This is a genomic window from Reichenbachiella sp., assembly GCF_039941815.1.
Taxonomy (GTDB): Bacteria; Bacteroidota; Bacteroidia; order Cytophagales; family Cyclobacteriaceae; genus Reichenbachiella.
Genome location: NZ_JBDVDW010000014.1, coordinates 1 through 115,343, shown reverse-complemented (window position 1 = coordinate 115,343; position 115,343 = coordinate 1). Strand labels below are relative to the sequence as shown.

Annotated in this window: 103 protein-coding genes and 1 other RNA gene (1 of these 104 running past the window's edge); 47 read left to right on the top strand and 57 right to left on the bottom strand. The window is 40.5% G+C overall.

The features are described 5' to 3' along the window. The 19 genes from paaZ to ABJF11_RS01325 all read right to left on the bottom strand — a co-directional run. Positions 1-168, bottom strand: the 5' portion of a protein-coding gene (paaZ, locus tag ABJF11_RS01415) for a phenylacetic acid degradation bifunctional protein PaaZ (protein ID WP_348117423.1). 1,875 nt of this gene lie to the left of the window's left edge; 168 of the gene's 2,043 nt are visible here — the first part of the coding sequence; its start codon is at positions 166-168; the stop codon falls past the left edge of the window. 71 nt (positions 169-239) lie between these two features. Beyond that, entirely contained in the window at positions 240-608 is a 369-nt protein-coding gene (locus tag ABJF11_RS01410; protein WP_348117422.1) for a four helix bundle protein, read from the bottom strand. A gap of 26 nt (positions 609-634) precedes the next feature. Next, on the bottom strand, positions 635-1,228 hold the full coding sequence (locus ABJF11_RS01405) for a transferase hexapeptide repeat family protein (protein WP_348117420.1): 594 nt from the start codon (positions 1,226-1,228) through the stop codon (positions 635-637). 62 nt (positions 1,229-1,290) lie between these two features. After that, on the bottom strand, positions 1,291-1,908 hold the full coding sequence (locus ABJF11_RS01400) for a YdeI/OmpD-associated family protein (RefSeq protein WP_348117418.1): 618 nt from the start codon (positions 1,906-1,908) through the stop codon (positions 1,291-1,293). 2 nt (positions 1,909-1,910) lie between these two features. Then, the gene (gene pcaF / locus ABJF11_RS01395) at positions 1,911-3,116 is read right to left on the bottom strand and encodes a 3-oxoadipyl-CoA thiolase (protein ID WP_348117416.1); all 1,206 of its coding nucleotides are present in this window, start codon (positions 3,114-3,116) and stop codon (positions 1,911-1,913) included. A gap of 4 nt (positions 3,117-3,120) precedes the next feature. Continuing rightward, positions 3,121-3,534 (bottom strand): hydroxyphenylacetyl-CoA thioesterase PaaI, encoded by a 414-nt coding sequence (gene paaI, locus ABJF11_RS01390; RefSeq protein ID WP_348117414.1) that lies wholly within the window; start codon positions 3,532-3,534, stop codon positions 3,121-3,123. Beyond that, positions 3,535-4,692, bottom strand: coding sequence for a 3-hydroxyacyl-CoA dehydrogenase NAD-binding domain-containing protein (locus ABJF11_RS01385; RefSeq protein WP_348117413.1), 1,158 nt, complete (start codon positions 4,690-4,692; stop codon positions 3,535-3,537). It abuts the gene before it with no gap. Positions 4,693-4,746: 54 nt separating this feature from the next. Further along, positions 4,747-5,103: a four helix bundle protein gene (locus tag ABJF11_RS01380; protein WP_348117411.1), complete on the bottom strand. Its 357-nt coding sequence runs from the start codon at positions 5,101-5,103 to the stop codon at positions 4,747-4,749. An 86-nt stretch (positions 5,104-5,189) separates the two neighbouring features. Beyond that, on the bottom strand, positions 5,190-5,969 hold the full coding sequence (locus ABJF11_RS01375; protein ID WP_348117408.1) for an enoyl-CoA hydratase-related protein: 780 nt from the start codon (positions 5,967-5,969) through the stop codon (positions 5,190-5,192). 19 nt (positions 5,970-5,988) lie between these two features. Further along, complete coding sequence (gene paaD / locus ABJF11_RS01370) at positions 5,989-6,483, bottom strand: 1,2-phenylacetyl-CoA epoxidase subunit PaaD (RefSeq protein WP_348117406.1); 495 nt, start codon at positions 6,481-6,483, stop codon at positions 5,989-5,991. Position 6,484: 1 nt separating this feature from the next. Then, complete coding sequence (gene paaC, locus ABJF11_RS01365; protein WP_348117403.1) at positions 6,485-7,243, bottom strand: 1,2-phenylacetyl-CoA epoxidase subunit PaaC; 759 nt, start codon at positions 7,241-7,243, stop codon at positions 6,485-6,487. Between the two features lies 1 nt (position 7,244). Then, positions 7,245-7,523, bottom strand: coding sequence for a 1,2-phenylacetyl-CoA epoxidase subunit PaaB (paaB, locus tag ABJF11_RS01360; RefSeq protein WP_348117401.1), 279 nt, complete (start codon positions 7,521-7,523; stop codon positions 7,245-7,247). Between the two features lie 26 nt (positions 7,524-7,549). Next, positions 7,550-8,488: a 1,2-phenylacetyl-CoA epoxidase subunit PaaA gene (gene paaA, locus ABJF11_RS01355; protein ID WP_348117399.1), complete on the bottom strand. Its 939-nt coding sequence runs from the start codon at positions 8,486-8,488 to the stop codon at positions 7,550-7,552. A gap of 51 nt (positions 8,489-8,539) precedes the next feature. After that, positions 8,540-9,613, bottom strand: coding sequence for a 1,2-phenylacetyl-CoA epoxidase subunit PaaE (gene paaE / locus ABJF11_RS01350; RefSeq protein ID WP_348117398.1), 1,074 nt, complete (start codon positions 9,611-9,613; stop codon positions 8,540-8,542). Positions 9,614-9,615: 2 nt separating this feature from the next. Continuing rightward, entirely contained in the window at positions 9,616-10,959 is a 1,344-nt protein-coding gene (locus ABJF11_RS01345; protein WP_348117396.1) for an NAD(P)/FAD-dependent oxidoreductase, read from the bottom strand. Further along, positions 10,956-11,543, bottom strand: a complete 588-nt coding sequence (locus tag ABJF11_RS01340) for a TetR/AcrR family transcriptional regulator (RefSeq protein ID WP_348117395.1) — start codon at positions 11,541-11,543, stop codon at positions 10,956-10,958. The genes ABJF11_RS01345 and ABJF11_RS01340 overlap by 4 nt, the downstream gene beginning before the upstream one ends. Before the next feature lie 255 nt (positions 11,544-11,798). Continuing rightward, positions 11,799-12,341 carry a YfiT family bacillithiol transferase gene (locus ABJF11_RS01335; RefSeq protein ID WP_348117394.1) on the bottom strand — a complete coding sequence of 181 codons (543 nt, stop codon included), beginning with the start codon at positions 12,339-12,341 and terminating at the stop codon, positions 11,799-11,801. A gap of 95 nt (positions 12,342-12,436) precedes the next feature. Continuing rightward, complete coding sequence (locus tag ABJF11_RS01330; RefSeq protein WP_348117393.1) at positions 12,437-12,733, bottom strand: SCP2 sterol-binding domain-containing protein; 297 nt, start codon at positions 12,731-12,733, stop codon at positions 12,437-12,439. A gap of 3 nt (positions 12,734-12,736) precedes the next feature. Continuing rightward, positions 12,737-13,816 (bottom strand): glutaminyl-peptide cyclotransferase, encoded by a 1,080-nt coding sequence (locus ABJF11_RS01325; protein ID WP_348117390.1) that lies wholly within the window; start codon positions 13,814-13,816, stop codon positions 12,737-12,739. Positions 13,817-13,960: 144 nt separating this feature from the next. On the opposite strand from ABJF11_RS01325, the gene ABJF11_RS01320 reads away from it, so the two are divergent. Next, positions 13,961-14,800: a universal stress protein gene (locus ABJF11_RS01320; protein ID WP_348117389.1), complete on the top strand. Its 840-nt coding sequence runs from the start codon at positions 13,961-13,963 to the stop codon at positions 14,798-14,800. Between the two features lie 22 nt (positions 14,801-14,822). Here ABJF11_RS01320 and ABJF11_RS01315 read toward each other — a convergent pair whose 3' ends face one another. Then, positions 14,823-16,073 carry a sodium:proton antiporter gene (locus ABJF11_RS01315; RefSeq protein WP_348117388.1) on the bottom strand — a complete coding sequence of 417 codons (1,251 nt, stop codon included), beginning with the start codon at positions 16,071-16,073 and terminating at the stop codon, positions 14,823-14,825. A gap of 271 nt (positions 16,074-16,344) precedes the next feature. Between ABJF11_RS01315 and ABJF11_RS01310 the strand changes: the two genes are divergently transcribed. Together ABJF11_RS01310 and ABJF11_RS01305 are read left to right on the top strand one after the other, a co-directional pair. Continuing rightward, the gene (locus ABJF11_RS01310; RefSeq protein ID WP_348117386.1) at positions 16,345-16,896 is read left to right on the top strand and encodes a DinB family protein; all 552 of its coding nucleotides are present in this window, start codon (positions 16,345-16,347) and stop codon (positions 16,894-16,896) included. Positions 16,897-17,162: 266 nt separating this feature from the next. Continuing rightward, the gene (locus tag ABJF11_RS01305) at positions 17,163-17,600 is read left to right on the top strand and encodes a hypothetical protein (protein WP_348117385.1); all 438 of its coding nucleotides are present in this window, start codon (positions 17,163-17,165) and stop codon (positions 17,598-17,600) included. Here the strand turns inward: ABJF11_RS01305 and ABJF11_RS01300 are convergent. The 3 genes from ABJF11_RS01300 to ABJF11_RS01290 form a co-directional block, all read right to left on the bottom strand. Beyond that, positions 17,597-17,923: a cytochrome c gene (locus tag ABJF11_RS01300; RefSeq protein WP_348117383.1), complete on the bottom strand. Its 327-nt coding sequence runs from the start codon at positions 17,921-17,923 to the stop codon at positions 17,597-17,599. The genes ABJF11_RS01305 and ABJF11_RS01300 overlap by 4 nt on opposite strands. Positions 17,924-18,030: 107 nt before the next feature. Further along, positions 18,031-18,693 (bottom strand): SCO family protein, encoded by a 663-nt coding sequence (locus ABJF11_RS01295; protein WP_348117381.1) that lies wholly within the window; start codon positions 18,691-18,693, stop codon positions 18,031-18,033. Beyond that, positions 18,680-19,216: a CopD family protein gene (locus ABJF11_RS01290; protein WP_348117379.1), complete on the bottom strand. Its 537-nt coding sequence runs from the start codon at positions 19,214-19,216 to the stop codon at positions 18,680-18,682. Before ABJF11_RS01290 ends, ABJF11_RS01295 begins: the two co-directional genes overlap by 14 nt. A gap of 150 nt (positions 19,217-19,366) precedes the next feature. On the opposite strand from ABJF11_RS01290, the gene ABJF11_RS01285 reads away from it, so the two are divergent. After that, positions 19,367-20,011, top strand: coding sequence for a Crp/Fnr family transcriptional regulator (locus tag ABJF11_RS01285; RefSeq protein WP_348117378.1), 645 nt, complete (start codon positions 19,367-19,369; stop codon positions 20,009-20,011). A gap of 7 nt (positions 20,012-20,018) precedes the next feature. On the opposite strand, the gene topA is transcribed toward ABJF11_RS01285, so the two are convergent. Next, positions 20,019-22,535 carry a type I DNA topoisomerase gene (topA, locus tag ABJF11_RS01280; protein ID WP_348117376.1) on the bottom strand — a complete coding sequence of 839 codons (2,517 nt, stop codon included), beginning with the start codon at positions 22,533-22,535 and terminating at the stop codon, positions 20,019-20,021. Between the two features lie 114 nt (positions 22,536-22,649). Here topA and ABJF11_RS01275 point away from each other — a divergent pair, with 114 nt between their 5' ends. Both ABJF11_RS01275 and ABJF11_RS01270 read left to right on the top strand, forming a co-directional pair. Beyond that, positions 22,650-23,156: a histidine phosphatase family protein gene (locus ABJF11_RS01275; RefSeq protein WP_348117375.1), complete on the top strand. Its 507-nt coding sequence runs from the start codon at positions 22,650-22,652 to the stop codon at positions 23,154-23,156. 2 nt (positions 23,157-23,158) lie between these two features. After that, positions 23,159-24,175, top strand: coding sequence for an agmatinase family protein (locus ABJF11_RS01270; protein ID WP_348117373.1), 1,017 nt, complete (start codon positions 23,159-23,161; stop codon positions 24,173-24,175). Here ABJF11_RS01270 and ABJF11_RS01265 read toward each other — a convergent pair. Together ABJF11_RS01265 and der are read right to left on the bottom strand one after the other, a co-directional pair. Further along, positions 24,172-24,786 (bottom strand): SprT-like domain-containing protein, encoded by a 615-nt coding sequence (locus ABJF11_RS01265; protein ID WP_348117372.1) that lies wholly within the window; start codon positions 24,784-24,786, stop codon positions 24,172-24,174. The two genes, ABJF11_RS01270 and ABJF11_RS01265, sit on opposite strands and share 4 nt — an antisense overlap. A 2-nt stretch (positions 24,787-24,788) precedes the next feature. After that, the gene (gene der, locus ABJF11_RS01260) at positions 24,789-26,105 is read right to left on the bottom strand and encodes a ribosome biogenesis GTPase Der (protein ID WP_348117370.1); all 1,317 of its coding nucleotides are present in this window, start codon (positions 26,103-26,105) and stop codon (positions 24,789-24,791) included. A gap of 232 nt (positions 26,106-26,337) precedes the next feature. Between der and ligA the strand changes: the two genes are divergently transcribed. From ligA to dapA, 3 genes are read left to right on the top strand one after another with little or no spacing between them, the layout of a single operon-like run. Continuing rightward, a complete protein-coding gene (ligA, locus tag ABJF11_RS01255) occupies positions 26,338-28,347 on the top strand; it encodes an NAD-dependent DNA ligase LigA (RefSeq protein WP_348117368.1) in 2,010 nt (669 codons plus the stop codon). Positions 28,348-28,354: 7 nt separating this feature from the next. Further along, positions 28,355-28,873 (top strand): hypothetical protein, encoded by a 519-nt coding sequence (locus tag ABJF11_RS01250; protein ID WP_348117366.1) that lies wholly within the window; start codon positions 28,355-28,357, stop codon positions 28,871-28,873. Next, the gene (dapA, locus tag ABJF11_RS01245; protein ID WP_348117364.1) at positions 28,866-29,759 is read left to right on the top strand and encodes a 4-hydroxy-tetrahydrodipicolinate synthase; all 894 of its coding nucleotides are present in this window, start codon (positions 28,866-28,868) and stop codon (positions 29,757-29,759) included. Before ABJF11_RS01250 ends, dapA begins: the two co-directional genes overlap by 8 nt. 33 nt (positions 29,760-29,792) lie before the next feature. Here the strand turns inward: dapA and ABJF11_RS01240 are convergent, their stop codons facing one another. Beyond that, positions 29,793-29,969 (bottom strand): histone H1, encoded by a 177-nt coding sequence (locus ABJF11_RS01240; RefSeq protein ID WP_348117362.1) that lies wholly within the window; start codon positions 29,967-29,969, stop codon positions 29,793-29,795. A gap of 106 nt (positions 29,970-30,075) precedes the next feature. Then, complete coding sequence (locus tag ABJF11_RS01235; RefSeq protein ID WP_348117359.1) at positions 30,076-31,323, bottom strand: aminotransferase class I/II-fold pyridoxal phosphate-dependent enzyme; 1,248 nt, start codon at positions 31,321-31,323, stop codon at positions 30,076-30,078. 169 nt (positions 31,324-31,492) lie between these two features. Between ABJF11_RS01235 and accC the strand changes: the two genes are divergently transcribed. From accC to ABJF11_RS01220, 3 genes are read left to right on the top strand one after another with little or no spacing between them, the layout of a single operon-like run. Then, entirely contained in the window at positions 31,493-32,980 is a 1,488-nt protein-coding gene (gene accC / locus ABJF11_RS01230) for an acetyl-CoA carboxylase biotin carboxylase subunit (protein WP_348117358.1), read from the top strand. Between the two features lie 18 nt (positions 32,981-32,998). After that, entirely contained in the window at positions 32,999-34,300 is a 1,302-nt protein-coding gene (locus ABJF11_RS01225; RefSeq protein WP_348117356.1) for a DUF1015 domain-containing protein, read from the top strand. After that, positions 34,275-34,850, top strand: coding sequence for a Maf family nucleotide pyrophosphatase (locus tag ABJF11_RS01220; RefSeq protein ID WP_348117353.1), 576 nt, complete (start codon positions 34,275-34,277; stop codon positions 34,848-34,850). Before ABJF11_RS01225 ends, ABJF11_RS01220 begins: the two co-directional genes overlap by 26 nt. Here ABJF11_RS01220 and ABJF11_RS01215 read toward each other — a convergent pair. The 4 genes from ABJF11_RS01215 to ABJF11_RS01200 all read right to left on the bottom strand — a co-directional run bounded on the left by ABJF11_RS01215 (position 34,847) and on the right by ABJF11_RS01200 (position 38,915). Continuing rightward, positions 34,847-35,296, bottom strand: coding sequence for a hypothetical protein (locus ABJF11_RS01215; protein WP_348117350.1), 450 nt, complete (start codon positions 35,294-35,296; stop codon positions 34,847-34,849). The two genes, ABJF11_RS01220 and ABJF11_RS01215, sit on opposite strands and share 4 nt — an antisense overlap. A 97-nt stretch (positions 35,297-35,393) precedes the next feature. Further along, positions 35,394-36,683 (bottom strand): citrate synthase, encoded by a 1,290-nt coding sequence (locus ABJF11_RS01210; RefSeq protein ID WP_348117348.1) that lies wholly within the window; start codon positions 36,681-36,683, stop codon positions 35,394-35,396. A 75-nt stretch (positions 36,684-36,758) separates the two neighbouring features. Beyond that, the gene (locus tag ABJF11_RS01205) at positions 36,759-37,583 is read right to left on the bottom strand and encodes a prohibitin family protein (protein WP_348117347.1); all 825 of its coding nucleotides are present in this window, start codon (positions 37,581-37,583) and stop codon (positions 36,759-36,761) included. A 75-nt stretch (positions 37,584-37,658) separates the two neighbouring features. Continuing rightward, complete coding sequence (locus ABJF11_RS01200; protein WP_348117345.1) at positions 37,659-38,915, bottom strand: asparagine synthetase B; 1,257 nt, start codon at positions 38,913-38,915, stop codon at positions 37,659-37,661. Between the two features lie 121 nt (positions 38,916-39,036). On the opposite strand from ABJF11_RS01200, the gene ABJF11_RS01195 reads away from it, so the two are divergent. Together ABJF11_RS01195 and ABJF11_RS01190 are read left to right on the top strand one after the other, a co-directional pair. Further along, entirely contained in the window at positions 39,037-40,266 is a 1,230-nt protein-coding gene (locus ABJF11_RS01195; protein WP_348117343.1) for an ABC transporter permease, read from the top strand. Positions 40,267-40,369: 103 nt separating this feature from the next. After that, entirely contained in the window at positions 40,370-41,113 is a 744-nt protein-coding gene (locus ABJF11_RS01190; RefSeq protein WP_348117341.1) for a hypothetical protein, read from the top strand. A gap of 148 nt (positions 41,114-41,261) precedes the next feature. Here the strand turns inward: ABJF11_RS01190 and ABJF11_RS01185 are convergent, their stop codons facing one another. Then, positions 41,262-42,653, bottom strand: a complete 1,392-nt coding sequence (locus ABJF11_RS01185) for a sodium-dependent transporter (protein WP_348117340.1) — start codon at positions 42,651-42,653, stop codon at positions 41,262-41,264. Between the two features lie 157 nt (positions 42,654-42,810). Next, on the bottom strand, positions 42,811-44,217 hold the full coding sequence (locus ABJF11_RS01180; RefSeq protein ID WP_348117339.1) for a TonB-dependent receptor: 1,407 nt from the start codon (positions 44,215-44,217) through the stop codon (positions 42,811-42,813). Between the two features lie 158 nt (positions 44,218-44,375). Between ABJF11_RS01180 and ABJF11_RS01175 the strand changes: the two genes are divergently transcribed. Beyond that, positions 44,376-44,927: a hypothetical protein gene (locus ABJF11_RS01175; protein WP_348117338.1), complete on the top strand. Its 552-nt coding sequence runs from the start codon at positions 44,376-44,378 to the stop codon at positions 44,925-44,927. A gap of 48 nt (positions 44,928-44,975) precedes the next feature. Here the strand turns inward: ABJF11_RS01175 and ABJF11_RS01170 are convergent, their stop codons facing one another. Both ABJF11_RS01170 and ABJF11_RS01165 read right to left on the bottom strand, forming a co-directional pair. After that, positions 44,976-45,860 carry a hypothetical protein gene (locus ABJF11_RS01170; protein ID WP_348117337.1) on the bottom strand — a complete coding sequence of 295 codons (885 nt, stop codon included), beginning with the start codon at positions 45,858-45,860 and terminating at the stop codon, positions 44,976-44,978. A gap of 119 nt (positions 45,861-45,979) precedes the next feature. Continuing rightward, complete coding sequence (locus ABJF11_RS01165; protein ID WP_348117336.1) at positions 45,980-46,411, bottom strand: peptidylprolyl isomerase; 432 nt, start codon at positions 46,409-46,411, stop codon at positions 45,980-45,982. 242 nt (positions 46,412-46,653) lie between these two features. Here ABJF11_RS01165 and ABJF11_RS01160 point away from each other — a divergent pair, with 242 nt between their 5' ends. The 9 genes from ABJF11_RS01160 to ABJF11_RS01120 all read left to right on the top strand — a co-directional run bounded on the left by ABJF11_RS01160 (position 46,654) and on the right by ABJF11_RS01120 (position 62,126). Then, positions 46,654-47,673: an amidohydrolase family protein gene (locus ABJF11_RS01160; protein WP_348117335.1), complete on the top strand. Its 1,020-nt coding sequence runs from the start codon at positions 46,654-46,656 to the stop codon at positions 47,671-47,673. Between the two features lie 362 nt (positions 47,674-48,035). After that, positions 48,036-49,277: a hypothetical protein gene (locus ABJF11_RS01155; RefSeq protein WP_348117334.1), complete on the top strand. Its 1,242-nt coding sequence runs from the start codon at positions 48,036-48,038 to the stop codon at positions 49,275-49,277. Positions 49,278-49,366: 89 nt separating this feature from the next. Continuing rightward, positions 49,367-54,109 carry a BACON domain-containing protein gene (locus ABJF11_RS01150; RefSeq protein WP_348117333.1) on the top strand — a complete coding sequence of 1,581 codons (4,743 nt, stop codon included), beginning with the start codon at positions 49,367-49,369 and terminating at the stop codon, positions 54,107-54,109. Between the two features lie 3 nt (positions 54,110-54,112). Then, positions 54,113-58,573: a DUF6443 domain-containing protein gene (locus ABJF11_RS01145; RefSeq protein WP_348117332.1), complete on the top strand. Its 4,461-nt coding sequence runs from the start codon at positions 54,113-54,115 to the stop codon at positions 58,571-58,573. A 2-nt stretch (positions 58,574-58,575) separates the two neighbouring features. Further along, complete coding sequence (locus ABJF11_RS01140; protein WP_348117331.1) at positions 58,576-59,007, top strand: hypothetical protein; 432 nt, start codon at positions 58,576-58,578, stop codon at positions 59,005-59,007. Between the two features lie 42 nt (positions 59,008-59,049). Further along, a complete protein-coding gene (locus tag ABJF11_RS01135; RefSeq protein WP_348117330.1) occupies positions 59,050-59,445 on the top strand; it encodes a hypothetical protein in 396 nt (131 codons plus the stop codon). Positions 59,446-59,451: 6 nt separating this feature from the next. Then, positions 59,452-59,859 (top strand): hypothetical protein, encoded by a 408-nt coding sequence (locus ABJF11_RS01130; protein WP_348117329.1) that lies wholly within the window; start codon positions 59,452-59,454, stop codon positions 59,857-59,859. Between the two features lie 165 nt (positions 59,860-60,024). Beyond that, a complete protein-coding gene (locus ABJF11_RS01125) occupies positions 60,025-60,552 on the top strand; it encodes a hypothetical protein (protein WP_348117328.1) in 528 nt (175 codons plus the stop codon). A gap of 539 nt (positions 60,553-61,091) precedes the next feature. Continuing rightward, positions 61,092-62,126: a hypothetical protein gene (locus tag ABJF11_RS01120; protein WP_348117326.1), complete on the top strand. Its 1,035-nt coding sequence runs from the start codon at positions 61,092-61,094 to the stop codon at positions 62,124-62,126. 365 nt (positions 62,127-62,491) lie between these two features. On the opposite strand, the gene ABJF11_RS01115 is transcribed toward ABJF11_RS01120, so the two are convergent. From ABJF11_RS01115 to ABJF11_RS01105, 3 genes are all read right to left on the bottom strand, one after another. Further along, on the bottom strand, positions 62,492-62,878 hold the full coding sequence (locus ABJF11_RS01115; protein ID WP_348117325.1) for a hypothetical protein: 387 nt from the start codon (positions 62,876-62,878) through the stop codon (positions 62,492-62,494). 125 nt (positions 62,879-63,003) lie between these two features. Beyond that, the gene (locus ABJF11_RS01110; RefSeq protein ID WP_348117324.1) at positions 63,004-65,076 is read right to left on the bottom strand and encodes a helix-hairpin-helix domain-containing protein; all 2,073 of its coding nucleotides are present in this window, start codon (positions 65,074-65,076) and stop codon (positions 63,004-63,006) included. Continuing rightward, positions 65,073-65,888: a hypothetical protein gene (locus ABJF11_RS01105; protein ID WP_348117322.1), complete on the bottom strand. Its 816-nt coding sequence runs from the start codon at positions 65,886-65,888 to the stop codon at positions 65,073-65,075. The genes ABJF11_RS01110 and ABJF11_RS01105 overlap by 4 nt, the downstream gene beginning before the upstream one ends. Positions 65,889-65,964: 76 nt before the next feature. On the opposite strand from ABJF11_RS01105, the gene ABJF11_RS01100 reads away from it, so the two are divergent. The 16 genes from ABJF11_RS01100 (at position 65,965) to ABJF11_RS01025 (ending at position 86,126) form a co-directional block, all read left to right on the top strand. Next, entirely contained in the window at positions 65,965-66,165 is a 201-nt protein-coding gene (locus ABJF11_RS01100) for a hypothetical protein (RefSeq protein ID WP_348117320.1), read from the top strand. Between the two features lie 87 nt (positions 66,166-66,252). Next, positions 66,253-67,242 carry an SMP-30/gluconolactonase/LRE family protein gene (locus tag ABJF11_RS01095; RefSeq protein WP_348117318.1) on the top strand — a complete coding sequence of 330 codons (990 nt, stop codon included), beginning with the start codon at positions 66,253-66,255 and terminating at the stop codon, positions 67,240-67,242. A gap of 141 nt (positions 67,243-67,383) precedes the next feature. Next, positions 67,384-68,178: a thymidylate synthase gene (locus ABJF11_RS01090; RefSeq protein WP_348117316.1), complete on the top strand. Its 795-nt coding sequence runs from the start codon at positions 67,384-67,386 to the stop codon at positions 68,176-68,178. Positions 68,179-68,345: 167 nt separating this feature from the next. Further along, on the top strand, positions 68,346-69,020 hold the full coding sequence (sdaAB, locus tag ABJF11_RS01085) for an L-serine ammonia-lyase, iron-sulfur-dependent subunit beta (protein ID WP_348117314.1): 675 nt from the start codon (positions 68,346-68,348) through the stop codon (positions 69,018-69,020). A gap of 6 nt (positions 69,021-69,026) precedes the next feature. Beyond that, on the top strand, positions 69,027-70,481 hold the full coding sequence (locus ABJF11_RS01080; RefSeq protein WP_348117312.1) for a TolC family protein: 1,455 nt from the start codon (positions 69,027-69,029) through the stop codon (positions 70,479-70,481). Positions 70,482-70,485: 4 nt separating this feature from the next. After that, positions 70,486-71,829 carry an efflux RND transporter periplasmic adaptor subunit gene (locus tag ABJF11_RS01075; RefSeq protein WP_348117309.1) on the top strand — a complete coding sequence of 448 codons (1,344 nt, stop codon included), beginning with the start codon at positions 70,486-70,488 and terminating at the stop codon, positions 71,827-71,829. A 608-nt stretch (positions 71,830-72,437) separates the two neighbouring features. Continuing rightward, entirely contained in the window at positions 72,438-74,291 is a 1,854-nt protein-coding gene (locus tag ABJF11_RS01070; protein WP_348117308.1) for a tetratricopeptide repeat protein, read from the top strand. A 287-nt stretch (positions 74,292-74,578) separates the two neighbouring features. Then, positions 74,579-75,013 carry a globin domain-containing protein gene (locus ABJF11_RS01065; RefSeq protein WP_348117306.1) on the top strand — a complete coding sequence of 145 codons (435 nt, stop codon included), beginning with the start codon at positions 74,579-74,581 and terminating at the stop codon, positions 75,011-75,013. Between the two features lie 32 nt (positions 75,014-75,045). Next, positions 75,046-75,492 (top strand): hypothetical protein, encoded by a 447-nt coding sequence (locus tag ABJF11_RS01060; protein WP_348117304.1) that lies wholly within the window; start codon positions 75,046-75,048, stop codon positions 75,490-75,492. After that, the gene (locus ABJF11_RS01055) at positions 75,489-75,875 is read left to right on the top strand and encodes a hypothetical protein (protein ID WP_348117303.1); all 387 of its coding nucleotides are present in this window, start codon (positions 75,489-75,491) and stop codon (positions 75,873-75,875) included. Before ABJF11_RS01060 ends, ABJF11_RS01055 begins: the two co-directional genes overlap by 4 nt. Before the next feature lie 266 nt (positions 75,876-76,141). After that, a complete protein-coding gene (locus ABJF11_RS01050; RefSeq protein WP_348117302.1) occupies positions 76,142-76,564 on the top strand; it encodes a hypothetical protein in 423 nt (140 codons plus the stop codon). Positions 76,565-76,581: 17 nt separating this feature from the next. After that, positions 76,582-78,369: an ATP-binding protein gene (locus ABJF11_RS01045; protein ID WP_348117300.1), complete on the top strand. Its 1,788-nt coding sequence runs from the start codon at positions 76,582-76,584 to the stop codon at positions 78,367-78,369. 204 nt (positions 78,370-78,573) lie between these two features. Next, complete coding sequence (locus ABJF11_RS01040) at positions 78,574-81,696, top strand: UvrD-helicase domain-containing protein (RefSeq protein ID WP_348117902.1); 3,123 nt, start codon at positions 78,574-78,576, stop codon at positions 81,694-81,696. Between the two features lie 11 nt (positions 81,697-81,707). Next, positions 81,708-82,682, top strand: coding sequence for an NADPH:quinone oxidoreductase family protein (locus ABJF11_RS01035; protein WP_348117299.1), 975 nt, complete (start codon positions 81,708-81,710; stop codon positions 82,680-82,682). A gap of 403 nt (positions 82,683-83,085) precedes the next feature. Continuing rightward, the gene (locus ABJF11_RS01030; RefSeq protein WP_348117298.1) at positions 83,086-84,681 is read left to right on the top strand and encodes a hypothetical protein; all 1,596 of its coding nucleotides are present in this window, start codon (positions 83,086-83,088) and stop codon (positions 84,679-84,681) included. A gap of 5 nt (positions 84,682-84,686) precedes the next feature. Continuing rightward, positions 84,687-86,126, top strand: a complete 1,440-nt coding sequence (locus tag ABJF11_RS01025) for a DUF5723 family protein (protein ID WP_348117297.1) — start codon at positions 84,687-84,689, stop codon at positions 86,124-86,126. Here the strand turns inward: ABJF11_RS01025 and ABJF11_RS01020 are convergent. Genes ABJF11_RS01020 through hisS form a run of 5 tightly spaced genes read right to left on the bottom strand, consistent with a single transcriptional unit; the run spans position 86,123 to position 91,815 of the window. Further along, the gene (locus tag ABJF11_RS01020) at positions 86,123-87,133 is read right to left on the bottom strand and encodes a DNA repair exonuclease (RefSeq protein WP_348117295.1); all 1,011 of its coding nucleotides are present in this window, start codon (positions 87,131-87,133) and stop codon (positions 86,123-86,125) included. The two genes, ABJF11_RS01025 and ABJF11_RS01020, sit on opposite strands and share 4 nt — an antisense overlap. A 2-nt stretch (positions 87,134-87,135) precedes the next feature. Then, a complete protein-coding gene (locus ABJF11_RS01015) occupies positions 87,136-88,152 on the bottom strand; it encodes a glycosyltransferase family 2 protein (protein ID WP_348117293.1) in 1,017 nt (338 codons plus the stop codon). After that, on the bottom strand, positions 88,145-88,483 hold the full coding sequence (locus ABJF11_RS01010) for a YbaB/EbfC family nucleoid-associated protein (RefSeq protein ID WP_348117292.1): 339 nt from the start codon (positions 88,481-88,483) through the stop codon (positions 88,145-88,147). Before ABJF11_RS01010 ends, ABJF11_RS01015 begins: the two co-directional genes overlap by 8 nt. A gap of 4 nt (positions 88,484-88,487) precedes the next feature. Continuing rightward, positions 88,488-90,398, bottom strand: a complete 1,911-nt coding sequence (locus tag ABJF11_RS01005; protein WP_348117291.1) for a gliding motility-associated C-terminal domain-containing protein — start codon at positions 90,396-90,398, stop codon at positions 88,488-88,490. A 46-nt stretch (positions 90,399-90,444) separates the two neighbouring features. Beyond that, positions 90,445-91,815 (bottom strand): histidine--tRNA ligase, encoded by a 1,371-nt coding sequence (gene hisS, locus ABJF11_RS01000; protein WP_348117290.1) that lies wholly within the window; start codon positions 91,813-91,815, stop codon positions 90,445-90,447. A gap of 138 nt (positions 91,816-91,953) precedes the next feature. Between hisS and ABJF11_RS00995 the strand changes: the two genes are divergently transcribed. Next, on the top strand, positions 91,954-93,144 hold the full coding sequence (locus ABJF11_RS00995) for a C40 family peptidase (RefSeq protein WP_348117288.1): 1,191 nt from the start codon (positions 91,954-91,956) through the stop codon (positions 93,142-93,144). Here ABJF11_RS00995 and ABJF11_RS00990 read toward each other — a convergent pair. The 5 genes from ABJF11_RS00990 to ABJF11_RS00970 are packed head-to-tail and all read right to left on the bottom strand — an operon-like array spanning position 93,131 to position 97,854. Then, positions 93,131-93,679 carry a DUF4136 domain-containing protein gene (locus tag ABJF11_RS00990; RefSeq protein WP_348117287.1) on the bottom strand — a complete coding sequence of 183 codons (549 nt, stop codon included), beginning with the start codon at positions 93,677-93,679 and terminating at the stop codon, positions 93,131-93,133. The two genes, ABJF11_RS00995 and ABJF11_RS00990, sit on opposite strands and share 14 nt — an antisense overlap. A gap of 3 nt (positions 93,680-93,682) precedes the next feature. Beyond that, positions 93,683-94,507 carry a 1,4-dihydroxy-2-naphthoyl-CoA synthase gene (gene menB / locus ABJF11_RS00985; RefSeq protein WP_348117285.1) on the bottom strand — a complete coding sequence of 275 codons (825 nt, stop codon included), beginning with the start codon at positions 94,505-94,507 and terminating at the stop codon, positions 93,683-93,685. Positions 94,508-94,547: 40 nt separating this feature from the next. Beyond that, the gene (gene menD / locus ABJF11_RS00980; protein ID WP_348117284.1) at positions 94,548-96,227 is read right to left on the bottom strand and encodes a 2-succinyl-5-enolpyruvyl-6-hydroxy-3-cyclohexene-1-carboxylic-acid synthase; all 1,680 of its coding nucleotides are present in this window, start codon (positions 96,225-96,227) and stop codon (positions 94,548-94,550) included. Continuing rightward, complete coding sequence (locus ABJF11_RS00975) at positions 96,224-97,450, bottom strand: chorismate-binding protein (RefSeq protein ID WP_348117282.1); 1,227 nt, start codon at positions 97,448-97,450, stop codon at positions 96,224-96,226. Before ABJF11_RS00975 ends, menD begins: the two co-directional genes overlap by 4 nt. After that, positions 97,447-97,854: a hotdog fold thioesterase gene (locus tag ABJF11_RS00970; RefSeq protein ID WP_348117280.1), complete on the bottom strand. Its 408-nt coding sequence runs from the start codon at positions 97,852-97,854 to the stop codon at positions 97,447-97,449. The genes ABJF11_RS00975 and ABJF11_RS00970 overlap by 4 nt, the downstream gene beginning before the upstream one ends. 68 nt (positions 97,855-97,922) lie before the next feature. On the opposite strand from ABJF11_RS00970, the gene ABJF11_RS00965 reads away from it, so the two are divergent. From ABJF11_RS00965 to ABJF11_RS00955, 3 genes are all read left to right on the top strand, one after another. Continuing rightward, positions 97,923-98,549 (top strand): histidine phosphatase family protein, encoded by a 627-nt coding sequence (locus tag ABJF11_RS00965; protein ID WP_348117278.1) that lies wholly within the window; start codon positions 97,923-97,925, stop codon positions 98,547-98,549. Between the two features lie 222 nt (positions 98,550-98,771). Further along, positions 98,772-98,948 carry a hypothetical protein gene (locus tag ABJF11_RS00960; RefSeq protein ID WP_348117277.1) on the top strand — a complete coding sequence of 59 codons (177 nt, stop codon included), beginning with the start codon at positions 98,772-98,774 and terminating at the stop codon, positions 98,946-98,948. 52 nt (positions 98,949-99,000) lie between these two features. Further along, complete coding sequence (locus ABJF11_RS00955) at positions 99,001-101,331, top strand: ATP-binding protein (RefSeq protein ID WP_348117275.1); 2,331 nt, start codon at positions 99,001-99,003, stop codon at positions 101,329-101,331. On the opposite strand, the gene ABJF11_RS00950 is transcribed toward ABJF11_RS00955, so the two are convergent. Further along, on the bottom strand, positions 101,328-103,523 hold the full coding sequence (locus tag ABJF11_RS00950; RefSeq protein WP_348117274.1) for a B12-binding domain-containing radical SAM protein: 2,196 nt from the start codon (positions 103,521-103,523) through the stop codon (positions 101,328-101,330). The genes ABJF11_RS00955 and ABJF11_RS00950 overlap by 4 nt on opposite strands. A gap of 101 nt (positions 103,524-103,624) precedes the next feature. Further along, positions 103,625-104,077 (bottom strand): hypothetical protein, encoded by a 453-nt coding sequence (locus ABJF11_RS00945; protein WP_348117272.1) that lies wholly within the window; start codon positions 104,075-104,077, stop codon positions 103,625-103,627. Positions 104,078-104,406: 329 nt separating this feature from the next. On the opposite strand from ABJF11_RS00945, the gene ABJF11_RS00940 reads away from it, so the two are divergent. Next, a complete protein-coding gene (locus tag ABJF11_RS00940; protein ID WP_348117901.1) occupies positions 104,407-105,393 on the top strand; it encodes an SDR family oxidoreductase in 987 nt (328 codons plus the stop codon). Between the two features lie 75 nt (positions 105,394-105,468). Here the strand turns inward: ABJF11_RS00940 and ssrA are convergent. Continuing rightward, positions 105,469-105,864, bottom strand: a transfer-messenger RNA (tmRNA) gene (ssrA, locus tag ABJF11_RS00935). A gap of 165 nt (positions 105,865-106,029) precedes the next feature. Between ssrA and ABJF11_RS00930 the strand changes: the two genes are divergently transcribed. Beyond that, the gene (locus ABJF11_RS00930) at positions 106,030-106,623 is read left to right on the top strand and encodes an RNA polymerase sigma factor (protein WP_348117271.1); all 594 of its coding nucleotides are present in this window, start codon (positions 106,030-106,032) and stop codon (positions 106,621-106,623) included. Continuing rightward, positions 106,607-106,978: a DUF6768 family protein gene (locus ABJF11_RS00925; protein WP_348117268.1), complete on the top strand. Its 372-nt coding sequence runs from the start codon at positions 106,607-106,609 to the stop codon at positions 106,976-106,978. Before ABJF11_RS00930 ends, ABJF11_RS00925 begins: the two co-directional genes overlap by 17 nt. Positions 106,979-106,981: 3 nt before the next feature. On the opposite strand, the gene ABJF11_RS00920 is transcribed toward ABJF11_RS00925, so the two are convergent. The 5 genes from ABJF11_RS00920 to ABJF11_RS00900 form a co-directional block, all read right to left on the bottom strand. After that, positions 106,982-108,046 carry an SO2930 family diheme c-type cytochrome gene (locus tag ABJF11_RS00920; RefSeq protein ID WP_348117265.1) on the bottom strand — a complete coding sequence of 355 codons (1,065 nt, stop codon included), beginning with the start codon at positions 108,044-108,046 and terminating at the stop codon, positions 106,982-106,984. Between the two features lies 1 nt (position 108,047). Continuing rightward, complete coding sequence (locus tag ABJF11_RS00915; RefSeq protein WP_348117263.1) at positions 108,048-109,295, bottom strand: parallel beta-helix domain-containing protein; 1,248 nt, start codon at positions 109,293-109,295, stop codon at positions 108,048-108,050. 126 nt (positions 109,296-109,421) lie between these two features. Next, positions 109,422-110,681 carry a Xaa-Pro peptidase family protein gene (locus ABJF11_RS00910; RefSeq protein WP_348117260.1) on the bottom strand — a complete coding sequence of 420 codons (1,260 nt, stop codon included), beginning with the start codon at positions 110,679-110,681 and terminating at the stop codon, positions 109,422-109,424. A gap of 123 nt (positions 110,682-110,804) precedes the next feature. After that, positions 110,805-111,734, bottom strand: a complete 930-nt coding sequence (locus ABJF11_RS00905; protein ID WP_348117258.1) for a type IX secretion system membrane protein PorP/SprF — start codon at positions 111,732-111,734, stop codon at positions 110,805-110,807. Positions 111,735-111,740: 6 nt separating this feature from the next. After that, the coding region (locus tag ABJF11_RS00900) for a gliding motility-associated C-terminal domain-containing protein (protein WP_348117256.1) at positions 111,741-115,343 on the bottom strand (3,603 nt) is incomplete at its 5' end.

The window sequence follows — 115,343 nt, the reverse complement described above, 5'->3', positions numbered from 1 at the left end:
GGCTGGATTGCCGACCGACCTTCCGTATTCTAATATGCTCTGGAAGTCGAGGCCCTCAATAGAATGAGTGAATATGGGCTCACCTGTAATTGCATGATGTATCACTTGTCCGTCCCCAGCGCCTGCTGTCCATTGTCCTTCGGTATAGTGTTGTATCTTTTGTGGCATTGACTTTTTGGTTAATGGTTATTTGTTAGTATGTTATTGGTTAGTGGGTTATTAGGTTAATAGTTAATTGGTTACTCTCCGTTTTTTCTCTTTTTTAAATGTAAGACGTAACCGTTTAGAATTTTTAGGAGTAGTTTCTGAGATTCAACATATTGGTCAAACTGTCCATTGGTAACGAATCCTTCATCTAGAGCAACAGTTAGGTGATCATACATTTCTGTTATAGAACCTCTGGCTTGACGACAATATTGAATATTTTCTTGATAATGGTATCTACCATATCCTTCAGCGATATTGGCTGTCACCGATCTGGAGGCTCTGATCATTTGATCGGTCAACCTGTATTTTTCGTCCTTTGGTAAGGTTTTACAGAATTCAGAAATACTATTTCTAAATTCTCTGCTTTTCTTCCAAACTTCTAAATCTTCTAATTGCAGCATACTTACTCACTAAATTCACTAATGACTTAAATCTTACTTTCCTTCCAGGTTTTAAAATTCACAACCTGCTCAGGTCTATTCGCTTCTGCTTCCGTCAGAGGTTCGCAAGGAATCAGCGATTCTTTACAATCTTCTGGTAACTCTTGGTAGAGTTTAGTCCCCTCAGATTTCCAGGCTATCATTTCATCGGATACCTCCTTGATGATTTTTGCTGGATTGCCTGCTACCAGACTTCTTGGAGGAATTTGCATTTCTCCCTTTATGAAAGCCAGTGCACCTACAATACATTCCTTACCTACAGAGGCATTGTCCATTACCACGGCATTCATACCGATCAGTGCATTTTCGCCGATTTCGGCACCATGGATAATGGCTCCATGTCCGATGTGAGCACCTTTATGTAATCGTACGGTTGTGCCTGGAAACATATGAATAGTGCAATTTTCCTGAACATTGCATCCATCTTCTATGATGATTTTCCCCCAGTCTCCACGGATTGCTGCTGCTGGCCCGATATAGACATCTTTGCCTATAAACACATTGCCAGTCACAGTAGCTTGCGGATGCACGAAAGCACTGGGGTCAATTACCGGTTTTAGTCCTTTAAATTCGTATATCATTTGGTAGTCAATAGTCTATGGTTTTCTGTGAATGGTATGAAGATAGAAAGCCACAGTCCTGTTCAACAATTCATATATTTCCAATTTCTTGTTTTGCCTTCAGCTATCCATTCTATAGCCTGGACCATTCTCTTATTTCTTGTTTCTTCGCGTTTGGCGTCTACCAACCACTCGATATAGTCTCTTTGTTGGGCCTCAGTAAAACCTACGAAGACCTTATTTGCCTGCTCGTTTTCTTCAAGTGCTATTTTGAAATACTCAGGTAGAATCAGCTCAGGTTTTTCAATTTGAATTTTAATATTCTTTTCATTGAGTAAAATCGCTTGTTTTACATAGTCCTGAATAATGTTCGGGTCTATGTCTGACAAGGTTTTGTAGTGAATCATCCTGTTGCCTTTAGTATCTTTTTTGTCCTCTACGAAGGCCTGATATGAATCATTAATCAAGGCGCCTTTAAAGAAATTTAGACCAACGTGATGTTTAAATCCAACAAACCAGCAGATCAGACCTTTAAAATTGAAGCAGGGAGCATTCCATTTCCAATCTTCCTGTATCCGATCGTCGACGTCAGTAATCGTATTCCTAATTAGCTCGAGCATAGGTTTTTGCTCTACTGAAACCGAATTCAGATAAGTATTGATATGGACTTCTGCCTTAGGATGGATTACTGGTTTTGCCATAATTAGACGCTTTCGATTATTGCTGCATATCCCTGACCGACACCAATGCACATGGTCACTAATGCGTATTTTTTGTTCGTTAGATTCAATTCCAGTGCGGCAGAGTATGCGATTCGAGCTCCGGTCATACCAAGTGGGTGACCGATGGCAATCGCACCACCATTTGGATTGATCCGAGGATCGTTGTCTTCAAGTCCCCATTCTCTGATACAGGCGAGACTCTGAGCTGCAAATGCTTCATTGAGTTCGATGACATCCATGTCGTTCATGGTTAGTCCTGCTTTTTCAAGTGCTTTTAGCGATGCTTTGACTGGACCTATACCCATGATTCTTGGCTCGACACCAACTACAGCTGAGGAAACGATTCTGGCCAAAGGTTTTAGGTTTTGGGCTTTGATAGCTTGCTCTGAGGCTACCAGAACGGCTGCTGCGCCATCGTTGAGGCCTGATGCATTGCCTGCAGTAACAGAACCGTCCTTTTTGAACGCGGGTCTCAAGCCAGCTAAAGCTTCCAATGTGGTATCGGCTTTAATAAATTCGTCATTGGAGAAGATAATCGGATCTTTTTTCCGCTGCGGAATCGAAACGGATACAATCTCTTTTGCTAAGCGACCTGAAGCTTGTGATTTAGCTGCTTTCTGCTGAGAATGAAAGGCGAAGGCGTCTTGGTCGTCTCTATTGATCTTGTGTTTTTCAACCAGGTTTTCAGCAGTCATACCCATGGAATCAGTGCCATACAATTCTTCCATTCTTGGATTGATAAATCTCCATCCAAAGCTGGTATCATACATTTTGACGTCAGAACCAAAAGGTTTTGCGGATTTGGATATCACCCATGGCCCACGCGTCATATTTTCTACCCCACCGGCAATGAAGATTTCGCCATCTCCTGCTTTGATCGCACGATTGGCATGTATAATCGAAGATAGCCCTGATGAGCAAAGTCGGTTGATAGTTTCTCCAGGGACTGAGTAGGGTAGTCCGGCGAGCAAAGTAGCCATCCGGGCAATATTTCTATTGTCTTCACCGGCTTGATTGGCACAGCCAAAGATACAATCATCAATGAGCGCAGGATCAAGAGATCCATTTCGGCTCACCAGCTCTCTGATAGCTATGGCGGCCAAATCATCTGTACGCACGGCACCAAGCGTACCACCAAATTTGCCTATAGGGGTTCTGATCCCGTCTATTATATATGCTTCTTTCATATTACTACTCTTCCCAGTTGGTTTCTTTTCTAAATACTGTTCCTTTAAACAAAGCAACTATTTCATTTTCTTGATTGCTGACCTTTATACTATAGATTCCAAGTCGATTGGATAGGTGATCTTCTTTGGCTTCGGCAGTCAACTGATCTCCTTTTTTCACAGTCTTGGTATGTGATATGGAGGTCTCTATTGATACAGCATGTCTGCCTTGCGAATTGGAGGCAAATGCAAAGGCGCTATCTGCCAATGAGTAGGTTATTCCGCCATGGGCGATCCCAAACCCGTTTAGCATGTTTTCACGAACGGTCATGTTGATTTTGGCATACCCGTCATCTATTTTTTCAATGCTGATACCCAGCCACTGACTGAATGTGTCTTTGGCATACATTTTATCCACTATGGTTTTAGGTGCTGTCATTTAATAGAAGGATTTACCATCTCTCACCATTCTTCTTAGTAACGGACTACATCGATATCTGTCTTCCAGATATTCGTCATACAGTTCATCCATTTGCAACACGCACTTATCTATTCCAATTTCATCAGCCCAGCGTAGCAGCCCAGCAGGATAGTTCACACCTTTAGTCATTGCCAGATCTATGTCCTCTTTGCTTGCAATATTCCAAAATAAGGCATCTGCGGCCTCGTTGATCAAAAGGGTAAGAATTCGATTGAATATCTTTTGTCCCAATTGCTGATCAAAGTTAGGTTCTGGTTTTGCGGCGTTCTCGCTATAGTCATAGTAACCTCTGCCACTTTTCCTTCCAAGGTAACCGGCTTCTGCCAATCGTTTTTGTGTGAAGGAGGGCTTATATCTTGGATCGTAAAAGAAAGATTTGAACACGGTTTCGGTTACGGTATAGTTGATATCGTTGCCGATAAAATCCATTAGGGTGAATGGACCCATTCTGAATCCACCGATTTCGGTCATGGCCCAGTCGATGGTGGCAACATCGGCGATGCCTTCTTCCAGTATTCTGAGCGCTTCTCCATAGAAGGGGCGTGCTACTCTGTTTACAATAAATCCAGGCGTATCCTTGGTCAGGACAGTAATTTTGCCCCAGCTATCAACTAATCTTCTGGCCTCTTTTAATACCTCATCTTGTGTCTGTACGGCCGGGATGATTTCTACCAATGGCATGAGAGGTGCTGGGTTGAAGAAGTGTATGCCTAGTACTCTTTCTGCGTGATCACAGGCACTTGCTATGGCGGAGACAGATAGCGATGAAGTGTTGGTGGCTATTATGCAGTTATTACTAACAATACTTTCTAGTTCTCTAAAGATTTGTTTTTTAATATTCAAATCCTCAATGATGGCTTCGATGATCAACTCACAAGGTGAGAATTTTGGCAGTTGATCTGTAAATTGAATTCTGTCGAGTACTCCACCAGCCTCGGCCTTTGTCATTTTACCCTTGTCGGCCAATCGATCCAAAATCTTTCTCAGATTTTGCTCTGCTTTCTGCAGCATGGGTTTACTACTATCGAGTAAAATAACTTCATGTCCTGCGGTAGCGGCTACCTGTGCAATACCACTTCCCATGGATCCGGCACCAATGATTCCGATGGTCTTCATGATGTACGAAAATTCCAAAGTTCAAAAAATAAAATACAAATTGGTGAGTGCATATTACTTCGATTTTTCTATGATTGATGAGAGAATTTTTTTTAGCTCTATAGCTTCATTACTTAGATACTGCATTTCCTTGTTGTCGTTAAGCCCATTGGTTTCGGACAACAATTTCAGCCAAAAGACAGTTTCTTTTGCTTCTTTTCTACTTACCCTAACTCTATATAAAAAGTCCTTTGGGCTCAATGCCTCGTTGGCCTCGATATAATTGGCACCGATCGATCCTGAGGAGCGAATGACTTGCCTTACGTCATCTGTATTGTAAATATTAGCTTTGAAGTTCCTCATTTCTAATCTGACTTTTTTCGCAAATTCATAAGTGCAATCTTCTAAATCGTATTTTTTAGTAATAGGCATTGGTTGGTTTTGGCTTTAGTTTAAATTGTCTTTTTGGTCGCTATGAATTGTCGTTTGTTTTTTGAATATTGTTTTTTTTTGGTTTGTTATTTACCCTTAAACTCTGGTTTTCTTTTTTCTAAAAAGGCCTGTACTCCCTCGTTGTAGTCTTCTGTTTTACCCGCCATGGACTGATATTTTTCTTCCTGATCAAGCTGGTCGCTGAGATTATTGGTCAACCCTGCGTTTAGCAGTTGCTTGGTATATACCAGACCTTTTGTTGGCATCTGGGCAATTGTTGATGCAATTTTCATTGATTCCCCTTCGAATTCTTCTACGTTAAATACTTTGTACAGCATCCCTAATTTCTCTGCATCGGATGCTGATACTTTATCTCCCATCATCATCAGGGCACTTGCTTTTTGAAATCCAATAAGTTTGGGAAGAAAAAATGTACCGCCACTGTCTGGTATAAGGCCGATTTTGCTAAATGCTTGAATAAATGAGGCTGTTTCTATAGCGACTGTGATGTCACAGGCTAGCGCAAGATTAGCACCGGCACCTGCAGCTACACCGTTGACTGCACAGATCACGGGTTTTTCAATTTCGCGTATGCGTCTTATAATCGGATTGTAATGCTCCGCTACTATGTTTTCAATAAATGGTGCGTCTGAAGCGGTCACTTCAGCTAAGTCCTGTCCGGCACAAAATGCTTTTCCATTTCCGGTAAGGAATATGGCTCTTACCGCCTCATCTTTTCCGTATAGATCCAGTAGCTCCTGAAAGCCAAGTGCCATTTCTCTATTGAAACTATTAAATACATCTGGACGATTGAGCCTGATAATAGCAATTCCATTTTTGAGTTCGTGTTGGAGTGTTTGGGTCATTATGGGGTTTATCTTTTGATTAAATACATTTAAAATAATCGAATGGTTCTAGGCATTCTTTGCATTTGTAATGGGCTTTGCAGGCAGTAGATCCAAACTCGCTAATCAGAACGGTGTTTTTTGAGTTGCATTTAGGGCATGGTACTGTTTCATCCTCCAGAAAAAGCGCTCGCTTGGAAGTGCTGCCACTAGGAGGAGCGATGCCATATGCCTTGAGTTGAGCTCTACCATTTTCTGTAAGCCAGTCGGTAGTCCATGCTGGTTGCAAAACCGTCTTGATCACTACATTTTCAAAGCCATTATCACTGAGACACTTTTTAATATCAGACTCGATCGTATTCATCGCCGGGCATCCGGAATAGGTAGGGGTGATGGTCACCTGGATGGTGTCCGCGATTTCTATTTCGCGAATCACACCCATATCCACAACTGATAGTACGGGTATTTCCGGGTCCATTACCGTACGCAATAGATCCATTATTTGGTCTGATGATATGGTTTTGAGATTGGTCATTTTACCATTCTGCGCCTGGAAAGGCTCTTTGTAGATATTGCATTTCGGCCAGCAGATAGCCTAAGTGTTCTGAGTGTATTCCGGTCTTACCGCCTGTGCGGTCCCAGCTATTTTCTGGCAAAGTCAAAGTTGCATCTTTTAAATGCGTGGTGATTTCCTTTTTTACTTTGACGCCAAGTGACTCCAGGTCTGCACCAATCCCATTTTGAGACATACCAAGATCTAGTTCGTCTGGAGTGATGGACTCAAAAGCATAAGACCATAGATGCTCCAGTGCAGTCTGCATTTTGTCATGACTTTCTTCTGTACCATCGCCTAATCGCAATACCCACTGTCCGCTCCATCTTTTGTGATAGCTGACTTCCTTGATGCTTTTTTGTGCAATAGACGCTATTTGCTCGTCTTGGCTGGAGGCCAGCTCAAGGAGTAAATGATGGTGAAATACATCGAAAAAATACTGTCTGACGATGGTATGGGCAAAATCCTGATTGGGTTGCTCGACCAGAAGCAGGTTGCAGTATTCTCTATCTGCTCGAAGAAATGCTACATCATCTTCTGATTTTTTACCATCGGTTAGTTCAGCTGCATATTGATAATAGTTTCGAGCTTGACCGATGAGATCAAGAGAGATGTTGGTCATCGCAATATCCTGCTCCAGCACGGGTCCGTGGCCACACCATTCGGCAAGGCGCTGTCCCAGGATCAGGCAGTTGTCAGCCAATCGTAGTACGTAGGTATATATATCTTTCTGTGCGGCCATATTACATGTTTTTTAACTCTTCTGGCAAATTATAGAAGGTAGGGTGGCGATAAACTTTGTTTTGTGCAGGCTCAAACAGCTCTTCGCCTTGATCTGGGTCAGAGGCGGTTATTTCGCTCGAGGGTACTGCCCAGATACTCACACCTTCATTACGTCGAGTATAGACGTCTCTTGCATTTTCGATTGCCATTTCTGCATCCGCCGCATGCAGACTTCCTACGTGCTTATGATTGATGCCTGATTTACTTCTTATGAATATTTCCCAAAGGGGCCAGTTCATTTTACTCATGATTTTTCAATTAGTGGTTATGCTGCTGATTTCTTCTTTCTTTTTTCGGCGTATGCCAAAGCGGCTTCCCTCACCCAAGCACCGTCATCGTACGCTTTTTTACGGGTAGCGAGTCTTTCCTTGTTGCATGGACCATTGCCTTTGACTACAGACCAGAATTCGTCCCAGTTGATCTCGCCAAAATCGTAATTACCTTTTTCTTTGTTCCATTTCAAATCAGGATCAGGAATGGTAATACCAAGTATCTCAGCCTGCGGTACTGTAGCGTCAATAAATCTTTGGCGCAGCTCATCATTGGTAAATCTCTTGATCTTCCAATTCATGCTTTGGGCGGTATGCGGTGAGTCGGCGTCATTTGGGCCAAACATCATAATCGAAGGCCACCACCAACGGTTTAGCGCATCCTGGGCCATTTCTTTCTGCTCAGGAGTGCCGTTGCACAATTTGAGCATGATTTCATAGCCTTGTCGTTGATGAAAACTTTCTTCTTTACATACTCTTACCATGGCCCGAGCATAGGGTCCATAGGAGCATCTACAAAGCGGTACCTGGTTCATAATGGCTGCTCCATCGACCAACCAACCTATTGCTCCCATGTCTGCCCAAGTAAGGGTGGGGTAGTTGAAAATACTAGAATACTTGGCTTTGCCAGTATGCAGTTGGTTGATCAGGTCGTCGCGTTCTACACCAAGTGTCTCACAGGCACTATATAAATAAAGCCCGTGTCCGGCTTCATCCTGAACTTTTGCCAGCGCAGCGACTTTTCTTCTGAGTGAAGGTGCACGAGTCAGCCAGTTGCCTTCTGGAAGCATACCGACAATTTCTGAGTGCGCGTGTTGTGAAATCTGTCTGACCAGCGTTTTGCGATAGTCGTCTGGCATCCAATCTTTTGGTTCGATTTTCTCCTCAGCGTCAATCTTGCGCTGAAATTCTTTTGCTAAATCTATCGTGTTCATAATTTGGGCCTTTCTATAAATTTACTCAATATCCTACCTATAGTCAATGCATTAATTTTCGTCAAAACTCAATACTACTTTGTCTGTAGTGGGGTGAGCCTGACAGCTTAAAATATAACCTCTGTCGATCTCGTCCTGCTCCAGCGCATAATTGACAGCCATTTCTACTTTGCCTTCTACAAGCTTGGCTTTGCAGGTACAGCAGACGCCTCCTTTGCAAGCGTAAGGCAAATCGGCACCTTTTTTGGCTGCAGCATCTAGTATGGAATCATTGCCATTGTAATCAAAATCAGTTTGTACGCCGTCGATTTGTATGGAAACCTTGCATTTTACTTGTTTGAAACTTTCTTTCTTTTTGGCTGAATCTGTACCTAGCTTGCCAACGGGACTGGTAAAGAGCTCAACATGTACTTTCGATTTATCAACTCCCAATTCCAGCAAAGCAGCCTGTATGGCTAGCATCATTGGCTCAGGACCGCAGATGAATATTTCATCCGTTGATTCCAGATCGAAAATGGACTTGGAAAAGGCGGTAACTTTTTCCTTATCGATAAACCCCTCAAACAGCGGAAATTCTGTATGCTCTTCACTAAAGACATGGAAAATGTTGAGTCTCTCCAGATAAGTGTTCTTCAGCCCTTCTATCTCTTCTTTGAAAACTATAGAATCGACACCTCTGTTGGCATAGATCAATGAGAAAGTGCTCTCTGGCTCTGTATCCATGACAGATTTCAAGATCGAAATAATGGGAGTGATACCGCTTCCTCCGGCGAATCCAATATAGTTTTTGCTGTTGGCTGGATTCAATTCTGAGTTGAAACTACCGGAAGGTGGCATTACCTCCAATTCATCTCCAGCGGCAAGTTTTTCATTGGCATAAGTCGAAAATGCACCACCATCGACTTTTTTTACCGCCACCTTGAGCCTTCCTTCTTTGGGACTGGTACAGATCGAATATGAGCGTCTTACATCTTCGCCATTGATGATCTTTTTTAGGGTTACATGCTGACCTTGCTTGTAACTAAACAATGCCTTGTTCTCTTCTGGGATATCAAACTCCAGTGAGACACAATCGTCGGTCTCTTTTATTAGTTTGGATATTTTTAGTGGGTAAAAATGATGCATGTTTATTGTTCGATAATGTTGTTTGATTCAATAAATGATCTGAGCTCACCTTTGTCTATGATCTCCAATATTTGTTCGTATCCTGCCAACTGATCTAGAATCAGATCCTGATGATTTCCGATGCGAACTGCTTCACTATATGGGGTGTCTGTGAATGATACCATCGAGTACTGAGGCACAAACCGCTCGGGGAATGTTTCATATAACGCCCTTTCTATTTTTTTTCTTTTCAGGAACCAGTCTTGCCCCACCAAATCACGCATTTCGATGAAATTTTTGAGCGCCAGATCCGCTATAGCATCAGCATCTGGCTTTCTTTTGGTTTGAAATTCTTCAAACAATACCTTCCAGTCATCTCCATATTTGGTCATCAACTCATCCAATATGCTGACGTCTTCGAAGCCGGCATTCATTCCTTGTCCATAAAAAGGGACGATGGCATGAGAGGCGTCTCCAATGATGGCTACTTTATCATCATAAGTCCAGGGAAAACACCTTATGATGACCAATGGGGAGGTAGGGTTCTCGTTGAATAGGTCTACGAGATTCGGTATTAGTTTGATTGCATCAGGAAATTTGGACTCAAAAAAGGCCTTGATTTCTTGTTCGGATCTGATTTTTTCAAAGGAATTGTCTCCTTCATAGGGTAAGAATAATGTGCACGTGAAACTCCCATCTGGATTAGGCAAGGCAATCAGCATATGACTCCCTCGCGGCCAGATATGCAAGGCATGCTTTTCCATTTGGAATTCTCCACCTTTCCCTTCTATGCTGAGTTCTTTATAATCGTGACTGATATACTCTTGTGAGTAATTGAAATGTTTGAGCCTTTGCATTACAGCTCTTACGGCTGAAAAAGCCCCATCCGTACCAAATATGAGATCAGAAGAATGACTGATTTGAATTCCGTCTTTAGTCTCAAAACTAGCCTCCGGAGTGTCGAGATCAATATCGAGGCACCTGTGCTCAAAATTGAAGTTTACATTCTCAAATTGGTCTGCATGGTCGATTAGGATTTGGTTTAATCCTGCTCGTGATATAGAATAGATAGCTTCACCTTCTTTGCCGTAAGGCTGAAAGGTTAATGATTCGTCTACACCATGCATCATGCGACCGTTCATAGCAATGGCTGCCGCTCTGACTGTGTCTCCTGCACCGACCAAGTCCAGGGCTTTCCAACCACGTGCCGAGCAAGCCATATTTATTGATTTACCGGCGGAGATGTTTGCTTTTCTGATATCTGGACGACGCTCGAAAACCTGCACGTCAAATCCTTTCTTACCTAGCAATGCGGCAAGAAGTGAGCCTACCAGTCCGGCGCCTACTATGGTCACTTTTTTGCTCATTTGTTTTGTATCCCTTTTAGTAATAGACTGATAATGGTATTTTTCAACGAATCTACTTCCATCTCTCGATTGGCGTGATACCAGTGTTGGAGCCAGCGAATAGATGACAGCATGGTGTACAAGGCAATTTTTGGATCCATGTCTATCAGAGATTCATCAGCTATTCCGGCCTTTATTATCGAAATGAACTGGTTTTCATAAGTTCTTCTTTGATCAAGAAATTCGCTGCGTTCGGGTTCTGTCAAGTGTCGCCATTCATCGTTCATGACGCTCGCAAGGGGAGAACTCATGGCATTGATTTCGATATGGACAAAAAGCAGCTCGGTAATCTTAGCGATGGGCGTGTCATCCGTAGCTACGATGAGATTCATTTTAGAAGTATAAGTGTCAGCCAGTGAGAAACATATTTTAGATAGTATTTGCTCTTTGGATTTGATGTGATTGTACAAACTGGCAGCTTCCACACCGACTTTGGCAGCTATGTCTCGCATAGTAGTAGCGGAATATCCTTTCTCCCTGAATAGGGTAGCGGCCTCTTCTATAATTATTTGCTTTTTTGTCTTCTTAGTCTCAGTTTTTATCATCTCTATTCAAAACTAACAAATGTTAGTTAATATAGAAAACAAATTAAACTTATAAGTTAAGAAGAATGTCTGACAGTGACATTAAACCTGAAATATGCATTAGAAAATCTATTCCAATCATAAAGCACTTTGAAATAGACACTAAACATATATTTATTGAATCACCATAGCGGTGCTATGCCTCTTCAATATAAGTGCCTCTTTCTTTGCGCTTTATGCTTTCATCACGATTCCTAATGCATAATCCAGGTTAATTTACCAATTCATTCTTTCGGCCAGATTCATGATGTGCGCTAGGTGATGATTGCAGTGCCAGGCGTACAGGGCAATGTTTTCATATATTTTTGTTTGCCTCCCGCTCTCAGGGTGTATGAAGGTGAGATGCATTTCTTCCTCAGTTAGATTTCTGAGTACGTTGGTCCACTTTAGGTGTAAAGCGGTGAGCAGCAATAAAGAAGGTTCGATGGCATCATTTTTAGCATCTGGCAACTCAGCCCACTTCTTCTCATCATAAGTCTTAATCGTCGGTTGGGTTTCAGTCAGCGTCCATTTGAAGCGGATATAGCTATTCATATGACTATCGGCCATATGATGTACCACCTGACGGACTGTCCAACCATCGGGTCTATAGTGGGTGTTGAGCTGCTCGTCTGACAGGTACTGTACAGACTCTCTCAATACTTGAGGTAAATGACAGATGGTATGAATATCCTCTTCAATATCACTAATCGAGTAGGATGAGGGGAATTGAAAATGACCGATTGGATATTTAAGCTTTTCTAGATCGTCTGCACTCATCTTTTTTTTAGCTATAAAGGAAGCTAAGATTGTACTGAAATTCTTCTTTTCACTTTGAGAAGAACTAATAGATCAGATTAGTTTGCTTCAACCTTCTAAAACAAGTTTGAAAGCTTCATGGCTACGGACATATCTCCATCGACCTTAATTTTCCCCATCATAAATGCGCCCATGGCATTCATGTCTCCAGACATCAGCTTGTTGAAATTCGATAAGCTCACACGGACTGTACAATCAGCGTATTCATCTTCGTTGGACACCGAGGTAGGTGATATCGTATCATCAAGGTAGATGATGCCTTCATCGAATTGAAATTTTATTTTGGAACCAATAGCACCACTTTTTTTGCTGGCGAGTTCCTTTACTTTATCGGTAGTTTCTTCTAGTGTCATAATTTAAATGTTGTTTTTTCTGATTAATTCGATTTCGAATAGTTTGGGCCACCATTTTCCAGTGACGTAATATGTCTCAGTTTTTGAATTGTATGCGATACCATTGAGTACATCAATCCTTCTGTTGTAAAGAGAGTAATCAAAGATACCACTCAAGTCAACTATGCCTTTCACCTTGCCTGTGCTGGCGTCGATAATGTAGATGTTCTCTGTCTGCCATCGTACGGCAAATATATCCCCATTGATGAACTCCAATTCATTCAAAGCGTCTACAGGACCATTTTTGTCATATACTTCTAATTGTCGGATAACATTGAATCCAGACGCATCCAGGAATTGAAGTACATGTGTGCCGTTGCTCATTATCAGGGTGTCTCCGTGAGCGGTAAGTCCCCAGCCTTCGGTAGCGTATGAAAATTGTCCCTTGGCTTCCAAGGTCTGTTTGTCAAATATAAACCCTGTTCTTTCCTTCCATGAAAGCATGAATATCTTGTCGTCTACAATGGCTATGCCTTCTCCAAAATATTGGGAGGTTAGATCTATTGATTTTTGAACCTTACCTGATCTTAAATCTACTCGACGCAATGTAGAAAATCCTTTTTCACCAGTACTTTCATAGAGCTGACCGCTCTTATAGATAAGTCCTTCTGTGAATGCATCCGGATCATGTACAAAAGTATTAACAGTTCTGTAGGTGTACTGGGTAGGCTCCAAAGCGGATAGGAGAGTAATCTGATGGCGTTTTTTTTCGACGTTGCCATTACTTAGAAATATCGAAACCAGTAGGTTTTTCTTTCCAGGATTTTCAGCGGCTGTTTGCCATTCAAAGGATGTATCAGTGTATTTTCCTACATTGGGAGATACTAGTATCGAATCAATCTCTATGTCGGTAGCATTCTTTGAAATTTCAAAATTTATGGTGTCTCCTATGGTAAAAATCGAGCCATTTTTTGGTGAGGTTACTTTACATACACTCTTAACTCTTGGGCTCTTGGTGTTACCACCAGATTGCTTCGAGTCGCAGGAGAACAACAATAAGTTCGAAAGAATGCCGAATATTAGGAAGGATTTGACCTGATTCATAATTGATACTATTAACGATGGCAATATTATGATGAATGTCTTGCTTACAAAAATGAAAAATGAATTAATAACAAAACTTCCGATTCGGATTTGCTAAATTTATGTTGAACGTAGTGAATATCACTTCCTAAAACAACCATATATATGAAACGAATATTAGTTCCCATTGACTTTTCTGATGAATCCTTAAATGCTTTGAATGCGGCTCATTCACTAGCTGTGGATACTGATTCAGATATTCTATTGCTTCATGTAGTAGAAGACCCTAATATCCAAACCATGAAGATCTCAGGCGAGGCGCATTATGATCCGATGGACAACCTGTACGTCAAGCTGTTGCTTGATAAAACTAAAGAGCGAATGGAGGCCTTAGTAAATGACCCCAAAATGAGCGATTTAACAATTAGCTATAAAATTGAAATTGGGAATCCATTTTCGTCAATTGCAGAAAATATTGCTAGCCATGAAGCCAGCCTTATTTTTATGGGTAGTAATGGCGCATCAGGACTCGCAGAGATATTGGTGGGGTCTGTTGCCGATAAGATTGTAAGACATGCAACCTGTCCCGTGATTGTAGTGAAAGAGAAGTGCGAAATAAACAACATCAAGGATATTGTATATGCTACTGATTTGAATGACGATCATGGTCAGATTATAGAAGATCTAAAAGAGTTGCAAAGCCACTTCGGAGCCAAACTACATTTACTGAAGGTGTTTGATTCCATTTGGACAACTGTGCCAGAGGTGAAGAAGAGGGCTGATGAGTTTGTAGACTATTTTGGTCTGACAGATTGTACGGTAGCTGTCAAAATGTCTCCGGATCTTGCAGGTACTATCATGGAATATGCGGCTGATATTGATGCTGGAATGATTGCAATTGGTACGCATGATCGACATGGTCTTTTGCATCTGCTGGCTAGCCATGTATCCAAAAGTGTAGTGAACCATGCTCATCGTCCAATTTGGACAAAGGCTATTAGATAAGTTTAGAAAGACTCGGATAGAGTTATTTTCTTGGGAATGTGATTCTCATCAACCTTGGAATAGTAAGTCCTTGATATAGAACAGAGCATACTACTACGGTATAGGTCATGGTGATAATCACTTCCTTTCCTTCGAACTCTGGAAGTGACAAGGACAGAGCAATCGGAATACCACCTCTAAGTCCTCCCCAAGCCAATACATGAATCGTGTTTTTCTCAAAGCTGCGGAAGGTGCTCATGGCAGCAATTGGGAGACTTACACTTACATATCTTGCGAACAGTACAATGTTAAAAGCGAAAAACCCGGCAGCAAAATAATCGAGTCTCCATGGAATGATAAGCATCTCCAGACCGATCAATACAAACAGCATCGCATTTAAGGTCTCTTCAATAAGGTGCCAAAATTTGAATACATAGTCACCTGCTGCGCTAGTCACATGACCACTTTTGCCTTCGTTGCCGATTACCAATCCCATAACTACTACAGCTTGTTTGGCAGATACGTGTGCAAACTCTGCCAGTTGAGTACCGGCCATCACAAGAGCCAAGGTCATCAGCACTTCCACTTCTACTTCATCGTTGTCTATGTATTTTAGAATTCTATAGCCCAAATAGCCCAAAAACAGGCCGATAACTATTCCGCCAATGATGTCAGTTCCAAAAACATATACAATATCAACCGGACCTAAGAAATGATCTTCACCGCCATGGGCAAGGTCTAGAAGGGTAATGGCAAGAACCACTGCAATACCATCATTAAAAAGGGATTCTCCAGCAATTCGAGTTTCAAGATTCTTTGATAGGCTATATTTTCTAATAGTGGATGTAACCGCGATAGGATCGGTAGGGGAGATCAAGGCCCCAAATACCAGGCAATACATGAACTCAAGCTCTATGCCGATCCATCCCAGCAGGTAATAAACAGAACCACCAACTATTGCAGTTGATATTAACACACCCAATAGCGCCAGAATAAGAACTGGCGTACGTTCTTCAGCAAGTTTTTTGAAATCTATCTGTAGTGCTCCGGCAAAGAGCATAAAGCTGAGAACGAGCTGATAGAGGACTTCATGGTAGTCATAATCAACCAAAATTCTTTCTGTCCCTAATTTAAATTCAGGAATGATTTGTTCAATTATTAAGAGGGCAAGTGAAAGTCCCAGAGCCAAAATCATCAAGCCTACTGAAGATGGGAGTTTAAGATAGTAGGTATTGACGTAGATAAAGATGCCCGCTAAGCATATGAATAGGGCTAAAATATCTAAAATTTGCATGTTGCTGTATTAAAATGTCCTGATTTAAAGTGGTGGTCTTTATTTTTCAATACAATATCAATACAAATGGTAATGTAATTTCACCGCTATATTAATTAAAAAAATATAAAAAATTCAATATTCCTTATTAAATATAGAGCATTGAGTTGCCTGTTGTATTTGAAAAATGCAATCAACCATAAGGGCTAAATCCTCAGTATTTGTCTTTTTTGCCTCGCATATTGACGCTATCTTAGGTGGTATTGCAATACCCTCATTCTAAACTAACAATATGGATTTAAGAAGTAAAATATTGACGGCCTTTGAGTCTTTGGAACAAAAAAGGAGTTTGTTGGAAAATCAGCTGGATGAAATCGAAACCGATTTACTTGCTGTTCCAGAAGGGCCAGGTAAATGGTCGGTAAATCAAGTCCTGGTTCACCTCTCTAACGCGGAATTCGGTACACTTCGATATATCCAGAAGAAAATGCAAGGCATAGACTCTCTCAAGCCAAGCAACGCATGGTCGGGAATAAGAGCCATTTTTTTGAAATGGTTGCTGGACTCGTCATTGAGGTATAAGATGCCAAAGCAGCTGCCCGAACCTTCAAACGAAACAAGTTATGAAGAGCTCAGGCAACAGTTCGACAAAAATAGGGCGTCGCTGAAGTCACTAATTGAGACATTCCCTGAGGAAGCTCTGGACAAACTAATATTTCGGCATCCATTTGCAGGAAGATTTTCTATGTATCAAACAGTTCTATTTTTGGAAGAACATTACAAGCATCATCTCCGGCAGGTAAACCGAATATTACAGGTGGTTGCGAATAGGGGCAAGAAGTAGACTTGAAGAGTTAATGGTTGTGCTCTTTCTTCAATATAGTCTTATATCTATAGTAACAAACGCCCAGAATACTGATGGAAAATAATAACAGAATAGAAACCATAGCTAGTAATTTTTATTTGTATTTATCCTTTAAGATAAAGATTATTTAGACGGATTCAAAATGTTGAACTTCCAATAGCATTCTCTTTTCATTGACCTTATAATTTTAATAGCTTTGTCCTTTCCATAGTTTACTATAAATAAAGACTAAATCTTTTTTCATAATGCTGACCAGAAAACCATTTTTTTATACAGTGATTGCACTCCTAATCTTCATTAGTACTGGGTGTACATCAGAGAAAGAGGAGCAACAAAAGTTATTCAACGAAGTAATAGCGGTTCATGATGAAGTAATGCCAAAAATGGATCAACTCAGATCTTTGGCGAAGAAGCTTTCTTCTCAAGCCGATTCATTGGCCTTGGATTCAATCGCTGATCGCACTGCAAAAATCGATGAGCTAAGACAGTTGTCGAAAAACCTTAAAGACGCCAATGAAGGCATGATGGAATGGATGCGTCAATTTGAGCAGCAAGATGAGGGTACCCCGCATGGTGAGGTTATACAATATTTATCAGAGCAGCGAAAACAAATTCAGAAGGTAAGAGATGATATGCTCAATTCGAAGGAGGAGGCAGAAAAATATCTTTTACCAAAGGATTAGTTTCTGCATTTGGCCAGACCTTCTTCTACTTCTGTGATGCTGATTATTCCGACTTGGTTGCCCCATGAGTTGCTTATGTAAGTCATGATCTCAGCTATTTCTAATGGTGTCAATCGTGGATTGCCAGGCATGATGCCATCGTAAGCTATTCCATTTACCAAAATCTCACCCTCTAGTCCATTCTTGATTCCGCAGATTATCAAGTCCTTTTGCTGTGTTACAAAATTCGTGTTTAGTGGAGGTATAAGTTTACCAAGACCTGTGCCATCTTTCTGATGGCAATTCAAACAGTGAGTCTGATACAACTGAAGGCCTTGAAACATATATTGGTCAAATTTGATTGCCTTCTGACCTTCATATTTATGTTGGTTAGAGTTGCAACTGACCAATAAACCAGTCGCTATTATCATTGAGAAGACAAAAGGAAACCTCATTTTTTGGATTCCAATTCATTCAGCAGTATTTGGATGTCTGAGAGGAGAATATCAACCTGTTCTTCCATCGTGCCATCATATACACCTCTGATTCTTCTTTGATTATCAACCAGTAGAAAAGCTCCGCTATGAATATATCCTCCTGGAGCATTCGAATCTTCACCAGCTGTAACCATATAGCTTTTCTCTCCAAGTTCATAAATCACCTCTTCATCACCAGTTACAAAATGCCACTTTGTGCTTTCCACACCAAGCGCTTCGGCATAGGCACTAAGCACTTCCACATTGTCGTAAGTAGGGTCAATAGTATGTGATAGAATCGCTAGCTGCGGCTCGTCATAGTATTTTTCATAGACCCTCAGCATCTGTTTTTTCATCTTAGGGCAGATGGTAGGGCATGAGGTGAAAAAGAAATCCGATACATATATTTTATCGCTAAAGGTATCATTGGTAACCAGTAAGCTGTCTTGATTGTAAAAGGCAAAATCGGCAATCATGTGATCCAGAGTGTCAATGACCATTTTACCCTCAACTTCTTTTTCCACGATCTTTTTTCTTCCCATGATGGGCAATTCATTTTTACCATAGGGTTGATTACAAGCCAGGGTGATAAAGACCAGACCGACAATTGTCAGCTTGTTGAAATTATTTTGAAACATTTCTAAACTTTTTGTAAATCTTAATTCCAAGCATCAGTAGGATGCCAATGAGTACTAATCCGCCTATACCCCACAGCCAATTGAGTGTACTCTTGAGTACCACAATGAATACTATAGCAAAAAGAAAAAGTGTGGCTACCTCATTCCACAGTCGCAACTGAGTTGAGCTGAATTTGTAGACATCCTTTTTCATCTGCCGGTAGAGCTTGTGGCAAATCAGGTGATACAGAAATAGTCCACCGACAAAGAGTAATTTGAGGTGAAACCATGGCTGGATCCAAAAGCTGCTTTCGATGGCTAGCCAGGTTCCGAAAACAAGAGTGAGGAGTGCAGATGGCCATGAGATAATCATCCAAAGTCGGGTTTGCATCATGAGTAGCTGCTGTAATAAAATACTACGGTCGGGTTCTGTCTTCTGATGGGCTTCCGTGGTGTATATGAAAAGCCTCACCATATAAAATAGCCCAGCAAACCAGGTTACTACAAAAATAATGTGGAGTGATTTTAGATAGAGATAAGTCATGGCTCTTTGTATGAGGCAAATATAAATGCACCCGACATAATCTCAATGCTTCTTTCTGATTAAAGAAAATTTCTACCCCATTATACAATAGTGGTAATCCAATACTTGGGTGTTAAGATTATTAGTTGGTCATAAATAATGCTCTAGAATATGAAAAATAACGGATCAGATATACTTTTAGAATACGGGGAAAAAATCCTTTCATCAAGTCAGATTACATATCAGAAAGATGACTATGTTTTTAAAATAAATGAACCCTCGGATCTCATTTATTTCATAGAGAAGGGAAGTGTGAAGTTGGCCAAAGAGGATGCATCTGGTGATGAGGTCGTCAAATCGATTTTGAGCGACGGAAGTATTTTTGGTGAGATGGCGCTTATAGAAGAGCAGAAGAGAACCGAGTATGCCAGAGTCCTTTCCAACGATACAATTGTGAGAGTGTTGGTAGTGAGGGAATTGCTGGATGCGGCCAAAACAAATCATTCCTTGTTTTCCAGAGTGCTGAGTTTGATGGGAAGAAGAATTGAAAAATTGGACAAGCGAATAGAATCTATTACGTCCAAGGATTCCAGAACACGAATCATCGAATTCTTAAGAGAGCTGGCTTCAGAGAGTGGTCAGAAGGTAGGTTTCGAAACTTTGATTCAAAATAACTTCACTCATAAAGATATTGCAAATCTGACAGGCACGTCCAGACAAACTGTGACGACCACACTCAATCAACTCAAAGAGAAGAACATAATTAACTTCGATAGACGGAGAATCCTAATTAGGGATGTGGACTTGCTGGTTTAGCAAGTTCTTATTTCTTTTTAGCCTTTGCGGTTTTCTTAGCAGGTGTTTTTTTCTTCTTAGCCGGCGCGTTCTTCTCAATTATTGCTTGTACCTCATCCAAGCTTAATTCGGCAGCATCGACTGTTTTAGGAAGTTCGATTTTTATTCTCCCCTTTTTGATTACGGATCTTCCCCATCGTGCCTTTTCTACTACAATACCTTCCTCTTCCCAGTTGTGAATGACCTTGTCAATTTCTTTTTGAATTTTCTCTTTTATGAGTTCAACTATGTCCTCTTCGGTAAGGTGCTCAAAGTCATATCTTTTGTTCACATTAATGAACATGTTGTTCCATTTAATAAATGGTCCAAAACGTCCAACACCTTTTTGAACCGGTAGGTCGTTATAATAAGCAACTGGAGCATCTGCTTCTTGCTTCGCTTTTATCAATTCAATAGTACGCTCCAAACTAATCGTCATAGGATCTTCATCTTTTCCTATGGAGATAAATTTATCATCGTGCTTGATATAAGGACCAAACCTCCCGATCGCTATACTCACAACCTTATCTTCATATTCGCCAACATCACGTGGCAATTTGAATAGCTCAAGGGCATCTTCTAAAGTGATGTTGTCCAAAAATTGACCTTTTCTAAGACTTGCGTATTTTGGTTTTTCGGCCTCTTCATCCTCACTGATTTCACCCATTTGTACCATCGCTCCAAACTTACCCATTCGGGCAATGATTGGTTTCCCAGTGGCAGGGTCGTTCCCCAGTTCACGTACTTTGCCAATTTCAGATCTTTCTATCTGCTCGGTAGTTTCTACAGTTTTATGAAAGCCTCCATAAAATGACTCGATCATGGCATTCCAATTTTTTTGGCCATGAGCTATTTCGTCAAACTCTTTTTCCACATTTGCCGTGAATGAATAGTCTATTACATCAGGGAAGTAGTCTACCAGGAAGTCATTCACGATCATTGCGATGTTGGTAGGGAAGAGCTTATTTTTCTCTGCACCGGTTATTTCAGTTTTTTCGTATGTCTTAACCTCACTATCATTTAGAACAATCTCAGTGTATTTTCTTTCGTGCCCGTCACGTGCCTCTTTTACAACATATTCTCTTTTCTGAATAGTGGAGATGGTGGGTGCATAGGTAGAGGGCCTCCCGATGCCCATTTCCTCCAGTTTTTTCACCAAGCTGGCCTCTGTATACCTAGCCGCATGCCTACTAAATCCTTCTCTTGCCTTTAGCTCCCGGAGTGACAATGCTTGCCCAATTTCGAGTGGTGGCAGCATGCCTTTGTTTTCTGGCTCAGCGCTATCTTCATCTGTCGATTCAGTATAGACCTTTAGAAATCCTTCAAATTTGACTACTTCACCTGAAGCGGTTAGGTTTTCTTTTCTTGTAGAAATGCCAATTGTAGCTACAGTTTTTTCGATTTCTGCATCGGCCATTTGAGAGGCTATGGCTCTCTTCCAGATCAATTCATATAATCTTATTTCACTGTCATCGTTGCCGGCAGTATGGTCAGCAAAATTGGTGGGCCGGATGGCTTCGTGAGCCTCCTGAGCAGAGGCATTTTTGGTTTTGAACTTTCTGGTTTTTACAAAATTCTCTCCGTAGCTCCTAGTAATTTCGTTTTTCGCTCCAGCAATAGCTTCATTAGATAGATTCAACGAATCAGTTCTCATGTAGGATATCTTTCCCGCCTCATACAATTTCTGAGCTACGCTCATTGTCCTAGATACAGAAAATCCAATTTTTCTACTGGCTTCCTGCTGAAGAGTCGAGGTGGTGAACGGAGGTGCAGGAGACTTTTTGCCAGGCTTTTTTTCTAAGTTCTTGATATCATAATTGGCACCCACACAATCTTTTACAAAAGATTCAGCTTCTTCTTTGGAACTAAATTTACTTGGGAGCTCAGCCGAAAGTATAATTCCTTTGTCCAGAATAAACTCAGCGGTGATTTTGAAAGAAGATATCGACTGGTGAGCATCAATTTCTCTTTCTCTATCTACGACCAATCGTACAGCGACAGATTGTACACGCCCTGCAGAAAGGCCGGTTTTAATCTTTTTCCAAAGAATAGGAGAGAGTTCAAATCCTACCAGACGATCGAGTACTCTGCGTGCTTGCTGAGCGTTTACCAAATCTATGTTCAGCAATCTGGGATTGTCGATGGCATGTTTGATGGCATTTTTTGTAATCTCCCGAAAAACAATTCGCTTGGTTTTTGATTCGTCTAATTTCAACGCCTCCTGTAAATGCCAGGATATGGCTTCTCCTTCACGGTCATCATCACTCGCTAGATAGATAGTCTCTGCACCCTTGGCTAGTTTTTTTAATTCTCGAATGACATCCTTCTTATCGTTTGAAACTTCATAAGTAGGTAAGAAACCGTTTTCTATGTCTATGGCGTTGTTTCCTTTTTGTAGGTCCCGGACATGTCCATAGCTGGAGGCTACCTTATAGTCCTTTCCTAAATACCCCTCTATCGTTTTCGCCTTGGCGGGCGACTCCACTATTACCAGATTCTTAGACATAGATTCGAAATTATTTCGTGAAAACGCCAAAGATGATTAAAAAAAATTGATTTTAGCAAATACGAAATTTAGATTTCTAAATAAATTGCCAAATTGTAAGAGCAATTACATCACATGAGCAGAGAACTTTTTCTAGTAAGACATGCGGAAGCAAATTCAACAAATTTTGATATCAAAGATATCGATAGACCGCTTACTTCAGATGGCGAAATAGACGCATCAAAGTTAGGGAAAACAATGTCTGATTTGTTTGGAACGCCTGATCTGATTCTTTCAAGCACAGCACTCAGGACCAGGACGACTACGGCCATGGTTGCTGAACAACTGGGTTATGATCCTGTCAATATTGATTTTCTTGAGGACCTATATGAATCCTCTACACGGATCCTATTGAGAGTGATAAATGAGCTTGATGATAAAAATAATAAAGTTGTAATTGTCGCCCACAACCCTGCGATAACTTACTTAGCGGAGTATGTTAGCGGAGATGTGATTGGAAATGTCTCTCCGGCAGGCCTGGTACATTTGAAATTTGATGGTGCCACCTGGGCTGAAATATCAAAGGGAAACATGGAGTTGGTGAAGTACCATAGACCAGTTCGAACCGAACAAGGTCAGTAGAAATGGAGCCTGATTCAGAATACAATCCAAGTGCAGTTGGGATTCAGGGTTCGATATTCGGCTTACCATTCAAAGAAGAAGAAGCTGACATTATCATAATCCCAGTACCATGGGATGTAACCGTATCCTACAATGAAGGTACCGCTGATGGTCCAGATGCAATTCTGAATGCCTCGCCACAATTAGATCTTGAAATACCTGACAGTGAGGCACCCTGGAAGCAGGGAATCTGGATGGCGCCTATTGACCAAAATATAAGAGAAAAGAGCCGGACGTTGAGGGCAAAGGTCAATTCGTATATTCAAGAGCTTGAATCAAGATATAGTAATCCTGATCTATCACAGGTGCTTGTGAGTATAAATGAAGCTACCGAATCACTAAAAGAGGAAGTAAAAGCCACTACACTATCGCATCTTAGTGCCGGCAAGAAAACCGGGCTTGTCGGTGGGGATCATAGCTGCCCGCTCGGCTATATTGAGGCGTTGGCCGAGACTTATGGTAGTTTTGGCATTCTTCAAATCGATGCTCATATGGACCTTCGTAATACCTATGAAGGGTTTACACATTCGCACGCATCCATTATGTACAATGCACTTCAACTGTCTGAGGTGACGCAACTGATACAGGTAGGTATTAGGGACTATTGTGAGGAAGAAGTGGACGTGACTCAATCTGATGATCGAATTTCAACATTCTATGATCTAAGACTAAAGGATCGTATTTATTCCGGAGAATCATGGAAGAGCATTTGTAGTGATATAATAAGTGGCCTTCCAGACAAAGTGTATGTTAGTTTCGACATAGATGGATTGCGCCCATCCTTCTGCCCTGGGACGGGTACACCAGTGCCTGGAGGGTTGGACTATGATGAAGCACTATTTCTTATCCGTCAGGTGAGGTCATCCGGTCGCCAGATCATAGGCTTTGATCTCTGCGAGGTGGCACCTCAGGATCATGACAAAGAATGGAATGCCAATGTAGGCGCTAGAATACTGTATGCTTTGTGTGGCTTACTCTAGTTCTTGAAAACCTGCACCGGGGCAGTTTCAGAGATCAGATATTTTTTTTGATTACTGGTCAGTTCACATAAGCTTCTGGTTCTTCGTACTTCCAGTTTTCTATATACCTTTTTATTAAAGAGAAATTTGGTACCAGTATCTACCTCCTTGAGGAGCAAACCACTTTTATTTTGATCATGATTTCGTAAGGCGACAAATAGGTTTTTATCAGCCGTACTTGTAGCCTTAGGGTTTTTCATGTGCTTGGCCAGAGGGCTCAGCACATCCATGGGGATTATTTCTTCTCTGAGTAATGGTAGCATGAGTCTTTTAAATTCTAACTTCCATTCTTTTCCATGTGGCGATACCTTTCGCTGATTTTTTTCAAAATTGAAAAGGTGGGCTACCTCATGAATGTAAGTGATCAAAAAAGCATACGGGTTAAGATCATGATTGACTGATATCGCATGCGTGCGACTGCTTGGGTCATATCGGTAATCCCCATACTTGGATTGTCGCTTTCTTGTGACTTTGAAATTGAAACCCAGCTCCTTCCAAAGTGAGAAGCAATACTCCACAGCTCCAGCGGGAAGATGACGTTCAAACAATCGACGATTACTGGCTTCTGACAAGGTTACTTCTGTCTAAAGTAGATTTTGATTGGTACCCCACGAAAATCAAAGTGCGAGCGCAGTTTATTAGTCAAAAATCGCTCGTATGGCTCCTTTATATACTGAGGAAGGTTACAGAAAAAAGCAAATGATGGAGTCCGTGTTGGTAGCTGGGTCACATATTTGATCTTGATATGCTTACCCTTCAAGGCTGGTGGAGGGTAGTGTTCGATCTCGGCCAACATGGCATCGTTCAGCTCAGAGGTTGTAATTCGCCTTGTTCTGTTTTCATGGATTTCTATAGCCAATTCAATGGCTTGGAAGATTCTTTGTTTTTCGGTGACCGATGTGAATATGATTGGAATATAGGAAAGTGGATTGCCCAATTTCTCTTCAATTTCTTTTCTGAATTTATCTGCCGTTTTACTGTCTTTGTCCGGAATCAAGTCCCACTTATTGACCATGATCATGATTCCTTTCTTGTATCTATCTGCCAGTGTTATGATATTCATATCCTGAGCCTCAAAGCCACGTTCTGCATCTAGCATAACCATACAAACATCACTATCCTGCAAGGACTGGATGGCTCGTAAAACTGAGTAGAATTCGATGTCCTCATGCACTTTGGACTTTTTCCTGATCCCGGCTGTATCTGTAAGTATGAAATCCTTGCCAAATAGTTTGTACCGAGTGTTGATGGCATCTCTGGTAGTACCAGCTATGTCAGTTACAATAGATCGATCTTTTCCCAAAAGGGCGTTCAGAAATGAAGATTTGCCAGCATTCGGTCTACCTAAGATTGATATTCTTGGAACACCTTCCTCAGGATTTTCCAAATCGGTATCTTCAAAATGCTCTACTACTGCATCCAACAAATCTCCTGTACCAGAGCCACTTGTGGATGCGATCACATGGATTTCGCTATCCAAACCCAAGCCATAAAACTCGGCAGACATCAAAGTAAGTTCGGGATTGTCTGCCTTGTTTGCCACCACGAATACTGGTTTTTTCAACTCACGAAGGATATTAGCAAAATCCTTGTCCATGTCAGTCAACCCGTCATGACAATCTACCATAAACAAGATGACGCTTGCTTCATCCAATGCCAATTTGACTTGATCTCTAATGGCTTCTTCAAATATGTCATCCGAACCCATTACATATCCTCCGGTATCTATGACTGTGAAATATTTACCATTCCACTGTCCGAAGCCGTAGTGGCGGTCACGGGTGACCCCGCTCTCGTTATCCATAATGGCTTTTTTCCTTTCGACCAAGCGATTGAAAAGAGTAGATTTACCCACATTTGGGCGACCGGTTATTGCTAATATATTCGACAAGGCTTAATGATTTTTCTGAAGCGCAAATTTAGACATAATAAGCTACAAGAAGTAGGTTTTAAGATTCAAGATTTAAGAATTAGAGCTTGCGACATCATTATTTCCAGTTTCTCTTTATAACAAATCTGAAGTAATCGGTTAATATTTTAAAATCAATATTTATAATTCATAATTACTCGAATTGATAAGCTAAAGTATTTATAGATTTGTCTTCGGACAGTACGGAAAATATATGTCAGAAGAAGAGGCAAAAAGAGAGATTGTCGCTTTAAGCGAACAGATAAATTATCATAACAAAAAATATTATCAGGATAGCGAATCTGAGATTTCTGATTATGAATTTGATCAGCTGTTATTGAAATTAATACAGTTGGAGGAGCAATTTCCAGCGCTAAAGCAACTTGATTCACCATCACAGCGCGTAGGAGGTACTATTACCAAAAACTTTGAGACTGTAGCACATAAGTATCCTATGTTATCATTGGCGAATACCTATTCACCAGAGGACCTAAGGGATTTTGATGGCAGAGTGAGTAAGGGGCTTGAAGATATGGAATACCAATATCTATGCGAACTCAAATTTGACGGAGTAGCGATCAGTCTCACTTATGAACAAGGGCAACTGGTGAGAGCGGTCACCAGGGGAGACGGAACTAAAGGAGATGATATTACTGCCAATGCAAAAACCATTAGGTCTATTCCACTAAGTCTGGGAGAAGGTGAGTACCCAGATGTGTTTGAGGTAAGAGGAGAGGTGTATATGCCTAATTCGGTTTTCGAAGCTCTGAACAAACAGAAAATTGAAGATGGAGAGGAGCCTTTGGCCAACCCTAGAAATACTGCATCCGGCACCCTCAAAATGCAGGACTCAAGCATTGTAGCTTCAAGAAAACTTGATTGTTATCTATACAGCCTTATGACAGACCAGGAAGTAGCTCCAACACACTCGGCGTCTATAGAACTATTGCAAAAATGGGGATTCAACGTATCCCCAACATATCAGAAATGTAATGATATCGAAGAAGTGTTGCGGTACATAGCTACTTGGGAAGAAAAGCGCAGGGAGCTACCCGTTGAGACCGACGGCATAGTAATCAAAGTAGACAGCCTCAAGCAGCAAAAAGACCTTGGGTTTACAGCTAAGAGTCCGAGATGGGCCATTGCTTATAAATACAAAGCGGAGAGTGCCACAACCAGGCTCAATGGAGTTACCTATCAGGTGGGAAGGACTGGCGCCGTAACTCCCGTGGCTGAGCTAGAACCTGTATTACTTGCAGGTACTACAGTCAAAAGAGCTTCACTTCACAATGCCAATGAAATAGAAAGGCTTGGCGTACGTGTCGGAGATATGGTCTATGTCGAAAAAGGAGGTGAGATTATTCCTAAGATTACTGGAGTGGATTTGGACTCGCGAACACAAGACTCACAGGAGCTAGAATATATTAGTACTTGCCCTGAATGTAATACTCTTTTGGAGAGATATGAAGGAGAGGCAAACCACTATTGTCCAAATATAGAAGGCTGTCCGCCTCAGATCAAAGGAAGGATCGAGCATTTCATTCATCGCAAGGCTATGGATATTGATTCTATGGGCGAGCAAACCATTAAAGTGCTGTTCGAAAAAGGATTGCTACACAACATCGCAGATTTATTTGCTTTGAAATACGAAGATATTATCGGATTGGAGGGGTTTCAGGATCTCAGTGTAAGAAACCTGCTGAAAGGAATAGAAGAGTCTAAGCAGGCGCCATTTGAGCAGGTGCTGTTCGGAATGGGTATTCGATTTGTTGGTAAAACAGTGGCGGAAAAACTTGCCATTCATTTTAAGAATATTGATGAATTGGCAAATGCTGATTTTGAGACATTGATCACTGTACCAGAAATAGGAGATCGGATTGCTCAAAGCTTAATTCAATACTTTTCTGAAGAAAAAAATCAGGTATTGGTTGAAAAACTGAAAGCCGCTGGATTAAACTTCGAAGTAGACGAGAGTAAATATCAAACCAGTAGTGATGTGCTAGCTGGTCAGACTTTTGTCATTTCGGGCGTGTTTGAGAAATATGGACGCGAGGAGCTCAAGAGTCTTATTAAAGACCATGGAGGTAAAGTGGTGAGCTCTATCTCCTCAAAGCTCGACTATCTGGTAGCTGGTGATAAGATGGGGCCATCTAAACTTGAAAAAGCAGAAAAACTAAACATTAAAATCATTTCGGAAGTACAATTAGAAGAGATGATTAACTAATCAGAAAATGATAGGAAAGTTTCTAGTTAAATTAAAAACAGCACTCGCGCTTAAACGCAATGATACCATCCGAGTGTCTGATGCATATAAAGAGGCAAAAAAAATAGGTCTTTTATTTACACTCGATGAAAACCGAGCGAACGACTTATTGGATGAACTGATTGCAAAGTTTGAATCGGATCAAAAGAAAGTGACCACCATGACATTCGTTCCTGTGTCTGCCAAACTTGACGATCCGGGATATGCCTATTTCAATGAAAAGGACCTCAACGCCAAGGGTAATTGGTCAAAATCTACGGTTGAGCAATTTAGGAATGAACCATTCGATTTTTTGGTCAGCCTAGACTGGAACCAAAACAAGTACACCCAAAATATATTAGCAGGATCTAAAGCTAAATGTCGCGTAGGGCGCTTTGAGGAAGGTAAGAACAAATTTTTTGAATTGATGATCAGTTCAAAAGACGATAAATACCAATCGTTTATGGAAGAAGTCTATCACTACTTAACAAATGTAAGAAATGGATAAATTTAGAGGGACAGGAGTGGCACTAGTCACACCGTTTAACGATGATCTCAGCGTAGACTATAAGTCCCTGGAGCAGTTGGTCAATCATGTAAGTGATGGGGGAGTAGACTACCTCGTAGTAATGGGAACTACAGCTGAGTCGCCAACGCTGACTGGTAAGGAGAAGCTGGAGGTTTTACGGTTTGTAAAGTCAGTCAATAAGAAAAATTTACCTATCGTCTACGGTTTTGGGGGCAATGATACCCAGGCTATGGTGAAGAAGTATTTAAAATTTGAAGAAGATGTCGATGCGTTTTTGGTAGTCTGCCCTTACTACAATAAGCCTTCGCAGCGTGGATTACAGCTTCATTATGAGGCTATAGCTGATGCCGCACCCAAGCCTATCATATTGTATAATGTACCTAAGCGGACTTCATGCAATATGAACGCTAAGACTGTAGTGGCTTTGGCTCAGCATCCAAATATTATTGGAATTAAGGAAGCTTCTGGAGATACGGTGATTCAAGCTGAAGAGATTGCCAGGAAAATGCCTGATGATTTTCTTCTTACTTCTGGAGATGACGACTTAGTTCTTCCATTTATCAGGATTGGTGGTCATGGTGTCATTTCAGTAATAGCCAATGCCCTCCCGAGTCAAATGTCTGATTTAGTAAATGCTGCACTCAAAGAGAATTATGCTGAGGCTAAACGCATGGCGAATGATATGGAAGATATGCTGGGGTTGATTTTTTCTGAAGGGAACCCGACTGGCGTCAAGGCACTACTTCAACTTATTGGGATAGGCAATGGTAAACTCAGATTGCCTCTGGTGGAGGCCAGTACCGATCTGGTAGAACAAATAAGAAAAGAATACGAAAATTTAGACACAAAAAAAGGCGTGGTTTGACCACCCCTTTTTATTTCTTATAATCGCGGTGGATTAACCTTCGTTCTTGATTTCTTGAACTTCGATTCTGATTTCCTGAGCAAGGTTCTTAAGGTCTTGCATTCCTTTTCTTACTCTAGTACCAGCAGCCTGGTTTTTTTTGTCGTAGAATTTTTCGAAATCTCCCTCCAAAGAAGCGATAAGGTCTCTTACTTCATTAAATCTTTTCATATTGTTTTACTATTTAAGGTTATTGAATATTAAACAAGAGTTGGCAATTTATACTAAAAAACGATAAATCAATGCAGTAGAGCATGTTTTTTAAATATTTTTTGTCTTAAGCCAATTGTGTAATTTCTGCGTCTCTATAAACTCCCGCATCCAACTTTTGTTTGATGGCTTCGAACACAGTGATTGTTTCTTTTACATCTTCCAAAGAATGGGCAGCAGTAGGTATAATCCTCAGCATAATAACGTCCTTCGGTACCACTGGATATACAATCATTGAACAGAAAATATTGTAGTTGTTTCTGAGGTCAGTGATTAAGTTGGCGGCTTCTTTCCAGCCTCCATTAAGTAGCACAGGAGTTACAGGTGATTGTGTTTTACCAATATTGAATCCTTTTTCTTTAAGGCCTTCCTGTATGGCATTTACTATCGTCCAAAGGTTGTCTTTCAACTCCGGACGTGTTTTTAAGAGTTCAAGTCTTTTTAAGGCACCGATTACCAAAGGCATTGGAAGCGACTTGGCAAAAATTTGAGATCTCACATTATACTTCAGATACTCGATGACGTTTTTGTCTCCGGCTACAAATGCCCCGATGCTTGCCATTGATTTGGCAAAAGTGGAGAAGTATAGATCTATTTCATCCTGTACGCCTTGTGCTTCACCAGTACCGGCACCAGTCTTGCCCATAGTTCCAAAACCATGTGCATCATCCACGAGTACTCTAAACTCATATTTATCCTTAAGAGCAACAATGCCCTTGAGGTCGCCCATACTGCCTGACATACCGAATACTCCTTCAGTAATCACCAGTACACCACCTCCATTTTCTTTAGCTAATTTGTCTGCACGTACCAGCTGCTTTTCAAAGCTTTCCATGTCATTATGCTGGAATACAAAGCGCTTGCCTACATGTAATCTAAGCCCATCAATGATAGAAGCGTGAGATTCAGCATCATAAACTACTACGTCTTTTCTTCCAACTACCGCGTCGATGATGGACATGATGCCCTGATAGCCGTAGTTTAATAGCATGCAAGATTCTTTCTCAACGAAATCTCCAAGCTCCTTCTCCAACTTCTCATGATATTCTGTATTACCAGTCATCATTCTTGCACCCATTGGATAAGCTAATCCCCAATCTGCTGTGGCTTTGGTGTCGGCATCCCTTACCTCTGGCATATTGCCAAGGCCAAGATAATTATTCAAACTCCAGGTAAGAACCTCTTTTCCTCTGAACTTCATTCGAGGAGCGATTTGTCCTTCTAATTTTGGAAACATGTAGAAGTTTGTATTATCCATGTCGGAATGCTGACCTAGAGGGCCTCTATCCTCATTAAATTTTTCAAATAAATCCATTAATTTGCTTTGATTTAATGCAACAATGCTCTTTTTAAAACGACTGCAAAGTTAACATTTCTGCTAACATATACGCAATATTATTTGATATTCCATTGGGTAAATTCTTTGCCAATTTTTGATCTATATTCGCTATTAGGTTTAAGTTTCGTACAATTATTGATTCCAAATGAAAAATATTAATAAGGTCTTAATAGCCAATCGTGGAGAAATTGCAATCCGAGTAATTCGCTCGGCTAAAGAAATGGGAATCTCTACCGTGGCAGTCTATAGTGAGGCGGACCGGCTGGCACCACATGTGAAACTTGCTGATGAAGCCATTTGCATCGGGCCAGCGCCTTCTTCCGAATCCTATCTGGTAATTGACAATATCATAGAAGCAAGTAAAAAACTGAATGTCGATGCCATTCACCCTGGATATGGGTTTTTATCTGAAAATGCCACATTCGCTCGAAAACTAAAGGAAGCTGGGATTATCTTGATAGGACCTTCTGCAGAGTCTATGGAGATCATGGGAGATAAGCTGGCTGCTAAGACAGCTGTGGCCACCTACGATATCCCTATGGTGCCAGGAATCAATGAAGCTGTTGAAGACCTGACTATTGCAAAAAAAGTAGCTGATGAAATTGGGTACCCCGTATTGATCAAAGCCAGTGCTGGCGGTGGGGGTAAAGGAATGCGTGTGGTAGAATCTCCTGATGAGTTGGAGGAGGGAATGACCAGAGCCATCAGCGAGGCTAAATCTGCGTTTGGAAATGGTGCGGTCTTTATAGAAAAGTTTATCGGATCACCCAGACATATAGAAGTTCAGGTGTTGGGCGATGAACATGGTAATATTCTGCACTTGTTCGAGCGTGAATGCAGTATCCAGCGCCGTCATCAAAAAGTCATAGAAGAAGCACCGTCATCTATTTTTAGCGAAGAAAAGAGAAAGGCGATTGGCGAAACAGCCGTCAATGTTGCCAGAGCATGCGACTATGTAGGGGCAGGTACAGTGGAATTTATTGTTGATGAAAATCATGACTTTTTCTTCCTTGAAATGAATACTCGTCTACAGGTAGAGCACTGTGTGACCGAGGAGATCACGGGAATAGATCTGGTAAAAGAACAAATAAAAGTAGCCAGAGGCGAAAAACTCAGCTTTGCTCAAGAAGATTTAAGTATCCACGGTCATGCACTGGAAGTTCGGATCTACGCTGAGAATCCAAAGAATAATTTTTTACCGGATATCGGAAAATTAATTTCGTACAAAAGGCCTCATGGCCCGGGAGTTAGAATAGATGATGGGTACGAAGAAGGAATGGATATTCCTATTTATTATGACCCTATGATCGGGAAATTGATCACGAAAGGAGCCACCCGAAAAGAAGCCATAGATAGGATGACTCGTGCGATAGATGAGTTTCAAATTAATGGAATTGAAACCACCTTGTCATTTTGCAAGTTTGCAATCAATCATGAAGCCTTTGTTAGCGGCAATTTTGATACAAAATTTGTGCAGAATTATTTTAAACCGGAAATGCTTGATGCCGGTACAGAAGAGGAGGAAAAGGTGGCCGCCGTCATCGCTGCCATGGCTCTCGATGAAACAAAATCTCCCAAGATGAGTGCCAACAAGAGTTCAAAAAATTGGAAAGCTAGAACTAGCTATCGTTAATCTCGATCATATCCTCCGATGGCAGAAATTAGACCCTTTAGGGCATGGCGGTACAATGAATCGCTCGGTGCAAACATTGATGAACTGACTTCACCTCTATTTGATGTAGTCTCCGAAAAATACAGGGATATTCTCTACAAGAATGAATACAATAGTATTCATATTTCTGTCCCTCTTGAAGGGCCAGATGGAGAATTGCTGGATCGCCGTATAGAAGAATGGAAAAACAAGGGCATCATTGTACAGGATCGAACCCCGGCGATTTACGTGTATTATCAATATTTCAAACTGGCAGGAGACAGCAAAGAATATTGCAGAAAAGGCTTTATATGTAATATCAGATTGTATGACTGGGATGAAGAGGTAGTTCTCAGACATGAAGACACAATGCCTCACTCCGTGAGTGACAGAAAACAACTGCTGGAGCATACTCAATTGCATGTCAGTCCTACACACGGCTTATACACTGATACAGAGCGGTCGCTTGACCACTATCTCGATGACGCCATTTTGAGCCCTATTTATGATTGTGAAGATTACCAAGGGGTGCGCGATGTCCTGGGAGTAATTCATGACTATAAGATCATCCGGGAATTTATGCAGCTTCTCCAGGATAGGCAAGTCATTCTTGCAGATGGACATCACAGGTATCAAGGCGCATTGGCCTATCAAAAAGAGCAGCAGGAGAAAAATGCTGAACATGACGGGAGTGAGCCATACAATTTTCATACGATGTACCTGACCAATACAGAATCAGATGATCTGCGGATTTTTCCCACTCATCGTTTGCTTAGAAAGATTAAGGGACTCAAAACAGATCAATTTCTGGAAGATCTGTCAGCATACTTTCACATCCGATCAATGGATAATGAAGAAGACATAGCTGAAGTGATCTCTGGTAAAAAGTGGGCATTTGGATTGATGATGGGGGATGAGGTCTACAAAATTCGGCTGAAGCAAGAAAAGTACTATGATATCGACTGGGATATTCCGGAAGTACTCAAGCGACTCGATATCACTGTGTTGCATTATTTTGTTATGGAAAAAGTGCTGGGTATCAAGAAAGAAAAACAGCCGAGCTCCAAGAAGATTCGCTTCGAGAGAAGTATGTCGGCATGTATCAAAAAAGTACTTTCCGGCAAAGTTCAGGCTGCGATTATCACGCAGGAGATACCCATGCAAACTGTGAAAGAGGTCTGCTATACTGGATTCACCCTTCCTCAAAAATCGACTTATTTCTACCCAAAAGTGATCTGTGGATATTTGTTTGGATCTATAAAACCTGAAGACAACAATGCAAAAATTGATCTTAGCTTCTAATTCGGCCCGTCGTCAGCAGCTGATGCGAGAGGCAGGTTTCCATTTTACTGTAGAAGTGCTTGATGTGGATGAATCAGTGGACGATGCAGTAGAAACTGCAGACGTGGCAGAATACCTGGCCACGAAGAAGAACCGTGCATATAGGGAGCTATTCAAAAATGAAGTGATTCTTACATCCGATACTGTGGTAGTTCATCAGGGTCAAATCCTGGGAAAGCCTGTGGACAAAGAGCAAGCCTATGATATGATCTCTTCACTATCGGGACGAGTGCATCAGGTGATTTCTGGTGTATGCATCTCTGGGCCCAATCATCAGCTTAGTTTTAGTGACGAGACGACTGTAGAGTTTGAAGTACTTTCAGCAGAAGAAATTAATTATTACATAAAAAAATACCAGCCTTATGATAAAGCTGGTAGTTATGGTATTCAAGAATGGATCGGAATGATTGGAGTTCGATCCATTCAGGGTTCTTTTTACAATGTCATGGGTTTACCAATTCATAAGGTCTATCAGACGCTGAAGACAGAGTTTGATATTGTACCCGATTAGAATCTAAACAGTCTGTCTGCCTCTCCCCAAGGAATTCTAGACAGCATTAGTACAAGCGCTATAGAAAAATAAATGAGTTGAGCCTTGAATTTATCAACGTCATTGGCTGCTTTCTTAGCCTTTGCTTTTCCAATGGAAGCCGCTGCGATAGCTAGCAACATTACAAATACGTGCTCTACCGCCCAAAATCTTAAGGTGGCATTCTTCATCACAGATTCGGATCCTCCAAAAGCAGGGTAAGCCAGTGGGCTGATGAAATACAAGATCAACCCTAAGAGGAAAGTCAGATGCAGGCAGCCAACAAATGCGGCAGCCATTCCTTTATCTGATTTACCATATGACAGTGTACCTTTATAACCAGCGAAAGATTTATAGATATTGACCAGTGCTAAAATCAGAATTACCCATCTGAGCCACGAGTGAGCGTATAATAAAATTGTATACATAGTATTGAATTTGATTTGTAATCCGGCTAAGGTAATACAGGAACAAAAAACCCCGACGTTTCCATCAGGGTTTCTTTATAAAGTTCGTTGAATTCTGCTATCTCTTGTTGATTTCAGAATAAGCTCTTTCTTTCTCTCCGACATATACTTGTCTTGGTCGACCGATAGGCTCATTATTTTCTCTCATCTCTTTCCATTGTGCAATCCAGCCTGGAAGTCTACCTAGGGCAAACATCACTGTAAACATCTCAGTAGGGATGCCCAATGCACGATAAATGATACCTGAATAAAAATCAACGTTAGGGTATAATTTTCTTTCTACAAAGTATGGATCGCTCAACGCTACTTCTTCTAGTCCTTTGGCGATGTCTAAGACTGGATCTACTACTCCTAATTTGGTTAGTACGTCATCCGCAGCCTTTTTGATGATTCTTGCTCTTGGATCAAAATTCTTATAAACTCTATGGCCAAATCCCATAAGTCTAAAAGGATCATTTTTGTCCTTGGCCTTATTCATCCACTTCTGAGTGTCTCCACCATCAGCTTTGATATTTTCCAGCATTTCAATAACGGCCTGATTGGCTCCTCCATGCAGAGGCCCCCATAGAGCGTTGATGCCAGCAGAAAGCGAGGCATATAGGCTTGCTTGAGACGAACCTACAATCCTTACCGTAGAAGTAGAGCAATTTTGCTCATGATCGGCATGTAAGATGAGCAATGTATCTAATGCTTTAGCTACGACAGGATCAATTTCATACTGCTCAGTTGGCAAGGCAAACATCATTTTTAGAAAATTACTGCAGTAGTCCAGACTGTTGTCAGGATAGACGACGGGCTGCCCTACTTCATTTTTGTATGCCCAGGCTGCAAAAGTTGGCATCTTAGCAAGTATTCTAATGATGCTCAAATCAACAGCACCCGCTGATCGGTTAGGATCAAGCGACTCTGGATAAAACGCAGTCAAAGATGTGACTAATGAAGAAAGTACTCCCATCGGATGAGCGTTAGAAGGAAATCCTTCTAAAATCTTCTTGATGTCTTCATGAACCAGCGTATGATGCGTAATTCCTGTTTTGAATTCATCCAAAGTCTCAGTGTTCGGCAGTTCACCATAGATCAATAAATAGGCGACTTCAAGAAAAGTAGACTTCTCAGCCAACTCTTCTATGGAATATCCACGATATCTTAATATTCCTTTTTCACCATCCAGGAAAGTAATAGCACTCTTAGTAGCGCCAGTATTTTTGTAGCCTGGATCGAGAGTAATTAGTCCACTCTGGCTTCTAAGCGCACCAATGTTGATGGCGGTCTCGTTTTCGGTACCTGTTACTAATGGAAGTTCAATGCTTTTATCTCCTACTTTTATTTCTGCCGTATCTTCTGCCATTTATTTAATGTGATTAAGTGAAAGGACTAATTAAATTTTACGCGAAAATAATAAATTATTGACTGATTGTAAAGTCTAATTATTGTTTAATATCAATGGAAGCCCATCTTTTCCGCCACCGATTACTACTATTTTTGCATTAGGCGATTTGGAAAGTTCGGTGGTCGCTTCGATCCCTCTCATTTTCAGCAACTCACTGGTCAAACTACTGTTGATAATCTTGTTAGCTGTCGCCTCACCTTCAGCCGCAATTCTTTTTCTCTCGGCCTCGCTTTGTTCCTTGTTTAGACGAAACTTATATGCCAACGCCTCTTGTTCTTGCTGAAGTTTATTTTCGATGGCTTGCTTTATCTGTGCAGGTAGATTGATAGCTCTGATGAGTAGGGCTTTCATCTCTACATTGTTGCTTTCATGGCTTAGAACCTCTGCAGTCTCGTTTTTGATCGCTGCTTCCACTTCGGATCTTTTGGTAGAGTAGATTTCTTCAGCAGTATATCGTCCCATAACCTGCCTTACCGAGGAGCGTACTTCCGGGATCACCAATACATTGATATAGTCACCCTTGAAATTTTCCTGTATGTCACCGATTTTGTTTTTCATTGGGGTAAATCTTACAGATACATCTACACTTAGTGATAAACCACTCTTGTCTAGTACATCCATGCTTTCTTCTACTTTGCTTTCAGATACATCATAGACATAGATAGTATTCCAGGGAGCTTTCATGTGCCATCCGGGTAGGATGATATTATCCTTGTCAAGTTGACCACTTACCGTGTAAAAAATAACGGCTCTTTGAGCGGGCGATATTTTGTAGAAAAGACTGGATGAAAGTCCAACGACTATGAAAAGGCCGAAGGCAATTATCAGTAAAAAAGGTAAAAATTTTCTATTATCCATCTTGATGAGATTTGATTTTAATGAAGATCAAAAGTACTATAAACAATTGGTAAAATGTGTTAGAATTGATTTTGGTTAGGTTTTTTGTTTTTTCTTTTTGGCAGCAGGAAATAGGATATTATTTAAGATGAGCCTATAGCCTGGCGAGTTAGGGTGAAGGTTGAGATCAGTTGGCTCTTCATTGACCAGATGCTGGTAATCTTCTGGATCATGACCACCATAAAAAGTCCAGAATCCCTTCCCAAACACTCCGTGAATATATTTGGCTTCATTGATTGATTTGGTCTCACCTAGCAGCACCACATCAGATTTTACCAGTCGTTTTTTAAACGCCGTAGTTTGACCCATAAATCCTTTGAGAATATGCTCATGATTTTGTGTGAGCATTGTAGGAATGGGATCCCATTTGGCAGAAAACTGAAAAAGTGTGAAGTAATCATTACTTTCTGTGAGTCCACGTTGATTAGGTTGAGTGTCGATATTCGAAAACTCATAGATATATGGGTTTCTTTCCAGTGTGAATTTTTCGAAAGCAAAAGTCTTATCAAAATCCAATTTGGACTGTGCTTGTGGGTCAGCCGGATCTCCATCGAACATGCTTTCGCAGATATCGACACCTTCCGCAGCCAAAGCAATATCATAAGTATCTGTTGCCGAGCACATGGCAAACAAAAAACCTCCTCCGGCGACAAAACCTTGTATTTTTTTTACAATTCCCAATTTGAGGTGAGATACTTTGGTGAATCCATGCTTCCTCGCAGATTCTTCATATTCCCGTTGCTGCTGTTGATACCATGGATAGTGCTGATAGACTCTGAAAAATCGACCATATTGTCCAGTAAAGTCTTCGTGGTGCAAGTGAAGCCAGTCATATTTAGGGAGCTCATCGTACATCAGTTCGTCGTCAAAAACTACATCATAAGGAATCTCTGCATAGGTCAGCACCAAGGTCACTGCATCATCCCAGGGCTGCTTACTCTTTGGTGAATAGACCGCTATTTTTGGAAATTTTTCTAGCGTCATCGCATCCATGTTGGACGATGGACTAGCGATATCGCTTAGTATAGTATTCGCCTGTGCATCAGAGATCACCAGATAGCTTACGCCTCTGATGATCAGCTCATTTTCAAAATTCTGATAGTACTTAAACATGAAGGCACCTCCCTTATAGTTGAGAAGCCAATCCACTTCGATTTCGTTTTGAAGTACCCAATATGCAATACCGTAAGCTTTTAGATGGTTAGCCTGTGTTTGATCCATAGGCAGTAGGATATGAGAACCCTTCAGTCCAAATGAAATCAACAGAAAGAATAGTAGAAGTCTGATACGCATGTTTACTTAAATTATATGCCAATTTACTAAGTCCTTTATTTTAAACTGAAAGTTTTAAATATTAGTTGCTTAGTTGTAATAAATTCGAGGGCTACACGTCTAAGGTAATAAGCAGTTATCTATGAACATAGTTGAAAATATAAGAGAAGCGATCGGATCTATTCTGGCCAACAAGCTAAGAACGATTCTGACTGCCGCTATCATTGCCATAGGGATCACTTCATTGGTAGGAATTCTTACTGCGATAGATGGTATTCAAAACTCGATTAACGATAGTTTTTCTAATCTGGGTTCCAACACCTTTGTGATTGGAGACATCGAGGAAGAACGTGGAAAAAAGAGCGGAGTCGCTCAGAAAACTTACCCACCACTGACTTTTCAACAAGTCTCACTTTTCGTAAAAAACTATACAGTCGGAGAGGTCACGTCTTTGTATACTCAAGTCACCAGATTTGCGCAAGTCAAATATAAATCGGAAGTAACCAACCCAAATATCAGCATTACCGGTGGTGATGATAACTTTCTATATGTAGAAGGCTATGATTTGGAAGAGGGTCGGAGCATATCACCCTATGAGCAGCAGAATGGATCTAATGTGGTTCTGATCGGACAAGAAGTATTCAATACCCTATTCAAGGAAAATGAACGTGTACTAAATCAGTCAATTTCATTTCTTGGTTCGAAATTTAAGATTGTTGGTGTGTTGGCAAAACAAGGAACCGAAGGTGGTCGGGCTGATCGGGCAGTCATAGTTCCTCTGGATGTAGCCAGGCGATTGGCAAAAAATCGCGCTCTCAACTACAAGATAGGAGTGGCAGTCAAGGACCCTACCAGAATGGACTACTTGATGGGAGAGGCTACAGGGCTGATGAAAACAATAAGAAAGGATGTGCCTGGTAGTGAAAATTCATTTGATATAGAAGAGAAAAAATCACTGGCAGAAAGACTCGGCGAGATCACAGGCTACCTTCGGATTGGAGGTTTTACTATTGGCTTCATTACCCTGCTTGGTGCTTCTATTGGCTTGATGAATATTATGCTTGTATCTGTGACAGAGCGAACAAGAGAAATCGGAGTTAGAAAGGCCATGGGTGCCACACCTAAACGAATCAGACAGCAATTCCTTATCGAGTCTATCGTCATTACTCAGATAGGTGGACTGGGTGGTGTGGTCCTTGGGTTCATCGTAGGCAATCTTATTTCAAATGCGCTGGCCGACACTTTTGTCGTACCTTGGTTATGGATGCTGGTAGGATTTCTCGTAGGTGTAGTTGTTGGGCTACTCTCCGGATATCTCCCAGCATATAAAGCTTCCAAGCTTGATCCGATCGTTTCTCTCCGTTTCGAATAAAAATTGTATTATTTTGGGATGTAGTTTCGTTAGGAGTAAAAATCTTCCGAAATTTACTCGATTCCCATAGTGTATAATGAAGCGAAATTTAATTTTTCTTATAATGCTTGTCTCCCAGACCTGTTTTGGGCAGGAGTTGCTTTTGTCAGGCGTGTACAAAGGACAGGGGTTGTATATTCAAAACCCTTATGATGCGGATTCCGGTGAGTTTTGTGTACAGGCGATTCATTTGAATGGTAAGAAAACCAAAACAAACCTCTCGCTTACAGCTGTACGTCTGGCTTTTAGGGATATCGATTTATATACGCCAGTATCTGTGAAGATTATTCACGGCGACAGTTGCAAGCCCAGGATTGTTAATCCCGAAGCCATTTTATATCACAGCAATTTCAAATTTGACAGCCTGGTACTCAACGACTCCATTATGCATTGGTACACCAAGGGAGATCGTCGTGATGGGAAATACATTATTGAAAAGCTCAAAGGGGAGTATTGGGACATTGTAAAAACGCTCAGATCCAAAGGTAGATTCGACGGCGCGCAATACGTGTTCTTTCCAGAGCACACAGAAGGTGGTAATAAGTATAGAATAAAATATGAGTTACCAGAAGGGAGATATTTGTATTCGTTAGAAATGGAGCATTATCACTACCCTGAGGGGGTAACCTTTTCGCCACGGGTAGTTACAGATAAGATGATATTTTCGAGAGAGGCGTCCTATGAAATATTCAGAGGAGATGAGAGTATCCTCAAAGGTAAAGCCAAAGAAATTCCGCTTCGAAGGTTGGAGCCTGGTGATTATTCAATTGTCATCGAAGGCGAAGAAGATACTTTTGTAAAGAAGTAGCTATTTCTTACTTGTACAGGACAAGTTGCCATTCACTTTCTTAAAAAGCAATTAATACAAGCCGAGTTGTGGTGCCAATAATTCAATCCTGATATCATAAAGACATGATCTTTGGAATGATTAGCCAATAAGTGCTGACTCCCGAAACTTAGTTGATAATATTCACTCCAAAGAAATTGCTTAGCACCACCATGATGAATAGTAATCCCAAGAGTGCCGGGCAGATGTATCTTACTGCCAGACCAATAAATACTTTTACTCTGGAGTCGTGATATCCTTCATACCCGATGGCCAGCTCGTCATTCAGATTTTCTTTCTTCCAGACATGTCCAGCGAATGTTACGATCAGGAAGCCTCCCAATAGCAACATGCAATCTGCCAAATGACCCAAAAAGTCCATGAAGGTAACAGCATTCTCTGAACCTATATAGGTGGTGAAAGAGGTGAACATATCACTATAGCCGTTGCCCAATAAGGAGGGTAATCCTACTAAAAAGACTACTCCAGCTGTAATGATGGTGGCTTTAGGACGGCTCATTTTATACTCATCCACTACATACGAAACTGGTACTTCTAGTAGGGAGACAGTGGAGGTCAAAGCGGCGAATGACAATAAAAGGAAGAAAAAAGCGCCTAAAACGGTACCGAGACCACTACCCAAAGATTCAAACACGCTTGGCAGAGTCGCGAAAATCAAACCAGCTCCACCTTGGATGTTGGACATGTCCCCACCTGTACTATAAGCTACGAGTGGAAAGAGCATCAGTCCTGCAAGAAAAGCTATGCCTACATCGAAGAAGGTCACTGAAACTGAAGCAGAAATGATATTCTCCTTTTTCGAAAGATAACTACCGTATGTAATGATGGTACCCATACCAAGTGACAATGAAAAGAACGATTGTCTTAGTGCACCTCCAATGGTTTTAAGGTTTATTTCTGAAAATTCTGGAATCAAATAAAATTGCACACCTGTCATGGCATTGGGTAGGGTGAGAGAGTAGGCAAGCAAGCCCAGGATCATTATAATCAGGGAAGGCATAAGAATCTTTGCTCCTTTTTCAATACCTGCTGAGACTCCTCTGGAAACTACATAGGCTGTGAAACACATAAATATCACGGCATAGATACCTGTAGTACTCACATTCGACACATATGAACCAAATTCACGACCGACGCTGAAATTGCCTTGTGCCATCTCAAAGAAATACCCGAGGGCCCAACCGGCAACTACATTATAAAAAGATAGAATCACAACACCAGCTATGATTCCCATCTTGCCGATAATATTCCACTTATTATAACCAAGCGCATTGAATGCCCCAACTGCATTTTTGTTGGTCTTTCTTCCAATTGCGATTTCAGTGACCATCACAGGGAAGCAGAGCAAAAAACAAAAGATCAGATAAAGTACAACGAAGGCCGCACCTCCACCAGCTTCTACCTCGAAAGGAAACTTCCATATATTGCCTAACCCAACAGCTGAGCCAGCTGCTGCCAAAATGAACCCTAATCGATTGCTGAAATTTCCTCTTCCTGCCATTTTCTATTGTTTAATCATCCACCTTAATCCTGCCCATATTGGATAGATGCATAAGGTAAGAAAGTAGTTTTGGTGTTACATCAAACCACGAATATAAATGAGGAAATGGAATAACCATCATTTTTTTTAACAAAGGCAAAATGGGGTGATTTACGACCTATACTTTAGCCGTCTGGCCGACATATTTAAACATTTTCTTTTCTTTGATCAGGTGAGTGACCTTATAAGGAACAAATTCTTCCCATCCAGGTTCGCCTTTCTCAATCATATCTAGTACATGATCAGAGATGATGTGTAGGTTTTCAGTTTTGGCCTGATCAATGTCTTGAATGTATTGATTGCTGATGAGGTGCTGAAAGAGGAACTTTAGATGCTCTGCCGGTTGAAAGTTTTCAATAGTTTGTAGCTCCTTATTCTCATCAGTCTGGCTAGGATAGACAAGCACCTGCTGATTGGCAGCAAACAATTTACCGAACGCCTCCATAATTCCGCCCGCCAGGTCTTGGTAATATTCTTCTTCAAATAGCCTCGCCAAATTATTGATTCCGAGTATAAATGCAATTTTTCCTTTTCTCGTTATCCTCCCGAGATAGTTGGCGATTTTGTAGTGCTCATAGTAGTTTGAAATCAAAACAGTCTGACTCAGAGAATTCAGCAAATCGACACGATCCAGAAAATCTTTCTCATCGATATCCCCTTCAAGTGTCAAATCTTTTAATGTCAGCTCTGCCATGACCTCAAGCGGTTCGCCCAGTTGTTTCTTAAATTGACGCACTCCCGCAATCATCATGTCTACATTGACATTAGTAATTGGTCTGAACCTGCCTCTGAGTACGCACACATTTTTTTTATAAAGGAAGGAGGAGGGCTGTTTTACTTCTCCGTTCTGATCAAAAATGGCAGCTTTTGTTAGTCCATTCTTTACCAATTTCAAGCTCATCAGTCGATTGTCTATCCCTTCAAAAGCTGGACCTTCTAGTCTAAACATATCGATTTCAATTCTGTCCTTGCTGAAATTATCAACAATGGAGGTCATCAGTAACTCAGGGTCTTCATGATGATTGAAGCAACCATAGATCAGATTCACACCTATTTTGCCCAGAATCTCTTGCTGCCAGATCATATCAGGATCCTTTAATATGACATGTATGATACAGTCATTAGGAGGAGAGAGTGGTGAAAGCTCGAATCTCAAACCAATCCATCCATGGCCTTGATTGGATTTTTGATAATTGATGGTCTCAACAGTATTTGCAAAAGCGAAGAATTTGGTTTTACCTGATCGGTGTGTCAACCTTTTAGACAGCAACGCATACTCTTTGTTGAGCATTTTGAGCAATTTATCCTCGCAGACATATCTTTTGGTCTCCCCGTATATGGCATCGGAGAAGTTCATGTCATAGGCAGACATGGTTTTGGCGATGGTACCCGAAGCGCCACCTGCTTTGAAGAAATTGGAGGCCACTTCCTGACCAGCTCCAATTTCGGCTAAGGTGCCATAAATTGACTCATTTAGGTTTAGTGAAAGTGCCTTTTCTTTGGTAGTGTGTACTCCTTCTTCCATTTTTTCTTTGCTTTAGCAAAATTATCAACAAGGTAAACGAAATGAAAAGGTTGGTCTCTTCATTTTTACTATTTTTGATAATTATTTAATTTAAAAGATGCCTTTAGTCAATTTATTGAGCTTATGAGCGTTTAGTCTAATAATAAATAACTCCATCTTTGATACTTGCCTTATTACTTAACGACACCATTACACTAGACGAACGCATCATTTGGGCGGGTTTTGCTTTCTTTTCTCTTTTTCTTCTTGGAATAATTGCTGCATATATTGATTCACTCAACCTTTTCTACTATCGAAAGGTCAATTTTCGCGTAGGGGATATTGAAATTACCTATTGGTACAAGTGGAAACTATTCACCAGCAAAGGCTCACCATTTTTTATATGGCGCAAAATGAAAATGAAGAACCATGTCACTAATATGGAATCAGAATATGTCTTAGATCCTGTAAGTGAGAAGGGACATATCCTTTACTTCTATTTTGATCACAACTATAAGACCCACACAGGAATGCTTTTTGACTCTCTTGTTGTCCGAGATTCGGATATTTCAATGGGGTTTGATGTATACTCTTTGGATTATCTTGGCCGCCACTATGTATATGAAAGGAGAGAAGAAGAAACTGAGTATCTCGGGATGATCGAACGCGGACAATTCTACAGGTCTGAGGGTATGTTCAGAAATGTAGAAAGCCGTGAGCTAAACTACTAATCTGACTTTCCATAAAGTCTGTCAAATTACGAATATTCTTCACAAACCTTATTTCACCTCGTAGGCAGCTACCGTATTACCAAAAAAAGTAGGCACCAGTAGTAGATTTTCGCTTTGGATAAAACAGATATCTGCAGCATTTTTTCCTTTAGATTTTGTATCGAGCAGAAGAGATGTATTTCCCTGATTGTCTACAAAATGAACTTCGCCATTCCAGTTAGAAACCAGGTAGTTTTCACCTATGGCAACAATACCGTCTCCACCCTCAATTCCACTAGCTACAAGTGTTTTGGTTTTGGTATTTCGGTCTACACGATAAAACTCACCTCCGCCATATGAGGCCACCATAAGCTGGTCGCCTTGCGCCAGCAACCCGTTGGAACCGTGAAATGCACTGTCGTTCATCCAAAATTTCATGGAGCCATCAGTGAGTTTATGAATATTGTTCAGGTTAGAATCTGATATTAAGATATCTTCTGTATCAGTGATTGTGATGTCATTTAGGAATTGGGCATTACCTACCAGATATCTTTTGACGATTACCCCACTAGGGATATCGATTTCTACTACCTCGTCTATGTTGGTCACAAACAAGCTGCTATCTATGATTCCCATGCCTTTGGGTGCAGAAATCTCTGTTACCCAGTCGAGATCGATCACCTCACCGCTTGTTGAAATGATAGAAATGAAACCGTCGTTGTCTTTAGCTGTAGGCGGTACTGAGCCAATATTGGAGACATACAAAACGTCTCGAAATTCATCATAAATAACAGACTCTGATGTAGTCATCAAAGTATCTGTTTCCCAGACTTTTACTAGCTGAGGAGCGGATATGGAGGGAGAGGAAGTAGATTCCTGTTCTTTTTGCTGAGCTGGTTGACAGGCTAAACCCAGGATCAGCAGACAAACGAATAGTAGATTAGATTTTATCATGGAATAAAGTATAATGTTTGAAACGAATTTAATAAAACGACCGCATAAAAAAACGGCAATTTCAAAATGTTCATCAGAAATTTTGAAATTGCCGTTCCACGATTTGTTTGAGAGTGGACTTAGTCGTTGACCACCACTTTGTCCATTTTATCTCCTTGTTCGATTTGGTCAATGACTTCCAGACCTTCTACTACTTTACCAAATACGGTATGGTTTCTATCTAAATGAGCAGTGTTGGTTCTGCTGTGACAGACGAAGAATTGAGAGCCACCAGTGTTTCTACCTGCATGTGCCATTGAGAGTACACCTCGATCATGGAATTGATTGTCGCCATCCAGTTCGCAGTCGATGCTATACCCAGGTCCACCGGCGCCGGTACCATCCGGACAGCCCCCTTGTATCACAAAATCAGGAATAACCCTATGGAAGGACAAACCGTCATAAAAGCCTTTTTTGGCCAAATCAGTAAAGTTCTTAACTGTATTAGGAGCATCTTTTTCGAAAAACTCCAACTTCATTACACCCTTTGAGGTGTGGATTTCTGCATTCATAGTATCTAGTTATTATTACAAAGTCACAAATCTAAATTCTTTTGCTCAAATACCTATTAATTAATGCAATGCAAGCCAAAGTGAAGGAAATAGAACCCATTGTATTGTATTCAAAGGAGCCGTTCCAGACGACATACTTTAAAAAAGACACATAAGATTTACTGTTGTCATTGAATTCTGTGATACAAGTATCAGTATAATTATTAATTTCGGCTATTGATATATTCATTAAACCCAAACCCATGAGCAATGCTTTGAAAATAGATATGCACACGCATATCTTGCCCAAAAAATTACCTGACTTCGCTAAAAAATTCGGGTATGGAGATTTCATTCATCTCGTTCATAGAAGACCTCATTATGCGGATATGATGAAGGGTGGTGAGTTTTTCAGAGAAATCAATGAAAACTGCTGGGATGCTCAACTTAGAATTGACGAATACGCCAAATTCAACACTACCTATCAGGTAGTTTGTACGATCCCGGTGATGTTTAGCTACTGGGCCAAGGCAGATGACTGCCTGGAGCTTTCAAAATTTCTCAATGACGACATTGCCCAACTGGTCAATGATTATCCTAAGCACTATATCGGCCTGGGTACGGTACCTATGCAATCACCCAAGCATGCGGTAAAGGAACTGGAGCGACTGAAGTCCTTGGGAATTCCTGGAATTCAGATTGGCTCGAATATCAATAACAAAAATCTAAGCGAACCCGAGTTTCATCCTATATGGGAAGCCTGTGAAGCTCTTGATCTGGCTGTCATGATCCATCCTTGGGAGATGATGGGCCGAGAGCATATGTCAAAGTATTGGCTGCCCTGGTTAGTAGGTATGCCTGCAGAGACCTCTCGCGCAGCCTGCTCTCTAATCTTTGGTGGGGTGCTTGAAAAATACCCTGAAATTAGATTCAATTTTTCTCATGCCGGAGGATCACTTTTGGCTACAATCGGCCGTGTAGAACATGGATTCAACTGTCGCCCCGATCTCGTTGCAGTAGACAACCCCATAAACCCTAGAGCATATCTCGGCAAATTTTGGGTAGACTGTATCACCCATGACCTTCCATATCTCAAGTATATCATAGAAATGATAGGTTCTGAGAAAATTACACTGGGTACTGATTACCCCTTTCCACTGGGAGACTTGGAAATAGGAAAATTTATCGAGGAAAGCGATCTGGCTCAGAGTCATAAAGACAATATTATGTATCAATCCACACTGGATTGGCTTGGCTTCAATCAGGCTGATTTACTTTTTTAATAACAATTCTCTCTCAGCTTAAATTCCATTTGATGCTGCCTGTTTGCCCAATGCAACCGGACTAATTTCCATGACTATCAGAGTGCTAGCAATACTTTTCAATAATTATTGCTAGATATTGATGTCATTCTATTCTGACTTGTCCTTATATACATTGAGAAAGTAGTATTTCAAAAATGGACAGCAGTCCACGACTACCTATTGATATAAGTCATTATTGAAATTAGCCATCGTCAATTTTAGGAATTATTCTTCCTAAACAATTGCAAAATAATAGTGGTGCCTAACACTATTATTATAAGATCGGTTTTTCAAAGATCCTGCTCTATATCAATACTTATTGTATTAATAAAACAGAAATCATGAAAAAGATCCTTGCATTACCAATTTTAGCAGCACTATATAGCTTGTTGTTTTCGACTCATCTTCAGGCCAGTCTATATTCACCACGATCAGCACTCGAATTTCAACAGGCTACCAAAATGCGTATTGCAATAGAATCGAATTATATAAGATTTTTTGCCAATGGCAACGAACGTATGACCCTTGATGTGAACGGAGATTTGGGCCTTGGTACAGTCTCACCAGACGGGTACAAACTCAATGTGAAAGGTACCGCTCGAGTGACAAAATTCCTGGATATTGGTAGAGAAAGATCTAGCGATGCGTTTCAAGAAGGACTCTTTGTTCAGGGCAGCGCAGATTCAAGAACCTGTTTTCAGCTGGCTACCAAGGGTCACTCCGGGTCACATGCCATGCTGTTTAGTGCATACAAAAGTGCTGCACAGCAGTCTGGCAATCTGGTGGCATCTGGCAATACAAAATTTCATGGAAATGCGGGTAGCTATCAAAGTGGTGCGGCCATGATTCATTACTATGGCAATAAGGGAGGAATGGGATTTTATATTTCAGAAATTTCTACCGGGGCAGATACGGATGTGGCTTGGGGAACACCCAAACTAAAAATCCAGCGAGATGGTGCTGTAGGGATCAATACTAATGATCCTCAAGATGCTTCTTTGCATGTCTACAGAAATGCTACAATGGGAGGGTGGACCAATGGAATCACCGAGGCTTCAGCCACGCTTAGAATTCAAGATTCAGGTACAAGTATGTATCTTGATGGAAATGCACTTGTCACTACAGGTGATCTGCATTTAGGCACGCGAGATGGAGATTATATTGCAATAGCAACTAATTCGGTGGAGAGAATGAGAGTAAAGCCGAATGGCAATGTAGGGATCGGTACTACCACTCCAAATAATAAGCTGCAGGTAGTCGGCAACATCCACGCAAACTCCTATTCTGCCGTGTCCCCGCCCTCCTGGCCAGATTATGTTTTCGAAGAGTCCTACGAACTCAGCGAGCTGGCTGAAGTAGAGCGTTTCATTGAAACTAACCATCACCTACCTGAGATTCCTAGTGCTGCAGAAGTGAAAACCGATGGAGTGAAATTGGTGGAAATGCAAGCCAAGCTACTGCAGAAGATCGAAGAGCTTACCTTGTATTTGATCGAGCAGGATAAAAAACTGGGAACTCAAAATGGAATGATAAAAGCTCAGCAGCAAAGGATATTAAGTCTGGAAAAATGGGTTCTTGACTAATGTAAAGAGGAGCCATCTTCTGCTGACTTGCCTCCTGAGATAGGTATTCAGCGATGTGTAAGGTAATTCAAAGAAGCCAAATTAAGATTATGAAATTATTGACTACAAGTAAAGTTTGTTGTTCGCTATTGGTGCTCTATATCTGTTTTTGGAATGGCAAGGACATTCAGGCTCAGGATGAGCCTTCCTCTGATCAGATACCTGCTGGTTTTGGAGTCAATGCGCTTCAAACCTCAGAGAATTTAAGCTCAGGGGTACTCAATATCAACTTGCCCATCGAAAGCCATATTCTCCCTATTTCACTCAATTATACGACCTCAGGGATCAAAGTCAGCCAACGGGCAAGTATAGTTGGTCTGGGTTGGAATTTAACTGCTGGTGGTGAGATTACCCGTCAAGTAAGAGGCCAGCCTGATGACTATGAAGAAGGCTATAGTGGATTAAATCAGCGTGGACAATATGTGGACGAATTCGGACCAATCATTGCCGAAGGTCAGAATAATAACGGACTCAGTACAGTTTGGGACAGCGAGCCGGATCTGTATTCTTTTAACTTTTTGGGACACGGGGGCATGTTTACCTTGGATTACGAGAGAAATGTCATCAAGTTGACTCCCAATAACTTCAGGATCACTGCCAAGTTTGTTAATGCTTCAACAGACTATTTTGAATTTACCATTGTAGATGAGCAGGGTAATACCTTTCTATTCGATAAACGTGAAGAAGTGACTACTATCAGAAGCGGCTATTCAAAATCGTATGATAGAAAGTGGCACCTCACTCAAATCACCCAATATCAAACGGGTTACCAAGTGGATCTGGCATATGAGCGTTTTGAAGAATACACCGAAACCAATATTTTCAGAAGCAAAACATTGGAAGACAATGATATTTCCAAGGAGAAAGAGGAGCCTGTAGATGAAGAGGTTGACAACAGCTGGACCCCATGGCTACTCAGCCAAATTGTGTTGAATGAAACTCAAATCAATTTTGATTATTCCAGTCAACCTTCTAGTGGGACACAGCAGAGCAAGCTACAACGTCTGGATCATATTACATATTCAACTCATGGAGTGGAAGTTCAAAAGTACACCTTTGAGTATAAGCATTCTCTGCGCTCTTTTATACCCAGAATGATGTTGGCTGGAGTGACCAAGAGTACTTTGGATGTGGTCATGTATCAGTTTACCTATTTTGGAGAACAAAACGGAGAAACTCTACTTCCTGATTACAATTCTATAAAGCAGGACCATTGGGGATTTTATAATGATAATACCGCTTTATCATCTTTTCCAGTTGATGGGGCTAATAAGGAGCCTTCATTGCCACATACTAGATCCCATTCTCTCAAAAAAATATATGATGCCTTTGGGAGTTACCAAGAATTCGACTATGAGTTAAATCAATACCATGACGGGTCGAACAACCAACAAGCAGGCGGTTTGAGAATAGCCCATGTATTCAAAGGGGAAGAAAACGGAGATCGCTATAAGGTAAAATCATACCAATATGATCAGAACGCCACTTCCAGTGGGCACTTGTATGCAATTCCACAATATTCTTATAGTACTGAAGAATTAAATACCCAAGAACCGCTGCATTCCTTTGTGGATATCAAGCAATATAGTGTGCATCGAGACCGATCCATGGAGCAACTAACCGATCCCATGGGACGACATATCGCCTACAAATATGTAAAAGTCATCGACGCTAATCTCGGCTATACGCAAACCCAATTTCATGTATTTGAAGATGATAAAAGTGTATTTGAAACTGGCGTTTTAGACATAGAATTCATGGTCTATGGAACCTCCTATGTTTCAGGGTATGATAATTCAGAATCTCCTGGCCCCTTTGGTAGTAGAAAATTTTCAGGATCCACCGTAGGGCTGCCTAAGGTAATTGAAGTCAGAAGAGATGACGAAGCATTATTGAGTAAAGAACAATTCGAATATGAATATGACATACCTGATGCTAAGAATGCTTGGGGCTTCCATTTTTTGAAGGTACGTAATATTACTAACGAAGGAGAATTGTCTGCTAATCAAAGTCAATACCTCACGGGTGTATATGACAATAAATTGGGTCAAGCATTACTAATTAAAAAGTACTCTACCAGCTATGAATCTAGCGACGAATCTAAATCATTGACTGTCGTAACAGATTACATATATCACTCCGGGGATTATACACTACTCGACACTCAAACTACCTACCGATTGGGAGGTGAGGCTCAAACGCAGTCAGCTAAAACTGATTATGTGATAATGGAAGTAGATCATACTGATCATAAAAAAGCCGACGAAGACCACATCGTTCAGGCCATAGATAAACGCTTTACCTACATTAATGGCGAGGAAGTATCAAAAATTGAAAATGTCTATTATACTGATAGGCTGAGGCTTAAAAATCAAAAATCGTATGTCTATGAGTCAGGAAATCCATATTTGATTGGAGATATTAACTATAAGTATGATGGTGCTGGTAAGGTGGTGGAAATATTGGATAATCTAACAGGTAAAGCTTCATCGCAAATATGGGATCGAAACGGCACAGTTGTAGTCGCTAGCATTAACAATGCCGAAGTGGAGGCATGTGCCTATAGCAGTTTTGAAGATGTATCAAGCAATGGGTGGGCTGGTTTGCTCCCAGTTTTTACCCTAGAGCAAATTGGATGCGTGTCGAATGAAGGTATTGAGGCCTGTAAAAGCAAATGTGCAGAACCAGACAATGATTGTTTTGCATTATGTGACCGATGTGCCATTGATCCGGTGAATATCTCTAAAGGTATATTTGGTGATTATGCCTATCAATTAGAAAAAGGGAGTCTCAGTAAGTATTTGCCAGCCAATGATACTTACCTGCTCAGTTATTGGAAAAAAGAGGGTACGTTGTCTGTGTCAAATCTTTCTGCCAATGACCTAGTATCCACCAAGAGGATGAAAGGTTGGACATTTGAAAAAAGAATAATTACCAAGAATGCTACAGCTGGAGCCATCACTATTTCAGGAACCGCGGTAATCGATGAGTTGAAAATATACCCCAAAGAAGCGCTGATGACTTCCCTCACTTTTAATCCGGCATTGGGTAAAACCTCAGAAACTGATGTCAACGATCAAATGATCTTTTATGAACACGACGAGGCAGGGAGAGTTGTGGCAGTCAGGGACATAAACCTAGATATACTATCTAGCCAGTCTTATCATATTGCTCCATTCCTGAACGTAGATGAGTCAAAGATCACTGCTTTTCCGTATGCTGGATCAAGTCAATTATTTATTGTGTCCAATGCGACATGGACCATCACTGATGATGTCGACTGGATCAGCGTGAGCCCATCTTCCGGTGATCGTAACCAGGCAGTAACCGTTGCCTATTCAGATAATTTTTCAGATGCAATCAGAACAGGAAATATCACTATTGCTGTAGCAGGAGTAAACAGTGCAGTGGTTCCGTTGGAGCAGGAATTGTTCCCGGAAAGTGAGCTTAGTTCATCTACTACATCAGTATTCGCTGGTACTACCACGGTATTGGTAGAAAGCACTGTGCCCTGGACAGCTACTGTGAAGTCCGAGTGCTGTATAGATATTGACCTCAATGGTGGGGTCAATCAGGTGATTGGAAAAGGCGATGGTAGTTTTAGCATAACTAAATCAGGCACTGAATTGTCTTGGATAGAAGTAAAAACTTACGACAATGAACATAGTATTATTATATGGGCTTATCCTACCCCACCACCTCCTCCTTCTGTTTTGAGCTTAAGTGAATCCTTTATTGAAGTAGGTTACCATTTGGGGAGGACTAATTTTGACATTACATCCAATATAGCATGGGAAATCACTGAAACAGCAAATTGGTTCAGTGTCAATCCTACTAATGGAAATGGAGATCAGCAGATATCCATTTCCTACGATGCTAACATTGCATGTATTGCACGATCCGGTAACCTCATCGTATCCGCTACTGATCAGAGTGATGTAGACGATGCAAGTATGACACTACGACAGAATCATGATGACTCATTTTGTGTATCGTCCACTACTGTAAGTACCCCCGCTACCATACGAGTAGATAGTGAGGTATCATGGTCTGCGAGTATAAGTACCCAGCCATCAGGTGGGGAAGTAACGCTTAGCAATTTTACAGGAACCAGCGGTGACGGCAGTTTTAAAGTAAACTATACACACTTCGACATAGAAGAAAGGGAGTCAGATTATGCCACAGTGGAAGTAACTACGATTAGCGGAAAGGTGAGGACAGTCGTGGTTCAACCTACCATCCCTCCCCCTCCAGCTCCTATTTTGAGTGTCAACCCATCTTCTATTGATGTGACTTATTCTTCTGGCACAGCCACTCTTAATGTAAACTCCAATGTAGCCTGGCAAATCACCGAATCCACTGCTTGGTTGAGCGTCAGTCCCACCAGTGGACAAGACAATGAGTCAGTAACCATATATTATGGAATCAACAACACGAAAACCACCAGAAGTAGTGAGATAAAAATCTCAGCAAGTGGTAGCGGGGTAAGTGATGCTCTAGTTAGCCTGCAGCAGGGGTTTGACGCCACCAGTTCCCTTTCTGTATCACCGACAAGTGTGGGGTCAGCAGGTGGCACCATTCAGGTGTACAGCAATACCTCATGGTCGGCCAGGATAAGTAGTCAACCTTCTGGAGGAATGCTGTCGCTTAGTAGTATCACTGGAACGGCTGGTGATGGCAGCTTTAGAATAAGTTATTCTGACAACGGCATAGATGAAGGAGGGAATGATTACGGTGCGGTGGAAGTATCAACGATTGACGGAAAGAAAAAAACTATAGTAGTTACCCTTTAACAAATGAATAAAATACACATGAAGCCTATTCAATTGATACGATTAGCAAGGATGATTTTTATAGTATGCGGTTTAATTATATCCAAGCATGGCACTAAGGCACAAAATCTGACCACTTCAAAAAACCATGTAGTCACTCGCTCAGCAAAAGTGGCAGGTATTAAAAGTGTGGAAGATATGGTCGAGGAAAATCAATCAGAGGTAAGGGTTGTTGTTAACTATACCGACAGATTAGGAAGGCCAGACCAGCAAATCGTCATCGGAGCCTCTCCAAATGGCAAGGATATCGTCTCCTTTCATCAATACCAGGAAACCTCAGGTTTGGAAACCAAGAATTATTTGCCCTACGTTTCGGCAAGTGCCACTAACGAAGGCGCTTATATTCCTTCGGCGTCAACTGATCAGGCCAACTTTTATTTGTCTGCGTCTCATATCGATCACGATACTGCTCCCTGGAGCGAAGTAGAAATCGAACGGTCCCCGTTTAAAAGGGTACTGAAAAGCGGCGGCTTGGGCAAAGGATATCAATTAGCTGACAGCTACTACACTTCCACTGATTTTAAACTTAACGAAACTACTGATAAGGTATTGGAATGGACAACCAACGACCAGGGTGACCTGCACTTAGAGGCCAATGTTTATTTTCCATCTGAATCACTCATAAAGTCTACAGTGAAAGGCCCCGAATATGAAGAAGGTAATAACAACCATCAGACCATCACATTCACCAACTATAAGGGCCAAAAGATATTGATTCGGCACTTCAATGACACCGAGCAATTCGACACTTATTATGTTTACGATGACTTTGGTAGACTTATCTACGTGGTTCCGCCAGAAGCGGTGCGTGTAGGTCAATTGCCGGTCGTGGAATATTATGACCCTAATCAACTAAACATCTTTACCAGCTCACAAGCATTTCCAGCGACAAGTCCTACTAATACGGTCTATTACGTGGCTAAAAACAAGTCCGTAGCTCTAAACGAAGGGCTTGTTTTGGAGGAAGGTTTTGATATAGGTATGATCCCTGAAAATGGAGTAGTCACTGGGTATGAACCTGTACCGGATATAGATCAGTATCTTTTCAAAAACAAATATGACAATAAAGGTCAACTCGTGATCAAAAAAGTACCTGGAGCTGAAGAGATTCATTATATCTATGATATCAGCGGAAGATTGATCTTAAGCCAGGATGGCAAACAAAGAACCAATGAAGAATGGACCTTTACCAAGTATGATCAACATGATCGACCGATACTCACAGGTGTCGTGACTGACGAAAGAAATAGAACAACACTTCAGCTCTATTTAAACACAGAGATTGTTGAAGGAAAGAGATTTGAATCTCGTGGGAGTGTCATCCATGGTTATACGGATAATGTATGGCCTAAAGGTGTAAATGCGGATGACTACCTAGTAGTTAGCTATTATGACGATTACGCATTTATCGATGGCAACTGGACAGGGTTTGCCCATGATACGAACAATGGTATCAATGACGAGGCCTCCCTGCTGATGCCTCGCGGGCAGGAAACCGGAGGCAAAATCCGTGTCCTGAGCAGCTCAAGTACTCAGTGGCTCAAGTCTGTAAAGTACTACGATGAAGACTTGCAGCTGATTCAGGGTATTTCTGATCATCACCGTGGAAACCTTGAAAAAGTATATACGCAATACAACTGGTTGGGAGAAGTAGTCAAAACTCGATTCACTCATAAAGTGAATGCTTCTAAAACGCTTACCATCGATGAGCGATATGTATACGATGATGGTGGACGGCTACTCGAGCAGTATCATAGTACCGACAACGAACCCGAAATCCTTATTGCAAGTATGAGTTACAACGAAATGGACGAACTCATAGAAAAAAACCTCCACAAGCAAAGCGACGATACTTATGTGCAATCGGTGGACTATCGCTACAATATTCGCGGTCAGCTGATCAATATCAACAAGGCAGATGGTGGTGTGCATACCGGAGATACAGATGATAACCCTGATCGCTTTGGTATTAATCTCTATTATGAAAGCTCACCAAGCGGATTGACCTTTGAGTCTGACAATCCTTCTAATCTTGCGGGCACAACCTGGAGCCATCCTGACATGGAGACTGATCAACGCGCCTATGGGTATAGCTACGATGGAGCTAACCGCCTCACAGGAGCAGAATACAACGAAAAAGATGGTGGAGTCTGGGGGACTAAGAAGAATCACTTCAACGTAAGCGACATCACGTACGATCGCAATGGTAATATTAAGACTCTAAGCAGAAAGCATAACAATACCCTGGTGGACGACTTAGAATATAGCTATGACGGCAACAAACTCTGGACTATCGATGATGTGACCAACGAAGACGAAGGGTTCAAAGATGGAGCGGAAGGTGCTGAAGAGTACGATTTCGATGAAAATGGAAATATGATCCGCGACGACAACAAACTGATCACAAGTATCTCCTATAATATGCTAAATAAGCCCGAAATTATTACGTTTAGCAATGGCGATCATATCGACTACCTCTATGATGCTGCGGGAACCAGACTGAGGATGTCAGTGACTACAGGCAGCGATACTTTCGTGACCGATTACAGCAGTAGACTGATATACGAAGAGGACGAGCTTACGCTTATTCCCATGCCTCAGGGAAGAATCGTGGTGGAAAAAGTCGCCGACGACTACAACTATGACTATCAGTATCACCTAACGGATCACTTGGGTAATACACGATCCACAGTAGCTCCACTGGTCAGGGTATATAAAGCCACCATGGAATCCGAAAATGCAGGGGTAGAAGACAATCAGTTTTTGAATTTGGCGGCCTATCGAAATCTGGACGCTGCCAACGCCAAGTATGGTGATGAAAGTGCTCGACTCAATGCCGATGACGACAAAATGATCGGACCTGCCAAAGCATTGAAATTATATGCCGGAGATGTAGTAGATTTAAAGGTGTTTGCTAAATATCAATCTACCGCTAATTCCACGCAGGCAACTACCAGTGTGATGCTCTTCGATGCCCTGGCTGCGGCTTATGGCATTGGTGGCAGTGGCGAACTCTTTACAGCATTTCAAGGGCAGTTTGGTGCAGCATCATTGTTTGTGCAAACTCAAAACGAAGTGCCGGCAGCTTTCATGAACTACATTTTTTACGATGAAAATTATGAAAACCCACAATTTGGACACGTTCAGGTAAGTAGTGCGGCCGAATCGGACTTTGAAACCCTTACACTTAGCGTAACAGCCCCGGCAGATGGATATATGTTCACTTATTTGAGCAACGAGAGCTCGCTCGACGTAGATGTCTACTTTGACAACTACCAAGTGACACATACCTCGAGTGCTTCGGTCTTACAAGCCGACGACTACTACCCGTTCGGTTTGCCGATCACTGGCAACAAATACGAAGAGCCTGGAAATAAAAACAACCGCTTCCTTTACCAAGGTAAAGAGTGGCAGACGGCCTTGGCGCTGAATCTTTATGATTTTCATGCCAGACAGTATGACCCGGCGACTGGGCGATTCCTGAGCAGCGATCCGCAGAATCAATTTGCATCCGGTTATGTCGGGATGGGTAACCAACCGACAGTGGGTGTTGATCCTGATGGGGAGTTCGCATGGATTCCTTTCGTGATTGGGGCGGTGATTAATGTCATAGCTAATCGTGATAGGATTGATAATGTAGGAGAATTTTTGAGTTATGCTGTGGTCGGAGGAGTATCTGCTTCTATTGGGTCAGGAGTTTCCGGGGCTAATATTGTATTTGCCAATACGCTTGCTTTAGCGAGTGCTTCTACATTCAATTCAGCTGGAAATTATATTGTTAATGGTGGAGAAGGCAATATCTACACAAGTTTTGGCGGTGTTTCAATGAATTGGTCTCAGGGTGACTTTGGGTATTTGGGAGAAAAAGGAAACTCAACTCTAGAAAATATCGGATATGGATTGGGGGCTTTGGCGAATGTTGCTGATATTAATAAGGTCATTAATAGTACAGATGCAACTCTATATACAGAGAAAAATGATGCTATTTCGCATAGTGCTATTGTTGACGATAAAACTGGAAGCCCATTAATGTCATATGGGCCAGCTGACGATAAGATTGGAGGTACTCCTCCTAGCATTAAAGATCGGATTCCTGCTGCCAAACCAGCATTGAGAGAAGCAGGAGGGTACAAGAAATTTGGCCTTGCTATTCGAAAAAGTAAATCTGATTTTCATGTCTATACTGACTTGCCAGTTGATGTAACAGTAAATAAACACACGGTAGGATTAGTGAGGTCATTAGGTAAAGTCCTTCCATATCAGGGTTGCACTGTAAATTGTACAAATATGGCATCACTTTCGTTATGGCTCAATGGAATACCAAATATTGGCATTCATCCATATTTTTTATATGCGTCTACATGGGCATATTCAAATGGAATTAGAGCAGACTTATTTTCTTATCATTTACAAAATCATAAATAATTATGAAGATACTAGCAGCGCTATTAACGATAGCTTTTGGCATGGACGATTCAATTGATCAACAAAAAGAACAAGTATTTATATATGAATACAGTACTAAAATCTATGGACAGGCAATAATCGGTTTCTTGATTGTCGATAGTATGTCAAATATGACTCAGACTGTTTTTAAACTAAGTTGCAAGGGTAAAAAAACTGTTAAAATAAAAAAGAGCTCAAAAAGCTACACAGGAGTATATGAGAGGAATCAAGACGAAGATTTTTTTTTAATGAACGATAAAATTTGGTGCTACGCTAGTGAAAATTTCAGATCAAACAAAAAATATTCCGACCTTATCTATGAAGCCATTGATGATGATTTTATGAAAGTTGAAAATAGTAAAAGATTGATGCTTTTGGAAGACTTGATAAATCGATCGTCATCTAAAGAGTAAACCCATACTGGAATTTTAGAAGATAAAACGGGCGACAAGTTATTGTCATTTGATCCTAAGTCAAAAGGTCCTGCACCAAGCTCAATTGCATTGTTAAAGGATAGAATAAAAGGAAGTATTGCAGGTGCCAAGAAAAGTTGTAATTATAAAAAATTTGCAATTGCCATAAAAAAGGGAACTCCTGATTATTCTGTCCCAGTTAAATTATCTAAATCTGTAAGTGCAACAGTGAATAAACCATTATTTAAGGCACTCAAAGGATTTAGTAAAATTATTCCATATCAAGGATGCACTACGAATTGCGTGAATATGGGATCGCTTAGCTTATGGCTAAACGGTATACCAAACATAGGTATTCATCCGTTTCTCTTACATTCTAGCATGACAGCATATAATGCTGGAGTTAGACCGGATTTATTTAGCTACTATTTACATTGATTGATTATGTTAACAAAATTTATAGCATTTGCATGTGTGATGGTCATTGGAATTACGAACTCTCAAGAGCGGCAGGTTCATGAATCTCTACTTATCAAACATAATTTTAAAGTCATCGATAATGGTTTTTTTGTTTTTTGTGAATCTTCAGAAAATGATGGAATAAGTGAAACAACTTTCAGTTATAGCATTAACTTAAAAAAGAAAAATTTTAATGTGGTTTTACTTGAAAGCAAAAGTTTGACAACAATTAGCGATTCCTACTTAGTCGAGTTTGATAATAGCATTAATTGGAATCAAAAGAGAACCGGTTCTTACCAAGAGAGGTATTTTTTGGTTTTTGATTCGGCATTTATAAAATGGAATAATTCTGAAAAATTAAGATTCTTTTTAAATGAAAGTAAGAAGAAGTAGAATTACCTCCGATCGAGCGCGTTTAGCTTTTTTAGCGTAACGCGTTCGTGTTATTGAAGGAACTGGAATCCCGATCTTTAGTGAGGATGAGGAGTCTGTCGTGGGATTTTTAATGAGTATCCCCCAGAGATTGAATACATTTGTTAGACGCCCAGATGTGGTCCTATGGAAAGAATCGGTATTTTTTTATTTATAGTTTTTGTTAATGTATTTTCATTAAAATGCCAGAATAGCTCGGAGCCTCATTTTACCCAGGCGGAATTGGAAGAGTTTGAGTTGTTAAATCTTTGTCATTGTCATGAATATCTCACATTAAGAAATTATGATTATATTAAGTGGATATCTGAAGAATGGAAAGAAAAACGTCTCGAGGAAATTGAAAACACTGTATTTGGGCAGTATCAGACACGACGACGAATTAATCCATATTTTCAAACGAAATATGACAGTTCGTTGTTTTTAAAGAATGGGTTTTCGGTTTACCTAGGTGCTGAAATGAATTTTAGGAGGTTGGACAGCTTGTATTATGAGCCTATTGTTCAACATTATGTAAGAAAAATAAGTAAAACTGAAAATTTGCCTTATTTGGGATTAGGGGATAATAATTTTTTTATGGACTGTTTTTATAAGGTTAAAGAAATTCCTTTAGAACAAGAATTAGAATACTTTTTAAGAGCTAATAAAAGAAAATAAAGAAGCGCCACCATCTGGCGCAAGCATTTGCTTGAGTCTATACGATCTGAAAGAACTTGAAATCCCACTGTCTGTAAAGGCTCTGCTCGATCGCGTTTAGCTTTTTCAGCGTAACGCGTTTGTGGTATTGAAGGAACTGGAATCCCGATCATTAGTGAGGTTGGGATTTTTTTATTGTGCTAGTTTTTGGATTTGCTTTTTAGTGATAAAAGCGTCGATTAGTTTTTTGACCACATTGCGGTCTGATCGGGCGCGTTTGTAACGCGTTCGTCTGAGTAATGAAATGAAGTCTGATCGTAGCTGGTCCGGCTACCATTAAGTGAAAGATAATAAACTAGTCAATGGATTTGGTTCGTTTCGCTCCGAAGAAACGCCATGAAAGAGAGGTAGCTATAGTGCATCAATACTTTATCACAAGGGTTGAATGAGTTTGAAGCTTACGGTTCGGCAATCTGAAAAAAATAATCCCTATTCATTGAGAAGTGAACGGTGTTTTTTTTAAAACTATTAAAAGAATAAAGAACAAAAAATATTTATATATGAGAATAATATTAAGCATGATATTATTAATGGGATACTTGAATGGCCAAAGCCAAGATTACAAAATAAGTATGTCAGAAGTCAGACAGCCAATTACATTCAAAAGTTATAACATAATAAATGTTATTGACGGAAGAAAAGACAAAACTACTATTGGTTTTGTCCAAAAAGGAATGGCGAATAAAAAGGTAAATGCTGTTTTTAGTAATGGTCTGAACACAGAGGTGTATAGCTACGTGAAGAGAAGCTTGCCATTGAATTTAGAGATTAAGCCGATTGTAGTGAGAGTGAATTATCTGAAAATTTCTGAACTTACAAGAGCCAGCTCAGAGAGGGCTTTTGTCAAACTTGGGATTGATTTCCTGATCAAGCAGGATACCACATATCTACTGTTATTAAATAGTAAAAGTTCTATTGAGAGCAAAGGCTTAGATGTGACAAAACAGCATCCAGAAAATATTGCATTGGCCATAAAAAAGTGCTTTGAAAAACTGGACAAAATCGATTTGGACAGCCTGGATCTAGACATGCTGAGTGCTGTACTTGCAGATGATTCAGTCAGTGCCGAGCAAAAATTTGACCTGAGCCAATACTCTGGATTACAACAGAGACCAAAAAAAGGAGTTTACAAAACATTTGAGGAATTCCTCTCTAATCAACCATTAGAGACAGATTTCGATCTTGAAGTAGAGCCGCGAACAACTAAAGGTTGGGAAGGTACATTTAGTTCTATTCTTAGATATCCTGGCTCGAAGAGGAAAATGAAAAATGTATGGGGTTTTTCGGATGGCATTTCTAGGCATATTTTCCATCAGGGGGATTACTTTAAAATAGAAATAACTGATGACGGTGTTCATTTTGTCGGATATGATGAGATGGATTTTTCCAGTACCTCGATGGCTGGGTTTATGGGGGGTGCGATAGGAGCTGGAATAGCATCGGCTGCAGTTGTATCTACCGCAAAAAAAAATAAGGTGACCTACAAAATTAATCTTGAAGAAGCCGGAACAATAGAACCTCAGGATTCGGAGTAGATCTAGTCTGGTTAAGTTTGTTTATGAACCACCACCGAACGTGTTTAGCTTTTTCAGCGTAACGCGTTTGTGATATTGAAGAAACTGGACTGGGTCTGCTACCATTGACTGAACAGTAAGTTAAGCTCGTAGGAGTTAAATTTACTGATAATGACAAGAGAAAGGGGACAAAAGAAGTAGCTGATGAATTGAGTACTCGTGCAGAATTAGTTTACCTATGGGGACGTGAATATGAATAGTTTGCGGAAGGTAGGAATAAATTCCGAATCATCCTCGAAGGAAAATTTCAAATGTCAATCGACAATAAATGCGGCTCTGTGTAGTCACATCTACGCACATTTTGACCGAATGGTGAACCTTATTCACTACACTTTTTTATACTCTTCGATTAATTTGTTCTTTACTTTGAGTAGTTCATTTAGTCCTTGTATGTGCTCTTTGAGCAATTGTATTTCAATATCCTTTCCAGCAATCACATTATAAATACCGTCATGTGATTCTACATTCTCGATTGCCTTACCTACCTCGTGGTAATCATCAATCAGCATTTCTCCCTTGCCAGTGACCAACCATATCGGGTTGAGTTCAGGATATAACTTACATATTCGTTCAAGTACATCAGTGCTTACCGACCCGTCTTTGGTGGCTTCATACCGAATATCCTCTTTATCCAGCCCGATTTTCGAATTTAGCTGGTCCGATTCCAAGGATTTGTTTTGAATGAATTTGAATATTCTATGAATAATTTTCATTTTCTGTTAGGCTGCGAATTAGGTAGTTAAATTACCCAAAAATACCAAGATTATCTCCTTCCATCAGTCAACATATTATTCTATTTCGGAATAATGAGTAGTGCTGGGCTTAGTCCCATGAGGTCCTAGAATTTGTATCTAACCTGAAACTTCACATCGCTTCGCGTCGAACCTTGAATTTCGTTTAGTCCTGACCCAACCGTTGATTGATTTCTATAGTCAAAGCGGCTATATCTGGCCCAAATTGTCATTTTTCTGGTTGGCTTGTATTGTACCATGAGATAGTTGCGCATGCCCTGATTGGCATATGCGTTGATAGAAAAGACATAAAGTAAGTTTTTCTCAAATACGTACTGGCGATTTTCATAATCTTCCGTGTCGAATATCGCTATTCGCGTGCTGATTGTGAATTTCTTAATCTTGATATTTAAGTCTTGGATCAAGGCTATGCCATGTGTGCTGGTTTGATCTAAATCATATGTACTAAACTGGACTCGAGATTTTAACGTCAGGACTTCATTAGCCGAAAAATCTAGATTTGTCACATAATTCCGCTTTATTCCATTTTCAAGTCGGTTTAGATTGCCTCCTTCTGAAGCAATGGATACTTCCTTGGCTTGCTCACGAAATTGAGCAAAGAGTTTGATTTTCTTAGTGGGTTTGTAATCAATTCTGAATAGGTATTCGTAGCCTTGAGAAGGGGAATCAACTCCAAATTTTAACCATGGAAACTTAAAGCTGTCATAATAAGCTGCCAACTGAATACGTCGATTCGGAGTGACTTTAAGCCCCCAATACAACCCAGTTTCATTTATGTTTCTAGAGCTCTCACCAAACGAATTTCCGTAAAAGGAATGATAGTCTTTGCTGTAGTTCCGAAAATGAAAACTAATAGAGACTATAGGAGAGAGGCTTCCGATAAATCCGCCGACTGCTGCGGTACCTCCCGATCTTGATCTTGCCAATTCAGAGAAAAGCAGGAAGTTTTCCCAGTTGTAATTTGCAAAAAGGCTCATATTGTAGTTTTCATCGCCCTTAAACTCGAATTGATTATAGTTATTTGGTGTCTTCAGAATAGGTACAGAGAAGTGATTGTGTAAGAAAGTAGCGCCTATTTGCAAATTGCTACCCTTTAAATCATTGTAGGTGATATTCATGCCAAATGATTGTTCGGTTATACCTTTTCTCGACTCTAATTCAGAATAAGTACGATGCATACCAATGTTTTGAATTCCAGTGATGTACTCTTCATAGACGCCCGAAAAATCTTGAGAGCGAATAACTCCATCTTGTTTTAGTTTAGAGTAGAATGGAGTGATTTCAATTTTATCTATGGTGTAGGTGAGAGCTGCTCCTCGCATAAAACTAGTCTCCAAGGCTGAAGTATAGGGCCTGAGTCCTGCATTGCCTCTTTTTACCGTAGTGATGGTCTCACCGCCTTTGCCAGGGTTGAATCCTGCACCAAGGACAAGACCTTGTCCGAATTGCATTTGATAATCTCCTAGAGCAACGCTTTTAAAATTTCCTTTGTTCGATAAAAATAGATGATAGGAATAGTAGTCAAACCCATATTTTTTGTTTTCAGAATCGAAAGAAATCTGTTCACCAGCATCCTTCTCGAAAGTCAGTCCAATACTGAAATCCTTTGTATGGCTCGATCTAAACCGACCATATACTTTGTTCTTCGAGCCTAGATATCTCGAAGAATCCTCTCTTATGTACCCTTCTTGATCTTCAATTACGCTTTCAGTGCGAAGAATCAAATAGTTGTTTTTTTCTTTTGTGATTCGTTGAATTAGATTTCCTCTAGTGGAATAATCACCGGGAGACCTTACTTCTACAAATGGCAATAGATTGTTGATGGTGATTCTGTCAAAGCCTTCTATCACCTGGAGCTCATATATGGACAGCATTGGACCATTTTTATCCAGATAATCAATCAGATTATTAATTTGGTAGATATTTAGATGATAGAGAGTATTGAGTTCATTTTTGGAAGTGGAGTTGAGATTTATCGGATTGGCATAAAGTTGATACAGTGTTTCGTACTGATCCTCATAGTTGATGTCTTCGTCGGGTATTTGAAAAAGATTTTCAATGAACTCTTGAATATCTATGCTGTTCCTATCGAATTGTTGTGCATTGAGAGAAAGATCAAAACTTAAAACTAATATCGCTATGGTAATGGTTTTCTTCAATCCTTGAATCGATACACCAAAGACAGTTCATGTATGCCGCCAAGGTCTGGGTTATTGTTGTAGGCATAGTCAATATTTATTTTTCCCGGAGTAAAGCCTATTCCAAAACTGCTTTCAAATGGTTGAGTATGAAATCCCGTTCTTAAGACTACTTGGTCTATTACATAATACTCCAATCCAATTTTGAAGACCGCATCCTGATCAATATCTTTCTCCACCTCTAGATTGATCATGAGGTCATTTCCCGGCCTATAACTTAGGCCTGTTTTCATTATTGTTGGAATTCTTTCATCAGTTGTTTTAGATAATCGAGCTTGATTCAGATTAGAAACATGCGCACCAAAATAAAGCTGTTCAGTAAGTTTGGCCCTTCCTCCAAAATCTATGAGTAAGGTTTTTCTACTGCCCGCACCCTCCACATTTAGCTGATAATATCCAATGTTAAGTCCTAGACTTACAATTCCAAATTGATTGCTAAACCCTAGATTGAGCCGTTGCTCATTGAATAATTCATCTCCAAACCTAAATACACCTAAGCCTGCTGTACCACCCCAAATAGGGTATATACCACCGAAAGCGAGACTGGTGAATTCTGTCAAGCCGTATTTGTTTTTGATAGAGGTAAAGATGGCTTTGTCTCGTGCTGCTGCAAGGCCTCCAATGTTGTTGTATAAGGACCATTCGTCGCCAAGCGTTAATGAGGCCCCACCTAGGGCTGCAGATCGGGCACCCATACCATAATTTCCATTTTGTGCATATAGAGCGTAACTAAATGAGAAAATAGCCAGGCAGAAAAGTTTGAATTTTTTCATTTATTGCAAACTAATAATTCTTCAAATCAAATTCTGGGATTTAACAATATTGTAATATTGCTCTAGAAAATAAATTATGAGTATCGCACTAGATAATATCCGTACCAACAAGAAATATGTACTCACTAATTATGGGGAGCAATTTGAATTTGCCGTTGTGGAAATTCAATCCGATAATGAGTTTTTACTTAAAGATTTAAACACTTTAGAGTTGTACTACATGTCCGAGCTGATAGGCCGAGGAACAGGGAAGGATTTTAGTATCTGGGAAAAGTAAACTTTGACCTCCGTTATTGTTACATATCCCCACCATTGAATTCAATACAGTATATCAACTTTACACCACCAAATTATAACTATTAATATGAAGTTGTTCAACATGATAGCCTTCTTGGTAGCAGTATGCCAGGTGACCAGCTGTCAGCAAAAGGCAGAAACTACCAGTCAGGATATTGATGGCATTGATCATTGGGAAGCATCACTTTATGTGGAGATGCAAAACAAACTAGGCGAAGGGGCTATTTATAACTATGTGACCAGAGAATTTTGGCATATAGACATTGAAGGAAAGTCGTTTTATACCACCCGAGTTGATGATAAGAAACAAAGACAATTCGAAGTGGGACAAAGGATAGGCACGATCGTACCCAGTGATTCGAATCGTGCAGTAGTGGCACTTCAAGACGGTATTTACAGCTATTCGCTTTTGTCGAACGAAATGAACCTCATTTGCAGTCCGGAAGATACAATACCTAATATCCGATACAATGATGGTAAGTGCGATTCCCAAGGCAGACTATGGGTAGGCTCGATGGGATTGAATCAAAAAAAATATCGAGCTTCATTGTATAGTATAGCGTACGGGGAGCCAAGACAACGACTGGATAGTATTACCATATCCAACGGAATTGTTTGGTCAGGAGACAACCAGACGATGTACTATACAGATACGCCTGATGGCAACGTAAAAGCCTTTGACTTCGATGAAAAGACCGGCGACATTTCTAATAAAAGAATAGTGATTGAAATTGGAGAACTGGGATTTCCAGACGGTATGGCCATCGATGCAGAAGGAATGCTTTGGATAGCCCTATGGAACGGAAATATGGTAGGCAGATGGGATCCGTCCACAGGACAACTTATAGGTAAGGTGAGTGTGCCCGCACATAATATCACGTCATGTGCGTTTGTCGGTGATAGCCTGGATTCATTGATTATCACTACTGCGAGAGTGGATATGTCCGATGATGAACTGAAAGCTAATCCACTATCAGGTAGTTTATTTGTCGTGGTACCAGGTGTTCGAGGGGTGAAAAGCCACTTCTATCAAATGGCACCAGAGAATCAACCATAAAGATTAATTGTATGCTAAGTAAAGGACTCATATCAATGTATGAGTCCTTTTTTTGTCTATATCTGATTGGAAGGCTGGCCAAATCGATGGATTCAATTACCTTTATGATCTCAATTACAAACCCATAATTTCTAGGTAATCATGAAGCAATATCATCAACTCATGCGGAGAATTCTGGACGAAGGCGTTCAGAAGGGAGACCGCACTGGTACAGGTACGAAAAGCGTGTTTGGGCATCAAATGCGTTTTGATTTATCCGAAGGGTTTCCTGTATTAACAACCAAAAAGGTGCACCTTCGATCCATTATACATGAGCTGCTGTGGTTTCTTAGAGGTGATAGCAACATTAAATATCTAAAAGATAATGGAGTGTCTATTTGGGATGAGTGGGCAGATGAAAATGGTGAACTCGGTCCTGTATATGGGGTGCAGTGGCGAAGCTGGCCAACACAATCTGGTGAGACTATCGACCAGATCACTCAGTTAATACATGACATCAAAACCAATCCAAATTCACGCAGGTTGATTGTAAGTGCTTGGAATGTGGCTGAAGTGTCTAGTATGGCCTTGCCACCATGCCATGCCTTTTTTCAGTTTTATGTCGCTGAGGGAAAACTAAGCTGTCAACTTTATCAACGAAGTGCAGATGTGTTTTTAGGTGTTCCATTTAATATTGCCTCCTATGCCTTACTGACCATGATGGTGGCGCAAGTATGTGATTTGGAGCCTGGAGACTTTGTCCACACATTCGGTGATGCTCATCTATATTCCAATCATATGGAGCAAACAGAGCTACAGTTGAGCAGAGGTTTTCGTCCATTACCTAAAATGATAATCAACCCAGAAGTCAAAGATATTTTTGGTTTTACCTATGAGGATTTCAAACTGGAAAACTATGACCCGCATCCGCATATCAAAGGCGCTGTAGCGGTCTGATTTCAATCCCACATGTTCATGTAAGTATTCAGAAGATTAAATTTTATCTTGCTGTAATAAATATTTCATTCGTACAACTAATCACACGATGTAACGATTATCAGATCTATTCAGTCTACTGAATAATTGGACAATTGGTGAAGTCAAATGATGCAAACATAAGTTAAGTGGAAAAAAGTAGTGTATTTGATATGATAGGACCAGTTATGATAGGTCCATCCAGCTCACACACCGCAGGTGTGGTGAGAATTGCCAGAGTAGGGGTCAGATTGCTTGGGGGCATCCCTGACGAAGCAGAAGTCATATTTTACAACTCGTTTGCCCGAACCTATGAAGGGCACGGAAGTGATCGGGCCATCATTGCAGGACTACTTGATTTTAAAACCGACGACAAAAGGATAAAGACTTCATTCGACGAGGCGAAAAAATCCGGATTGAAATACACTTTCAAGTCAGTAGGCAATGCTTCTACCAAACACCCGAATACAATTCGATTGAAGCTCAAAAAAGGCAATCAATCAGTAGAAATGGAAGGCGAGAGTAGAGGAGGAGGAGTCGTGAAAATCGTCGAAGTCAACGGTTTCACGGCAGGTTTCTCAGCCAATCTCCATACGATAATAATAGAGGCAAATGATGCCAGAGGAAGCATCACTTTTATAACCAGCGTAATAGCTCAGGATGATTGCAATATTGCTACCATGACAGTATCGCGTAAGGGCAAAAATGACTTGGCCTGTCAGATTTTAGAGATGGATTCTGGACTGAATGACATTACCTTGCAGTATTTGAGGAGCTTGAACTGGATCCGTCGGGTCATTTATATACCGGACATTGATAAGTAAAACACAATGAATAAAAACCAATTTAAAAAGACATTTCTGATTATTGCTGCGGTCCTTATGATGAATTCGGGCTGGGCACAGGATTACAGCTACTCGCTGGAGGAATGTATCAGGATCGCCTATGAGAAAAACCTAACTATCCAGCGGAGCAAGATAGATGTGAAAGTAAGTGAAGTCACTAAAAATCAGAGTAGGATGGAAAGGCTTCCTAACTTCAACATGACAGCAAACTATGGAGCTAACTGGGGACGCTCTATAGACCCCACCACCAACACTTTCATCACCCAGCAAAATAACTCATCCAATATCAACGGTCAAACTAACCTGACGGTATTTAATGGACTGCAAATCGCCAATAGTATCAAGCAGGCGCATGTCAACTATGAAGCCTCTGAAGCAGACCTTGAGAAAGCAAGAAATGACGTCGGTCTAAATGTAGCCACGCTATATCTCAACGTCATTTTTAATCAAGAGCTACTCTCCAATGCTCAATATCAATTGAACAGCACAAATCAACAACTAGATCGAACTAAAAAACTCGTAGACGCCGGAGCGTTGCCAGTGACCAATCTGCTGGACTTGCAGGCGCAGGGGGCAAGCAACGAGGTCAATGTGATCAATGCAGAAAACAGCTACAATCTGGCCATTCTCAATTTGAAGCAGGCCTTGCTTATACCGGCAGGAGACCCATTTCAAATAGAAATACCGGAGCTGAATCCAACTGCGGATGAAACCGTGCTTATGACTCCAGAGCAGATTTATGAGACTGCTGAGCATGTGATGCCAGAGATCAAAAGTGCTCAGTTGAGGATAGAAGAAGCTGATTTGAATTATAAGATTTCAAGGGGAGCGTATATGCCAACGCTAACGCTCTCAGGCGGATTCAACACCAACTATTCCAGTTTTGCGGATCAGGACAGAGACATATTCGATGGCACCACGACAATCACACAACCAATAGGATATGTGTCCACATCCGGGGATCAAGTACTTACCGACGCGATTGTTCCTAATGTGGTTGATACCCGTTCGGGATTTCCAATCGGTGAACAGTACAGAGAAAACATCAGCAAGAGTGTAGGGGTCAATCTAAGTATTCCGGTATTTAATAGGTTTAGGACCCGTGCAGAGGTGCAGCGCTCTATGCTCAGTAAATATAGAGCAGAGGTCAATTCTCAAGAGGTTAAGAACCAGCTACGTCAGAGCATTGAGTCTGCCTACAATGATATGATAGCAGCATCTAAAACATATACTGCAAATCAAAAACAAGTGGAGGCGCTAGAAGAATCCTTTCGAGTAATCGAAAACCAATATAATCTTGGATCTGCCAATTATGTAGATTACCAAGTGGCCAACAACAACTTGTATATGGCTAAATCTGATCTTGTGAGATCTAAATTCGACTTTATCTTCAAACAAAAAATCCTGGACTTCTATTTAGGAAAATCTATTACTTTTTAAACTCATGGCTAAGAAAAAAGACAACAACAAACTGATTTACGGATTGATCGGTGTGGCAATATTATTAATTATCGTAATGGTCGTCGGTAAGAAGAAAGGATGGGTAGGAGAAGGAGACAAAACCGAAGTGACCTTAGGGAGAGCTCTAAAAGTCGATATTACTGAAAAAGTAAGTGCCTCTGGTATGATTCAACCAATAGTGGAGGTTAAAATCAGTCCGGAAGTCTCTGCTGAAATCATCGAACTCAATGTGGAAGAGGGTGATTCCGTGAAGGTGGGTGACGTACTAGTTAGGCTAAAGCCAGACAATTTGAAATCTGCATTGGATAGATCCAGGGCCTCGCTGAACCAGCAAAGGGCAAATCTTGCTGATGCCGAGGCACGACTAGCTTCAGCCAAGGCATCTTTCAAACGCTCTGAATTGGAATACAATAGACAGAGCAAACTCCACCAATCTCAAGCTATATCGAATGCAGACATGGAGTTGGCAGAAGCCAACTTCAGAATAGCTGAGCAAGATCTAACCTCAGCTGAGAAAAATGTAGAGGCAGCCAAATATGTGGTGCAAAGTGCCTTAGCCACTGTGAAAGAAGCCAATGAAAATCTGATGTTTACTACGATTTCAGCCCCGATGAGTGGTATTGTATCCAAGTTAGATGTCGAAAAGGGCGAGCGCGTGGTTGGTACCTCACAAATGGCAGGTACTGAAATGATGCGCATAGCCGACTTAGGCAACATGGAAGTTAGAGTCGATGTCAACGAAAATGACATAGTGCGAGTGGGTCTTGGCAACGAGGTGGAAATTGATGTGGACGCTTATTCTTACCTGGATAAAAAGTTTATAGGAAGAGTTACCGCCATTGCCAATACGGCCAACGCAAAAGCGTCGCCTGATGCAGTAACAGAATTTGAAGTCAAAATCAGAATTTTGAACAGCTCATACAAAGAGCTTGCTACTAATAATAGAGTACCGTTTAGGCCGGGAATGACAGCCAGTGTGGATATTGTGACGGACACTAAGAGAGGCGTTCTATCTGTACCACTGGGTGCGGTGACCACCCGTGTTCCGAAGAGTGAGGATGACAACGATGATAAATCATCAAAGAGGAAACGAGAAGAAGATCTCGAAGAAGTTGTTTTTGTCTACAGTGATGGAATAGCTGAGTTGCGAGTGGTAAAGACTGGTATTAGCGATTTCGATAACATTGAAATTACCGAAGGAGTTGCTGAAGGTGAGCAAGTAGTCACAGGTCCTTATATAGCAGTATCTAAGAAACTCGAAGACGGTGATGCTATTAAAGAAGAAGAGGACAATAAGGACAAAGACGACGAAGAAGAAGAGGAATAATTTTCGGTCTGCCTTCATCCTATACTAATTCAACTACAATTAGCTGACAATAAGTGCCATAAGTTTATGCATCTCGGTCATCTATTTATTGAACAGTAGGTTTTATTGCAAATTACAATCTACAAGTAGTCTACAGAACCGATATTCCATTCATATTCTAGCTGAATAGCGCATACATCACATAACTTTATTATCGGTAGCAGATTGCAATCTATAGTTGATTCTACCATTCATAGTGATGCTCCCGATTTATCGGGAGCATTCACAATTATAGCGTCATTGATCTAAGTTAATTTTTATGTGCAGCAGATTATTTACCTACAGCTCTGTCCGGACCATAATTGTTTTTGTTACTCTCATAGTCCGAGGCCAATTTTTGCCATTGTACCTCCCAGTCAATGATTTTTCTAATAGAAATGTTTTATCTTTTAGAAAACCTCTCTAACCATACCTACAAATTCCAACCTGGTATGATCATTAATATGACAAAATCATGTTGACCAAATCATTACCGACCAGAATAATGTTCTGACTTGTAGATTTGAAAGTGTTCAAATATTACAGTTCTAAGGATTGATATTTTTTTTAGTAAGATCAAAGAAATAAGCATGCAACTACAGCTTAAAAACATTCTTCTCAGGGTTCTCAGAAGCTTTTTATATCTAGGATTTTCTTGCCATTTTCTTCTTCCTTCTGCAAATGCTCAAGAGCTTTCTACAACTCAAATAGACTCTCTGGTTCTTGCAGCCTCGAATCTTATCCAGGACAATAACAATGATAGTGTGCTTGTCCTGACCAATTACGCCATCGAGCGAAGTGCTGAACTTGATTATGATTTTGGGCAAGCCCGAGCGCTCGTAGTACAGTCCAGCTACTATTTAAACAAAGCGCAGTTGGATTCATCTGAAATCCTCTTTACCAAAGCCGAAGAAATCTATCAAAAGAATGATCTATTTGGTGACACCATTCAGTCCAAATATCATTATCTGTTCTTAACCAAGGGAGCCTGGAATATCTATAAAAGAAATTTTGACCAGGCGGAAAAACTGCTTACCAACGGAGCGGAACTTTTTCTTGAAGAAGGGGATAACAAGCGCTACATACATTGTCTCAATAGCCTTGGTCGGATCAATGGTATGAAGGGAAATTATGCTGAAGCATTGGATTATTTTTTGACCGCTTATGATAGAACGGAAAATGTCGAATCATTAAACGCATCAGTGGTTTTAGGAAATATAGCACTATGCTATAAGCACTTGGGACACATCGAAAAAGCCACTCAATATTTCAGAGATGGACTCAAATTGGATATTAAAAATGGTTGGCGAAGCCAAATGAACAAATTTAACGGTCTGGCAACCATTTATAAAGAATTGGACAATTTGGATAGTGCCATCTATTATGACAAGAAGGCTTTTGAAGCAGCACAGAAATTTGGTAACTACAGTACTGCCGTTATTTCCTTGGGAAATCTAGCCCAGTACTACGTTCTCAAGCGAGAAATAGAGTTGGCAAATACAATGATGAAAGAGGCCTTGCAACTGGCCGATAGTGCAGGAATCAATAGCGTAGAAGAACAATTTGATATAATAAAGGCGGAAGTTTTTTATGATGAACAGCAATACGACAGCACCTTGTATTATGCCCGGAGAGCCTTGGCCTCTACTTCGCAATATTCACATCGAAAATTCTCTTCTATCATCACCCACCTGATGTCTAACACTTTTGAACAACTCGGCGTCCTGGATTCCTCCTTGTATTATCTCAGGACGCATCATGCCTATGAAGATTCTCTTTTTAATAAAGACAATCAGAGAAAAGTAACCGAGCTCTATACTAAAATGGAGACCATGGAAAAGGAAAAGGAAATCAAGCTACTTCAAAAGAATAAAGAAGTGGAGGCATTGAAAAAAGAAAGACTCATCGTTCTCATTTTTGCCATTATTACTGTAGCCGGGTTGCTGGTAGTAGTTCTGATTTATAGACATAAAAATAGGCTTAAAAAGGAGGAACTCAAGCAAATCAATCTTCAGAAGAACCTGGAACAAGGACAAGCTGATCTATACAAGCAGACCTTGAATATGATACATATGAACAATTGCATGGATAATCTGGAGAATCAAGTAAAGGAAATCATGACGAAGAATAATGATCATGAATTCAGAAAAATTCTTCATACCATTCGGATGAATAAATCACTAAAGAAAGATTGGGAGAATTTCAATAACTATTTTTCTAATTCACACTCAGAATTTTATGAACGACTCTCTTCGCTAAATGACAAACTTTCCAATCACGAGAAAAGAGTTTGTGCCCTGATTAAGTTGAATTTGAGCAATAGAGAAATTGCAACAATTTTGAATATAGAAAACAGAAGCGCAATAATGATCAAGTATAGAATCAAGAAAAAAATAGGTTTAGAAGAGCACAATGACCTCAATAGATATGTTCAGGAACTTTAGTCTTGTCCAACATATATTCTAGTGTTTTTCCAAAAATGAGCGCTACATCGTGTGGCTGGAATTTATCGAATAGCAATACTTATCTACATATTGGTGGCATATAGGTGAGTGCCAAAAATGTACCTTCATATCTTTTTTTGGACGATTTTATCTGAAACCGTAGACTATTTGTAAACCCCCGCTGTCACGGTGAACTACTGTTTGAATACTATTTGTAGACTGCTTTTCTAGGGCAATCACTTGCCTCTGCATTTACATTTACTTCCAAAGAATAAACTGAAGTAACTATGAATGAACAAGAATTAAGACTAGTAAAGTCCTGCTGGGAATCTATAGCACCGAATGCTATTCCATTGGCCACAAAATTTTACAATGATCTGTTTGAGGCAAAGCCAGAGTATAGAAGGCTTTTCACAGGAGATATGGACAAACAAGCTGAAAAACTGATGATGACACTTGGTTTTTTGATGGCCAATGTAGATCGAATGGACACTATAAAAGATGCAGTATATAAGCTTGGAGCGCTGCACAATAAGTTTAATGTATTGCCAGAATATTATCCACCTGTGCAAAAGGCACTGATCGATTCTATCGAGTACTATATGGGTGATCAATGGACCAAGGATCATGACGATGCGTGGAATAAACTGATCTCTGCAGTAGCCGCTTTGATGATCGAAGGTTCGGCAAAGAAGCGGTTTACATGGAAGTTTTGGAAGTAGCACACCCTGATTAAGATCAAAATTCTGATACTATGAAGGATCTAAACAACCGGGAAAGGGAAAATATTAGAAAAACCTGGAAAGTACTTGCTCCTAATATTCATGAGTTTGCTGTCACTTTCTATTCCAATCTTCACACTATGGATCCAGCACTAGTGCCCACATTCGATAGTGATTTGGATATCAATAAACAAGCTGATAAAGCGCTGTATTCGCTAGGATTCATTGTGGCGTCTTTGGATAACTTTCTTGTGGCAAATGAAGGAATCAAGAAGAAGCTCAATAGTGTATTTAGCGATCATAAGCAGATCAAAAAACCTGATAAGGACAAGGTGATAAAGGCATTTTTGATGGCCTTAAAATCTACCGTACGTCAGACGTGGAATAATGAAATAGCGATATCCTGGTATCGACTTTTATCACTGATTACGCTCATCGCTATGGAAGGCAAAATTGAATTTGAAGCCCAACTGATATGAATAACAATAATCATGTACCTACTAATAGAACGCCAAATGCGATGAAAATTAAAAATTGGTGTGTCGATACCTTTTCAGCATCTAGCTGGCTCATCATAGTTTCCAGATGTTACCCAGAATTGCTACAGTGTGATCGGAAGGTCTCTATTGTCAACATTCATGAAAAGACGGTTTTTGACGAAGATCATGTCAGAGTGCTAAACCGCTGTATCGTCGAGTTATACGATTGTGTGATACCAGAGCCCGTAAGTGGCTATTTCACTGCCATGGAAGGTAAAAAAGGCTTTAAGATAGAGTGGCTAGATCGGGTGACCGGAAGGATGAAAATTTCATATACTCTGAAACGGCCCATTACCTGGTTTACAGGTTTACTAAAACAATAAATCAGATGATTCATTTTACCGGAAATTCAAAGTCTTGTTTTGAGAGCAATGGATTTTAAAACATGGGCACTCACTGCAAGACCTAGGGTTTCTGGCCATAAACTCCGCTTTTACTAATGCTCAGGTAAAGTTATTTGATGAAACAGTCTTCGATTTGTATCGAGTCAATTTTCTTGATGGTATACTATAGCTAAGAAATACACTCATAGAAACCCAACTCAACTTTGAATTCATTTCATCTATTTATCAACCAAAAAAATAAGACTATGGTAAGCAATGAAAGAGTTATTTGCAGTAATGAAAATTCCGGTTTGTACAGGTTCGAAAATCGCATTTCAAAAGTCAAAGAGGATATTGTGCTGTGGAAGGAGACAGAGGAGACATTTGAAAAAAAGATTCCCGACCTCAATAATAAATTTGAAAAATTGATATCAGGATGTGATCGAGTAGATGTGATTTTTGATATCACTGAAATTAACGAAATAAGACTCACACCAATCCAAAGAAAACTCTGTAGAAAATTCTTTGAACGTAACCAAAAAAAATTGTCGCATGCATTTATTGTGACGGACGACCAAACCTTTTTAAGGCTCACATCAAAGCTCTTGATGAGAAATTATTTCGAGTTGATCACTTTTCATCGCAGTGTAGATGAGGCACTTGAAGTAATAGACCTTAGCAAAGTTTAATATGAAACTCCGGCATTATGAGAAATGATTTTCAAAACTTGGTACTCGATGAGCTTTTGCATATCGCAAACGGCGAATCACGAGTCACAGAAGAAATAATAGAAGAAGAAAGTGATGACAGTTATAAGGAAGTGCTAATCGCGCTTCTGGAACTCAGTGAGGATATTAAATATAAGAAGATAGAATCCGAGAAGATCATTAAGGAACTCAATAACGAGAAGTTAAAAGCTGAGAAAGCCACAAAAGCTAAGGCTCAATTTCTATCAATGATCAGTCATGAGATCAGGACACCGCTCAATGCCATTATAGGTATTGGACATATTTTGATGAATGAATCACCAAGAGCCGATCAACTTAACTACATTCAAAACTTGCGATGGTCAGGAGATAATTTACTTGCAATTGTCAATGACGTCTTGGATTTTAATAAAATAGAAGCTGGTAAAGTCAATTTTGAATCCACTCCTTTTAACATTAAGAATACCATCAATGGTGTGCTCGAGTCCATGAGAATGAAGGCCAATGAGCAGAATTGTAAACTTATTAAAAGCATAGAAGATCAGATTCCAGAATATTTGGTGGGTGATCCTACACGGTTCGTTCAAATCCTGAACAATTTGCTCAGTAATGCGATCAAATTCACTAAGAACGGAACAGTCAGATTGGACGCTCGATCTCGTTTGGTCAATGACGGCTCAATTCGGCTAATGGTAAATGTTTGCGATACTGGGATAGGGATTTCGAAGGACAAAATCGAACAAATTTTCGAACATTTTAGTCAGGCAGACTCTAAAACCAATCGCAAGTTTGGTGGAACAGGCCTCGGACTTACGATCACAAAACAGCTTCTGGAGCTACAAGGCGGCAAGATCTGGGTTGAAAGTGATCTTGGTGTTGGTTCGGATTTCGGATTTGAAATCCCGTTTGAGCTGCCTGATCGCTCTATGATTGTAAATAGCCAATGCAGTACATCAAACTATCAGGACATGAGCCTCAAAGGCGCGAAGGTGCTGATCGTGGAAGACATCGCTGTAAATAGACTCATTGTCGAAAAATTCCTAATGGAGTGGGAAGTAGAAACCGACTATGCCGAAAACGGTGTAGAAGCGATTAATAGTGTAATTTCCGGGCAATTTGATCTTGTACTTATGGACCTCCAGATGCCGGTCATGGATGGATTTAGAGCCACATCGGAGATTCGCAAGTTGCCAAGAAACAAATACAAAAATATTCCAATAGTTGCCTTGACTGCCGCTTCAATTGGCGAAGTTTCGTCAGAGATTTTAGAAGCAGGGATGAACGATATCGTTCCAAAGCCCATCAATCCGTCCGAATTGTACCAGACGATTTCCAAATACCTTCGATCCTCACCCAAGAAAATAAAAAATGTTCGATCAATTAGAAAGCAAACCTCGGTAGCCAAGACCATTGACACGCATGAATTAAATTTTGACTACATCAAAAACCTTTCAAATGGGGATGCACATTTCCTTAAGAAGGTTCTTAGATTATCCGTTAAAGCATTCCAGGATTTCATGATAGAGTACACTATCAATCTAAATAGCTACGACTTTGAAGGACTAAGCCGAACAAGGCATAAAGCGTATGCCAATATTAAGAACTTTTGTATAATAGAGCTAAATGATTTAATGGCTGAAAGCAAAAATACGTTCAAGCCCGGTGTACAAATACAACATCGAGAAGAGTTCATTTCAACTCATCTTTTGAAAGTCAAACAAGCCACTCACAAGATCATTGACCAGTTAGAAATGGAAATCTTGGACTTGGACCCTATAGAGGTTTAGTCTATACAGACTGTAAGTATTAGTCTTGATCATTCTCTGCAAGAACTATACTTACTGCCCACTTTTATCCAGCTGAATTACTGCCTAATCATTAGAACCAAAGCTTCTAATTTCAGATTGGCAATAGCCGAAATATAACTCATGACTTTTTTGTTTCATGGTGTGGTATTACCTTTCTTAAGAAATCATAAAGACACCTGAGTTATTAAAAACTTTAGCATATATCGAGCCTCTGCCGGATCAGGGAAAACGTACATTCTGACCTATAATTACATCAGGCTCGCACTTCAGTATCCAGACTATTTCAAGACAATTTTGGCCGTCACCTTTACCAACAAGGCCACTGAAGAAATGAAAACGAGGATACTTGAAACACTTGAAAAATTGGCCAAGGGACAGCATCTAATGGCAGACGACTTGATCAAAGAGCTAAACCTTACAAAAGAACAACTGGAGACTAGGTCGGATGCACTGCTGCGAAGTATTCTACATAACTATTCCTTTTTTGCTGTCACCACGATCGATGCTTTCTTTCAGAAAATAGTCCGGTCATTTGCGCGAGAAATGGGTATTCAAACTGGTTTCAAAATTGAGCTGGATCAGCCTAAAGTAATCGCTGAAGTGATTGATGCCATGCTTGCAGATATGGCTGAAGACAAACTACTCGTACGATGGCTCACAGATTTTGCTATATACCAAATCAACCAAGGCAAATCCTGGGATACCAGAGCAGAAATCAAGAACCTGTCTTATGAACTGTTCAATGAGTTTTTGGTGCTCAACAAAGAGCGAGTCTTTGAGCAATTTGACCAACCCAATTTTGTCGATAATTTCATCTCCCAAATAGATAAACAACGCGCTGAATTGGAACAGGGAATGTCGACAATTGGTGAAAAAATTGGAGCTATTCTACAACACAATGGTCTTACTAAAGAAGATTTTACCTTCAAATCAAGCGGAGTAGGAGGCTACCTGGAAAAAATCATCGATGGTCAATTTTCAGAACCTGGTAAGCGCGTATATGACGCCCTAGAACAGGGTAAATGGTATGCTAAGGGAGCAGAATCAGAAATTGCTGTAGAAGGAGCACTGTCAGAAGGCCTCGCTGACCACTTGTCTGATGCTATTGATTACTATTTGTCTCACAATAGGGAATATCAATCTTTGATACAGGTCATTAAGTATATCTACACTTTTGGCCTGCTTTCCAAAATCTCTGATGAAATCAATGATTACAGGGAAGCAAATGATCTGCTTTTAATATCCGATTTTCCCGTATTCCTAAATCAGATCATAAACGACAGTGATGCGCCCTACATTTATGAAAAAGTTGGCGCCAGATACAAACATTACCTAATAGATGAGTTTCAAGATACCAGTGGACTCCAATGGAATAATTTCAAACCCTTGATTCTTGATACCCTAAGTGCGGGCAATTTCTCAATGGTAGTAGGCGATATCAAGCAATCGATCTATCGCTGGCGGGGCGGCAATTGGAAGATTCTTTTGGATCAAATTAGAAAAGATATTGGAGAAGATTACATCCAAGATCAGGGATTATTGACCAATAGAAGAAGTAAACAGAATATTGTTGAATTCAACAATGATCTATTTACCAAAGCACCCGGACTACTAGAGTCACAATTAGGTTCTCAACTGGGAGAGCACATCAAAGGTAATCTGAATGTGTCTTCAGCCTATATCGATAGTCAGCAGCAACTTTTTGACGAATCTGGTGATGGATACATAGATGTGCAATTCTATGAGAAGGAGGACGATTTAGATCAGGAAGATCCTTATGTAATGGACTTGTTGGTGAAAAAGCTTCAATTTTTGCAAGATGCCAACTATCAACTCAACGATATTGCTATTTTGGTTCGCACCAATCCCCAGGGGAGCCAGGTAGCCAAAAGCCTGATGCAATATCAAATGGCTAATGCCAATGATGGATATAAGTATGATGTAATTTCTAACGAATCACTTTACCTCAAAAACAATATAGCTGTTCACCTATTGATTCAAAGCTTGTCAAGCTTAGAGAATCACGGAAGATCTCTGGAACAAGCTCAACTCAGACACGCTTATCAGCAGTATACTGAATCACTGATAGACCAATCCAAAGAGTCTAAATCTGGTGTGGATATACCGTATGAGGCCCTTTCCGGATTAGGGCTGATGCAAATAATAGAGATGCTAATTTCACATTTTAGCCTCCTGGCTCAACAAAAGGATCATGCTTATATATTGGCCTTTCAAGATCTGGTACTGGACTATTTGAAATATGATAAGGATAGTCTGAAGGACTTTCTAAGCTGGTGGCAGGATAACGATACAAGGTCCATTCAGGTCTCTGAGGACCAGGCTGCAATGCGTATCATGACCATTCATAAGTCAAAAGGCCTACAGTTCAAAGCCGTCATCGTGCCTTATGGTCAGTGGAGATTAGATCACTCAGGTTCTAACGAGCAGTTACTTTGGTGCAAAACTGACGGTTCTTCCGTACTCAATAAGGTGCCATTTCTACCTGTCAGGTATAAAAATGATTTGGCCAGCACAATTTTTGCAAAAGAGTTCTACGCTGAAAAAGCTGATGTTTATCTGGATAATCTAAATCTCCTGTATGTGGCTACCACGCGTGCTGAAGAAGCGCTGATCCTGATGTCACAAATCAGTAAAAAGAACAAGGCCATCACACATGTTGGCCAACTACTTTTCAATTATTTCGAAAACGAATTGCTAATAGGAGAACAGGAGACGTCAGTAACAATAGGCAAACTACCGGAGTACTCCAGTTATGAAAAACAGGACCTTAATCCTGTTGCTCTTGCCAGTGACACGACAATAGTCGCTCAAGATAGAATCAAACTAAGGAGAAAATCTCATATACTTGATGAGGAAGTAATAGAATCAATTAATTATGGTCAGATCATTCACTGGATTTTTTCTTTAATACAATCTAAAGATGACTTTAAAGTATCATTACAAAAGGCACAAATAAAATTTGGACTATCAGACAAGGAGATGTCAGACATTAAAACTAAACTAAGGGAGATTTGGGAAATGCCTCAAATATCTAGCTGGTTTGATAATACCTGGAAGGTCAAAAATGAATCATCCATACTTATGACCAATGGTAAATTGAAAAGACCTGATCGGGTAATTGTAAAAGATAACCAAGCCATTGTGATAGATTATAAAACTGGTTTGCCCACATCTACGCATCTGGGGCAAGTCAAGGAATATAAAAACCTGTTAAGTGAAATGGGGTATGACCGTGTCGATGGCTACTTGATTTACCTTTCAAAACCTGAATTAATACCAGTATAAACTTTACATATATGAAAGCAGTACTTTGCGAATCTTATGGTCCACCTGAAAGCCTGGTGGTCAAAGAAATTGATTCATTGGTGCCACTCGATGATGAAGTCATCATCGTTGTGAAAGCTACAGGACTAAATTTCCCTGATACTCTAATAATCGAAGGTAAATATCAGTTTCAGCCAGAAATGCCTTTTTCTCCAGGAGGAGAAGTCGCTGGGATCGTAAAGTCTATTGGTGCCAAAGTGAATCATTTGAAAGTGGGAGATAGGGTGATGGCCGGTACCGGATGGGGAGGATTTGCAGAAGAAGTACGAGGCAAAGCGAGCAATGTGTTTCAAATTCCAAAATCCATTTCGTTTGTTCAGGCTGCGAGTACTATGATGACTTTTGGTACTTCATATCATGCATTAGTGAATCGAGCAGATATTCAGTCTGGAGAGACACTTCTCGTTTTAGGAGCAGCAGGCGGTGTAGGCACCGCAGCGATACAGATAGGTAAGGCACTCGGAGCTACTGTCATAGCTGCGGCTAGTAGCGACGATAAATTAGATTATTGTTTATCGATTGGTGCTGATTATACCATCAATTATTCTAATGAGGACTTGAAGAGCCAAGCCAAGGCCCTGACCGGCGGCAAAGGTGTTGATGTCATATATGATCCGGTTGGAGATCGATATACCGAACCAGCGCTACGTGCTATAGCATGGAAAGGTAGATATTTAGTCGTTGGGTTTGCTGCGGGTGAGATTCCTAAAATACCTCTAAACCTTGCCTTGCTTAAAGGTTGCTCGATCGTGGGGGTTTTCTGGGGAGGTTTTTTTCGAAATGAGCCTCAATCTAATGCTGTGAATTTTAAAAAAATTGTAGAGTGGCTCGAGGCAGGAAAAGTCAAATCTGTAGTTCACAAAGAATACCCCTTGGAAGAGGTGGCTAAGGCCATGTATGAGCTAACACAGAAAAAAGTCAAAGGTAAGATTGTATTGGTTCCCTAAGATAAGTGCAAGTAAAAAGCCACTTTGCATAAGTGGCTTCTTTTTCTACTTCTTTAGTTGATGTTCCAAAGCTAATTTTCACCGATTTGGAAGTAGATTGGAATTTGAAAAATGGATTAAGATCTTTGGTTAGAATGATTTACACATTTTATCTAACTAAACTACTCATTTTGACTGCCAAAGTCAATAATATTAAATTGAAATAACCAGTCCATAGCCGCTCACTTATAGATCAGATTTATAAATGTTACCAACAAGTATAAGTTTAATCCTATTCGGTAACTAACTACGTGGAAAAAATATGCACATTCATCGAAAAAGTTCAATCCTTACCAATTAATCGATAAGTTTGTAATTCGAATGAAAAGGTGTGGTACAATTTTCCACTTTTTTACAACTAACTATGAGAAAAAGAATTATCAGGGCAACTACCTGGTCCTGTTTGTTGGCTATGGCCTCTTGTCATGTCACTGATTTAGATAAAATAAAGCCAGCTACAATCTCCCCGAATCTTGCGCTAAATCTGGGTTTCACGGAATATACTGTACGCGAACTATTAGAGGATCTGGATAGTGAGTCTCTTGTGGACGGACCCGAAAATACATTGGCACTCCACTTTGAAGATAGCACTGTTTTCAATGATACAGAAGAACTCATATCGATCAGCTCAGTAGAGAATCAGGAAGAATTTGCTCCAGCTGAAAACGTACCTTCTAGTGCAGTAGGATATGAGATTGACATCAATACTACATTTACTTTTTCATTTCCCGCCAATAATGGAGAACAGATAGATTCACTTTTTTATAGCTCAGGTACGTTGGATTTTGATATGGTCTCCACATTCAAGGGGGATATCGACTACACGTGGGTGATAGAAGGCACCAGAGAAGTGGTGACAAACGAAGACCTTACGCAGAGCAATCAACTCGAGTATACCAGTGGAAATGTAACAGATACATACTCCAGGCCATTAGACGGACTGAAATCAAAGTTTTATGAGAATGCCGATGGTGAAAATGAGTTTCAGGTGGTGGTCACCGGTACAATAAGTTTTGAAACTGGCACAGAAATACTCCCATCTCAGAAGATGGAATTCGATTTAGCCTTTAATAATCCAACATTTAATAAAATGTATGGAATATTTGGTAGTGACCCAATCGCTTTGCAAAGTCAGACGATAGACATGGCCTCATTTGATGAGTTTTCAGGAGAAGGTCTAAAACTCGAAGACCCAAGTGTTCTACTCATTACAGAGAATTCATTTGGTTTGGATTTAGAGTTGTCATTTGATGAAATCAAGGCTATAGGCTCAGACGACAGTGAACTGCTCCTCGTGCAAAAAGACCCTCCAGGAATTGATGGATTTGTATCATCATCATTGGTAGAAGGAGAGATCAAAGTAGATTCTATTATACTTGATAAAACGAACTCCAATATTGATGACCTTTTGAACTCTACACCGGTTGCAATGGATTTTACCATTTCGGCTGTACCAAATCCCGCCTCCTCCTCTAGAGATAATAACTTTTTAATTGAAGACAGCGAGATCAAAATAAAAAGCCTGATAATAGTGCCCATGCAATTTCAAATGGATGGATTCACGGTTGATTTCGAATTTGACCTGGATGGTCTTGATATTGATGATGCAGAGTCCATCGTATTCAACCTTATCTCCACAAATGAGATTCCTTTTAATGGGTCTATAGATTTAAATTTTGTAGATGATCAAGGGAATACAATTTATAGCATCCCCGGAGCCGCAGATATTGAATCTCCCGACGTAGGCACGACTGGGAAAACCACAGAACCAAAGATTACTAACTCAGGAATTGAACTTACATCAGAAGGAATAGACGCCTTGCTAGAGGCACAGAAAATACTTGCTGTAGCTAATATTTCGACCTTTGAGGCCGAAGAAGACAGGTTTGTTACACTGTATGCGGATTATATTTTAAAAATTGAATTGTCACTTGCAGGCGAGGTAACTATTGAGCTATGATGAAGATGTATATTAAAAAAATAGCGGTAGTTGCAGTGCTTGTTATTTCAGTTGTAACCGCAAAGGCACAAAGTGATTTGTCTTTTTATCACCTAGGTGAACTGACTCCTCAAAACAACTTGTTTAATCCAGTGTTTTTTCCAGATGCCGACTTCTACGTCTCTTTGCCGGGGATCTCGGGTATCAGCACCAACTTAAACAACAGTTTTAATTATAACGATATCTTCAGTGCTGTAGAAGGTACAGACTCTGTTCGATTTGATCCAGAAGGACTACTTTCCACGATGAAAAGTGGGGATAGACTTAGTTTTAACGGATCGGTATCCTTACTTCAGGTGGGGTTTCATCTTGGACAAGCAGGAGCCATTCAACTTTTCGCGAATGAAAGAGTGAAAAGCAGTTTCTATTATCCAAAGCACATGCTAGAATACTTGCTCCATGGCAATGGTGACTTTATCGATCAGGAGGTAGTAGAAAACAACCTCAGAGGGGGGCTGTCATACTATAGAGAGTATGGAGTAGGTTATTCACGTCAGCTGACAGTTTTAGGAAGTAAAAAATTACGTGTGGGCATTAGAGCCAAATTTTTGCAAGGATTTCTGCAAGCTCAGGTCGATGAAGATGCATACGTTAGTTTCCTGACTGATGCAGAAAGTTTTAATGTACGGATAAGCACGAATCAGCCTGTGTTGCATACAGCAGGATTTGATACGATGGATGAAGATGGATATTTAATCAGCAACGCCAACAAAGGATTTGGAGTCGACATCGGGGCAGATATGGAAATAACTCCGAAACTCAAAGTGGCTTTTTCGATCAATGATATTGGAAGTATCAATTGGAAAGAGGGGGTGAAAAATTATGAGCTCATAGAGTCAGAAGCAACTTTTGGTGGATTGGACCTGAGAGATCTGGATGAGGCAGGAGACATACTATCCGATACACTAGAACAATTGTTTGATTATGAGGAGACAACCAATAGCTTTAAATCGAAACTCAATACACGAATATTTGCGTCTGGAGCGTACCAGGTTTTACCAAATGGAACCGTCACCGGAACGATTATGACTAGAAATGATTTAGGCAAACAGAGTTTTACCTATGGTGTAGGATATACCCATAAGGTAGGCCGTATGCTTACTGTATCTACCACAGTATCAAAGAAGCCTAGTCAAGGATTTGCCATAGGTGGAGGATTTGGGGCCAGACTTGGTTTCATGCAAGTCTATACTTCTATCGACAATGTTATCGGTTTTACAGACATTAGAAAGATGCAAAACATTAACATGAGGTTTGGTATCAATTTCCTATTTGGAAGATTCTCTAATAAAAAGCAGGAGGATGCAGATACGGATAAGACGCCAAGGGTGAAGCCAGTCAAAGAGAAAATCAGTCCGTTTCCAGATGAATACGATTTGGACCACTTGGAAATAATCGACAATTAATCCGCTCTAGTACGGTGGAGGCTTGAAAAACCAGATAAGGTGATATTCATCGTGGGTAAGAAGAAACCTTCAGTTTTGAGTTTGGATAGTTTGTACAATAGTTGTTCGTTATCTGCTGCTATTTGTACAATTGCATCTTTATCCATATTCATCATTTCTATTGAAAGGTAATCCTTCAATTGCTCTACCTCGACTTGTTCACTCTTAAGATCTATTTGGTACATCGGACGTGTATAAATTGGGTGAAATTGATGCGAATATTTTTTTCCTTTGATTTCAAATATATGATACCCTTTAGTCTCCTCTATTTCATCGAACATTGTTCGTTCCGTTGATCCGCTATAAATGATTGGAATCTTTCTCTCTGCATTTGAGGCATACATGACTTGGTACTTGTGAATATGACCAGATAAAATAAGATCATATTTCCCAGGAAGATCATCGATGGCCAGAGTGTCTTTTCTGTTTCTAAATTCGAAGAATTGACGACCAGCTTTTACCCCGTCTATCGCATGGTGGACACATAAAATATTGAAATGATCGTCATGCAGACCTGATTCCATCTTTCGCCTGTATTCAGAAAAAAGGGAGCGAATATCTCCTCTATAGTAGGGAAACCCAGAAAATGATAAGTCTGGAAATAAAAAGTTTGTTGGAGAATTGAATATGTAAATGTTGGGGTGATTGAGAAATAATGAGGTAGGCAAGGCAGAGCGTTCATGATTGCCAGGCACAATGATCAAAGAAATGTTGGCATTGGCAAGACGAAGAAACTCAGCGTAGGTCTGATCCACTAAGAAGGCCGGTACCTTTTTAGTCTCAAATACATCGCCGCAGTGTACCACATAATCCACCTTTCGAGTGATCGCCTCATCTATGATTTTTTTAAAATTTTGAAAGAAGTCCGGCCCCCTTTTTCTGTGCTTCACCTCACGATTGGTCAGAGGATGATCAAACCCAATATGGGTATCAGAGAAGAGCAATAGGCTGATACCTCTAGTAGACACTGCTATGGATGTTGATGAATCTGATCAAATGTTTTCTTGCCTTTGATGAAATATTGAAACGGTAAAAGAAAATTGGAGTTTTGTAAATTGATTTTTTTGTTCCGCGAGATGAGAGCTCTTTTTTTAAGGTTTTTAGATATGAGTATCACAAAAGCCATTTGTGCTCTCAGAATAGCCCAACTATGTGACCAAGAGTTATCCAAAGCAAACTTGCAGGCAGCAGCCCAGTCCAATAGGACTTTGAAGGGCAATTGCCAAACCAGTCTGGAAGCGGTTTCATTTTTCAATAAAAGTGAGAGGTTGTTTCTAAAATTGAGATATGTTTTTCTTGGATTCAGTTTGTTTAAGGTACCGCCTCCAACATGGTAGATTTTGCTCTCGGGGATGCATTTAAGCGAATGCCCCATAAGCCTGAATCTCCAACATAGATCGATCTCTTCCATATGGGCGAAAAAGTCATCATCAAAACCACCGGCATCTTTGAAAGATGATGTCCTCACAAACATACATGCACCTGTAGCCCAATGGATATCTGAAATCTCATCATACTGGCCATGGTCGATTTCGAGTTCGTCCAAAATTCGCCCTCTGCAATATGGATAACCCATATAATCTATGAATCCGCCTGCAGCTCCTGCATACTCAAATTTTTCTTTATTCTGATAATCAAGAATTTTTGGTTGGCAGGCGACCACACCCGCATGGGCCTCCATGTAATTTATTATTGGGTGGATCCAATTGGGAGTGACTTCTATGTCAGAGTTGAGTAAAATAGAATAGTCATAATTTATATCTTTGAGAGCCAGATTATAGCCACCGGCATATCCTAAATTTTTTTCAAGTTGGATGACGCGTAACCCGGGATAGTTTTTCTCAAGAAATTCTATTGAGTGGTCGGTTGACGCATTGTCGGCGATAATGATCTCAGCATCTGAGCTATGCTGCACCACAGATGGCAAAAACTGCTCAAGATACCCAACACCGTTGTAGTTTAGTATGACGACGGCTACACTAGCCATTAAACATATTGCCTAGATCAAAACCTGGGATATTCGGCATTATGCCCTCCGTCTGCTTCTGCATGTGCTCTTTGGCCAGCACATCTGCTTCGTCCATTGCTTTGTTTATAGCAGCAACAATCAGATCCTGTACTATTTCTTTGTCGGCGGTATTTACAAGAGAGTCATCGATTTGAATATTTAGCACCTGCTTCTTTCCATTTACAGTGGCCTTGACTAGTCCTGCTCCGGATTCTCCTTCTACCTCTATCTGAGCTAATACGGCCTGAGCTTCTTTCATTTTTTCCTGAACCTCTTTGACCTTACCCATCATTTTCATCATATCAAACATATCGCTATCCTTTTCTCATGAGTAACATGGATCCTGATTGATCATATTTTCGACCTTCAGCATCCTCAAAATAAATCTTATATATATAGGTTCCTTCGGGAGCTTCCCGATCATTGATTTTACCATCCCATCCGTTGAAATTGTCGGTAGTAGAAAAAATGAGTACACCCCATCTGGTATATACCTCCAATTCAAAGTTGAATACTTTAGGCCCCTTCGCCACAAACCGATCGTTGAGTCCATCATCGTCTGGAGTAAACACGTTAGGCAAAAACATCGAGGTGTTGAGCTCCGTGAGTATGATATTGGAATAAGAGAACTGAGGAGTAGGATCGAGTGATTCGGCTCTGACTCGGATCAGCTTATCTTCTGAGTCGTTTGGAGAGAACTCCACCGCTTTCTCCCGGCCGCTAAAAACGGAGTATTCTTCCAGCAGATTGCCATTCTCATCCACGCGCTCCAGAGTATAGTTACGTATACCATTTAGCCAAGTCTCATATTTACTCCAATCGTAGTTGACCTCCTTTCCTCTAACAGTACCTTGTTCTATAATCATCGGAATTGTGGCAGGTGAGGGGACGGCGAGATTTCCACAATCGTCATCATATCGAATACGGTAGGCATGCTGACCAATGAAGTTGGCTTCAGTATCGACATAAACCGTATCTTCTGTTGTGTCATAAAATTTCCATGCTCGATCTCGGATGTTACGCTCCACTATGTATCTTCTAAAAGGAATTTCTCCTGTATCTGGCGGCCCCCAAGAGAGTTCCACATCGTTTTCCAGGTTTACAGTAGAGAAGGGGTAGTCCACTGCTGGAAGGCTCTCAGATTTATTGGCGATTACGGCCGTATCTACAGACACTGAGGATCCTGAGCTAAATATGGGTTGCACATTATACACATACTCCTTGTTGCAGATCACCTCGCTATCATCATAAGAGACTATCGACGAGTTGGTTATGTTAGTCAATAAATCTCCATCTCTGATGATATTGTATGAAACGGCCTCAATGGTATCTGTTTGCCAGGTGATTGTGTTGGCCTGATCAGTGCCTTCCACATCAAAATAAACCGAACAGATGATATCTGATTCGAGATTGAGATCATTGCAAGCGTCATAGGTATTGATTCTGAAGCAATGAAACTCACTTTCTGTGTTTAAATTGTCAAGTGTAGAAGTAGCACCAGTGATCACACTGTTCTGCTCAAAGTTATCAGTCCCATTGCTGGATCTTTCGAGATTATATATGATATCGTCGCCTAATGTAAAACCAAGTTGTAACTCACCGACAATCGCTTCATCAGTAGTTTCCACTGAGGTCAAAATAGGGCTGACAATTGTGTTGATACTATTAAATGCCCTGTTGTCTGTGCCACAAGTTGCATTATTCGCATTTGTGAATCGTCCGGTCACATCTACTCGGTAATTATCCTGCGTGCCATAATTATGCGCTGAGCTAAAAGTGAGTGGGTCTACCAATTCGTTGTCAGTAACGGTAAACTCCACAAAGTAGCTATCGTAATAGTCATCTTCGATTTCAACTCTAGCGGTATGGGAAGCACAATTATGAATGGTGAATTGCGGAATTTCAGGTGACAAAACCTCTACCAAAATAGAATCCTGTTTTTCTGTGACATTGTTCGAAACCAACATAGAAATGTAGAACTCACCAGCTGTGGTGTAGGTATATGTTCCGCTGGCATCTCCCGCTACTGAAGCATCGAATCCTTCGTACCAGTATTGAGCGTCAGTCCAGCCCGCACCGGTAGTTACGTTGACTGTCATGCCCGTACATCCTTTGATAAAATCAACAGTAAATCTCCCCTGGATACTGGATTGCTGAGCCTTCAATGTCACTGAAAACAGCATCAGCAATAAAAGTACTCTACCATGTATTTTACGCAGATTCAAGGGTTATAAATTTGTTATTTTGGTATTTGCTTAAGATGTTATCAATCTAGTGACTATTCTTGATTTTAGAAATAAGATCGTTGATTTTGTAGGCCGCTTGTTCGCCATCCAACATGTTTTTTAACGTATAGTCACCGCTCTTCATTTCATCTTCGCCTATCAGGACAACGAAAGGGATGTTTAGATTATTAGCATAGGACATCTGTTTCTTCATTTTTACTGCATCAGGATACATTTCTGACCGGATACCCTGGGTTCTCAATTTTTGCAATAAACTTAAGCCAGAGGCTGTCATTTCTGAACCAAAATTCACGATCATTACTTGTACTTGAGCTCCAGTCTCAGCCGGATATAGGTCCAGTTCTTCAAGCACATCATATATGCGATCTACACCAAATGAAATACCAACACCAGATACGTCTTTCAATCCAAATACACCAGTTAGATTGTCATATCGGCCACCTCCGGTAATGCTACCGATCTGTACCCCGTTTGCTTTCACTTCGAAAATAGTGCCCGTATAGTAGGAGAGACCTCTGGCCAGTGTAAGGTCTAGTTCCAAATGGTCATTTTCTAATTTATAGGAATCAAGGTATTTGAGAATCTCTTGTGTCTCTTTTACGCCTTCTAATCCCGTTTCACTTTGCGCGAAGTAGGTAGTGAGGAATTGTAGCTTTTCAACAATGGAACCTTCGAATTCAAATACGGGCTTGAGCTTGTTGATATTTTGTTGTGTGAAACCTCGTTGTATCAATTCTTCATTAACTTTTTCTATTCCGATTTTGTCTAGTTTATCAATAGCTACACAAAAATCTGCTTCTTTGCCTGTAGCGCCGATCACTTCGGTGATACCTACTAAAACCTTTCTATTATTGATTTTTATTGTAAAATCCGGTAATTGAAGATTATTGAATACTTCATTGATCATAGCGATAATTTCAGCTTCGCAAATCAAAGAATTCGTACCAACTACGTCCGCATCGCACTGATAAAACTCACGGTATCTGCCTTTTTGCGGGCGGTCTGCACGCCAGACGGGCTGAATTTGATATCGTTTGAATGGGAATGAAATTTCATTGCGATGCATGACTACGTATCTTGCAAAAGGTACAGTCAAGTCATAACGGAGTCCCTTTTCAGCAATTTTTGGTAACAGTGCTTTGCTTCCCACTTGATAATCATTCTCTTCAGTTTTAGACAAAAAGTCTCCTGAATTCAATACTTTGAAAAGCAGCTGATCACCTTCGTCTCCATACTTGCCAGTAAGTACGGATAGGTTCTCCATGGTTGGGGTTTCGAGCTGAGCAAATCCATATTTTTCGTACACAGATCGTATCGTGTTAAATATGTAGTTCCTCTTGGCCATTTGTATCGGACCAAAGTCGCGGGTTCCCCTGGGAATCGAAGGCTTCTGCATTTGCTTTTTATTGTTTCAAGCAAAGCTAAGAATCGACCCTCTGCAAAGCAATTTGATTGCTTTATTTTATTGGTCTTTAACGAAATGACTGAATTAATAATTTTCGTAGTTTAGCACCTGGATAAACTAATTGCACAAATGTATACACATCGATTGATTCTTATTTTTGCTATTATTTTAGCGCAAATATCATGTTCTAATCCAAGGCCAACTGGAACGGTTGATGAGATCTTAGGACTAAGGGATAGTCTTAAGATGATGTATGCACCGGATCGCAGAGTCGCACGATTTGATATTGACTTTGAATATGCTGATGGCAAATTGGTAGTTGACGGGGAGTCAGACCAGCCGGAAGCCATAGCAAAACTTTTTGGCTACTTGGACACTCAAGAAACGCTATGGGTTGATCAAATTGTCAGATTGCCAGATTCTTCCACTTTTTCAACGCCATTTGCTGTGGTGAACAATTCTGTCGCAAATATTCGTAGTGAAGCAAGACACTCCGCTGAACTAGCCACGCAGGCCACCCTGGGCATGGTGCTTAAGGTGTTAAAGATTACCGATGAATGGTACTTGGTACAGACACCAGATGGGTACATTTCATGGGTTGATCACGGGGGAGTGGTTTTGATGTCTGACGATGAATCAAGAAAGTGGCAAGAGGCAGAAAAGGTGATTGTGACCAATGCCACAACCTGGGTGTATGAAGTTGGAAATTCAAAAGTAGTCGTATCAGATGCTGTACTAGGTAATGTCTTAGAAAAAGTTGAGGAATCAGGCGGGCATACAATCGTTAGGTTTCCGGATGGTAGATCAGGTCAGATTACAACCATGGATATTATAGATTATCAGGAATGGTTGAGTACACTTAATAGGTCTGGCGGACTGCTCGAGTTTTATGCCAGACAATTGATGGGAACGCCATATCTCTGGGGAGGCACCTCAGCCAAAGGGATGGATTGTAGTGGATTTACTAAAACTGTTTATCTAATGAACGGACTTGTAATTCCCAGAGATGCTTCACAGCAGATAAACGAAGGCATCACCGTTGATGACAATCTTACTTTTGAAGGACTAGAAAAAGGTGATCTACTTTTTTTCGGAAAACCCGCCACAGACTCTACGCGGCAGCGTACGACTCATGTGGGTATCTGGCTAGGAGAGGGTGAGTTTATTCACGCCTCCAAAAGAGTAAGAATCAGCTCTATCGATCCAGCATCTCCGAACTACGATGAGTACAACAAAAATCGATATCTGGGAAGCAAAAGGTATCTAGGTCACCTGACAGGCAATATTACAGACTTGACCGCTTTAGTCAATTCGAAATGATTTTTTCATTTGATCCAGCTTGATAAGGATAGGTCTCAAAGATGTGATTGATTAATTCTGTGATAGTAGTCTCAGGATCTTCACGCTTAGAGTACTTTAAATCCAAGCTGCCCTGCCAAACTAATTTCTTGCGTTTCTTATCACGTAGTTCAATTAAAATCACTCCTTCTGTTCTTCTTTCAGAATTCCACCCCGATGGTGAATTGAATGAATTGTATCCATAAGGATCATAATTCCGGTTGTTATTATTGGCTGTGGTAGTAGTGGACACCAGCTCGTACCTGGTGATCAGATCAGGTTTATCAGCAGATTGATAGCCTCTATCAGTCATGTTCTGATTGATTACCTTCTCGATTTGGTTGAAGTATTGAAGCCCCTGCTCGTCATAGGACTTGTCGTCGCTTTTGTAGTTGATCAGTCGGTAGGTTTTGTATTGACTATAGTCCAACTCATCATTCAAAAATTTAATCACCTTAGGTGATGCACAGGTTTGACAGAGTAAAAGAATGATGAGAAGGCTAAAAGTCGGTTTCATGATTTAAGGAAATTTAGGAAATTTATCGAAGTCAGGATCTCTCTTTTCCAGGAAGGCATTTTTACCCTCTTGTGCTTCTTCCATAAGATAATACATAAGTGTGGCATCTCCAGCCATTTCCATGAGCCCATGTTGACCGTCAAGCTCTGCATTTAAGCTTCGTTTGATCATTCTCACTGCCAACGGACTTCTTTTCATAATGGTACGGCACCATTGTACGGTAGTTTCTTCCAGTTTGTCCAGAGGTACTACTTTGTTTACCATACCCATCTTCTCAGCTTCTTCTGCAGTATACTGCTCGCACAAGAACCATATTTCTCTTGCTTTTTTCTGTCCCACGTGTCTCGCGAGGTAGGAGGAGCCAAATCCACCATCAAAACTCCCGACCTTTGGGCCCGTTTGACCAAATTTGGCGTTTTCTGATGCGATTGTAAGATCACAAACCACATGGAGCACGTGCCCTCCACCGATTGCATATCCATTGACCATGGCTATGACTGGCTTAGGCAAGGATCTGATTTTTTTATGTAAGTCTAGTACGTTCAGTCGAGGTACACCATCTTCGCCTATGTAGCCACCTTTTCCTTTTACATTTTGATCACCACCAGAACAAAAGGCCTTGTCGCCAATACCAGTGAGCACGACTACGTTGATGTCAGTTCTTTCACGGCATATGTCCATGGCGTCAAGCATCTCATTGTTGGTCTCAGGCCGAAAAGCATTGTATACTTCGGGTCTATTGATGGTTATTTTTGCGATACCCTCGAAGAAGTCAAATTTGATATCGGAGTATTCTTTGATAGTTTTCCAGTCGAATGTTGCACTCATATTTCTAAATTTTATAGCTCAAAACTAATTGGCTAATTACTTATTTGGATAGTTTATGGAATAAATCTTTGTACACTTCTTTACTCTCTTGCGGATTTGTAAATATCTCAAGGATTTTTCTACCGCCTCCTTCAAAGAAGAGAGGCAAAGTCTGGGTTAGATCATTAGTGTCATGGCTGGTCATGTATTCAAAATGATATTCTTGTGCCGTCAATTTGGCATTTCTCTTTTGGACGGTTTCGAAAAACTCTTCCAGTTCAGGTTGTTGTGAAGGGCCGTCGATCATTCTAAAAATACCACCTCCCTGATTGTTAAAAATTATAATTTTGAGATTATCAGATAAACTATTGTGCCAAAAGGCATTGATATCATAAAAGAAAGCTACATCACCTGTCAGTAGTACGACAGGTTTGGGTGAAGCCAAAGTTGCACCTACGGCAGTACTATTTGAACCGTCTATACCACTCGTACCTCGATTGCAGTAGACCTCGACTTTTTGATCTTGCCTGAGCCCAATGACATTGGCGTATCGCACGGCCATGCTGTTGGCGAGATGCAGATCGATATTATTCGGTAGTGATTGTAATACTTTTTTGTATCCTTGATAATCTGAAAACTGTTCAGATTCGTAATTTCTAATTATTTCTTTAGCAGACTGATCCGTTTTTTGCCAAGCGTGAAAAAACTCCTGTTGAGATTGATCTACTGAGAGATTAGCGCTGAGGTGTAGTAAAAATGATTCGGGATCCGATTGGATCGCAAGAGTCAGCGCTTTGTATGTGTCTGGTGCATGGGCCTCATCTCTGACATGCCAGTGGGCCTTGGGTTTATGGTTCCTAACAAATATTTTCAGGTTCTTGCTAATGACAGACATTCCGATGGTGATGAGCAAGTCGGGCTGCAACTCCTTGTTTTCGTTGGCCTTCAGAAATAAATCCTGACCGGTGATTACCCCAGCTACTTCATGCACGTTGGAAATGATATCGGCGACTATTGGAATTTGATGCTGGGTTGAAAGCCCTTCCAGTAGGTCATTCAAAGATTTCTGCTTTGCTCCCTGGCCTACAATCAGAAGCACTCTTTTATACTTGGGAAGTTCCGTCATCATTTTACCTAGCTCAGGAATAGGATTCAATCCATTCGGCGGATCCGTTTTAACTAGATTTTGATTAAAATCATAAACCGTACCTGATTCTGGATAGAATGGCTCTCTGAACGGTACATTGATATGGACAGGGCCTTTGTTGTTCGATTGGGTAAGAAGGACTGCCTCATGTACCATATCATGCCCAGTAGCAACTGAATCTTTATCGATTGATAATGATGGAAATACAAATGACTTTTTCACATGCCGGCCGTACAAATTTTCTTGATAGATCGTCTGACCGTCTCTCTCACCAATCCACTCTGGAGGGCGGTCAGCAGTCAGAACTAAAAGAGGAACCTGATTGAAATAGGCTTCAGCTACAGCTGGGGCATAATTTAGACCGGCAGAACCTGACGTACATATCAAGGCGGTCGGGAGACCTGTTTTTAAGCTTAGTCCCAAAGCGATGAAAGCCGCAGACCGCTCGTCAGAGACACTGTAACATTCGATTTTCGGATGTCGTGCAAATGCGATAGTGAGTGCAGCATTTCTTGAGCCTGGCGAAATCACAGCGTACCGGATGCCGTGTAAACTACAGATTTGAGCCAGATCATAAATAGGTTGGAGATTCATGATTCCGGCTGGATGATATTAAGCAAGGTTTGAAATTTTATTTCAGTTTCGTTCCATTCCCTTTCGGGGTCACTATCTTCAGTGACTCCGGCTCCTGCAAATAGTATCATATCATTTTTAAACACTTTTGCGCATCTGAGGTTGACATATAGTGCAGTCTGACCTTCGTAACTTACAGGACCAAGGTAGCCACTATAGTATTCTCTGTCGTAGCCTTCATTTTCTTTTAAAAAACGCGCTGCTGGAAGCATAGGCATGCCGCAAACCGCCGAAGTGGGATGGAGTAAGTCGAGCATTACACTTCCTAACTGCGGGAAATTGACATCCTCCATGTCTACCGTAAACTTTGTTTTTAGGTGAATAAGGTTTCCCGCTTTGACCGTTTTGGGACCATATTCATCAAATTCACGTAGGCGAATTTTTTTAAAGCAATTGATAATATACCTGCTAACCAAGGCTTGTTCTTCAATTTCTTTTTGAGTCCAACTGGCTTGGGAAAGATCGAATCCTGGTCTGATTTCCTGTGTGCCGGCTAAAGATATGGTAGTGAAAATTTTTGCGTCGTCCAGTGAGATCAGAAGTTCAGGTGTTGCGCCAAGCCATAGCCCTTGATTCGGAAGGTAGACCAGCGATACAAATGCGTTTTCATACGAGTCACATAATTTAAGTAACTCTTTTAATGGATGAAAACTCTTATCGACTCGGAATTTCTCCCTTCTGGAGGGTACTATTTTTTGATAATACCCTTCTGTGATGGAATCCTTGCATTTTTGTACAAGGTTCACGAATGATTCCCTCGTAGAATTGATGGGTTTTGGGGAATCTAGAAAATCTCTATAATTGAATTTGTCATTGCGGCTAATGAGTGTAAGCTGCTTTATGAAATTTTCAAACTTACCTGAATCATCTCTGTATCCAGGGCTGAGGAGAATCTCATTTAGATCGCCATCTAGCAGGATGTCTGATTTAATGAATTGAGAGCCGTGCTCTTCTGAGTTCTCAAATGGACTGATTAGAAATCCGGTAGGTGCATTTTCTATATCCTCTGGCAGAGTGCCTTCTTGGTCCAATTGAAGTGCTGAATGTATTACTCGTTCTTGGGGATTTCTCCAAATAGCGAATGGCAGATCCATTTTGATTCCAGTATTGAATAAGCTTTCAAGTTTTTCCATGAAAGCAGTCGTCAATTTTGGGTTAGAAAGTTGTTTGTCTGATTCCATCATTTTTTATCAATCACTGCCATGGTTATTCTACTTACACATACAAGTTGGTTTTCGGAGTTGGTGATTTTAATTTCCCAAACCTGGGTCTTTTTTCCAATATGCAAGGGGCGAGCTATTCCTTCTACCGATCCATTTTTACAACTTTTGATATGATTGGCGTTTATATCCAGACCTACACAGTATTGCTTGTTGGGGTCTACAGTCATGGTTGCCGCGAGACTACCGAGCGTCTCTGCGAGTGTCACTGATGCACCACCGTGTAAAAGTCCTAAGGGTTGTACCGTTCGATGGTCTACAGGCATGGTTCCTTTCAGGTAATCTTTCCCAATTTCGGTAAACTCGATGCCAATATGGTTAACCATTGATTCTTTTGAGAAGTCGTTTATACCTTCGAGGGTAAACATTGGGAGAAACATATTTTCTTTCTATTACTGGTTTATCTTAGCCTGATACAAACAAAAAGACAATTCGATTGAAAACCAAAAATATATACATCATACGCCATGGACAAACCGACTATAATCTTGAGCAGAAAGTCCAGGGGCGAGGTATAGATTCATCTATTAATCCTACAGGTAGAATTCAAGCGAGTCATTTCTATGATGCATATCAGCATGTACCATTTGATAAGATATATCATTCGGAATTGAAGCGTACCAGCCAGTCGGTTCATAAATTTATTGAAAAGGGAATTCCACGAGAATCGCTGAGCGGACTAGATGAGATCAGTTGGGGCAAACATGAAGGGCAGGAGTTCGATCCGGAGATGCATAAAATCTATTTGGATACAGTCGCAAATTGGGAAAGAGGCAGACTGGATATAGCTGTTGGTGGCGGTGAATCACCTTTAGAAGTCATGCATCGTCAAAAGACTGCGATTGAGTATATCATGAATCAAACCGATGAGTCGCATGTTTTGGTGGCCACCCATGGTCGGGCGATGCGTATTTTGATGTGCTGGATGCTCAACTATCCCATGCAGCACATGGATGCTTTTGAGCATACAAATTTATGCTTGTACCAGCTCGAATACTCCGGCCATGGATACCGGGTGATTAAGCATGGCTCAGCAGAACACCTCAATGACATCAAAATATAAACTCTATCGAGGGTTGTTCTTGACCCAAAGATTGATTATCTTAAATGTCCGAAGCCGTCCTTGAACGGTTGGCACGGTATAGTAAGCGAGGTCGTATAATCCACCCTTAAAAATGCTAACTAAGCCCAAAACCCGGTGAAGCCGGGTTTTGGTTTATTCCCATCCTCCTGTCTTCAATCCCACATACTAATATTGGGAAAGTTTTCTTATATCATTTTTTATATGTCTGAATTAAAGGAAAAGAAAGAAAAAATTGAAGTCATTGGTCATAAGGTTGATTCACTTCGGATGCTTATCAGAGACATCAGCGATGAAGAGATAGATGAGCTCTCTATGAAAGAACTACATGAAGTAGATAAACACATGTTTGAGATATTAAAAACTCTTGAGAAGTTTTAACTATTTCTGAGCTTGCACCTCTTCTACCTACCTAAAAACTTATCTACAAAACATGCCAGAAGGACTAAGTGATACTCTCAAATCTGGATTAAATGCTCTACCAGATTGCGCATATCTCTGCGATAGTGAAGGGCATCTCATATTTGCAAATCTGGCATTTCTTACCTTCTTTGATCTTAATGAAGTAGATGTTGTAAATAAAAGACTTGACTCTTTCAATTCGAATGGGTCGGACTTTGATTTGCTATCAGATGAAGATCGAAAAGTGATTGAATCGAAACAGCGCATCGAGAACTTCTATGACTATAGATCTAAACCCGAATACAATATCAATCAGGCGAGAACATCTAAGTCACCCATTCTGGATGATTCAGGCGAACTAATTGGCGTGATGGCTCTCATTACCATTATTGATGAAAACTATGTCAAGAGTAATTTGCTGGCTCGAGGCGTAAAGCATTATCAAAATATACAGCAACTCACTCTTTCTATTTCAAAATTAAATAGTGAACAAGCCATTCTATGGGAGCTGGCGGAAGAATGTGGTAAGCTATTGGCACTTCAGGACTGTGTAATTTATATGTACGATGACGCTAGTGACGAACTTTCGCAGCGAGCAGCCTTTGGAGCCAAGAGCGATTTTGGTGTGGTGCTTTCACCAGTTTCGTTGAAACTAGGCAAGGGTATAGTAGGGCTTTGCGCACAGCAAAAGAAGACTATCCTCATCGAGGATCTTTCGTCCAACGAACATTACTTTGAAGATACGTCGAAAGCTTTGAGCGAGATCAGTGTACCGATCCTTTTTCAGGATAAGGTTATTGGAGTGATAGATAGTGAATCCACAGAATATGGTTTTTACAATATTAAACATCAGGACTTCCTGGAGGCAATTGCAGGGATTGCTGCACTCAAAATCTCCGAACTCAGAAACCTGAAGAAAGTAAAAGAAAATGAACAATATCTGAACCAGATATTGGAAAGCCCAAAGGATTTGATGGCCTATTCGATTGATAAAGAGTTTAGATATAAATCCTTCAATCAGAATCATGCCAGGATGATTAAAAGTTATTTCGGTATTGATATTCAGATTGGGATGAACGTACTAAGCTTTATTGAAGATAAGTCGGAGAAAGAGGAATACATCATGAGTTTTGATATGGCTTTTCAAGGTTCGGATTTTGCCGTATTGGAAAAATATGAAAACAAACAGGATCATACTTTTAAGTTTCTTGAGAAATTCTATTCCCCGCTTTACTCGATTGACGGCGAAATAATGGGAGTCACGGCATTTATCAGAGATGTAACAGAGGAGAAAACGGTTACCATGAAGCTTGAAGATCGCGAGCGATTGATTCAAACGATCAACGAAAACATTAAAGATGGAATATTCCGATATTCATTAAAGCGAGGTTTCTTGTATTCTAACAGTGCTTTGCTTGAGTTATTCGGTGTAGAAGGCCCAGGAGAACAGAAGGTAGACCTACTGGAGTATCACGTATTCAAGAATCAATATCTAAAAGTATATAATGAAATCCTGAAGAATGGATTTGTTGAAAACCGTGAGGTGCATTTCAAGCGTGTCGATGGTTCGACTTTCTGGGGGCTGCTGGATTGTAAACTGAGCCAATATCATGAGGAACAAGTGATAGACGGGGTAATCACCAATATTACTATTCTCAAAGAAATGAGCCAAAATCTAATCAAAACTAATTCTGAAATGGACCAGTTGGTCTATCGGACCTCTCATGATCTGAGAGCTCCAATTGCTTCTTTGCTAGGTCTCGAGAGTCTACTTTCTACAAGGATTAAGGATGATGAACAGAGAGAGTTGCTCGGAATCATGAAAGGCCAACTCAATCAGTTGGATAGTATAATAATGGATATAATCACCTATCGCAAGGTCGCTAAGTTAGGCTTGTCAAAGAATCACATTGATGTCGAAGACATGATCAATAAAGTGTTGGCAGGCATGCAGTTTATGGAAAATTATAACCATATAGAAAAGAGCGTTTCAATGAAATCGTCTTCTGATTTCGTAAATGACAAACACAATCTGCAGGTAATTTTTAACAACTTGCTTTCCAATGCCATCAAGTATTCCAAAAAAGGAGTAGAGGGATCCATCAAAGTAGAGGCGGAAGTTGATGAAAAGTTTTTATCTATTCTGATACAGGATAATGGAATTGGAATTGAAAAAAACTATCTAAGCAGGGTTTTCAATATGTTTTATAGAGCTACAAATCATGCTACAGGCACTGGATTGGGTCTTTTTATAGTAAAAGAAGCCGTCAATAAGTTAGAAGGTCAAATTACCGTTGAATCCAGGGAAGGAATTGGAAGCACGTTTAAGGTCAAGATCCCTAATCTATTATTGGAAGGTTAGACGAGAAGCAGGCCTGCCTTTCTTAGTGATCTCCAGCCTTGACTTTTTAGAAAGCGATCGAAGTTTATCAATGAGCTGGCTTCGTACATCTGTTCCAGATTTTTAAAGGTTAGTGGTTTATTGCTGCTCAACTGATCAAACACTTGCTCCAACCATTCTCCTTCCTGTTTACTACATACAATAGTATCTTCAGAATCTTTCGTTAGAACCTGAACCTTGCATTTTTCTGAAGTTTTTCCTTTTGTTTTCTTGTTGTAATAAGAGACTTCTGGTCGGCCATGTATCCAAACCAGTTTTGTGTTGTCTGAGATAATCGTATCAGGATTGTTTTGAATGGCCATTTCAATTTGGAAAGGAGTGACCATTGTTTCTGGTACCTCGAAATCAAACCATTCTTGCAGAGGATAATCAAAGCAGACCCCATGCATGTAGTTAAATAATGACTTTTTTAATCCTTGACTAAAGAGAGTATGATCAGCACCAGTGGGGTCTTCATGAGGAAGGTCATTGTGTGCAAATGCGGGTGCTTGATTGAGTAAAGATTTGACTCCAAAAGAGGCTGGATTCATGCCTATAGGACTATGAGCGGTCATGGCAAATTGATGCCAGAATCCGGATTGCAAGACACCTGTTTCAAATAATTGCCTTACCATTTCCAGTGAATCTATTGTTTCTTGTGCTGTCTGGGTCGGAAATCCGTACATGAGATAAGCATGCACCATGATCCCACTTTGAGTGAAATTATGTGACACTTGTGCTACCTGATCTACAGTTACCCCCTTATCTATCAGTGCCAATAGACGATCCGATGCTACCTCTAGTCCACCAGATACTGCTATGCACCCGGAGGCTTTGAGCAACTGGCATAAATCAGGAGTAAATCTTTTTTCAAACCGAATATTAGTCCACCAGCTTACACTCAATCCTCTATTTAGAATCTCGATGGCCAGCTCTCTCATCAGTGCAGGAGGAGCTGCTTCATCTACGAAATGAAATCCGGTTTCTCCTGTTTGTTTGATCTGGTCCTCCATTCTATCACAAATGAGAGAAGCACTTATGGGTTCATAGTTTTTGATATAGTCAAGTGAGATATCACAGAAGGTACATTTCTTCCAATAGCATCCATGTGCCATGGTTAGTTTGTTCCAACGGCCATCGCTCCAAAGGCGATGCATAGGATTAGTAATCTCTATCACAGATAAATAACTGGAAAGAGGTAGCCCTTCATAATCTGGTGTGCCGGTTTGATTGAAGGGAACATCACCTTTTTTTGAACCATCCATGTAGGAGATTTTTCCTCCATCTAGCATCATGGTCCTCTTTAGCGCTGTTTTGTTAATATTTCCGACAAGGTATTCAAGAAGAGATTCCAAAGGCCTTTCTCCATCATCAAAGGTGATGTAGTCGATGAATTCAAAAACCCGCTCGTCTTGAAGCGATCGCAATTCAGTATTGGGATAACCTCCACCGAGTGCAATTTGAATACCTTTATGCTTTTGTTTCAGATATTGGCCGCATCTAAGTGCCCCATACATATTTCCGGGAAACGGAACTGATATGCAGACCAGATTTGGTTGACTCTGAATTATCTTATGCTCTAGACACTCATACAGTACCTCATCTGTAAATGATGGTTCACTTTTTAGCGCTTGATATAGCGGGTCAAACGACTGTGCAGCGAGACTTAAGCGTTCTGCATATCGGCTGAAACCAAAATAGGGATCAATTGTACGGTTTATCAGATCTGATAAATCTTCCAGATAAAGTGTGGCCAGATGTCGTGCTTTGTCCTGTATCCCCTGATTACCGAATGCCCAGTCCAAATCGTCGAGTTGGTCAAATCTCGAGGCTTCCGGAAGATATCCTCTTTCTGCTATGGAATACGCCAGTGTTGGATTCTTATTTTGAAGGAAGGCCATTACTGGATCGATAGTGCTCAAATAGGATTTTTTGAGGCGAAATATTCTCTTTTCGTTTCCCAGAAGGGCCTTCTCATCTATGGAATCGAAAAGACTTGACAATCCCGCTCGCGAAAATATAGAAAGAATGACCTCTATCCCGAGATCCGCCTGCTCAGCTGCTTGCCCAATAATTTTTAAGTAGCCTAATAAATAAGCAGTAGCGGGATAGGGGGTATTGAGCTGGGTAAACGGCGGCGTCAGAAGAAGGGTCTTTGATGAGGCATTAGTCATTGCTGCAAATGTCGCTATTGTGCATGATATAGCCACACCCAAACGCAAAAAGAGGACAACTCAGATGAGTAGCCCTCTTTATTACCTGTTTAATTTTTTTACTACTTAGAGCTGAATGTTGGCTCACAGTCGATTTTGGCTATGCCAATCGCTTCAGGCGACTCCAGCATGATTTCTAAGTTGTTTTTCACCACAATAATCTTGTCGTATTTTTCATTTACGTAAGGGGAGTGAAGGTCTACAAAATGATACTCAGCATCAGAGTTTTTAGGAACCTTAAAATCGTGAACTTCAACGATACCCACCTGACGGTCATTTTTATCGACCAGATATAGTGTTAGATCTACTTTGAAAAGGTCGTAGTTTGTATTGTTCTTCAATCTGTAGGTGACTTCAAAGTTGTCCCATCCATATTTCTCCACCCGTTTTATTTTTTTCACTTCGACGGATACACCTTCGTTGATTTTGTACTGAGAATATGGACTGATTTCCTGGGCGGTTGCAGTGGCACCTAGTGCACCGATTACCATGACAATGGCTAATATTTTTTTCATCTGCTTAACATTTTTTTATTTCAAAGACCAACTCAATCAGTTGGCGACATCTATAAAACCTCTTGGGAGAGGCCAATTTCATAACACACTTTAAAAACTCGATAATGGAATCCATTATTATGTCTCGAGCAGGATATTTTATAAACAATATATTTTTTGGTTACCCTCATGTCTATGGGCAAATATTAAAGTTATAGATGAAAATTTGGCTTAGAGCTAAAATCACAAAGGAAACAGGGCATATTCCTGAATCTTACCGACTTGAACTAATATCATTTGTATTTACCGCTGTATACAAAAATCTCTATAGTTTCTATTTAATTTGCCTTATGGAATTTGTGAAAGGGAAGAAAATACTTGTTACTGGTGGTGCTGGATTTATTGGGTCCAATTTGTGCGAAAAATTACTTAAACTCGATCACTGGGTATATTGCCTGGACAATTTTTCGACGGGAAGAAGAGAAAATATTGCTGAGCTATTAGAACATCCAAAATTCATTCTGATAGAGGGAGATATTAGAACACTTCGTACATGTTCTGAAGCTACCGAAGGCATGGATTATGTTTTTCATGAGGCAGCACTAGGATCTGTGCCCAGATCTATCAAAGACCCAATTACCACCAATGAGGTGAATATCACAGGTTTTTTGAATATGCTGATGGCAGCCAAGGAGGCAAATGTGACAAAGTTTATATATGCAGCCAGCTCTTCAACCTACGGCGATTCGACGTCGCTTCCTAAAGTCGAGGATCAGATAGGTAAGCCGCTCTCACCCTATGCCATTACCAAATATGTAAATGAATTGTATGCGGATATATTCCATAGAACTTATGGGCTGAATACAGTAGGTCTTCGCTACTTTAATGTCTTTGGGAGAAACCAGGATCCTGATGGCGGATATGCTGCGGTCATACCTAAGTTTATTAAAATGCTAATCCAACATGAGTCTCCCGTTATCAATGGTGATGGATCGTTTTCACGGGACTTTACCTACATTGAAAATGTAGTCCAGATGAATCTCTTGGCCATGAGTACAGACGATGAGGCAGCATTGAATCAAGTGTATAATACGGCCTTTGGAGAAAGGAATACTTTGAATGACCTGATAGATAATCTAAAAGAATTGTTGAGCCAAAAGGATCCGGCAATTGCCGATGTCAAAATTATCTATGGACCTGATAGAATTGGAGACATCCCACATTCCTTGGCTAGTATTGACAAAGCACAGAAGTTGCTCGGTTATGCGCCTAAGTTTGATTTTAAGTCTGGCCTGAAGCACACCATTGATTGGTATTGGGGTCAAATGTCACGATGAGAAATTCGAAGACTCAGTACCCGATCAAGACTATAAATAAATAACCCACTGATTTTCAGTGGGTTATAATCTGTTTTGTGGAGTCGGAGGGAATCGAACCCTCGTCCAGATAAGGCCATATTGGACCGTCTACATGCATAGTTGAAACTTAGGATCTCGTAGGAGAGCTGGCGTTCAACAACCCACTTTTCCTACCAGTTACTTTAGTTTCGCTATCGGTTAGCAACTTTACCTCAAGCTAGTCTTACTGGGTGACACCCCTTGATCCTGCTCATAAGACAAAAGCCTGGAGGGATGTGTCTGTCTTGACTCTTAGCCAAGATTAATAATTCTTGCTATAAGCAAAAATTAAGCAGCCATGGCGTAATTAGATTCGCCAAATAGAATATGAGTAAATTGATCACGTGTGCTTACTCAACACCCGACATGCAAGTACAACATTCACACTTACTGTCAAAACCGGTCGACCCCATACATCAAAGAACAAAAAGGCCTTGGCCTTTTTTGGATTGCAAACTTAGCCCATTATACGAGAATATGATCAGTGAGGATGTTAGATTTTGTAAATTGAAGTATGCATTTTTTTTCGATCTAACAGTGAACCAAATTGACATTATTGCGACTAGATGATAGTAAATGAATGAGAAGTCTCAAATTCTAGATGGCCTGCTGGTCTTACAAGCGCAACGAGGGAATCGGAAAGCATTCGAACAGCTAGTACACAAATGGCATAAGAAGCTAATTTACCAATCCTACATTCGCACCAAAGATTGGAAGTCTTCAGAAGACATCGTTCAGGATGTCTGGCAATGGCTAATCTCTAATCTAAGAAATCTCAAGGAGTCTGATAAATTCGGGGCATGGATAAGAACGATTGTAGATCGACGGTCGATCGATTGGGTGAGAAAACAAGAACGTGTAAGGTCGAAAGAATGCCGTACTCCAACGGATGATGGGTTTGAGTCTGCAATAAACACGCAAGGAGATTTGGAGCCTATGGATGAGGTAGATACTAAAGAGCAGAGACTGAATGACTTGGAGAAGGCAATAAATAAGCTGAATGCAGATTTTAAACTGGTGCTCATGTTGTACTACTCAGAATCGAACTCTATCGAGACCATCGCTCAGGTATTAGCCATACCTAAGGGTACAGTGAAGTCTAGATTGTATAAGGCTAGAGAGAAATTGAAGAATATTTTAAATGAAAACTCTTATGAAAAATCAAAATGAAGAAATCGATGAAATGATCAAGGCTGTCTTATCCAAAGAAGAGGCAACTTTTTACGATAATCTACACGAGCAAAATTTGTTTGAAATGGTAGGAGGGCTGTTTAGTGGCAAACTCAAATGGCTGGGAGTGATCAACGTGACTTTCACTTTAGTATTTACAATAATCGGATTCTATTGTTTAGTGCAATTTATGGAAGTGGAGGCAACTAACGATCTGATTCGATGGGGCGTAGGACTGATGGCTTGTATGATGGCTACTTCTATGATGAAAATTTGGAATTGGAATCAAATGGACAAAAATGCAATCCTAAGGGAAATAAAACGTCTACAACTGCTGATTGCCAACAAGCATTAAGTCTTACATTTTCTTAATCCATTCCCTGATCAGTGCAAGTCCTTCTTCATGGGGAACCGTTCTACCCAACTCTGGCATCATGGTGCCCGGCTCGGTGGTTTGCATTCGATGCACCAGAATAGACTGGTCTGGATGAGTTGGTACAATGCTATATTTCAGATTCGCAGAGCCCCGACCAGCGGCAACAGGTTTTTTATTCACCCCTAGACGATAATCATCAGTTTCGAATATTGAGAGGTTTAGACCACTATTTTTAGCTGGCCCAAAATCATTGTGACAATGTGCACAATTGATATCTAAATAGGCGCGTGCTCGTTCATTTAAAGTTCCTGTTCGCTCGTCGTTCCAGATTGCAAGTTTTGGTAGGTCATGTCCTGGAAGATCCAGCCATCCACGCTTTTCAAGCAGCTCTAGTTGATTTCCAGTACCGTTTAAAGCTATTCGATTCAATTGGCGCACAGTGGGTCCGATAGGGACCATTTTGCCTGCTCTGTCATGACAGCTCTTGCACTGATTCATATCAGGTATGGTGTATCCAATTCGACCTTTATTCTTTAATTGAATTGGAATTTTACCTCCGGTTATTTCCAAATAGGCCTCAGTCTGAGCCTGATTCCAAATATATGGCAAGGCGATCCAACCGTTTTCTTGATGTATGAGAAGTCTGGTCTCTAATATTTTTTTTTCAGCTGATTGATTCTGATCAGCTGTATAGAGGAAATTTTTGATGAGTATTGAGCCTACCGGGAATTTTAATGCCAGCTCTTCTTCGTACTCAATCTTTTTACCTTCTGGTAAAAAAATAAAGCGTTTCTTTTCTGCATAATCTGTAAATAAGGGAGTATTTAGGTCATAGGGAAAGACCTTCGATGAAGGTGTTAGATCAGATAACTTACCTACGTAGAAGCCATAATCTGACAGTTTGGTTAATCCTATCCTGGCATATTGGATTTGTTCTGTAATCGTTTGATCCACACCAATCTCAATTGGAATTGCAATAGACTCATCCTGGCGGTTGATATTTTGACAGCTAAAGGTCACCAAAAGAAGCCAACAATAGATCCTCATACTATAGGCAGTTGAAGACTTGAGGGTTTTCTTCTAGCCCTTCAAAATCATTTTCCGCATCCAAATTCACAGAGATGATTTTTGAACCTTCATTGACGCAGATAGCATATTCTGGATTGATTGAACCATCAGCTAGAAAATAATTTGGTGATTTCAAACCATCCCAGGCCACTTGAGGGATGCTAAAACCAAATTTGAACAAGAAGAGTTTACCAAAGTCATTGTCCAAATTGGGTAGGAGGTAGGTGTTCTCGTAACGGTTGTTGTAGACTTTTACATTACCAACATAAGGATCATAGTTTTGATCTTTTTGATTTTTTCTCTCTAGTTCTTCACGACTTCCACCGCCGCCAGTATTTTCGTCTCCTCCCATGGCTTCTAGTAGTGCATAACTCACCATGCCTACTGCTATTGTCCGGTTATTCCTAATGTTGTTGTCATGAATTTTTACGCCTTTGGTGGCCAAAACTAAAATGCCAGTTCCGGGAGGTGTCACCCCAACCATATTTCCTGGCGGTGCGAAATTGGGTGTGTTATTTTCATAAACCTCATTGTTATACACTTCTATGTTTCTGCCATACTGGGTTAACCCTGGTAGATCAAAGACCAAAATGCCTCCTGTATTTTGATAAGACTTGTTGTTTCTAATGATGACTTCTTTCGAATTTTCACTTTCTATCCCTGCCACATTCCAATAAGTGGTGTTGTTTTCGATGAGTACAGTATCGGATTGACCAACATAGATGCCAGCATCACTTGCACCAAAGACCGTACAAGCGCTGACAGTGACGTTGGAGCAGAGTACGGGATACAATCCATATGCGCCGTTGGTGGAATCTGCTACGCCAGTCCAACCTACATTGAGGTTTTCAAATGTAATCCCATTTGTGTCAGTAGCTTTTATATTATCTCCTGCAGCATCTTCTATGGCAAAATCTTTAAGTACAATATTTTGACAGTTGGCAATCCTGATACCCTCTGCGCCTTGTGTTTGATCTTTGAATGATAATACTGTTTTATGGCTGCCCTGGCCTTTGATAGTCACATGTTTCTTGCCCTCCAATATTAGACTTTTGTCGAAGAGGAAATGGCCAGCTGGAAGTTCAATTACACTGCTATCTCTAGCGAGAATAAAAGAAGTAAGGATGGACTTTTGCTTATCAGAAAAATCACGTACCGGATTGTACTCGTAAATTTCCTCGCAAGACAATAGGGTCATGAGTATTCCAATAAATAAGATATTTTTCATGTTAGAGCTGATCAGTTGCATATTCAATTAAAAGATTATTTAATTCAATTGAAAGCCAATTGGATAATATTTGGTCTGGTTCCATTATGATTCAGTTTGCCAAGAAGGCCAATATATGGTCTATGTCTAAATTGGAGTATCAATAGATGGACTCTGCGGAGTGAACGCTTCGTAACCATCCTCTGTGACATAGAAGCAATCTTCTAGTCTGACACCCAATTCTCCATAAATGTAAATTCCGGGCTCATTAGAAAAGCACATGCCGGGCTGCATAGGAGTTGCATTGCCTTTCACAAGGTATTCCCATTCATGAAAATCCATTCCAATCCCATGGCCTACACGATGAAAAAAGTTTTCATACCCCTTTCCAAAGCCATTCTTTTCTATAACTTTTCTTGCAGTATGATCGAGATGTTCACATAGGACTCCTGCTTTGGCTTGCTCATACACAGCACTTTGTGCTTCTTTGACCACATTCCATACATCAAGTTGCCTTTGAGAAGGTTTACCAAAAACAGTAGTTCTGGTTATGTCAGCTTGATATCCGCCAAGTTTGCAACCACCGTCAATCAGTACAAGGTCACCTTCTTTGAGTTGCTGAGCTGTTTTACTGCCATGCGGATAGGCCGTGTATTCACCAAACATGGCTCCGGCCCACCCTGATTCGGATGCACCGAGGGCCGTACTTGCTTCAGCAACAAGAGCACCAAGCTCATACTGCGACATGCCTTCTTTTAATTTAGAAAAGCCATACTTATAGGCCTCTAGGGTAATTTCATTGGCTTTCTTCATAAGTGCCAATTCTTTAGACGACTTGATAGCCCTACACCCAGCGGTAATAACCTTCGCATTTGTTAAGGTGGCTTTTGGCAAATGGGAAGCGATGCCATCGGCTTGAAAAAAGCGTACATTCTCCTCTATACCTAAAACACCTGAAGACGAAGCCTGGCTTTTAAATATCTGAGCTACAAGGGCAAAAGGACTTTCGTGTTCTTGCCAAATGGCTAAATCACCATCAATTGTTATTAATTCATTTAACCGTTCCTGTTCAAATGCCGGGCAGATATAATTTAATGTACCATCGGAGAAGAGCAGTAGTCCTGTCAATCTTTCACTAGGCCACCATTTGATACCTGCAAAATACTCTAGCGAGGTCCCTGCTTCAATAAATACGGCATCGATTTCATGATTTTGCATTAAAAGAACAGCTTTTTCCATGCGTTGTTTTCTGTCCTCGGTATCGATGAATTCAATTCCGTCTGTGAGTGGTGAGAGACCTATGGGACTGGGTTCAGATGCTTGTTTTTGAGTACATGCACTTGATCCGAGAAGTGCGACAGCAGAACCCGCAAGTGCGCTGTTCTCGATAAATTTTCTTCTATTCAATGGATTAAAATTTGTTTTCTATGATCAATTTAGTGAAAATATGAAAAACAAATTTATCAATACGATTGAAGCTTGAATAATTAAAAATCAGATAAGCAATTCAATTAAATGAGGAATTTCAATTTAGAAATAAACTGGGCAAAGCCCATCTTTCTTGCTGAATTTTAAAGGAATTCTATAGTTGATAAATATTTCGTGAGAACCAGCGGTAAAGGTTCCTAATTTACCCGTAGGAATATCATAGGCATATCCGATTCGAAAGTTTTCATTGAGTACTAGCTGAGTCATCAACGAGAATGAATCTTGATATCTATAGGACACCCCTGCATAGACAATTTCGCTTAATATGAAATTCAGATTAATATCAAATGCTGCTGGAGCATTGTCTTGCAATCTCACCAGAACGGACGGGCTGATTTTCAGATTCCGGCTAAGATCTTTTACAAAACCCGCATTGATATAATAATATCTCGAAGCTTTTCCTGAAGAAGGAATGGTCACATCCCCACCACCATCAATCACATTTGGGGTTAGAAAGTAAGGAATAGATGCTCCAATAAAATAGTCACGATTGGCGTAGTACAAACCAAATCCAAAATTGGGATTAAAACTCTTGGTAAAAACTGAGAGCGGGTCATCCTGCTCAAACCAGTTGATGGCGTCCAAATTTGAAGAACGCTGATCAAATCCCCCTTGAATACCCATAGCCAGAATGGCTTTGTTCATCCTTATTTTGTATGCAAAACTTCCATAAACGCTGTATTGCTCATGCACACCGACAACATCTCTGACCACATTCAATCCAACGCCAACATTTTTTTCTCTAAGTGTTGTGTGAGCAGTTAAGGATTGATAGACAGGTGCACCATCAATATTAACCCACTGGTTACGATTAGTCAAAATCGCAGAAAACATATTCAAACTACCAGCATAAGCTGGATTGAGTGCCAAACCATTGTAAGGGTACGTTGAAAATACCGGTCTCTGTTGAGCAAGACACAACTGTGACACACAAATAAATACACCTATTAATAAACCCTTTGTTAGTTTCATTTATCGTTATCTGACCAATTCCAAATATCCCTGATAGACATCTCCATCGTTGCCTTCACCTTTATCAAATATATAGAAGTAAGTTCCAGATGGCAAACCATCACTTCCTCCGCCCAGGCCAGTATTTCGTTTTCCGGTGAAGACATTTCCATTTAGATCGTCTTCATAACCTGAAGTTTGATACACTAACGTTCCTGATCGGGTATATATTTTAATACTGTTGGCAGGAAATCTGTCTGCACAAGATATTCTAAAGTAATCATTCTTGCCATCTCCATTATCAGAAACGCCATTAAATATTTCTATATCAGTGGTAATTTCGAAAGTCGCTTCATAAGAACAATCCTGATCATCAATGACTAGAACTCTGTAGTCCCCAGGATTTAATCCACTCATTTGCTCATTAGTACTGATTATGTTCGAAGCATCTTCAGGATCTATTGGGGTACCAGTGTCAACAGCCCAGTATTGATTTTCGATTCCAAATGACCCTGTAAAAATTAGATCAGCTTCACCGTTGCCAGCATAATTGTCCGTACCTATTTCCAACTCAGAACAGGTAGACTCAGTCGTACTTACGGTAAACTCTGGATCTACTCGAGCATCTTCAATATCAATACTTGCTGCCTCAGATACACATTCAGATACGAGGTCAGTCGCTCTGACGCTGTAGCTTCCAAGGTCCAGTCCTGATGCTCCAAAGGATGAACTGATAACGGTACCACTACCATCTTGCCATTCGAAGGCATATCCGACTATGGTTGAGTCTACAGAGGCAGACACTTCTCCATTTGGCGTGATACAGTTCGTAAGATCGCTTATGAGCTCAACAATTGGCTGCGGTACAATCTCGATATCGCTTGTGATTGTTATTTGATCTGTGATTGTACAGCCTGTTAATCGGTCAGTCATTTCTATTGCATAAGTCTCAGCCATCAACTCATGTACAGTTAACGTTGAGTCAAGTATGGCGTCTGAAAGACTAGCTCCATCATGCCAGTATATGGTATACTTAGATGGTGCATCCGGTCCAGGAATCACCGTAGCCTGACCATCAGCTCTGACTGCTACAAAATCACACTTCGTTAATGCATGATCCTGAATTAAGGTCATTTCCATTAAGTTAGTATTTGTATCATCTTCAATTTCAATGAAATTAGGCTCAGAAATACAACCACCGTCAGTGTCTTCAACCATGACTGTGTAAGAACCATTCTCAATGTTTTCTACAAAGTTTCCAGACAATTGATCATCTGAAGGCAACGGATTACTTGGGGATGAAACCTCACCATCAAGCAGGTAATACTCGAATACCGCTGTAGCATTTGTAGAATTCAAGACGTTGATCGCCAAAGCACCATTCGGGTCAACACAGTTTTCATTTCCAATTGTGGTAATACTCAGTATCAATGGATTATTAGATTCGTTTATCATTCCATATTCTTCTGTAGTAGTACACAAGGTAGTGGCATCTTCTACAATTACTGTGTAAGTACCTTCACCAAGATCTGTGTAAGTAGAAGTGTTGTTTGCTGCTGTACCACCTGACCATGTAAAGTTATAGTTGGCATCAGCAAAATACCCGCCTGCTCCATCAGAAACACCTACCGTTAAGTATCCATCAGGATTTGTAAGAATACAATTTTCCTGAAGTTTGAAATCAATCAAATCAACAACTGGAGGTGTACTTTCATCTTCTACTATGATTTCGAAAACTTTAGATGTACAATCTGATAATGTGCTCTGTGCCTCAATATAGTAAGTATCAGGAGCCAGATTTTGGAATAGACCTGTTGTACCTGCAGGAGTTCCTCCTCCGTCTACATAAGTGCCTGAGTGCAAGATATAATTGTAATCTGTCACATTATCAGGTGTTATATCTGTGATTTCAATTTCTCCATTCACATTGGCTCCACAACTAGTGGCAGCAGTGATATTTACATCATTGTTTACATCAATAGTGATATCAACTGGGTCAAAAGGAACCACAAAACTATCGCTGCTTTCACAGCCAGTGACTGCGTCAGTAACCGTTACTGTATAGGTGTTCTCATCCAGACCATTGATGGTAGCAGTCGCTTCACCGCCACCCCACAGGTAGGTTACCCCATTGGCTATACTGGTAGCATCAGTAGCGGCGACTGTGAGTTGACCATTTCCTCCAGTACAGTATTGATCTGCCTGATCAAGCGTAAATTCTATAGTAGGATTTGTCGAATCATCTTCAATTATAAAGTCAACTATATTTCCTTCACATTGGGTAGCAGTATTTACGAAGTATACTTGGTAGTCTCCTGGATCCAATTGATCCACATGTCCATCACCTACGACATTAAAGGCATAACCAGCGTCGTCTTTATTGGTATAAGTGTATGTGAAATCAGCGAGGGCACCACCTGAAATTGTAGTGATTTCAAATTCTCCATTGAACCCGCCTCCAGTACAATTTGTATTTGCTGTATTTGTAGAAGCAGTGACTTCATAAGTTGGAATTGTTTCGCTAAGTGTAATTGTTTCATCAATGAAACACGTGTTGTTAGGTGAAGTAGCATCTGTAATTCTTAGTGTATAGACGCCACCATCTAATCCAGTTATAGTACCAGTATATCCAGCGCTTATTGTACCTGAAATTCCAGTTATACCAGTTCCTGTTACTTCATTTGTACCTGGCATGGCAATTCCTCCTGCATACCACTGGAAATCGTAATCACCTGCTGGAACAACTGCTCCTAGTGTATTTCCAATAGTCCAATCGATTGCTCCATTCCCTTCATTCGTATCCGGATCACAACTCGAATCAGTTACATTCTCGGTTAATACTAGTGTCGGGCTTTCAGCCTGATCTTCTACTTCAAATGCAATTTGGCCTGTGCTACATCCTGTGGTCTGATGAGTAGCCTCCACGTAATATAGTCCTGGAGTTAAACTGTTTAAAGTTGTTGTAGTAGTAGCAACGCCTAAATCCGTCAGTGGTCCATCCGAGTACCATACCCAATCGTAATCATTTACATCTCCAGAGGTAATATCAGCATCTGAGACCGTAATAGACCCATTAGAGGCACTGCAATCTGTTACGTGTACAATAGCTGCATCTACGTTGGTCTCATTGATGGTATGAGATTCAGGGACATTACTAATTGTAAAGGTTGCAGTAGACTGACATGTATTACCCGGTGCAGAATTATCAGTTACAATTACCAAATATGTATCAGGGGAGAGATCCGATATGGTTTCGTCATCCGCTCCAGTGATCACCGCAGTTCCTTGATTAGGATTTGTACTTGCCACTGCTGTAATTTGATTATTTGCTATAGCATCCGCAATAGTTGACCCTCGGTACCATTCGAAGGTATAATCTCCTACCACGTTCCCTTGAATTTCTACTGTAAGATCTCCATTTCCTATATTGGTTGCTACATCACAATTTGTATCAGGGTTTGAAGAATCTACTAGTACTACTGGATTTTCATACTGATCTTCGATCGTAAATGCGATTGTTGAAGAGCTACACTCAGTTCCATCGTTTTCGATGGTCACCTGATAGTCACCTGCAGGCATGTCATCCAATCTGTTGTCATCAGTGGCCGCCCCTGTAGTCGAAGGAGTGAT

Bases quoted from the DNA above. Each gene is read 5' to 3' on its own strand.
- ABJF11_RS01310 (WP_348117386.1), top strand. From the start codon at position 16,345: ATGGATTTAAGAAGTAAAATATTGACGGCCTTTGAGTCTTTGGAACAA.
- paaE (WP_348117398.1), bottom strand. From the start codon at position 9,613: ATGCATCATTTTTACCCACTAAAAATATCCAAACTAATAAAAGAGACC.
- ABJF11_RS01050 (WP_348117302.1), top strand. From the start codon at position 76,142: ATGGTAAGCAATGAAAGAGTTATTTGCAGTAATGAAAATTCCGGTTTG.
- ABJF11_RS00905 (WP_348117258.1), bottom strand. From the start codon at position 111,734: ATGAAACTAACAAAGGGTTTATTAATAGGTGTATTTATTTGTGTGTCA.
- ABJF11_RS01225 (WP_348117356.1), top strand. From the start codon at position 32,999: ATGGCAGAAATTAGACCCTTTAGGGCATGGCGGTACAATGAATCGCTC.
- ABJF11_RS01235 (WP_348117359.1), bottom strand. From the start codon at position 31,323: ATGGATTTATTTGAAAAATTTAATGAGGATAGAGGCCCTCTAGGTCAG.
- dapA (WP_348117364.1), top strand. From the start codon at position 28,866: ATGGATAAATTTAGAGGGACAGGAGTGGCACTAGTCACACCGTTTAAC.
- ABJF11_RS01405 (WP_348117420.1), bottom strand. From the start codon at position 1,228: ATGATATACGAATTTAAAGGACTAAAACCGGTAATTGACCCCAGTGCT.
- ABJF11_RS01035 (WP_348117299.1), top strand. From the start codon at position 81,708: ATGAAAGCAGTACTTTGCGAATCTTATGGTCCACCTGAAAGCCTGGTG.
- ABJF11_RS01150 (WP_348117333.1), top strand. From the start codon at position 49,367: ATGAAATTATTGACTACAAGTAAAGTTTGTTGTTCGCTATTGGTGCTC.
- ABJF11_RS01380 (WP_348117411.1), bottom strand. From the start codon at position 5,103: ATGCCTATTACTAAAAAATACGATTTAGAAGATTGCACTTATGAATTT.
- ABJF11_RS00970 (WP_348117280.1), bottom strand. From the start codon at position 97,854: ATGTTTACCCTCGAAGGTATAAACGACTTCTCAAAAGAATCAATGGTT.
- ABJF11_RS00975 (WP_348117282.1), bottom strand. From the start codon at position 97,450: ATGATGGAATCAGACAAACAACTTTCTAACCCAAAATTGACGACTGCT.
- ABJF11_RS01315 (WP_348117388.1), bottom strand. From the start codon at position 16,073: ATGCAAATTTTAGATATTTTAGCCCTATTCATATGCTTAGCGGGCATC.
- ABJF11_RS01385 (WP_348117413.1), bottom strand. From the start codon at position 4,692: ATGAAGACCATCGGAATCATTGGTGCCGGATCCATGGGAAGTGGTATT.
- ABJF11_RS01115 (WP_348117325.1), bottom strand. From the start codon at position 62,878: ATGAAAATTATTCATAGAATATTCAAATTCATTCAAAACAAATCCTTG.
- ABJF11_RS01340 (WP_348117395.1), bottom strand. From the start codon at position 11,543: ATGATAAAAACTGAGACTAAGAAGACAAAAAAGCAAATAATTATAGAA.
- ABJF11_RS01075 (WP_348117309.1), top strand. From the start codon at position 70,486: ATGGCTAAGAAAAAAGACAACAACAAACTGATTTACGGATTGATCGGT.
- ABJF11_RS01325 (WP_348117390.1), bottom strand. From the start codon at position 13,816: ATGAATCAGGTCAAATCCTTCCTAATATTCGGCATTCTTTCGAACTTA.
- ABJF11_RS00925 (WP_348117268.1), top strand. From the start codon at position 106,607: ATGAAAAATCAAAATGAAGAAATCGATGAAATGATCAAGGCTGTCTTA.
- ABJF11_RS01270 (WP_348117373.1), top strand. From the start codon at position 23,159: ATGGAGCCTGATTCAGAATACAATCCAAGTGCAGTTGGGATTCAGGGT.
- ABJF11_RS00930 (WP_348117271.1), top strand. From the start codon at position 106,030: ATGAATGAGAAGTCTCAAATTCTAGATGGCCTGCTGGTCTTACAAGCG.
- ABJF11_RS01285 (WP_348117378.1), top strand. From the start codon at position 19,367: ATGAAAAATAACGGATCAGATATACTTTTAGAATACGGGGAAAAAATC.
- ABJF11_RS01095 (WP_348117318.1), top strand. From the start codon at position 66,253: ATGAAGTTGTTCAACATGATAGCCTTCTTGGTAGCAGTATGCCAGGTG.
- ABJF11_RS00940 (WP_348117901.1), top strand. From the start codon at position 104,407: ATGGAATTTGTGAAAGGGAAGAAAATACTTGTTACTGGTGGTGCTGGA.
- ABJF11_RS01090 (WP_348117316.1), top strand. From the start codon at position 67,384: ATGAAGCAATATCATCAACTCATGCGGAGAATTCTGGACGAAGGCGTT.
- accC (WP_348117358.1), top strand. From the start codon at position 31,493: ATGAAAAATATTAATAAGGTCTTAATAGCCAATCGTGGAGAAATTGCA.
- ABJF11_RS01185 (WP_348117340.1), bottom strand. From the start codon at position 42,653: ATGGCAGGAAGAGGAAATTTCAGCAATCGATTAGGGTTCATTTTGGCA.
- paaA (WP_348117399.1), bottom strand. From the start codon at position 8,488: ATGAACACGATAGATTTAGCAAAAGAATTTCAGCGCAAGATTGACGCT.
- ABJF11_RS01375 (WP_348117408.1), bottom strand. From the start codon at position 5,969: ATGACCCAAACACTCCAACACGAACTCAAAAATGGAATTGCTATTATC.
- ABJF11_RS01160 (WP_348117335.1), top strand. From the start codon at position 46,654: ATGAGCAATGCTTTGAAAATAGATATGCACACGCATATCTTGCCCAAA.
- ABJF11_RS01030 (WP_348117298.1), top strand. From the start codon at position 83,086: ATGAGAAAAAGAATTATCAGGGCAACTACCTGGTCCTGTTTGTTGGCT.
- ABJF11_RS01220 (WP_348117353.1), top strand. From the start codon at position 34,275: ATGCAAAAATTGATCTTAGCTTCTAATTCGGCCCGTCGTCAGCAGCTG.
- ABJF11_RS01145 (WP_348117332.1), top strand. From the start codon at position 54,113: ATGAATAAAATACACATGAAGCCTATTCAATTGATACGATTAGCAAGG.
- ABJF11_RS00920 (WP_348117265.1), bottom strand. From the start codon at position 108,046: ATGAGGATCTATTGTTGGCTTCTTTTGGTGACCTTTAGCTGTCAAAAT.
- paaC (WP_348117403.1), bottom strand. From the start codon at position 7,243: ATGGCCGCACAGAAAGATATATATACCTACGTACTACGATTGGCTGAC.
- ABJF11_RS01205 (WP_348117347.1), bottom strand. From the start codon at position 37,583: ATGGATAATAGAAAATTTTTACCTTTTTTACTGATAATTGCCTTCGGC.
- ABJF11_RS00915 (WP_348117263.1), bottom strand. From the start codon at position 109,295: ATGAAAAATATCTTATTTATTGGAATACTCATGACCCTATTGTCTTGC.
- ABJF11_RS01155 (WP_348117334.1), top strand. From the start codon at position 48,036: ATGAAAAAGATCCTTGCATTACCAATTTTAGCAGCACTATATAGCTTG.
- paaB (WP_348117401.1), bottom strand. From the start codon at position 7,523: ATGAACTGGCCCCTTTGGGAAATATTCATAAGAAGTAAATCAGGCATC.
- ABJF11_RS01130 (WP_348117329.1), top strand. From the start codon at position 59,452: ATGTTAACAAAATTTATAGCATTTGCATGTGTGATGGTCATTGGAATT.
- ABJF11_RS01210 (WP_348117348.1), bottom strand. From the start codon at position 36,683: ATGGCAGAAGATACGGCAGAAATAAAAGTAGGAGATAAAAGCATTGAA.
- ABJF11_RS01170 (WP_348117337.1), bottom strand. From the start codon at position 45,860: ATGATAAAATCTAATCTACTATTCGTTTGTCTGCTGATCCTGGGTTTA.
- menB (WP_348117285.1), bottom strand. From the start codon at position 94,507: ATGAGTGCAACATTCGACTGGAAAACTATCAAAGAATACTCCGATATC.
- topA (WP_348117376.1), bottom strand. From the start codon at position 22,535: ATGTCTAAGAATCTGGTAATAGTGGAGTCGCCCGCCAAGGCGAAAACG.
- ABJF11_RS01125 (WP_348117328.1), top strand. From the start codon at position 60,025: ATGGAAAGAATCGGTATTTTTTTATTTATAGTTTTTGTTAATGTATTT.
- ABJF11_RS01410 (WP_348117422.1), bottom strand. From the start codon at position 608: ATGCTGCAATTAGAAGATTTAGAAGTTTGGAAGAAAAGCAGAGAATTT.
- ABJF11_RS01080 (WP_348117312.1), top strand. From the start codon at position 69,027: ATGAATAAAAACCAATTTAAAAAGACATTTCTGATTATTGCTGCGGTC.
- ligA (WP_348117368.1), top strand. From the start codon at position 26,338: ATGTCAGAAGAAGAGGCAAAAAGAGAGATTGTCGCTTTAAGCGAACAG.
- ABJF11_RS01060 (WP_348117304.1), top strand. From the start codon at position 75,046: ATGAAGGATCTAAACAACCGGGAAAGGGAAAATATTAGAAAAACCTGG.
- ABJF11_RS01290 (WP_348117379.1), bottom strand. From the start codon at position 19,216: ATGACTTATCTCTATCTAAAATCACTCCACATTATTTTTGTAGTAACC.
- ABJF11_RS01070 (WP_348117308.1), top strand. From the start codon at position 72,438: ATGCAACTACAGCTTAAAAACATTCTTCTCAGGGTTCTCAGAAGCTTT.
- ABJF11_RS01200 (WP_348117345.1), bottom strand. From the start codon at position 38,915: ATGCGTATCAGACTTCTACTATTCTTTCTGTTGATTTCATTTGGACTG.
- ABJF11_RS01275 (WP_348117375.1), top strand. From the start codon at position 22,650: ATGAGCAGAGAACTTTTTCTAGTAAGACATGCGGAAGCAAATTCAACA.
- ABJF11_RS01010 (WP_348117292.1), bottom strand. From the start codon at position 88,483: ATGTTTGATATGATGAAAATGATGGGTAAGGTCAAAGAGGTTCAGGAA.
- ABJF11_RS00995 (WP_348117288.1), top strand. From the start codon at position 91,954: ATGTATACACATCGATTGATTCTTATTTTTGCTATTATTTTAGCGCAA.
- ABJF11_RS01400 (WP_348117418.1), bottom strand. From the start codon at position 1,908: ATGGCAAAACCAGTAATCCATCCTAAGGCAGAAGTCCATATCAATACT.
- ABJF11_RS01165 (WP_348117336.1), bottom strand. From the start codon at position 46,411: ATGAATGCAGAAATCCACACCTCAAAGGGTGTAATGAAGTTGGAGTTT.
- ABJF11_RS00945 (WP_348117272.1), bottom strand. From the start codon at position 104,077: ATGAAAAAAATATTAGCCATTGTCATGGTAATCGGTGCACTAGGTGCC.
- ABJF11_RS01025 (WP_348117297.1), top strand. From the start codon at position 84,687: ATGTATATTAAAAAAATAGCGGTAGTTGCAGTGCTTGTTATTTCAGTT.
- ABJF11_RS01300 (WP_348117383.1), bottom strand. From the start codon at position 17,923: ATGTTTCAAGGCCTTCAGTTGTATCAGACTCACTGTTTGAATTGCCAT.
- ABJF11_RS01045 (WP_348117300.1), top strand. From the start codon at position 76,582: ATGAGAAATGATTTTCAAAACTTGGTACTCGATGAGCTTTTGCATATC.
- ABJF11_RS01065 (WP_348117306.1), top strand. From the start codon at position 74,579: ATGAATGAACAAGAATTAAGACTAGTAAAGTCCTGCTGGGAATCTATA.
- paaD (WP_348117406.1), bottom strand. From the start codon at position 6,483: ATGACCAATCTCAAAACCATATCATCAGACCAAATAATGGATCTATTG.
- ABJF11_RS01100 (WP_348117320.1), top strand. From the start codon at position 65,965: ATGAGTATCGCACTAGATAATATCCGTACCAACAAGAAATATGTACTC.
- ABJF11_RS01240 (WP_348117362.1), bottom strand. From the start codon at position 29,969: ATGAAAAGATTTAATGAAGTAAGAGACCTTATCGCTTCTTTGGAGGGA.
- ABJF11_RS01105 (WP_348117322.1), bottom strand. From the start codon at position 65,888: ATGAAAAAATTCAAACTTTTCTGCCTGGCTATTTTCTCATTTAGTTAC.
- ABJF11_RS01015 (WP_348117293.1), bottom strand. From the start codon at position 88,152: ATGGCTAGTGTAGCCGTCGTCATACTAAACTACAACGGTGTTGGGTAT.
- ABJF11_RS00950 (WP_348117274.1), bottom strand. From the start codon at position 103,523: ATGACTAATGCCTCATCAAAGACCCTTCTTCTGACGCCGCCGTTTACC.
- ABJF11_RS01055 (WP_348117303.1), top strand. From the start codon at position 75,489: ATGAATAACAATAATCATGTACCTACTAATAGAACGCCAAATGCGATG.
- ABJF11_RS00990 (WP_348117287.1), bottom strand. From the start codon at position 93,679: ATGAAACCGACTTTTAGCCTTCTCATCATTCTTTTACTCTGTCAAACC.
- ABJF11_RS01215 (WP_348117350.1), bottom strand. From the start codon at position 35,296: ATGTATACAATTTTATTATACGCTCACTCGTGGCTCAGATGGGTAATT.
- ABJF11_RS00960 (WP_348117277.1), top strand. From the start codon at position 98,772: ATGTCTGAATTAAAGGAAAAGAAAGAAAAAATTGAAGTCATTGGTCAT.
- ABJF11_RS01250 (WP_348117366.1), top strand. From the start codon at position 28,355: ATGATAGGAAAGTTTCTAGTTAAATTAAAAACAGCACTCGCGCTTAAA.
- ABJF11_RS01330 (WP_348117393.1), bottom strand. From the start codon at position 12,733: ATGACACTAGAAGAAACTACCGATAAAGTAAAGGAACTCGCCAGCAAA.
- ABJF11_RS01195 (WP_348117343.1), top strand. From the start codon at position 39,037: ATGAACATAGTTGAAAATATAAGAGAAGCGATCGGATCTATTCTGGCC.
- ABJF11_RS01305 (WP_348117385.1), top strand. From the start codon at position 17,163: ATGCTGACCAGAAAACCATTTTTTTATACAGTGATTGCACTCCTAATC.
- pcaF (WP_348117416.1), bottom strand. From the start codon at position 3,116: ATGAAAGAAGCATATATAATAGACGGGATCAGAACCCCTATAGGCAAA.
- paaI (WP_348117414.1), bottom strand. From the start codon at position 3,534: ATGACAGCACCTAAAACCATAGTGGATAAAATGTATGCCAAAGACACA.
- ABJF11_RS01345 (WP_348117396.1), bottom strand. From the start codon at position 10,959: ATGAGCAAAAAAGTGACCATAGTAGGCGCCGGACTGGTAGGCTCACTT.
- ABJF11_RS01180 (WP_348117339.1), bottom strand. From the start codon at position 44,217: ATGGAAGAAGGAGTACACACTACCAAAGAAAAGGCACTTTCACTAAAC.
- ABJF11_RS01295 (WP_348117381.1), bottom strand. From the start codon at position 18,693: ATGTTTCAAAATAATTTCAACAAGCTGACAATTGTCGGTCTGGTCTTT.
- ABJF11_RS01120 (WP_348117326.1), top strand. From the start codon at position 61,092: ATGAGAATAATATTAAGCATGATATTATTAATGGGATACTTGAATGGC.
- ABJF11_RS01320 (WP_348117389.1), top strand. From the start codon at position 13,961: ATGAAACGAATATTAGTTCCCATTGACTTTTCTGATGAATCCTTAAAT.
- menD (WP_348117284.1), bottom strand. From the start codon at position 96,227: ATGAATCTCCAACCTATTTATGATCTGGCTCAAATCTGTAGTTTACAC.
- ABJF11_RS01190 (WP_348117341.1), top strand. From the start codon at position 40,370: ATGCTTGTCTCCCAGACCTGTTTTGGGCAGGAGTTGCTTTTGTCAGGC.
- ABJF11_RS01140 (WP_348117331.1), top strand. From the start codon at position 58,576: ATGAAGATACTAGCAGCGCTATTAACGATAGCTTTTGGCATGGACGAT.
- ABJF11_RS01335 (WP_348117394.1), bottom strand. From the start codon at position 12,341: ATGAGTGCAGACGATCTAGAAAAGCTTAAATATCCAATCGGTCATTTT.
- ABJF11_RS00955 (WP_348117275.1), top strand. From the start codon at position 99,001: ATGCCAGAAGGACTAAGTGATACTCTCAAATCTGGATTAAATGCTCTA.
- hisS (WP_348117290.1), bottom strand. From the start codon at position 91,815: ATGCAGAAGCCTTCGATTCCCAGGGGAACCCGCGACTTTGGTCCGATA.